Origin of the sequence: Zobellella denitrificans (assembly GCF_002237365.1) — a bacterium.
In the GTDB taxonomy this organism is placed as follows: Bacteria; Pseudomonadota; Gammaproteobacteria; order Enterobacterales; family Aeromonadaceae; genus Oceanimonas; species Oceanimonas denitrificans.
In genome coordinates, this window is the sequence record NZ_NMUO01000002.1 from 1 (window position 1) to 113,704 (window position 113,704).

General features: G+C 62.0%; 106 protein-coding genes, 2 tRNA genes and 1 other RNA gene (1 of these 109 cut by a window edge). 64 read left to right on the plus strand and 45 right to left on the minus strand.

The features are described from left to right. The first annotated feature begins 275 nt into the window (after positions 1-275). The 3 genes from CGX12_RS00640 to purF all read left to right on the plus strand — a co-directional run bounded on the left by CGX12_RS00640 (position 276) and on the right by purF (position 4,074). Positions 276-1,892, plus strand: coding sequence for an AbgT family transporter (locus CGX12_RS00640; protein ID WP_094037963.1), 1,617 nt, complete (start codon positions 276-278; stop codon positions 1,890-1,892). A 152-nt stretch (positions 1,893-2,044) separates the two neighbouring features. Beyond that, a complete protein-coding gene (locus CGX12_RS00645) occupies positions 2,045-2,533 on the plus strand; it encodes a CvpA family protein (RefSeq protein WP_094038065.1) in 489 nt (162 codons plus the stop codon). A 20-nt stretch (positions 2,534-2,553) separates the two neighbouring features. Beyond that, entirely contained in the window at positions 2,554-4,074 is a 1,521-nt protein-coding gene (purF, locus tag CGX12_RS00650; RefSeq protein WP_094037964.1) for an amidophosphoribosyltransferase, read from the plus strand. 78 nt (positions 4,075-4,152) lie between these two features. Here purF and CGX12_RS00655 read toward each other — a convergent pair whose 3' ends face one another. The 4 genes from CGX12_RS00655 to CGX12_RS00670 form a co-directional block, all read right to left on the minus strand. Continuing rightward, entirely contained in the window at positions 4,153-4,752 is a 600-nt protein-coding gene (locus CGX12_RS00655; protein WP_094037965.1) for a Yip1 family protein, read from the minus strand. 233 nt (positions 4,753-4,985) lie between these two features. Next, positions 4,986-5,633, minus strand: coding sequence for a hypothetical protein (locus CGX12_RS00660; RefSeq protein WP_094037966.1), 648 nt, complete (start codon positions 5,631-5,633; stop codon positions 4,986-4,988). Positions 5,634-5,674: 41 nt separating this feature from the next. Continuing rightward, positions 5,675-6,448, minus strand: coding sequence for an alpha/beta fold hydrolase (locus CGX12_RS00665; protein ID WP_094037967.1), 774 nt, complete (start codon positions 6,446-6,448; stop codon positions 5,675-5,677). After that, positions 6,445-7,470: a DUF2817 domain-containing protein gene (locus CGX12_RS00670; RefSeq protein ID WP_094037968.1), complete on the minus strand. Its 1,026-nt coding sequence runs from the start codon at positions 7,468-7,470 to the stop codon at positions 6,445-6,447. The genes CGX12_RS00665 and CGX12_RS00670 overlap by 4 nt, the downstream gene beginning before the upstream one ends. A 278-nt stretch (positions 7,471-7,748) precedes the next feature. On the opposite strand from CGX12_RS00670, the gene CGX12_RS00675 reads away from it, so the two are divergent. Next, positions 7,749-10,403 (plus strand): EAL domain-containing protein, encoded by a 2,655-nt coding sequence (locus tag CGX12_RS00675; protein WP_094037969.1) that lies wholly within the window; start codon positions 7,749-7,751, stop codon positions 10,401-10,403. 405 nt (positions 10,404-10,808) lie between these two features. Here the strand turns inward: CGX12_RS00675 and CGX12_RS00680 are convergent, their stop codons facing one another. Both CGX12_RS00680 and CGX12_RS00685 read right to left on the minus strand, forming a co-directional pair. Then, entirely contained in the window at positions 10,809-12,026 is a 1,218-nt protein-coding gene (locus tag CGX12_RS00680) for an AAA family ATPase (RefSeq protein WP_094037970.1), read from the minus strand. 19 nt (positions 12,027-12,045) lie between these two features. Next, a complete protein-coding gene (locus tag CGX12_RS00685; protein WP_094037971.1) occupies positions 12,046-13,143 on the minus strand; it encodes an AAA family ATPase in 1,098 nt (365 codons plus the stop codon). Between the two features lie 144 nt (positions 13,144-13,287). On the opposite strand from CGX12_RS00685, the gene CGX12_RS19775 reads away from it, so the two are divergent. Both CGX12_RS19775 and CGX12_RS20150 read left to right on the plus strand, forming a co-directional pair. Beyond that, positions 13,288-13,503, plus strand: a complete 216-nt coding sequence (locus CGX12_RS19775; protein ID WP_176441965.1) for a hypothetical protein — start codon at positions 13,288-13,290, stop codon at positions 13,501-13,503. After that, positions 13,473-13,607 (plus strand): hypothetical protein, encoded by a 135-nt coding sequence (locus tag CGX12_RS20150; protein ID WP_254918172.1) that lies wholly within the window; start codon positions 13,473-13,475, stop codon positions 13,605-13,607. Before CGX12_RS19775 ends, CGX12_RS20150 begins: the two co-directional genes overlap by 31 nt. Before the next feature lie 82 nt (positions 13,608-13,689). Here the strand turns inward: CGX12_RS20150 and CGX12_RS00695 are convergent, their stop codons facing one another. Next, positions 13,690-14,394 carry an ATP-binding protein gene (locus tag CGX12_RS00695; protein ID WP_094037973.1) on the minus strand — a complete coding sequence of 235 codons (705 nt, stop codon included), beginning with the start codon at positions 14,392-14,394 and terminating at the stop codon, positions 13,690-13,692. Between the two features lie 231 nt (positions 14,395-14,625). Here CGX12_RS00695 and CGX12_RS00700 point away from each other — a divergent pair, with 231 nt between their 5' ends. Beyond that, positions 14,626-15,696 carry an AAA family ATPase gene (locus CGX12_RS00700; RefSeq protein WP_094037974.1) on the plus strand — a complete coding sequence of 357 codons (1,071 nt, stop codon included), beginning with the start codon at positions 14,626-14,628 and terminating at the stop codon, positions 15,694-15,696. Continuing rightward, positions 15,683-15,985 carry a hypothetical protein gene (locus tag CGX12_RS00705; protein ID WP_094037975.1) on the plus strand — a complete coding sequence of 101 codons (303 nt, stop codon included), beginning with the start codon at positions 15,683-15,685 and terminating at the stop codon, positions 15,983-15,985. The genes CGX12_RS00700 and CGX12_RS00705 overlap by 14 nt, the downstream gene beginning before the upstream one ends. Positions 15,986-16,028: 43 nt before the next feature. Here CGX12_RS00705 and CGX12_RS00710 read toward each other — a convergent pair whose 3' ends face one another. The 4 genes from CGX12_RS00710 to CGX12_RS00725 are packed head-to-tail and all read right to left on the minus strand — an operon-like array spanning position 16,029 to position 27,025. Next, complete coding sequence (locus tag CGX12_RS00710; protein ID WP_094037976.1) at positions 16,029-19,904, minus strand: helicase-related protein; 3,876 nt, start codon at positions 19,902-19,904, stop codon at positions 16,029-16,031. Positions 19,905-19,955: 51 nt separating this feature from the next. Then, positions 19,956-23,156 (minus strand): DUF1156 domain-containing protein, encoded by a 3,201-nt coding sequence (locus tag CGX12_RS00715; RefSeq protein WP_094037977.1) that lies wholly within the window; start codon positions 23,154-23,156, stop codon positions 19,956-19,958. A 22-nt stretch (positions 23,157-23,178) separates the two neighbouring features. Next, positions 23,179-23,784 (minus strand): DUF7680 family protein, encoded by a 606-nt coding sequence (locus tag CGX12_RS00720; RefSeq protein WP_094037978.1) that lies wholly within the window; start codon positions 23,782-23,784, stop codon positions 23,179-23,181. Positions 23,785-23,791: 7 nt separating this feature from the next. Then, positions 23,792-27,025: a DUF499 family protein gene (locus tag CGX12_RS00725; protein ID WP_094037979.1), complete on the minus strand. Its 3,234-nt coding sequence runs from the start codon at positions 27,023-27,025 to the stop codon at positions 23,792-23,794. 465 nt (positions 27,026-27,490) lie between these two features. Here CGX12_RS00725 and CGX12_RS00730 point away from each other — a divergent pair, with 465 nt between their 5' ends. After that, entirely contained in the window at positions 27,491-27,901 is a 411-nt protein-coding gene (locus CGX12_RS00730) for a hypothetical protein (protein WP_142995558.1), read from the plus strand. A gap of 64 nt (positions 27,902-27,965) precedes the next feature. After that, positions 27,966-28,460 (plus strand): YqiA/YcfP family alpha/beta fold hydrolase, encoded by a 495-nt coding sequence (locus CGX12_RS00735; protein WP_094037981.1) that lies wholly within the window; start codon positions 27,966-27,968, stop codon positions 28,458-28,460. Here CGX12_RS00735 and CGX12_RS00740 read toward each other — a convergent pair. Further along, positions 28,457-28,729 (minus strand): hypothetical protein, encoded by a 273-nt coding sequence (locus tag CGX12_RS00740; RefSeq protein WP_094037982.1) that lies wholly within the window; start codon positions 28,727-28,729, stop codon positions 28,457-28,459. The two genes, CGX12_RS00735 and CGX12_RS00740, sit on opposite strands and share 4 nt — an antisense overlap. A gap of 116 nt (positions 28,730-28,845) precedes the next feature. Between CGX12_RS00740 and CGX12_RS19780 the strand changes: the two genes are divergently transcribed. Next, entirely contained in the window at positions 28,846-28,983 is a 138-nt protein-coding gene (locus CGX12_RS19780) for a hypothetical protein (RefSeq protein WP_176441966.1), read from the plus strand. Positions 28,984-28,994: 11 nt separating this feature from the next. Here the strand turns inward: CGX12_RS19780 and CGX12_RS00745 are convergent, their stop codons facing one another. Further along, positions 28,995-30,014, minus strand: coding sequence for a helix-turn-helix transcriptional regulator (locus CGX12_RS00745; RefSeq protein WP_094037983.1), 1,020 nt, complete (start codon positions 30,012-30,014; stop codon positions 28,995-28,997). A gap of 119 nt (positions 30,015-30,133) precedes the next feature. Beyond that, a complete protein-coding gene (locus tag CGX12_RS00750) occupies positions 30,134-32,227 on the minus strand; it encodes an AAA family ATPase (RefSeq protein ID WP_176441967.1) in 2,094 nt (697 codons plus the stop codon). A 222-nt stretch (positions 32,228-32,449) separates the two neighbouring features. On the opposite strand from CGX12_RS00750, the gene CGX12_RS00755 reads away from it, so the two are divergent. Together CGX12_RS00755 and CGX12_RS00760 are read left to right on the plus strand one after the other, a co-directional pair. Beyond that, complete coding sequence (locus tag CGX12_RS00755) at positions 32,450-33,574, plus strand: Fic family protein (protein WP_094037985.1); 1,125 nt, start codon at positions 32,450-32,452, stop codon at positions 33,572-33,574. A gap of 83 nt (positions 33,575-33,657) precedes the next feature. Then, positions 33,658-33,873 carry a helix-turn-helix transcriptional regulator gene (locus CGX12_RS00760; RefSeq protein ID WP_094038066.1) on the plus strand — a complete coding sequence of 72 codons (216 nt, stop codon included), beginning with the start codon at positions 33,658-33,660 and terminating at the stop codon, positions 33,871-33,873. A gap of 124 nt (positions 33,874-33,997) precedes the next feature. Here CGX12_RS00760 and ssrA read toward each other — a convergent pair. After that, positions 33,998-34,358: a transfer-messenger RNA gene (gene ssrA, locus CGX12_RS00765) on the minus strand. A gap of 45 nt (positions 34,359-34,403) precedes the next feature. Beyond that, positions 34,404-34,889: an SsrA-binding protein SmpB gene (gene smpB / locus CGX12_RS00770; RefSeq protein WP_094037986.1), complete on the minus strand. Its 486-nt coding sequence runs from the start codon at positions 34,887-34,889 to the stop codon at positions 34,404-34,406. A 136-nt stretch (positions 34,890-35,025) separates the two neighbouring features. Here smpB and CGX12_RS00775 point away from each other — a divergent pair, with 136 nt between their 5' ends. Next, positions 35,026-35,469: an SRPBCC family protein gene (locus CGX12_RS00775; protein ID WP_094037987.1), complete on the plus strand. Its 444-nt coding sequence runs from the start codon at positions 35,026-35,028 to the stop codon at positions 35,467-35,469. Continuing rightward, complete coding sequence (locus tag CGX12_RS00780; protein WP_094038067.1) at positions 35,450-35,797, plus strand: RnfH family protein; 348 nt, start codon at positions 35,450-35,452, stop codon at positions 35,795-35,797. The genes CGX12_RS00775 and CGX12_RS00780 overlap by 20 nt, the downstream gene beginning before the upstream one ends. A 40-nt stretch (positions 35,798-35,837) precedes the next feature. Here CGX12_RS00780 and CGX12_RS00785 read toward each other — a convergent pair whose 3' ends face one another. After that, positions 35,838-36,176: an outer membrane protein assembly factor BamE gene (locus CGX12_RS00785; protein WP_094037988.1), complete on the minus strand. Its 339-nt coding sequence runs from the start codon at positions 36,174-36,176 to the stop codon at positions 35,838-35,840. A gap of 166 nt (positions 36,177-36,342) precedes the next feature. On the opposite strand from CGX12_RS00785, the gene udp reads away from it, so the two are divergent. Continuing rightward, on the plus strand, positions 36,343-37,101 hold the full coding sequence (gene udp / locus CGX12_RS00790) for a uridine phosphorylase (RefSeq protein ID WP_094037989.1): 759 nt from the start codon (positions 36,343-36,345) through the stop codon (positions 37,099-37,101). Positions 37,102-37,133: 32 nt separating this feature from the next. Here udp and recN read toward each other — a convergent pair whose 3' ends face one another. Continuing rightward, positions 37,134-38,807 (minus strand): DNA repair protein RecN, encoded by a 1,674-nt coding sequence (recN, locus tag CGX12_RS00795; protein WP_094037990.1) that lies wholly within the window; start codon positions 38,805-38,807, stop codon positions 37,134-37,136. Between the two features lie 80 nt (positions 38,808-38,887). After that, positions 38,888-39,772, minus strand: coding sequence for an NAD(+) kinase (gene nadK, locus CGX12_RS00800; protein WP_094037991.1), 885 nt, complete (start codon positions 39,770-39,772; stop codon positions 38,888-38,890). A gap of 190 nt (positions 39,773-39,962) precedes the next feature. Between nadK and grpE the strand changes: the two genes are divergently transcribed. From grpE to greA, 4 genes are all read left to right on the plus strand, one after another. Continuing rightward, positions 39,963-40,565, plus strand: coding sequence for a nucleotide exchange factor GrpE (grpE, locus tag CGX12_RS00805; protein ID WP_094037992.1), 603 nt, complete (start codon positions 39,963-39,965; stop codon positions 40,563-40,565). Positions 40,566-40,685: 120 nt separating this feature from the next. Continuing rightward, on the plus strand, positions 40,686-42,605 hold the full coding sequence (gene dnaK / locus CGX12_RS00810; RefSeq protein WP_094037993.1) for a molecular chaperone DnaK: 1,920 nt from the start codon (positions 40,686-40,688) through the stop codon (positions 42,603-42,605). A gap of 90 nt (positions 42,606-42,695) precedes the next feature. Beyond that, the gene (gene dnaJ, locus CGX12_RS00815) at positions 42,696-43,826 is read left to right on the plus strand and encodes a molecular chaperone DnaJ (protein ID WP_094037994.1); all 1,131 of its coding nucleotides are present in this window, start codon (positions 42,696-42,698) and stop codon (positions 43,824-43,826) included. Positions 43,827-43,961: 135 nt separating this feature from the next. Continuing rightward, complete coding sequence (greA, locus tag CGX12_RS00820; protein WP_094037995.1) at positions 43,962-44,438, plus strand: transcription elongation factor GreA; 477 nt, start codon at positions 43,962-43,964, stop codon at positions 44,436-44,438. A gap of 35 nt (positions 44,439-44,473) precedes the next feature. On the opposite strand, the gene CGX12_RS00825 is transcribed toward greA, so the two are convergent. Then, positions 44,474-45,076 carry a PilZ domain-containing protein gene (locus tag CGX12_RS00825; protein WP_094037996.1) on the minus strand — a complete coding sequence of 201 codons (603 nt, stop codon included), beginning with the start codon at positions 45,074-45,076 and terminating at the stop codon, positions 44,474-44,476. A gap of 158 nt (positions 45,077-45,234) precedes the next feature. Further along, positions 45,235-45,531 carry a ribosome assembly RNA-binding protein YhbY gene (yhbY, locus tag CGX12_RS00830; protein ID WP_094037997.1) on the minus strand — a complete coding sequence of 99 codons (297 nt, stop codon included), beginning with the start codon at positions 45,529-45,531 and terminating at the stop codon, positions 45,235-45,237. A gap of 85 nt (positions 45,532-45,616) precedes the next feature. Between yhbY and rlmE the strand changes: the two genes are divergently transcribed. The 15 genes from rlmE (at position 45,617) to pnp (ending at position 61,262) form a co-directional block, all read left to right on the plus strand. Further along, complete coding sequence (rlmE, locus tag CGX12_RS00835; protein ID WP_094037998.1) at positions 45,617-46,246, plus strand: 23S rRNA (uridine(2552)-2'-O)-methyltransferase RlmE; 630 nt, start codon at positions 45,617-45,619, stop codon at positions 46,244-46,246. A 44-nt stretch (positions 46,247-46,290) separates the two neighbouring features. Then, entirely contained in the window at positions 46,291-48,240 is a 1,950-nt protein-coding gene (gene ftsH, locus CGX12_RS00840; protein WP_094037999.1) for an ATP-dependent zinc metalloprotease FtsH, read from the plus strand. A 68-nt stretch (positions 48,241-48,308) separates the two neighbouring features. Next, a complete protein-coding gene (gene folP / locus CGX12_RS00845; RefSeq protein ID WP_094038000.1) occupies positions 48,309-49,142 on the plus strand; it encodes a dihydropteroate synthase in 834 nt (277 codons plus the stop codon). Between the two features lie 5 nt (positions 49,143-49,147). Further along, positions 49,148-50,473 (plus strand): phosphoglucosamine mutase, encoded by a 1,326-nt coding sequence (glmM, locus tag CGX12_RS00850; protein WP_094038001.1) that lies wholly within the window; start codon positions 49,148-49,150, stop codon positions 50,471-50,473. 326 nt (positions 50,474-50,799) lie between these two features. Next, the gene (gene secG / locus CGX12_RS00855; protein WP_094038002.1) at positions 50,800-51,135 is read left to right on the plus strand and encodes a preprotein translocase subunit SecG; all 336 of its coding nucleotides are present in this window, start codon (positions 50,800-50,802) and stop codon (positions 51,133-51,135) included. Positions 51,136-51,142: 7 nt separating this feature from the next. Continuing rightward, positions 51,143-51,229: transfer RNA gene (locus CGX12_RS00860), tRNA-Leu, on the plus strand. 58 nt (positions 51,230-51,287) lie between these two features. Continuing rightward, positions 51,288-51,364: transfer RNA gene (locus tag CGX12_RS00865), tRNA-Met, on the plus strand. Between the two features lie 177 nt (positions 51,365-51,541). Then, positions 51,542-52,000 carry a ribosome maturation factor RimP gene (gene rimP / locus CGX12_RS00870; RefSeq protein ID WP_094038003.1) on the plus strand — a complete coding sequence of 153 codons (459 nt, stop codon included), beginning with the start codon at positions 51,542-51,544 and terminating at the stop codon, positions 51,998-52,000. Between the two features lie 14 nt (positions 52,001-52,014). Continuing rightward, positions 52,015-53,517, plus strand: a complete 1,503-nt coding sequence (gene nusA / locus CGX12_RS00875) for a transcription termination factor NusA (protein WP_094038004.1) — start codon at positions 52,015-52,017, stop codon at positions 53,515-53,517. Between the two features lie 19 nt (positions 53,518-53,536). After that, on the plus strand, positions 53,537-56,236 hold the full coding sequence (gene infB, locus CGX12_RS00880) for a translation initiation factor IF-2 (protein ID WP_094038005.1): 2,700 nt from the start codon (positions 53,537-53,539) through the stop codon (positions 56,234-56,236). Positions 56,237-56,315: 79 nt separating this feature from the next. Beyond that, complete coding sequence (rbfA, locus tag CGX12_RS00885) at positions 56,316-56,717, plus strand: 30S ribosome-binding factor RbfA (protein WP_094038006.1); 402 nt, start codon at positions 56,316-56,318, stop codon at positions 56,715-56,717. Between the two features lies 1 nt (position 56,718). Next, the gene (gene truB / locus CGX12_RS00890) at positions 56,719-57,654 is read left to right on the plus strand and encodes a tRNA pseudouridine(55) synthase TruB (protein ID WP_094038007.1); all 936 of its coding nucleotides are present in this window, start codon (positions 56,719-56,721) and stop codon (positions 57,652-57,654) included. Between the two features lie 150 nt (positions 57,655-57,804). Next, positions 57,805-58,074, plus strand: coding sequence for a 30S ribosomal protein S15 (gene rpsO / locus CGX12_RS00895; protein WP_094038008.1), 270 nt, complete (start codon positions 57,805-57,807; stop codon positions 58,072-58,074). A gap of 165 nt (positions 58,075-58,239) precedes the next feature. Continuing rightward, entirely contained in the window at positions 58,240-59,013 is a 774-nt protein-coding gene (locus tag CGX12_RS00900) for a dioxygenase family protein (protein WP_094038009.1), read from the plus strand. A gap of 101 nt (positions 59,014-59,114) precedes the next feature. Continuing rightward, the gene (gene pnp, locus CGX12_RS00905) at positions 59,115-61,262 is read left to right on the plus strand and encodes a polyribonucleotide nucleotidyltransferase (RefSeq protein WP_094038010.1); all 2,148 of its coding nucleotides are present in this window, start codon (positions 59,115-59,117) and stop codon (positions 61,260-61,262) included. Between the two features lie 166 nt (positions 61,263-61,428). Here the strand turns inward: pnp and trhP are convergent, their stop codons facing one another. The 7 genes from trhP to CGX12_RS00940 form a co-directional block, all read right to left on the minus strand. Continuing rightward, a complete protein-coding gene (gene trhP, locus CGX12_RS00910; protein ID WP_094038011.1) occupies positions 61,429-62,805 on the minus strand; it encodes a prephenate-dependent tRNA uridine(34) hydroxylase TrhP in 1,377 nt (458 codons plus the stop codon). Between the two features lie 92 nt (positions 62,806-62,897). Beyond that, complete coding sequence (locus CGX12_RS00915) at positions 62,898-63,260, minus strand: YgiW/YdeI family stress tolerance OB fold protein (RefSeq protein WP_254918173.1); 363 nt, start codon at positions 63,258-63,260, stop codon at positions 62,898-62,900. A gap of 56 nt (positions 63,261-63,316) precedes the next feature. Continuing rightward, a complete protein-coding gene (locus CGX12_RS00920) occupies positions 63,317-64,621 on the minus strand; it encodes an ATP-binding protein (protein WP_094038013.1) in 1,305 nt (434 codons plus the stop codon). Further along, complete coding sequence (locus tag CGX12_RS00925; protein ID WP_094038014.1) at positions 64,618-65,274, minus strand: response regulator; 657 nt, start codon at positions 65,272-65,274, stop codon at positions 64,618-64,620. The genes CGX12_RS00920 and CGX12_RS00925 overlap by 4 nt, the downstream gene beginning before the upstream one ends. After that, entirely contained in the window at positions 65,255-66,103 is an 849-nt protein-coding gene (locus CGX12_RS00930) for an aldose epimerase family protein (protein WP_094038015.1), read from the minus strand. Before CGX12_RS00930 ends, CGX12_RS00925 begins: the two co-directional genes overlap by 20 nt. Positions 66,104-66,179: 76 nt before the next feature. Beyond that, positions 66,180-67,175, minus strand: coding sequence for a glyceraldehyde-3-phosphate dehydrogenase (gene gapA / locus CGX12_RS00935; protein WP_094038016.1), 996 nt, complete (start codon positions 67,173-67,175; stop codon positions 66,180-66,182). Between the two features lie 259 nt (positions 67,176-67,434). Beyond that, the gene (locus tag CGX12_RS00940) at positions 67,435-68,316 is read right to left on the minus strand and encodes a DUF2989 domain-containing protein (RefSeq protein WP_094038017.1); all 882 of its coding nucleotides are present in this window, start codon (positions 68,314-68,316) and stop codon (positions 67,435-67,437) included. A 58-nt stretch (positions 68,317-68,374) separates the two neighbouring features. Here CGX12_RS00940 and CGX12_RS00945 point away from each other — a divergent pair, with 58 nt between their 5' ends. The 13 genes from CGX12_RS00945 to CGX12_RS01005 all read left to right on the plus strand — a co-directional run bounded on the left by CGX12_RS00945 (position 68,375) and on the right by CGX12_RS01005 (position 79,334). Then, positions 68,375-69,805 (plus strand): glyceraldehyde-3-phosphate dehydrogenase, encoded by a 1,431-nt coding sequence (locus CGX12_RS00945; RefSeq protein ID WP_094038018.1) that lies wholly within the window; start codon positions 68,375-68,377, stop codon positions 69,803-69,805. Between the two features lie 103 nt (positions 69,806-69,908). Next, positions 69,909-70,187, plus strand: a complete 279-nt coding sequence (locus CGX12_RS00950; RefSeq protein WP_094038019.1) for a YeaC family protein — start codon at positions 69,909-69,911, stop codon at positions 70,185-70,187. Between the two features lie 149 nt (positions 70,188-70,336). Further along, positions 70,337-71,290, plus strand: coding sequence for a YbgA family protein (locus CGX12_RS00955; RefSeq protein ID WP_094038020.1), 954 nt, complete (start codon positions 70,337-70,339; stop codon positions 71,288-71,290). Beyond that, on the plus strand, positions 71,280-72,125 hold the full coding sequence (locus CGX12_RS00960; protein ID WP_094038021.1) for a MerR family transcriptional regulator: 846 nt from the start codon (positions 71,280-71,282) through the stop codon (positions 72,123-72,125). Before CGX12_RS00955 ends, CGX12_RS00960 begins: the two co-directional genes overlap by 11 nt. Then, entirely contained in the window at positions 72,097-73,506 is a 1,410-nt protein-coding gene (gene phrB / locus CGX12_RS00965; RefSeq protein WP_094038022.1) for a deoxyribodipyrimidine photo-lyase, read from the plus strand. Before CGX12_RS00960 ends, phrB begins: the two co-directional genes overlap by 29 nt. Continuing rightward, the gene (locus tag CGX12_RS00970; protein WP_094038023.1) at positions 73,503-73,925 is read left to right on the plus strand and encodes a nuclear transport factor 2 family protein; all 423 of its coding nucleotides are present in this window, start codon (positions 73,503-73,505) and stop codon (positions 73,923-73,925) included. The genes phrB and CGX12_RS00970 overlap by 4 nt, the downstream gene beginning before the upstream one ends. Next, positions 73,922-74,650, plus strand: coding sequence for an SDR family NAD(P)-dependent oxidoreductase (locus CGX12_RS00975; protein WP_094038024.1), 729 nt, complete (start codon positions 73,922-73,924; stop codon positions 74,648-74,650). The genes CGX12_RS00970 and CGX12_RS00975 overlap by 4 nt, the downstream gene beginning before the upstream one ends. Further along, a complete protein-coding gene (locus CGX12_RS00980) occupies positions 74,647-75,894 on the plus strand; it encodes an NAD(P)/FAD-dependent oxidoreductase (RefSeq protein ID WP_094038025.1) in 1,248 nt (415 codons plus the stop codon). The genes CGX12_RS00975 and CGX12_RS00980 overlap by 4 nt, the downstream gene beginning before the upstream one ends. Next, entirely contained in the window at positions 75,891-76,610 is a 720-nt protein-coding gene (locus CGX12_RS00985) for a DUF1365 domain-containing protein (protein WP_094038026.1), read from the plus strand. The genes CGX12_RS00980 and CGX12_RS00985 overlap by 4 nt, the downstream gene beginning before the upstream one ends. 10 nt (positions 76,611-76,620) lie before the next feature. Then, positions 76,621-77,874 carry an SAM-dependent methyltransferase gene (locus tag CGX12_RS00990; protein WP_094038027.1) on the plus strand — a complete coding sequence of 418 codons (1,254 nt, stop codon included), beginning with the start codon at positions 76,621-76,623 and terminating at the stop codon, positions 77,872-77,874. Then, the gene (locus CGX12_RS00995; RefSeq protein ID WP_094038028.1) at positions 77,844-78,326 is read left to right on the plus strand and encodes a DUF2878 domain-containing protein; all 483 of its coding nucleotides are present in this window, start codon (positions 77,844-77,846) and stop codon (positions 78,324-78,326) included. The genes CGX12_RS00990 and CGX12_RS00995 overlap by 31 nt, the downstream gene beginning before the upstream one ends. 2 nt (positions 78,327-78,328) lie before the next feature. Next, a complete protein-coding gene (locus CGX12_RS01000) occupies positions 78,329-78,811 on the plus strand; it encodes a chalcone isomerase family protein (protein WP_094038029.1) in 483 nt (160 codons plus the stop codon). A gap of 1 nt (position 78,812) precedes the next feature. Continuing rightward, positions 78,813-79,334, plus strand: coding sequence for a DUF3833 domain-containing protein (locus CGX12_RS01005; RefSeq protein ID WP_094038030.1), 522 nt, complete (start codon positions 78,813-78,815; stop codon positions 79,332-79,334). Here the strand turns inward: CGX12_RS01005 and yfbR are convergent. Continuing rightward, the gene (yfbR, locus tag CGX12_RS01010) at positions 79,331-79,924 is read right to left on the minus strand and encodes a 5'-deoxynucleotidase (RefSeq protein WP_094038031.1); all 594 of its coding nucleotides are present in this window, start codon (positions 79,922-79,924) and stop codon (positions 79,331-79,333) included. The two genes, CGX12_RS01005 and yfbR, sit on opposite strands and share 4 nt — an antisense overlap. A gap of 68 nt (positions 79,925-79,992) precedes the next feature. On the opposite strand from yfbR, the gene CGX12_RS01015 reads away from it, so the two are divergent. Next, positions 79,993-80,283 carry a DUF1244 domain-containing protein gene (locus tag CGX12_RS01015; RefSeq protein WP_094038032.1) on the plus strand — a complete coding sequence of 97 codons (291 nt, stop codon included), beginning with the start codon at positions 79,993-79,995 and terminating at the stop codon, positions 80,281-80,283. 592 nt (positions 80,284-80,875) lie between these two features. On the opposite strand, the gene purU is transcribed toward CGX12_RS01015, so the two are convergent. From purU to CGX12_RS01030, 3 genes are all read right to left on the minus strand, one after another. Then, a complete protein-coding gene (gene purU / locus CGX12_RS01020; protein ID WP_094038033.1) occupies positions 80,876-81,712 on the minus strand; it encodes a formyltetrahydrofolate deformylase in 837 nt (278 codons plus the stop codon). Between the two features lie 41 nt (positions 81,713-81,753). Next, positions 81,754-82,212: a YchJ family protein gene (locus CGX12_RS01025; protein WP_094038034.1), complete on the minus strand. Its 459-nt coding sequence runs from the start codon at positions 82,210-82,212 to the stop codon at positions 81,754-81,756. 108 nt (positions 82,213-82,320) lie between these two features. After that, a complete protein-coding gene (locus CGX12_RS01030; RefSeq protein WP_094038035.1) occupies positions 82,321-83,274 on the minus strand; it encodes an OmpA family protein in 954 nt (317 codons plus the stop codon). Between the two features lie 397 nt (positions 83,275-83,671). Between CGX12_RS01030 and CGX12_RS01035 the strand changes: the two genes are divergently transcribed. The 8 genes from CGX12_RS01035 to CGX12_RS01070 all read left to right on the plus strand — a co-directional run bounded on the left by CGX12_RS01035 (position 83,672) and on the right by CGX12_RS01070 (position 92,620). Then, positions 83,672-83,932, plus strand: coding sequence for a helix-turn-helix domain-containing protein (locus CGX12_RS01035; protein WP_094038036.1), 261 nt, complete (start codon positions 83,672-83,674; stop codon positions 83,930-83,932). A gap of 86 nt (positions 83,933-84,018) precedes the next feature. Beyond that, on the plus strand, positions 84,019-84,810 hold the full coding sequence (locus tag CGX12_RS01040) for a M48 family metallopeptidase (RefSeq protein WP_232513391.1): 792 nt from the start codon (positions 84,019-84,021) through the stop codon (positions 84,808-84,810). Between the two features lie 8 nt (positions 84,811-84,818). Further along, positions 84,819-85,739: an ROK family protein gene (locus tag CGX12_RS01045; RefSeq protein WP_094038037.1), complete on the plus strand. Its 921-nt coding sequence runs from the start codon at positions 84,819-84,821 to the stop codon at positions 85,737-85,739. Positions 85,740-85,790: 51 nt separating this feature from the next. Continuing rightward, on the plus strand, positions 85,791-86,402 hold the full coding sequence (bamJ, locus tag CGX12_RS01050) for a BamJ family beta-barrel-assembly machinery protein (protein ID WP_094038038.1): 612 nt from the start codon (positions 85,791-85,793) through the stop codon (positions 86,400-86,402). A gap of 128 nt (positions 86,403-86,530) precedes the next feature. Then, complete coding sequence (gene dapB, locus CGX12_RS01055) at positions 86,531-87,343, plus strand: 4-hydroxy-tetrahydrodipicolinate reductase (protein ID WP_094038039.1); 813 nt, start codon at positions 86,531-86,533, stop codon at positions 87,341-87,343. A 417-nt stretch (positions 87,344-87,760) separates the two neighbouring features. Then, the gene (carA, locus tag CGX12_RS01060) at positions 87,761-88,897 is read left to right on the plus strand and encodes a glutamine-hydrolyzing carbamoyl-phosphate synthase small subunit (protein ID WP_094038040.1); all 1,137 of its coding nucleotides are present in this window, start codon (positions 87,761-87,763) and stop codon (positions 88,895-88,897) included. A gap of 19 nt (positions 88,898-88,916) precedes the next feature. Next, positions 88,917-92,144, plus strand: coding sequence for a carbamoyl-phosphate synthase large subunit (carB, locus tag CGX12_RS01065; RefSeq protein WP_094038041.1), 3,228 nt, complete (start codon positions 88,917-88,919; stop codon positions 92,142-92,144). A gap of 272 nt (positions 92,145-92,416) precedes the next feature. Next, positions 92,417-92,620: a cold-shock protein gene (locus CGX12_RS01070; protein WP_094038042.1), complete on the plus strand. Its 204-nt coding sequence runs from the start codon at positions 92,417-92,419 to the stop codon at positions 92,618-92,620. Between the two features lie 212 nt (positions 92,621-92,832). On the opposite strand, the gene ruvX is transcribed toward CGX12_RS01070, so the two are convergent. The 8 genes from ruvX to metK all read right to left on the minus strand — a co-directional run bounded on the left by ruvX (position 92,833) and on the right by metK (position 98,902). Further along, positions 92,833-93,249, minus strand: a complete 417-nt coding sequence (gene ruvX, locus CGX12_RS01075) for a Holliday junction resolvase RuvX (protein ID WP_094038043.1) — start codon at positions 93,247-93,249, stop codon at positions 92,833-92,835. After that, positions 93,246-93,800: a YqgE/AlgH family protein gene (locus tag CGX12_RS01080; protein ID WP_094038044.1), complete on the minus strand. Its 555-nt coding sequence runs from the start codon at positions 93,798-93,800 to the stop codon at positions 93,246-93,248. Before CGX12_RS01080 ends, ruvX begins: the two co-directional genes overlap by 4 nt. A gap of 65 nt (positions 93,801-93,865) precedes the next feature. Further along, the gene (gshB, locus tag CGX12_RS01085) at positions 93,866-94,813 is read right to left on the minus strand and encodes a glutathione synthase (RefSeq protein WP_094038045.1); all 948 of its coding nucleotides are present in this window, start codon (positions 94,811-94,813) and stop codon (positions 93,866-93,868) included. After that, on the minus strand, positions 94,810-95,541 hold the full coding sequence (gene rsmE / locus CGX12_RS01090) for a 16S rRNA (uracil(1498)-N(3))-methyltransferase (protein WP_094038046.1): 732 nt from the start codon (positions 95,539-95,541) through the stop codon (positions 94,810-94,812). The genes gshB and rsmE overlap by 4 nt, the downstream gene beginning before the upstream one ends. After that, positions 95,519-96,166, minus strand: coding sequence for an endonuclease (locus CGX12_RS01095; protein ID WP_408645770.1), 648 nt, complete (start codon positions 96,164-96,166; stop codon positions 95,519-95,521). The genes rsmE and CGX12_RS01095 overlap by 23 nt, the downstream gene beginning before the upstream one ends. Positions 96,167-96,338: 172 nt before the next feature. Continuing rightward, positions 96,339-96,809 (minus strand): peroxiredoxin, encoded by a 471-nt coding sequence (locus tag CGX12_RS01100; RefSeq protein ID WP_094038048.1) that lies wholly within the window; start codon positions 96,807-96,809, stop codon positions 96,339-96,341. Beyond that, positions 96,806-97,318, minus strand: a complete 513-nt coding sequence (locus CGX12_RS01105) for a SprT family zinc-dependent metalloprotease (RefSeq protein WP_094038069.1) — start codon at positions 97,316-97,318, stop codon at positions 96,806-96,808. The genes CGX12_RS01100 and CGX12_RS01105 overlap by 4 nt, the downstream gene beginning before the upstream one ends. A 426-nt stretch (positions 97,319-97,744) precedes the next feature. After that, complete coding sequence (metK, locus tag CGX12_RS01110; protein WP_094038049.1) at positions 97,745-98,902, minus strand: methionine adenosyltransferase; 1,158 nt, start codon at positions 98,900-98,902, stop codon at positions 97,745-97,747. 228 nt (positions 98,903-99,130) lie between these two features. Here metK and tkt point away from each other — a divergent pair, with 228 nt between their 5' ends. Continuing rightward, positions 99,131-101,128 carry a transketolase gene (gene tkt / locus CGX12_RS01115; RefSeq protein ID WP_094038050.1) on the plus strand — a complete coding sequence of 666 codons (1,998 nt, stop codon included), beginning with the start codon at positions 99,131-99,133 and terminating at the stop codon, positions 101,126-101,128. A gap of 136 nt (positions 101,129-101,264) precedes the next feature. Here the strand turns inward: tkt and CGX12_RS01120 are convergent, their stop codons facing one another. Continuing rightward, complete coding sequence (locus CGX12_RS01120; protein WP_094038051.1) at positions 101,265-102,602, minus strand: sensor histidine kinase; 1,338 nt, start codon at positions 102,600-102,602, stop codon at positions 101,265-101,267. Further along, positions 102,583-103,257 (minus strand): winged helix-turn-helix domain-containing protein, encoded by a 675-nt coding sequence (locus tag CGX12_RS01125; protein WP_094038052.1) that lies wholly within the window; start codon positions 103,255-103,257, stop codon positions 102,583-102,585. The genes CGX12_RS01120 and CGX12_RS01125 overlap by 20 nt, the downstream gene beginning before the upstream one ends. Positions 103,258-103,407: 150 nt before the next feature. Here CGX12_RS01125 and CGX12_RS01130 point away from each other — a divergent pair, with 150 nt between their 5' ends. Continuing rightward, positions 103,408-103,878, plus strand: coding sequence for a GlcG/HbpS family heme-binding protein (locus tag CGX12_RS01130; protein WP_094038053.1), 471 nt, complete (start codon positions 103,408-103,410; stop codon positions 103,876-103,878). On the opposite strand, the gene CGX12_RS01135 is transcribed toward CGX12_RS01130, so the two are convergent. Further along, positions 103,859-106,831 (minus strand): sensor domain-containing phosphodiesterase, encoded by a 2,973-nt coding sequence (locus tag CGX12_RS01135; protein WP_094038054.1) that lies wholly within the window; start codon positions 106,829-106,831, stop codon positions 103,859-103,861. The genes CGX12_RS01130 and CGX12_RS01135 overlap by 20 nt on opposite strands. A gap of 171 nt (positions 106,832-107,002) precedes the next feature. On the opposite strand from CGX12_RS01135, the gene CGX12_RS01140 reads away from it, so the two are divergent. Beyond that, positions 107,003-107,422 carry a YeeE/YedE family protein gene (locus CGX12_RS01140; protein ID WP_094038055.1) on the plus strand — a complete coding sequence of 140 codons (420 nt, stop codon included), beginning with the start codon at positions 107,003-107,005 and terminating at the stop codon, positions 107,420-107,422. A 2-nt stretch (positions 107,423-107,424) separates the two neighbouring features. Continuing rightward, positions 107,425-107,868 carry a DUF6691 family protein gene (locus CGX12_RS01145; RefSeq protein ID WP_094038056.1) on the plus strand — a complete coding sequence of 148 codons (444 nt, stop codon included), beginning with the start codon at positions 107,425-107,427 and terminating at the stop codon, positions 107,866-107,868. A 378-nt stretch (positions 107,869-108,246) separates the two neighbouring features. Here CGX12_RS01145 and bcp read toward each other — a convergent pair whose 3' ends face one another. Both bcp and CGX12_RS01155 read right to left on the minus strand, forming a co-directional pair. Further along, positions 108,247-108,714, minus strand: coding sequence for a thioredoxin-dependent thiol peroxidase (bcp, locus tag CGX12_RS01150; protein ID WP_094038057.1), 468 nt, complete (start codon positions 108,712-108,714; stop codon positions 108,247-108,249). A 17-nt stretch (positions 108,715-108,731) separates the two neighbouring features. Beyond that, on the minus strand, positions 108,732-109,259 hold the full coding sequence (locus CGX12_RS01155) for a glycine cleavage system transcriptional repressor (protein WP_094038058.1): 528 nt from the start codon (positions 109,257-109,259) through the stop codon (positions 108,732-108,734). A gap of 130 nt (positions 109,260-109,389) precedes the next feature. Here CGX12_RS01155 and dapA point away from each other — a divergent pair, with 130 nt between their 5' ends. From dapA to CGX12_RS01170, 3 genes are all read left to right on the plus strand, one after another. Beyond that, positions 109,390-110,277 (plus strand): 4-hydroxy-tetrahydrodipicolinate synthase, encoded by an 888-nt coding sequence (dapA, locus tag CGX12_RS01160; protein WP_094038059.1) that lies wholly within the window; start codon positions 109,390-109,392, stop codon positions 110,275-110,277. Positions 110,278-110,281: 4 nt separating this feature from the next. Continuing rightward, positions 110,282-111,274 carry an NlpB/DapX family lipoprotein gene (bamC, locus tag CGX12_RS01165; RefSeq protein WP_254918174.1) on the plus strand — a complete coding sequence of 331 codons (993 nt, stop codon included), beginning with the start codon at positions 110,282-110,284 and terminating at the stop codon, positions 111,272-111,274. 102 nt (positions 111,275-111,376) lie between these two features. After that, a protein-coding gene (locus tag CGX12_RS01170; RefSeq protein ID WP_094038061.1) for a DNA polymerase II crosses the window boundary here: on the plus strand, positions 111,377-113,704 show its 5' portion. 21 nt of this gene lie beyond the right edge of the window; only the first 2,328 of its 2,349 coding nucleotides appear in the window; the start codon lies at positions 111,377-111,379; the stop codon falls past the right edge of the window.

Below are 113,704 nucleotides of genomic sequence, written 5' to 3' on the forward strand. Positions count from 1 at the left end.
CCCGGGAGCGAAAGCCCCGTTGTCGGCGCAAGAGCCGAACAATCATCCGGCCATCCCGGTAACATTTCAGTTAATAGCTCTGGTTTTTTTAAACAAATTGGCATCATATTTTATTGATGACCGTGACGACATGTGTATAATCCGTCGCCTGTTCGATATGGTTTAGCATTTCCATTCGATATTAATTTAATTACTGGTTTTTTTATCTCTTAAATTATTGTTTTGTGGTTTCTTGGCCTGCTTTGGCCAGGGTGCTTATTGATGGAGAAAAAGACATGACGTCCCGTTCAACCGACTACAACGGCAGCCCGTCCGGAAATGACGCCCTGGCGCCGAAAAAAGGCGCCTTCACCCGCTTCCTCGATACCGTGGAATGGCTGGGCAACCTGCTGCCCCATCCCATCACCCTGTTCGCCATCTTCTGCGGCGTCATCCTGGTGGCCTCCGGCATCGCCGGCTACTTCGAGGTCAGCGTGGCCGATCCCCGGCCCGAAGGGGCGCCCGGCCGGGCCGCCGACGGCATGATCCAGGTGGTGAGCCTGCTCAACGCCGAGGGCCTGTCCCGCATCGTCAGCAGCCTGGTGACCAACTTCACCGGCTTCGCCCCGCTCGGCACCGTGCTGGTGGCCCTGCTGGGGGTTGGCATCGCCGAGCACTCCGGGCTGTTGTCCGCCACCATGCGCGCCCTGGTGATGAACGCCTCCAAGCGCATGGTCACCGTCACCATCGTCTTCGCCGGCATCGTCTCCAACACCGCCTCCGAGCTGGGCTATGTGGTGCTGATCCCGCTGGCGGCGATGATCTTCCACTCCCTGGGCCGCCATCCGCTGGCCGGCCTGGCCGCGGCCTTTGCCGGCGTGTCCGGTGGCTACAGCGCCAACCTGCTGCTGGGCACCGTGGATCCGCTGCTGTCGGGCATCACCCAGACCGCGGCCCGCATCATCGATCCCGACTATGTGGTGGGGCCCGAGGTGAACTGGTACTTCATGTTCGTCAGTACCTTCGTGATCTCCGCCCTGGGCGCCTTCGTCACCGAAAAAATCGTCGAGCCCAAGCTCGGCAAGTACAACAAGGACGACGCCGCCGCCGATCTCGATGCCGCCGACATGGGCAAGGTCACAGCGGCTGAAAAACGGGCGCTGAAAGGTGCCGGCCTGGCCGCCCTGATGGTCAGCGCCCTGCTGGCCCTGACCATAGTGCCGGAAGGCGGCATACTGCGTCACCCGGTTACCGGCGCCGTGGCCGGCTCGCCCTTCCTGCAGGGCATAGTGGTGTTCATCTTCGTGTTTTTCGCCATCCCCGGCTATGTCTACGGCCGCATGATGGGCTCCATGAAGAGCGATCGCGACGTGATCGACGCCATGTCGAAGAGCATGGGCTCGATGGGCATGTACATAGTGCTGGTGTTCTTCGCCGCCCAGTTCGTGGCCTTTTTCAGCTGGACCAACTTCGGCACCGTGATCGCGGTGCAGGGCGCCACCTTCCTGCAGAGCATCGGCCTGACCGGGCCGGTACTGATGCTGTGCTTTATCCTGCTGTGCGGCTTCATCAACCTGATGATCGGTTCCGCCTCCGCCCAGTGGGCGGTGACCGCGCCCATCTTCGTGCCCATGCTGATGCTGGTGGGCTATGCCCCCGAGGCCATACAGGCGGCCTACCGCATCGGGGATTCCACCACCAACATCATCACCCCCATGATGAGCTATTTCGGTCTGATCATGGCGGTGGCGGCCCGTTACCAGAAGAACATGGGCATCGGTACCCTGATGGCGATGATGCTGCCTTACTCCATCGTCTTCATGATCGGCTGGAGCGCGCTCTTCTACCTGTGGGTGTTCGTGTTCGGACTGCCGGTGGGCCCGGGTGCGGCCACCTTCTATAACGGTCTCTGATCCTTGCCGGGGCCCGGGATGACAAGATCCCGGGCCCCTCTTGCATCAGGGGATAGTTTGATGTTGAATGAAATTTATCCGCTTTTTCTTCGCCTTTTGCCGGGCTCCTTTGGTAGAATGCGCGGCAATTGAGAGGGCCCCGGCAATAAATGATGGTTTGGATAGACTACGCAATTCTCGGCATTATCGGCCTGTCGGCCCTCGTCAGCCTGGTCCGGGGCTTTGTGAAGGAGGCGATGTCGCTGGCCACCTGGGTCGCCGCCTTCTTCGTCGCCAGCCGCTTTTACGCCGATCTGGCGGTGCATCTCGATATCTCCGACCCGCTGTTCCGCAATGGCGCGGCCATTGCCATTTTGTTCGTATTGACCCTGATCCTGGGTGCCCTGGTCAACTACATCGTCGGTGAACTGGTCACCAAGACCGGCCTGTCCGGCACCGACCGGGTGCTGGGTGTCTGCTTCGGCGCCGTGCGGGGCGTCTTTATCGTGGCCGCCATGCTGCTGTTCATCGATACCATGACCGCCTTTCCGCAGAGTCAGTGGTGGCGCGACTCCCGCCTGATCCCGGAGTTTGGCATAGTGATCCAGTGGTTTTTCAGCCTGTTACAGAATTCATCCAGCTTTTTACCCCCCAAGCCATAGCGAGTTGAGGAAATTAGGACATGTGTGGGATTGTCGGTATTCAAGGCACGACCCCGGTAAATCAGGCGCTGTATGACGCCCTGACGGTACTTCAGCACAGAGGTCAGGATGCGGCCGGTATCGTCACCATTTCCGGTGACACCTTCCGCCAGCGCAAGGCCAACGGTCTGGTACGGGACGTATTTGAAGAGCGCCATATGGAGCGGCTCATCGGTAACGTGGGCATCGGCCATGTGCGTTATCCCACCGCCGGCAGCAGCAGCGTGGCCCAGGCCCAGCCGTTCTACGTGAACTCGCCCTTCGGCATCGCCCTGGCCCACAACGGCAACCTGACCAACGCCAAGGAGCTGAAGGAAGAGCAGTTCCGGGTGGCGCGCCGCCATATCAACACCACCTCCGACTCCGAGGTGCTGATCAACGTGCTGGCCCACGAGCTGGATCAGCAGACCCAGACGCTGCACCTGGAGCCTGATCATGTGTTCGCCGCCGTCGGCCGGGTACATGAGAAGGTGCGGGGCGCTTACGCCGTGGTGGCGGTGATCATCGGTCACGGCATGCTGGCGTTCCGGGATCCCAACGGCATTCGCCCGCTGGTGCTGGGCAAGCGTGATGCGGAAGACGGCGGCATCGAGTACATGGTGGCCTCCGAGAGCGTGGCCCTGGACGCGGTGGGCTTCAGCCTGATCCGCGACGTGGCGCCGGGCGAGGCGGTCTACATCACCGAGCAGGGCGAACTGTTCACCCAGCAGTGCGCCGCCGAACCCCAGCACCACTCCTGCATCTTCGAGTATGTCTATTTCGCCCGGCCCGACTCCTTTATCGACAAGGTATCGGTCTATGCCGCCCGGGTGCGCATGGGCCAGAAGCTGGGCGCCAAGATCGCCCGGGAATGGGAAGATCTGGACATCGACGTGGTGATCCCCATCCCGGAGACCTCCTGCGACATCGCCTTGGAGATCGCCCAGAACCTGAACATTCCCTACCGCCAGGGCTTTGTGAAGAACCGCTACATCGGCCGTACCTTCATCATGCCCGGCCAGCAGCAGCGCAAGCAGTCGGTGCGCCGCAAGCTGAACGCCATCCCCTCCGAATTTGCCGGCAAGAACGTGCTGCTGGTGGACGACTCCATCGTGCGCGGCACCACCTCCGAGCAGATCATCCAGATGGCCCGGGAGGCCGGCGCCAAGAAGGTGTATTTCGCCTCCGCCGCCCCGGAAATCCGCTTCCCCAACGTCTACGGCATCGACATGCCCACCGCCAACGAGCTGATCGCCTACGGCCGGGAAGTGGACGAGATCTGCAAGCTGATCGGTGCCGACGGCCTCATCTTCCAGGACCTGGAGGATCTGGAAGACGCGGTGCGCCACTTCAACCCGGAGCTGCGCCGGTTCGAGACCTCGGTGTTCACCGGGGAATACGTGACCCAGGACGTCAACCAGGAATACCTGGACGCGCTGAACGCCCTGCGCAACGACGGCGCCAAGCAGAAAGACAGCATCGACAACAGCCACCTGGAGATCTACAACGAAGGCCAACCCTGAGTGTAGTTATCCGGACAGCAAATATCCGGACAGCAAAAAGGGGTCGTCAGACCCCTTTTTTGTATCTGCCATTCGGCACTACTGGGTATAGATGGGCCCCAATCCCCAGCTCCAGACGATGACGGAGCCGACCATGATGCACACCAGCAGGATCAGGCCACACGTGACCACCGAGCTGGCATAGATAAAGCCGCGCTCTTCGGGAATGTGCATGATGATAGGGACGCCGGAATAGAGCAGGTAGACCGAGTAGGCCAGCCCCGCCAGGCCTACCAGCATCAGGAAGACGGGCTCGGGGTAGAGCACCGCCAGGCCGGTCATGAACAGGGGCGTGGCGGTGTAGGCCGCGAGCTCCATGCTCTGGGTGAAGCTCGGGTTGGCGCCGAAGGTCTTGGCCATCCAGAAGGTGAGGTAGGCCAGGGCGAAGACGCCGGCGATCAGGGTGAGGTACATGCCCACCGACATCACCAGGGCGCTCTGGGTGGTCAGCATGATGGTGTTGCTGGTACCAAAGTTCCAGCCGATGTAGGTGGCGGAAATAAAGGTACAGACCGCCGGTATCAGGGCGATAAACGCCAGATGCGTCAGGCTGTAGGTCAGGCTTTCGTGGTGGTGGTCTATGGTATGCCACTCTTCTTTGGGGTGTGCATACAGGCCCCAGATATGGTTCAGAATCATAGCGTTATCCCCTTAATTATCTTTGCCGCCCAGCGGCTGGCCCAAGGGTAAAAACCGCCTTACCGTTTTTACCTCTACCTAAGTTTGGTCGGACTCCGCGGAGCGTCAAGCCTGGTTACCGATAAACCACAATTTTGCAACCTGGCTCAAATAGTGGGGAAGAAGGCCTGTGCCCACTTCAGGGAACAACCGGGGCCCGGCTGCTCCCTGGCGCGGGAGCGGTAAGGAGCGATTCAGCCCTGGCCGGCTGGCGCCAGCACCCGAAAGTGGTCGAGGGAAAAATCCGGCCCCGAGGTCAGCATTTCCTGGCCGTCGGCTTTGTACCAGTGGTGCAACATCAGCCGGGCATCCCGCTCCAGGCCGAGATCGGCGCTGCCCGGATGGATGGCCACCCCGAAGGGAACGGCGGGGGTCTCGTCGTCGAAGAAGTCCCGGCAGGCGTCCTCGCCGGCAAACAGCAGGGAAACCGGGCGTTGCTCGGCACGCAGCAGTTGCTGCAGCCTTGCCTTCTGATCCCCTTCCCGGGTGCGGCGGTTGGCCAGCAGCACGCCGCAGCGGGCATGGAGGAAGTCGGCAAAGGCGAGGGGACTGACGCCGCTGTCGGCCAGCCAGGCGGCGATGGCCCAGCCCCGCTGGGGGCGGCCCGCGAGCAGGCTCAGCAACACTTCCATGCCGGGCTCCATTTTTGCCCAGTTCGCCACCAGCATGGCGACGTTGTCGGTTTCCCGGTAGTAGGGGGTCTCGGCACCCTTGCCGCCGACAGCCAGGCTCTGTGCGCCCAGCCGCAGGGCATAGGGGGTCCTGGCCACCACCAGCCGCAGCCGGCCGGCATCGGGTTGCAGTTGAAACTGTTGGATAAAGGCGGGCTGCCAGTCGTGCATGATGGTTCCGTCGGGTTAATGAATGGTAACCGGATTGTAACTCAAGTCGCGTCCGCTTGGCGCCCCTCCGTCAGCCAGTCGGCCAACTGCCGGCATACCCAGTCCGGCTCGTCCAGGGTCAGGTCATGGCCGGCATCCGGGTGGCGGCGCAGCGGCAGGCGCCAGGCCTCGGCCAGCGCCCGGCTGCAACGGGGGCTGACCAACCGGTCCGCCAGGCCGTTCAGCACCAGCGTGGGCACCGGAGGAGGTTGTGCGGGCGCTCGGTAGCGCAGGGCGGCGAGCAGCTGGCACAGGGTGCTGCGCCGGCTGGCGGGCAGCTCCCGGGCATAGCCGGCCCAGCGAGCGAGGAGATCCGGGTCGGTGGCGAAGCGCCGGCTGGTCAGGCGCAGTATGGTGGCTTCCTGGGCCTGCGGATCCCGCTGCCACAGCAGCCATTTCAGCAGGGGCCAGTAGGCGCGGGGCCTGAGCCGCTGGTAGAAGGGGCTGAATCCGGCGAGGCTGGTGTTGAGCAGCACCAGGCCGGCAACCTGTCGTGGATGCCGGCTGGCCCAGTCGATGGCGACCATGCCGCCCAGGGACAGGGCCAGCAGGTGAACCGGCCCCTGCCGCAACCAGGGATGCCAGCGCAGCCGCAACCGCTCCGTGATGCCGGCGATGGACAGGGGGCCGGGTTCGCCATGCTCGGCGCCGAAACCGGGCAGATCCGCCAGGAGCAGCTCGTCTTGCGGAAAATACTGCCGGAAGCGATCGGGGAAGTCTTCCCAGTGGCGTCGCTCTCGCATCAGCCCCCGCAGCAGTATCCAGCGCCTGGTCATCGTTGCTCCCCGTCGAACCACAGCCGGCGCGCTTCCTGCCGGAGCCGATCCCGCCGCGGCGCGTCCGGCAGCCAGAGGGCGTGACTTTCCACCGCCCGGGCCAGAAAGTCGATGAGGACAAGGTGGCGGCGCAGCACCCGCTGATGGCGATGGGGCTTGACCGGATTGAACAGGCCGGTCAGGCGCAGCAGTTGCAGGGGGTTTTTGCGCACCCACAGCCAGGAGCCCATTTCCAGGGTGAAGGAGAGGAAGATGCCGGGACTGTCCCTGTGTTGCAGGGTGAGATGATCCCAGAGGTCGCCATGGGTCATGTAGTGCAGCCACTGGGGCTCGATATCGTAGTAGTTGTGGTTGGGATAGGTGCTCAGGAACAGCTCCCGCAGGGCCATGGTTTCCGCCAGGCGGGGCGGCGGCGCCTTGCTGCCGGCAAAGGGAAACCAGAGCCTGTCCCGGTGGCCGTAGCCGGAATGGCAATCCAGCGCCAGGGCGAAGGGGCGACCGATCAGATGGCGCTCCACCGCCTGGCACAGGGCGGCGGCTTCCGGCTCCAGGGCTTGCCCTCGGTACCAGGGCAGCCGCCGGCTCAGGCGCTGGCCGCCCAGGGGCCAGGGGACCTTTTCGCTGGCCTCGACCGGGCTGTTGCGCATTAGATCCACGCCATGGACGTTGGCCCGGGTGCCCCTCAGCATGCCGACCGGGTTCACGACCGGCATAAACACCAGGCTGACCCGCTCCAGCAGGCTGTGGGTCAGGCCGGACCAGCGCAGGCTGGCGACCAGGGAATGCAGGTAGGCCAGCACCACGGCGCTGCCGATCCGCTCTATGCCGTGGACGCCGCCGAACAGCCCCAGGGCCGGGGCCCCGGCCGCACGGGTGCCGAGCCGGAGCAGTTGCAGCGGCAGTTGCTGGCCGGCGTATGGCAGCCAGCCCAGGGTTTCCAGCCGGGCCTGGGCGCCGGCACGTCGGGCCAGCTCGGCCAGTTCGTCGAGTTCGGGCAGCAGGAAAGGCGAGGGAGCCGGCATCGGGCCCTCCATGAAAGGGGACTCTCTCCAGTGTATGCAATAAAGCATGACGCTTTGAGGACAGGCGTTTCCTGATGGAACCAACCCCGGTTCCCGGAGGGCGTCGCCATCCTGGCCGGCAAGGCAGATGTCCATGACAAAATGATGACGGCCCGTGCTTTGTATGGGGATTAAATGTTACACTCCTACCGCTTTATTAGTAGCTGCTAAAAATAACCAGAAACCGTGTCGCAGACCGGACTCCGTCCATCTACCCTGTTGCCCCTACGCCATCGCTCATGCTGACAGCCATCATCGAACAAGCCATCCTCCTCCTTGCCCTGGGCTGGTTGCTGACCCTCAATATTCGCCGGGGGCAGCATTATCCCCGGCTGCTGATCCTGACTTCCGGTCTCTGGTTCGGTGTCATCGCCATCGTCTGCATGCTGATGCCCTTTACGGTAACGCCAGGGGTGCTGCTGGATGCGCGCAATACGGTGTTGTTCGTGGCCGGCCTTTTTGGTGGGCCCTTTTCCGGGGGAATGGCGCTGGCGATGGCCGGCGGCTTCCGGCTCTGGCTGGGCGGGGAAGGGGCCACACCCGGGCTGTTCAACCTGGCACTGGCGCTGGCGCTGGGACTGGGGATGCGCCATGCCCTCAGGCGGGGCTGGGCCCGGCTTGAGCTCTGGCATCTGTTGCCGGTGGTGGTGGTGCTGCACCTGACCACGGTGGCCTTGATCTCCTGGCTGCTGTCCCCCGCCGAGCGCGCCCTGCTGCAGCCGCTGATCGGCCCCTTCCTGCTGGTGATGGTGCCCCTGACCCTGATGCTGGTATTTATCCTTAAGGATGCGGAACAGCGCCGGCGGGAGCAGCTGGCCTTGCGTGCGAACGAGTCCCGGCTCAGGGCCATTACCGGCGCCTTGCCTGATCTGTTGTTTGTGATGAACGAGGAAGGACGCTGCCTGGAAGTGGCGGCGTCGGATCCCGGCCTGCTGTTTGCCGACGGGCCGGTGATCGGCAAAAGGGTGGACGATCTGTTCGCGCCCGAGCTGGCCGGTCGCTTTCTCGATTTTATCCGCCAGACCCTGCGGCAGAAAACCGTGAACACCCTGGTGTACGAGCTTGAAACCCGCAGCGGGCCGCGTACCTTCGAGTGCCGGGGCCAGGCCCTGGACGGCCGCCTGGGCGGCAAGCCGGCGGTGGTGCTGCTGAGCCGGGACATCAGCGCCCGGGTCAGGCATGAAACCGAGCTGCGCATCGCGGCCGTGGCCTTCGAGAGCTTCCAGGGCATGCTGGTGACCGACGCCCAGAACCGCATTCTCCGGGTGAACCGGGCCTTTACCGAGATCACCGGTTACAGCCCCGACGAGGTAATAGGCCGGACGCCCAACCTCTTCAGCTCCGGCAAGCACGGACCCGAATTCTACCGCCAGATGTGGCAGAGCATAGAGCGGCAGGGGCATTGGCAGGGGGAGATCCACAACAAGCGCAAGTCCGGCCATCTCTACCCCCAGTGGCTGTCCATCAGCGCGGTCAAGGATGCCAAGGGCCGGGTAAGCCATTATGTGGCCGCCATCAGCGATATCACCGAGCGCAAGCGGGACGCCGAGAAGATCAATCACCTCGCCTTCTACGACGCCCTCACCGGCCTGCCCAACCGGCGTCTGCTGGCAGAGCGGATCAAGCAGGCCCAGGCGGTGAGCAGCCGCGGCGGCAAGCTGGGTGCCCTGATATTCATCGATCTGGACAACTTCAAGGACATCAACGATCTCTGGGGGCTCCAGGTGGGTGACCAACTGCTGCAACAGGCGGCGCAACGGCTCAACAAGGTGGTCAGGGAAACGGATACCGTGGCCCGCCTGGGGGGCGACGAGTTCGTGGTATTGCTGGGGGATTTGGCCGAGGAGCCGACCCTGGCCGCGGCCCGGCTGGAGCAGATTGGCCACAAGCTGCTGGAAGTGCTTGAGCAGCCCTATGTGCACGAGGCCCATGTCCTGCGTGGCAGTGCCTGCCTGGGCCTGGTGACCCTGGACGATCACCGCCAGTCCGCCGATGAGTTGCTGCAACAGGCGGAGCTGGCCATGTATGAGGCCAAGGCGGCCGGCAAGGGCCGGCTGCGCTTTTTCGATCCCGTTATGCAGGAGGCGATTGCCCGCCGGCTGCGACTGGAAGAAGAGATCCTGCGGGGACTGGAGGCACGCCAGTTCTGCGTGTATTTCCAGCCCCAGTTCGATGAGCGGCAGAAGATGGTGGGCGCCGAAGCCCTGGTGCGCTGGCGCCATCCGGAGCGCGGCGTGCTGGCGCCGGGCGCCTTTATCGAAGTGGCCGATGCCGCCGGCCTGATGGATCGCCTCGATCGTATCGTGCTGTTGCGGGCCTGCGAACAGATGGCGCTGTGGGCCCGGCTGCCGGCGTTGAGCGGGGTGACGGTATCGGTCAACATCAGCGCCGCCCAGCTGTACCAGGACAGCTTTATCGACGATGTGCTGCAGGTGCTGGCGCAGACCGGAGCCGATCCGGCCAGACTCAAGCTGGAACTGACCGAGTCCATGCTGATCACCGACATGCCGAAGGCGACGGAGCGAATGCGGACCCTCAAGCAGCATGGCATCCGTTTTGCCATCGACGACTTCGGCACCGGTTATTCTTCGCTGCATTACCTGCAGCAACTGCCCCTGGATCAGCTGAAGATCGATCAGTCCTTCGTCCGGGCCTTGCCCGACGACGCCAACAGCCTCGGCATCATCCGGGCGATCATCGCCATGGCCGGCAGCCTGGGCCTGGAAGTCATCGCCGAAGGGGTGGAAAACCAGGCCCAGCGCGACCTGCTGCAGCAGAACGGTTGCCATCTCTACCAGGGCTACCTCTTCGCCCGGCCGGCCCCGGCGGAGGAGATAGCAGCGATGATGCCGTTGCACGAGGCGGAGCCTGAGGAAGTTGAACCGAGCGCCTGAGGCTGTATCCAACTGGCTGATTTTAAAATAAAAAAAAGCCGCCTTGCGGCGGCTTTTTAGGGTTTGGTGGAGCTGGCGTCATCTTAACAGTGATTTTAAGGTGATGATTTTATTGCTTTTACGAGATGTTAAACATTGAGGTGTAGCTATCGGTGTAGCTAAAAATCTGGTCACTTTTAACAGGGTTTAGCGCTGCCAAAGGCCATGAAAATAATTTTTTGCGCTGTGCTGAATGGCTAAAAAATGAACTCATTTGGCGCTTCTCTCATGAGCTGCAGTGTAGCAATACTTGCGTAAGTGATCACCCTGGTGCAAGCACATCCCAAGGCTTCTGCACTGCCCTTGCTTCATCTTTTACAGCAGCCCCTGGCGGTGTGCTTCTCTTCTGGCAAATGCTGGGGGATATTAATTCCGGTCTTCTGCAGATGGGCCAGTCCTTTTTGCCTCATCGGCATCAAAGCTGGGATCACTAAGCGCTTGGGTAGCCTCAGCCAGCACGTTTTCCGCTTCTCTGGAACGGGCGCTTGCCAAATCAAAGGCCTCACTGGTCAGCCAGCTTGAGGCATCACCCTGGCGTACAAAGGGCCGCTGCCGCAGTTTCACTTCGCCTTGCTCCAGGTCCAGATCAAACCAGGCGTCTTTTGCGGGGTCGAACACCGGCTCGACCGAGGCCATGATCAGCGGCGAGTGGGTAGCGGTGATCAATTGCACATCCGGGCGCTTGGTCAGCTTTTCCATTACCGACAACAGGGCCGGAATAATGCTGCGTTGCCAGCTGGGATGCAGGTGCGACTCCACTTCGTCGATCAGGAACACCACCTGGTGAGTGGGCTCTTCCTGCAGCAGGTCTGCTGCTTTGCGGTGTTCTTCCCAGGCCCAGACCAGAAAATAGGCCAGGGCAATCACTCGGCGAATACCAGAGGAAGCATGCACTACCGGCACATCCTGGCCATAGAGCATGCGAATAGTGGGAATATCGCGGGCTTCATCCAGGCTGATGCGGGTCAGTTCGCCCGGCTGCAGCACTTCCTTGTCGGAAGGGGACAATACCTTCAGCACCTGCACCAGTTGCTTGAACGCCGCCCCTTTTTCCTTTTGCCAACTGGCCCAGTCCTGAATCAGGCCATTGCAGAGCACGGTGCCATCATCGGCCTTGAGCCCCTGCCAGACTTCATCGGGTGCAAACACATAGGCAGGGCGGCGCTCTTGTATGTCTACGCCATTGCGGGTTTGCCAGTAGTTGCGGGCCGGATCCCATACGGCAAAGCTGCCGTCGGTCATAGCATATAGCACCAGCCCAGGGTTGGCCGGGCGGCCGGCGTTACCGGTCCAGGCTTGTTCCCGGCGCTCATAACTGCTCTCGTAGCTGACGTCTTTCACCTTGCCCGAAAAGGAAAAGCTGATGGCCGACTCGCCTTTGTGTCGGGGCTGCACCTTTTTGCCTATCGTCAGTTTGGGGTTGATCTCGGACGGCCATTTGCGGGTCATCGACCACCAGGCTATATCCAGCAAAAAACTTTTGCCCAGACCGTTGTCCCCGGTGATCAGATTCAGGCGCTTGCCAAACTCAAGCGCCATGGCGGGAGCCGGGCCGACATTGGTCAGTTTCAGTTCTTTAATCATGATCAGACTTGTTGCTCCGTTATGGTCTTCCGCCCAACACATTTTTCTCCCAGAGTTCGCCTACCGAGTAGTCTTCCAGCCAGGGCTCAAACTCTTGGGCATCCAGGCGCTTGAACACTGAAGCGCCTTGCGTCAGCTCCACCACGATCAGATCCGCGATGGAAAAATGATTGAGCAGTGGTGACGATTGGGTGGCCACAATTACCTGGGTGTGGGTTGCGGCCTGGTGAATAAGCTCAGCCAGGATCACCATGGCTGTGGGGTGCAATCCCAGTTCCGGTTCGTCAATGATAATGGCGGTGGGAGGCTTGGGCTGTATCAGTGCGGTTACCAGGCAAATAAAGCGAATGGCGCTGTTCGACAGCTGGCTTGGCCACAGCGCATAGTCATTGTTTTTTTGCCTCCAGAGCAGGCGTATTTGCTGCTCTTCGGTGGCCAGTGTTTCGGGTTTGAGCACAAAGTCATCAAAAAACGGGATGGCCAGGCGCACTATTTTGCAGATCCGGCGATACACCACCGGTGCTTCCTGCTGCAGCCGGTAGAGAAAAGCGGCCAGGTTAGCGGCATCCTCGCGCAGATGCTCGTTGTCGTGAAGAGCACAGGGGAGCTTAACCCCGGCGGTATCGCTGGTATCGTGAAAGTGATAGACCTGCCAGCCGGAGATAGCGTTAAAGCAGTCGCCGGCTATCTTCTGCAGGCTCCCCTGTTCCCTTGCCTTGCGCAGCTTGGCCTCGACATGCCCTTCACCCAGCCCTGGCAGGGTAATGCCATCAACAGGGTCGTCAACATAGAGCTGCTCCCGGGCAAAGGTAAAGGCGCCATCCGCGGCGGGCTTTAGCACGATGTCGTAGCCACTGGCACCAAAGCGAATGGCGGTGGTGAGCGCCGAGGTTTCCTTGATGCCGTAGCTGAGCACGCGCTCGGCCCCGCCTTGCTTGCTGGTCCATAGTTGCAGGCGGCCCTTAACCAGCTCGGGCAACATACGGAAGTAGGCCACAAAGTTGCTTTTGCCTGCGCCGTTGGCGCCAATCAACACATTAAGCGAGCCCAGCGGTAGCTGCTCCAGATGACGAATGGACTTGAAACCGCTGATCGACAGATGCTTGATTGCACTCATTTGGCTACCCGGTGGCTGTTGCATGTCTGATTATGCCTGATCTCCGCTGCTCATGCTTTGGCCCTGTTGCTGGGATAAGTGGCAATTTAGTTACTTTTATTCATCATGGATAATTATTGCTGACACATAAAAATGGCTAAAAGCATGAGCACAGTCTATCTGCGCCCCGAACTGGCTGAACAAATGGCCAGCCAACTACTGAATCCCGGTGTGCTGGACGAAGGGCTGCGCTCCGGACTGTTCTTGTTCGGCATGCGCCGCACCGGCAAGACCACTATTCGGCCGATGCCGCCGCCGATTATGCCAGCCGGCTGGGAAGGGAGGTCAAGGTGGAAGAAATCCAGCCCGTGCTCAACGTGATGGTGGCGGAAAACCTGGTGATGCGCACCGGCCACGGGGTGTACTCGGTGGCCGATCCCTTTGTGCAGGAGATTTGGCGTGAGCGGCTGGACTTGTTGTGGTAATCACCAGGAAAAGGGGGTGGAGTATTAAAATCTTGGGTGCATGCCAGCGCTAACCCGAGGTACTTATCAGTGCCCCCTTGCGTCAGGGGGCGACCTCGAAAAACTCGAACAGGCGCTCGGCGTAAGGCTTGGCATTGCCCACCCTGGCCTGCAAACGGGGCAGACCGGTGCCGATAATCAGCAAGGGCAAGCGGTCTTGCGCGCAGCGGTGCAGGGCACTGAGTAAAGCCTGTAGCTCCACTTCCGGCATATCCTGCAGTTCGTCAATGTACATCACCAGGGCCGTTTGGGCTGCTCTGGCCGCCATTCCCACCTGCTCCAGCAGAGCCGTCAAATCTCCCTCCAAGTCCCCGTTGTCGGCCAGGCCCGGCTCGGGCGCTAAATCCAGGCCTACTTCAATATCACCAAACCTGGTGTTGAGGGCGGTGGCAAAGCCCGCCAGCGCCCTAAGCCCTTGCTGGGCGGACTCCTTTGCTGGACCTACCTGGATCAGCCGCAACAGGGCCAGGCGCAGTTGGGGAGCCAGCAAGGCAGGCAGGGAGCGGCTTTCCGGTGTTTCGATACGAAGGAGGTGAATGCCTGCTTTCTCGGCATCCAGCTTTAGCTGCCCCAACAACTGGTTTTTATCTATGCCGCTCGGCTCCAGCAAAATCATGCTCTTGGCGGGGCGTCCCAGCCGTAGGCGGGCAATGGCGACGCGCACCGCTTCCCGCAATGCCTCCCGGCCGGCCAACTCCGGCGGCGGGGTGACAATGCCCGGTGCATCAGGGTGGGTGATAGGCGCCATTGTTGTGGCCTTACTCTGGTTGATGGTGTTTGATAGCTTTAGGCAAACCGGTCACAAAAGCAAAGCCGGCAACTGCCGCGGCGGTGCAGATTTTTGCATCACCTGGTGTCTCTGCCGTGGCTGCCCACCGTGGGCCGAAATACACAAATGTGTTAGAGTCTGCTGCCCGGTTGTTACGGGCGATTTATCACTCAGCCATTTGCCTTGGTGCGGCATTTTAGCGGGAAAAGCATGAAGTTAACCAAACTACATCTGCAGAACTACAGGCGATTTGAAGACTTCGAGATTGAGCTTCATCCCGAGCTGACGGTGATTGCCGCACGTAATGGCCAGGGTAAAACAACGGTGCTGGAGGCCATTGCCGCGGCTTTAGGCCCCTTTGTGGGCGCCTTTGACATGGGGAAATCGCAGCAGATAGCCCGTACCGATGCCCGCTTCAGCGTGGTTGGTAACGGTTTTGAAAACGAGCAAAACTTCCCTGTGATTATTCAGGCAAAAGCCGATAATCCCGCCATACAGTGGCAGCGTGCGCTGAATAGCCCCAAGGGCCGTACCACAACCAAAGAGGCCGCACCACTGGCCGACTGGGGCAAGGAACTGCAGTCACAAATACGGGAAAACCCCAACACAGAGCTGCCGGTGGTGGCTTACTACCCCTCAAGCCGGCTGTGGGTGAACCACAAGGATGTGTCGGGCAAGTCCACTATCACTGGCAGCCGCAGCCTGGGGTATGAAGACTGCCTAACTTCATCTTCCAGCTTTAAACAAATGCAGAAATGGGTTCAGGATGCCACCCGTTCAGTTCAGCAGGAAACCGAGTTTAAAGGTTACAAAAATTCCAACTTAAAGCCCCGGCTGGACGGTATACGACAAGCGGTAAACCAGGCCATGAAGGAGGAAGGCTGGAGCGAGTTTCATTACAGCTTTGCTCATGGCGAACTGGTGATGTGGCATGCGGATCATGGTCTGTTGCCGGTAAGTTTGTTGAGTGACGGTGTTCGCGCCATGATCTCTCTGGTGGCAGATATCGCGTTCCGTTGTGCTCGCCTAAACGGCCATCTAAATGAGCAAGCACCTGAGTTGACCCCAGGTATTGTGCTGATTGATGAGGTGGACTTACACCTGCACCCGGCCTGGCAACAGCGTGTGATTAACTCGTTGCGTAGCGCCTTTCCGAACATTCAGTTCATTGTAAGTACCCATAGCCCACAAGTGCTGTCGTCGGTTCATAAAGAGAGTGTCAGTATTTTGGCTGAAGATGAGTTGCAGAAAAATAATCTGAGTTGTTATGAAACTACTTAATACCTACGAAGACAGAGAGGAAGCCGAGCTGGCGCTGACCAAAATTAGCGGTGAAAAGCGCCTGGCCAGTGAACGCGACAGTACCGAGGTTATCTATAACCTGTTCGGCCAGCCCACTTGGGGTAATTTTTACAAACTGAATATGTTCAACCTTCATGAGCTGCAAGAGATTGTAAGTCGGCGGCAGCAAGGGCTTGAGTTTGATGAAAAAAAGCACCGTGAGATGCTCACGATGCTGGAATATGTTGCCAGGAGCTTTGAGATCGCCATTCCAGAGCATTGGCGATGATAATATAGAGTGTGGCAGCCCTGTATAGGTCTGCCTCACTTGGCTATCTTTCTATTTTTATTTGCTCTCCAACCCAGTTTTCAAGGCGCTTTAATACTGCGTCAACCTTCAGTTCACTCATTTTTCCTTTAGTGCCACGCGCCTCGCGTTCGGCATGCTCCACTGCCGGCATCATCATCAGCGGGTTAAGTGGTAACGTTGTTTTTCCACCTACTTGATGTACTGGTGAAAACAAAGTTGCCTGGTTTGTACTTTCAGCATGAGCAGTGAAGTTGGATAGTACAGGTATAGGCTTGGTCCACAGTGCCGCGTCGCGCATCATTCTGTACGACACAGCATCTTTCTGGGCTTGAGCATGAGCATCTTTAAACAGATCCAGTCCTTTATAGCTGGCGGCACTTTCCATCAAGCCATAGGCTGAGCAGCCCAAAATAACGGCACTATGTTTACCTGCATCAGTCATCAGCTTTTCAGCGTGCTGAGTTCGTTGATGCATGGCAATAACCGGATCTTGTAACTTCTGGCTAAGTAACGAGAGTTCAGCCTCTGTGAGTGGTGGCTGTGTTATATCGAGCTGTTCAGGAATATGCTTATAAGCACTGATAGTTATTTGGCTGTTACTTTCGTTTAGAGCGTAAGCGACTATGGGCTTATTGCCATAGATGGTCGCCTCCAGCCTGTTAATACATGCTGGTAATGCGTATTGGGTGAAGCTCTCAACAAGTGCATCGAACCAGGGCTCACCATAAGTTGCAAACACCAGCGTACGCTTGTCATCGTCTGGAAGGCCAGTCTCAAATAGCTCACGGGATACAGTAAACAGCATTTGGCTGGGCACACCAGGCACGCCGTTTATTTCAATGGCATCGCCTTTGTCGAAGTGCTCAATTTTGGAGCCTTGTTGTTTAAGGTAGTTTGAGGTGGTTAGAGCATGCCAGATGTCGCTCAAACGAACTGGTATTAGATCGTCTTCATGTCGCTTTTTCTCCCGCTGATAAATAGCATAAAGTTTTTGTGAGTCTTGCTCTGTGCGCTTGGCATACTCAATGGCTTTTTTGGCTCGTTCCTCTGCCAGGACCTGTAGCTCTTCTTCGGTAATCTCCTTGTCGGCAAGTCGCCTGAACTCTTCTTCTGTTACTGGAATTAAGGATATTTGCTGAGTGCCTACAATCAGGTTAGCGGCTTGCAAACGGTCAAGTAGCCTTCCATAAACGCTTTCTTCAACAGATCCCTGATAGCAAAGGTTGAATACACTGATGCTTGAGTAGCGTTGGCCTATACGGTCAATGCGGCCAATTCGCTGTTCAACCAACATAGGGTTCCAGGGTAAGTCGAAGTTGATAAGCAGGTCACTGGTTTGCAGGTTCAAGCCTTCTGCTGCAGCATCAGTACAAATCAGTACGTCAATTTTGTCTTGCAGAAAACGGTGTTTAATATCGTTACGCTCAGCACCTACCATCTTTCCAGCTTGAGCATCATAATAGCGACCACCATCGCCAGAGTAGGTGCCAACCAACATATTGGGCATTTTCACCTGCAAGGCCTCCACCAAATGGTTCATGGTGTCGGCATAGCGAGTGAATACAACCATTTGCTTGATGCGGTTTCCGCTTTGTCGCTCTTCAATAAACTCAAGCAATTTTTCGGTTTTCTTGGGCAGGTAAGCGCGATCCGGGAACAGCAGCAAGAGTTGCTGCAAACGAATCTGCTCCCACTCCAAGTCTTCCACATTCCGATTCTTCAGCGCCAGATCCAGGGCTTCATCTTCAATTTCCAGCAGATCCCAGTCGATGGGGCCTTCGGTAATGTACATACCTTTTCTGTCGGCCAGGCTGTAAAGCTCGGTAATGGTGGCTTCAACCTTTTCCAGACGACGCTGAAGAGTAAGGTTCAATGAGTGCAGGCTGGATGCAAAGCGAAGACGGAGCAAGGTAAGGTAAAAGCCTACGGCAAAGCGAGCCTTGCGCTGATTCTCTTCGGTTTGGCTCTTCTGCAGTTCGGCAATCTTTTTAGCCAGGTCTACGCAGTAGTTCTCAAGCTCATCGTAGATCAGCTGTTCTTTGCCCTTCGACATATCAACTGTTTTCAAATACACATAACGAGTGGCCAAATTAGCGTTCAGCTCTCCTCGCTTACGATATTCTTCCAGTAGGCTACGGGTATGGCGCAACATCACCCTGGAAAGAGGCGCAGCCGCAAAAAGCACCGGCAAAATAAAGCGCTCCATCATGGCTGCTGGAATTTTGTACTTAGGTTGGTTAAGCCATGGTGTGATTTGACCTCTAGCGGCAGGATCAGCCACGTTCTCCATCAGGTGTTGCCATAGCAAGGGATCGCTTCTTTCAATGGCGGCCAGGTTATCACGCAGAAAATCCAGCTCATACTGCAGCAGTTGCTGGCGATCGCGAATCTTGTTGAGCACATCGTAGTAGGCATCGATATAGCCGGGAGTACGATACAAGGCTCCGGCATGGGGCATCATGCGGACCAGATCTGCGACTTCTACCGGATGGATCTGCATGGGCGTTGCTGTGGCCAGCAATAAGTTTTGGCAGCTAGGGTAAAACTTGTCGCGAATTGAGCGGTAAAAATGACCAAAATCGGCAGGCCTGTCGGGCTGGCTGGGGTTACGGCGACGCGCCTTATGGGCTTCATCCACCAGGATCACATCCTTGGCCGGCACCGTATTTTTGTTGTTACGGTAAAACAGCCCGGTCGAGACAATCAGCAGTTCAGGCTCATAAGCCAAGCCTTGCCTGTCCTTAACATGGGCTCCGGTGACCAGGTCGATGTGCTCATGCTTTTTGGTTGCCGAATCAAGTCGCATGAAGGGAAGGTAAAACTTCTCCGACATTTCGGTGAGCCACTGGCGGGTGAGGCTGGCTGGAGCGGCAATCATGATGCTACGGGCAACCTGAGACAGCTTAAGGGATCGAAAAATCAGGCCGGCCTCAATGGTTTTACCCAAGCCAACTTCATCACACAGCATATGGTTGGCCGGCCAGCGCTCCAGCACGCGGCGCGCCACCACCCGCTGATGTGGCCAGGGCTCTACCGGGGCGGTTTCCATGCCCACAAACAGGCCGTTGGGCATTAGGGGGGCGTCTTTAATTACATGCCAACGCAACAGCTCTTCGGCGGAAGGTGTGCTCTGAGTTATTTCAACGGCCTTGCTGCCGTCTACTTCAACCAGACGCCGCAGGTTTTTGGATAAGTTAACCAGCTGCTTGGTAATGGCTTCCGGCAAAGAAAAAGTCTTAATGGCCGGATGCTCGCCTCGCCAGATTTGCTCAAAGGTTTGTATTTTTTTGGCTACCAGCTGAGCATTTTCCTCATTGGTCCAGGGGCGGCGTAACTCCAGATTTTCGGCATTAATCTGCAGGGCTGTTTTCGACTCATTCAGGCTGCCCGATACATAGAGGCTGTCGTTATCATCGGAAAAAATAGCCCATTTTTCGTGGACATAGCCATCTACAGTGGAGTCAAACGCCAGAGGTTCGCCGGTTATGATGTGCTTGCGTACACTTACGCGGATTTCCAGGTGGCCATGGGCTACCATCCAGGCCAACAGTTCAACGCCACGTTGCACTTGCTCTGGCCACTGGCTGGGCTGGGCCAGCTCACCTACCAATGCCTGCTCCAGGCGCTGTCGGTCACCCCTTAAAATGGCTTCGGCATCCTGCTCATGCAAATCGGCACCAACAATAAAGCGCGCCTTGCCGCCCTGGTTTACAAACTGGGAAAACCCCTGAGAGGCAATGGCCAGTGAGGATGAGCTGAAGTAGCCGGCAACGCGATCGTAACGGCTGGCATGTTGTAAGGCTGGAATATAAAAGTCGTGCAGAATATTAACGACACTGCCGTCATCTTTAAGATCAGAAGTACTGTAGCTTAATTCCCAGGGATAGCTTCGTAGCACGAGAAAACTCCTTGTAAAAAAGGCTCGCCTGGCGAGCCTTTTACTTATTGCTTAATCGTTCAGCTCAAAGAGCAGGCTTTCGGCTTGCTCTCTCAGTTTATCGTTATCCACTTCTTCCGCCCACACCGCCAGCAGACCGCGCACCAGGTGCTGCTGCTCTTCGGCTTTGCTGGCCAGGTAGTTGCGTGCCTGTACTATGCCGCCTTGTTCATAGGCAGCCAGGGTGCCGTGCAATTGGTCCCACAGGGTGAGTGGGTTTTCCAGCCGTTGAGCCGCGCGTTCGTTAAGGGGAACCAGGCGAAGCTTTGAGCCTTTGCGAACCAAAGGCGCGTGCCAGCCGTCTACATCCCGTGCTGCCTTGGCGGCACCGCGCCGGTGCTCTTCGGTATTGTAGCCAACCAGCGCCTCACCGGGGCGATAACCGGCGGGCTTGCTTTCCAGCGTAACCTTGAGTGAACGAGTCAGGTTGAGGGCATCGTCAAAGTCAAAGTCGCCATGGCCCCATAGTCCCAGTGCCATCACAGCCATGGCGGTTTCGGAGTCGAGATCTTCCACTGCAATGCGGCCATGGGTAATGCGGCTTACTTCATTACGCGATACCACCTGGGCGGCTTCCTGCATGGCACGAGCCGGGGTAACCTGCTCGGCATCGTCCATTACCGGCCAGTTTTCCGACAACACCTTTAAGGCTCGGCCATAGGAGGCCACCATGCGGTCTACCGGATTAAGCTTGAGCGCTTCAAACTCGGCCAGGGCCTGCAGCACCTCGGTTTCAATCTGTTTTTGTACCGGATTAAAGCCCATGCGCCAGAAGGAAACATCATCTTCATCACGCTCTGCTTTGCGGCAGGTAATGAAAATGGAGGAAGCGGCGGCGGCCATGTCCTTTTGGTGGGTTGAATGCTGAGACTCAGAGTCTACCGGAATGGCAGAGGTGATCACCCAACCGGTTTTAATCAAGGACTGGGTCAAGGCTTCCCAGGCATCCTGCGCCTTGTGGGTAAACATTAGCGTCATCACGCCGTCGTCTTTCAGTACTCGCAGGCATTCACCAAAAATACCGGCCATGCGATCCTCATAAGCCTGGGTTGCTGCCTTACCATCTCGGCTCTCATTCGCCACGGCCTCGGCGGATTTCTCGGTGACGCTGCGATTAAAATAACCTGGGTAGAGGTCGGCCAGGGTGCGTTTTTGCCAGACGTAATAATAGTCCGACAGTTCGGAGTATTGCACGTTGTTGTAGTAAGGGGGATCAAAGCAGACCAGATCAACCGTCTTGTCGGCCACGGCGCTCATTTGGCCACCGCTGCCGTTAATCACTTGTACCGGTACTTTGCCGCCGTGGGCTGCTTTTACATCCTTAACCAGCTCGGCAATCCCCTTATAAGCATCCAGCACCTGAGACAGACCCCAGCGGGCACCGGAGTTGGGACCGCTGTAAACCATTTCGCCAAAGGTCCATTTAAGAGAAAAATCATGGCGGCCGAAAGTACCAACCATTACTCCTCGGCTAAAGTGCCAGCGAGTCTGTTTGGAGTTATAGTCCACCATTTTATCAATGGCGAACTGCAGATAGGTGATAACTGCCTTGCCCTTGTCTTCACCTAGTTCGGCCAAGATCTGTGGTTTAAGGCGATTCAGCTCCTGAATCTGAGTGATATGGCCGATTATCTGGCGCGGCAGGAATAGATTATTCCAATTGTTGGAGCCATATCTTATCAGTTCGCTGGTTTTGGAACCCTGCGGAATCTTATCTGTCGGGAGCAACCCTTCAATTTCCCAGTCCAGCCTGTGTTCTTCCAGATATGCTTCTGCGGCCGCCAGGGCCGCCAGGTCGGCCTGGTTAGGGGCGCGGAAATAACGCACCTTTTTGGTTTTAATCTGTCCCTTGTTGGGACCGGAAGCGATGCGCTCTACTTGGCCATTCTTTAACTTTGGTTCCAGACGCTGAGCAACGATGGCAAACAGGCGATCCTGCCATTTGCCATGCTCAGAAGTGCCGCAAGCCTGGGCCTTGATTTCATCACCACTAATTGCCTGATGACAATGGATACACTGACCGTTGGCTCGAGTTACAGTGGCGTTATCTGGGTTTTCTCCGTTCGGTCCTTTACCAGCTACAACTCGATAGGGATGGAATGACACAGTTTTATCGAGGTTTGTTTTAACAGCTATCCCCCATTGCTCACCTTCTTTTGAAAGCCACATGGAATTTAATAATGGAGCATCACCACCACAATGAGGACAAGTCACCTGGCGGCAGTAAAGCAAACCCTGGTGGTCATTTTCCGTATCGTATTCAGATAACAATGACGGTTCTGTTTCTAGGAGGCTTTTTAAGTTATCCAGCTGCTCGCCTTCGAGCTTGGAAAATGGTGTAAATTGAGCCATTTCGGACTCAACTTTATTCAGTAGCCGCTCCCCCCAATGCTTAATGTCATGATAAAGCTCTGGTCCAAACTTGGCTGGGTACTCCAGAGTTGCATGCAGAATGGTGGTGGCGACAGGATTAAGCTCATTGGCAATTACATTATGCCCAAGACGTAATGCCTCAAAAGGAATAGAGCCGCCACCCGATGTAGGATCGAGTACAGTCAAACCACTGGCAGTGGGGGCATGATCGTTTAGATAGGCTCGGGAGTAGCCATACAAGTCTTCTGCATCCCATTTGATGGCCGAGCCGAGAATTTTCTTAACAGCCGCGAGCTTGGCAAAGGCTATCTTGTCATTGACTTCTGCCGGATTGGCCGGAATCCGTATGACTTCGAGTTTACCTTGACCAGACAGGTTGGTATCAAAATCAACAGACTCGGAGGCCCAAAGGCGAACCACAGCATGCTTGGCCAGTTTGGCATCGGTACACAGCTTATCGATAACCTGACGATTTTTTTGGCGACGCAGTTTTTCCTTTGCCAATGCATTGAGCACTGGCGTCGTGATGGGAAGGCGTTCATTGCCGATATTTCCTTCAACGCGCGTCAGTATCGAGCCTGTTAGTACCCAGGGTACACCGTTCACCATGGCAACCTGTTTTTCTATACCCAGATCCTGAATAAAGGTATCCACATTTGTATCGGCTGGCAGTAAGGAGCCGGAAATAGCTGCTCGGCTGGGCGTAAGTGGCCGCCGTGCCCACCAGACGTGCAAAAAATACAGCGGAGGCAATGCAGAGCTGGCTCCCCGCTCACGTTGTGTTTCGGCCCCTACTTGATGGCAGGGAAAGCCAGCTTCAATCAAACGTTTATCTGTCATGGTGTATCCCGAATACCTAGTCTTATTTAGCGCGCAATTTGGTGAGCAGCCGGTTAATGCCGGCGTCTTTGCTGCCGTCTCCACAAAGAAAAATACGCAATCCGCGAATGGCAAAGCGGCGCATATCGTTGTCGGGCGTGGTAATTTTGGCCAGCCAGTAGGCGGCTTCTTCCCGTGAAAAGCGATCAATGCGTCGGCCCAGCAGCTCGATGCGATCGGCATCCTTCACATTGGTTTGCAGCTTGAAGAAGAGAGCAGCCTTGGCTCCGGCTTCGTTATCCAGCGGCAAATTGAGCTGCTCAAGTTTCAGCCCTTCCTGGGTAAAAAAGCGGGTCAGCTCCAGGGGAATGCCGCTGTTGTCTGTTACGCCATCTACCATGCGTTTAAGCACCGGCAAGCACTGGCGCAGGGCGGGGCCATACAAGTGGCCCCGTTCAACGGTTTTAGCGCGTTTGATAGTCACTTCTTCGCCACGAGCTTCTGGCTCAATGCGTTCTTTAACCACCAGCACGGGGCCGCTGTATCCGGCCCATTGGGTAAATCGCAGCAAAAAAGGGCTGTGCCGTGCCTGGCGCTCCAGTTGATGCTCTTGGTAATAGTCTTTCAGCGCAAGTTTGGCTTTTGCCATCTATCAATTACTCCTGGTTGCTCAGCTTCTTGAGATACTGCAGCAGTTTGTCGTCGTTCTTGTGCCCGGCCAGGGTGAAGCTGGTGTTGCTGTCTCCCTGGTCGGGCTCACAGATATTGAGAATGATCTGGAAGAGTTCATCCAGGTTTTTGGCCACGGACACAGGTACATTGTCCAGGTTTAGCATCAGGTTGCCGCCGCCCTTGAGTTGGGCTGCAACGTTAAAGTTGTCGATGCGCAGTTCATCGTGGCTCACCATGCTCTTTAAGGCTTTAAAGGCTCCCAGTACCTTTTTGACTGCTTCACCATCAAAATGCTGGTCGGTAAACTCGTTGTTGCCACCTGGCAGCAGCCAGCCCCGGCGCACCGCTTCTGCCTTGGTAAGCACTTTATGGGTGCTGGGGTTAAAAGGCTGCAAGATCACATCGTCTGCGGTGAGCACTTCTGCCGGCGGCTCCTGGCCGGTATGGGCGGTAGGCACGGCCACCAGTTTGTCTTCCGACAGCAGCTCCTGCATAACGGCTTCTACTTGCGCCCGTTCCTGATGACCGTGCTTGTTTTCAACGGCGTTGAGCACGTGGTCAACGGTTGCTTCGTCGTGAGCAACAATGGCCTCCAGCACCGAGTTCTTGAGCACGGTTTTGTCCATCTGGCCTTTAACCCAGCCGCGTTTTTTCGCGTCTTTTTCGCTGATCAAATACCAGGTGCCGTCATTGAGGTTCAGGCTGATGGGTGCCGGCTGTTCACGGTGGTAAATTTCTTCTGGCTGGGTTGCGCTGGCATTATCCATGCGGAACAAACACCAGGTGGCCAGCTGGATACCTTCGCGGATCATCAGCTCCAGCAGGCTGGCGTTTTCCAAAATGGGCCAGTGGCGCAAGCAGGCAAAGTTCGTTTTAAGCTGGCTGAGTTTGGGCGTTGCTGAGCTGGCAAAGAACAGCTGTTGAGCCATCACCATCAGGGTGGCCTTGGCGGTTGCCTGCTCTTGGGTAATCAGCTCTCCATCTTCCTTCAGAGCATTGATGATGAGATCCATCAAGTGCTTGCCACTTTCACCGCCAGCCGAGCGAATGCGACGCGGTTTTACCTGGCCGCTTTGGCCTGGGTAATAGAGGGTGTTGTAGCTTTGTTCGATACGAGTTTGCAGTCCAAGCGCCCGCTTGCGTACATCGTCCTGGTAGTCGCTTGCTTTTACGGTAGCCGGTTGCACGCCAAAGCGATCCGGATTGGCACAAAGCCTGTCATCGGCAATCACACGGGCTGCCAGGTCCAGCAGGTCGCGGCGATGGTGGTTTTCGGTTTGTGTTCTTTGATCATCCCATACCTCTCCTTCGGCCTGAACCAGGGAGGGAGACAGAATAAAGACAAAGTTTTGCTGAATACGCGCGCCTGCAGCGGCCTGGGTGATCCACTCATTAGGATTGAATTTGTCTAATGAGAAGTCGGCCATGGCCAGTACCGGCTTGGCGGTTTTGTCGGGAATATGGCCAGGTTCGGAAACGTCCCGGGCAATTTGGAACATGCCTTCCCGCACCATGCTTCGCGCTACTTCACGCAGTTTGGTCAGGCGTTCGTCAGCACTGACGTTTTCCCGGATCCTTTTAAGCACGTTGTTGAGGGTGGGCTTTTTATCGGCATAGAAGCGGCCTTCTCGTTCACGCAGGTAGTTGGCCTCTGAGCGGATCAGCTCCAGTGCCGATTTCACCTGAGAAGGCGGCATGGCCGGCATGGCATTTTCGAGCAGGGCTTCGGCCTCAAAAATGCCGTAGCGGTCATTTTCCTGGCCTTCTTCTCGGCCAACCAGACTATGCAGAAAAACAGTGCGCCAGCTCCACTCGGTTAGCGGATAGCCTTTGGGGTGTGGGTTTTTGGCATCCAGCAGCTGGGCGGCGGTTTTTTCTGCGGCAATGTTCTGACCTTCTGTTTGGCTCACATCCGACTGGAGCACGTACTTCATGTCGGTGTTGTCGGTTTTGCCCAGTAGTTCATTCTGGATCAGGTCATCGGAGAGATCGACATGACCTGTGTGTAGCAAAGGCACATCCAGCTGTTTGCCCCAGGCATTGCGTATGACGCGAGCAAGGGTGCGCAACACGCCACGGGTTCCCTGAAAGGACTGCACCTGTGCCAGCTTGTTGGTGAGGTACGCCATAAAGGTGGGATGGAAGGGATAGTGTGCGGCAATCGCCTCGGCGTAGTCATCCTGCTGCGCTCCGGCTGGCAGGTCTGAACCGGCTTTGCGATACATCTCCAGGTATTCGGCAGCGGTGGCCTGAGCCATTTGCTGATCGATAGACTCAAACAGTCGTTTGGCCATTACCTTGGACAGCTCGGCGCCGGTAACCGGCGACACGCCTTCGGCATCCCGGTTCAATACGTCCAGCACGGCTTGGTGAGTTTCCTGCTGGATTCTTTCAACGTCGATATCGTCAATTTCGTCACCGTGAGCGGCTTCCATGCTTTTACGCACCGATTCGTTGAAATGACCAAAGGTGTTGCTGTCGCTGGCCAGGGTGATCACGATAGACAGATAAGAGCGGGTTTTGGCGTAGTTCAGTAATGCCATCAGGAACAGAGCCACCTGTTCACCGCTTCCGGCGTGGGCCGCTTCTGCTCGTGCGGCGTAGGCGGCAATCTCATCAATGATGATCAGCACTTTTTTGTTGCCAAAGACACGCTCAAAGTAAGGTTCGTCAACACTGGGTGCCGAAAGAGATTCAAGCACGGGTTGCATGTCGCTATAAAGTGCATCTCCGCCCATTTGTCGAGCCAGCTCTCCCCACAGGGTATAGGGGATCAGATTTTTTCCTGACTGGTTGTGCACTTTGAGGGCTTCGCCAGACACACCAACCAGGGAGACTTCTCCCTGGTTTAACAGCAAGTTGGCATCGATGACTTCGGACGCGGCATCGGCAATGGACTTGCCGCGCTTGGCCAAGTGGGTTAGAGCAATCAGAGTGTGGGTTTTACCACCGCCAAAGGCCGTTTCCAGGCGGCGAACTACCGGGAAGCTGTTGTCACCAGAAAGGCGCCCAAACACGGTTTTAACCACTTCCAGCATGCCAGCTGTGGGGAAGGTGGCTTCTCGGAAGAAGACTTCCGGATCGGAGTAGATCGGGCTAGATTGGGTATTTTGAGTGTAATCGTTCAAAATTTGCCGCAAGTTAGCGGTAAAAATTTCCGGATTAAAAGTGCCGGCAATGATGTCCTTTCTGGGGCGACAGCTTTGTAAGATGCTCATGATTTTCCCACTTTTTGTATTTTGTTAGAGCGCGTCTGCTTACTGTGATGCAGCCGGGGTGACGAATATTTTAGATCGGCTCTTGGTCTCTAGCTCTGCAAGCGCTGGAAGAACGTAAAAGATGAACCCACAGACTCTACAGTCGAAAGGGTAATAATGGAATGACGAAGACTATGCAGGGTACTCTGCAGGGGCTTTTTGGGTAAAATTTGCTCACCTGAGTTTGGGGAGCCACTTTTCAGACAGCAACGGCGCAACGGACGGTGAGTCCGGTTGGTGGTATCAATCCAGGCGAGGGCATCAAATGGCATCGGTAATATCCTTATCCTTGATTCTTGTTGGCTGAGTCGCGCTGCCATTGTTCCGTGGCTGGGCGACGTAGCGTGTCGCCCGGGAAGATTATGTTGCCTGTATGGGCTACGGCATTGTGTCGGGTGAGCTGGTAAGTGGGAGCAGGGGAACATCATGATGGCAAGAATACTGGTAAGTTGCCTGCTGGCCATGCTGCTGGTGTCGGCCGGTCAGGCGGCAACCCGGTGCCGTACCGATTCGGTTGGCACCACCACCTGCCGGGACGACCAGGGTAGAGTGTGGGTGGGCAAAACCGATTCGCGCAGCAATACCACCTGGCGGGACAATCGCGGCAAGGTTGTGCGTGAAAAAACCGACTCCCGGGGCAACACCACCTACCGGGACAACAAGGGCGGGGTTATCCGTGGCCGTACCGACTCCAGGGGCAACACCACCTACCGGGACAACAAGGGCGGGGTTATCCGTGGTCGTACCGATTCCCGGGGTAATACCACCTGGCGGGACAACAAGGGCAATACCACCCGCTGCCGTCAGGACAGCAGGGGAACCACCACTTGCCGGTAGAAACGACGTTGTGTGTCGCCCTGCTGGGTCAGGCTGTGGTTTTCTGCTTTAGGGGAATAATGTCATGATCCTGTTTTTTCACGGCCTGGATTCCGACAACCAGACCACCAAGTTCACCGCTATCAGCCATCCCCACAAGTATTGTGAAACGATGGACTATCGCCGGCGCAGTTATGGGGAAATCAGCCGGCGTTACGACGAGCTGATAGCCCGGCACAGCTCCGCCCTGCTGGTGGGGCACAGCCTGGGCGGCTACTGGGCGCTGCTCAAGTCCCAGCAGCATGGCCTGCCTTGTGTGCTGATCAATCCCCAGCTCTATCCTGCTTTTCGGGCCGATTACCCGGCGCTGGAGCTTGCCAACTGTGATGACGGCGTGTTGCGCTTTGCCTACCTGGAGCTGGGCGACGAGGTGCTGGACATCCAGCGAATTTTCCGTGCCCTGGATGGGTGGGTGACCGAGCTGCACTGTGCGGGGGGCGGGCACCATCGCGTGGCGGATTTGGGACGGATGGATTTGGTGGTGCGCACGACCCTGGAGCGACTCAATAAGCCGGGTTAGCCTTGGCCGGCGCCGGCCGGGCTCAATGGCGCCAGTGCCCGTATAACCTGCTCGACTTTTTCCGCCGTGGCCAGGTCTTCGCCAAACCAAATCCACAGGGTCTGGCGCACGGCGTTTTCCAGGGTATCGCCTTCGTTCAGCGCGGCCAGAATATCCTCGGCCACCCTGTCGTATTCGTCGAAGCCGTCGTTTTCCTTGCAGCAGGTGTTCATGGGATCGGCTTCAAACAGCAGATGGGAAATTTGCTCTGTGCTCGGTGGTTTGACCATGGCGGCTCCTGTTATTTCTTGCCGGATAGTAACGGTTAGCGAGAGGGATTGGCATGCCGCTCGCTGCCTTTTAGCCAGGCGGTAATGCAGCAAGGCGCATGGTCAGACGATAGCGCATGCTGGAAGGGGAGAAATTCAACCGTTATCTGGCCCGGCTGGTGGAGCTGGACGCGAGTCAGCAGCTTTACGATCTGGTCTGGCAGCGTTATTCCGGCGCCATCCGGGTGCTGCTCGACCATGCCGAACTGGTATAGGGCGAGGCCAGCTACCCGCCGGTGAGCTGACATTCCTCCCGGGCATACATGGCCAGCATTCTCTCGGCCTGCTCGGCGATGGCCTGGCGCCACTCCATAGGTTCCAATACTTCCACCCGGGCACCAAAGCCCATCAGCCACCACTGGGTTTGCTGATCGTTGGGCACGGTGGCGGTGAGGGTGACCCAGCCATCCTCGTCGGGGTCGGATAGCTGTTGCTGTTCGCTGACCGGGGTTTCCGCCAGCGTCCAGGCCACGCTGGGATCGAGTCTGGCCACCAGTTGCACCTGTTGCCGGTCCAGCGGATAGCCGAAGGCGCCGTCGGCGATATAGTTTTCCACGCTGAAGGTCGGATGCGGCCGAAACGGCGCTTCGCTCGGTGCCAGTTGCTGAATGCGGTGCAGGGCGAACTGGCGAATGTCTTCATAGTCGTTCACCGTAGCCAGCAGGTAGCTGACGCTATGGCGCACCACCAGCCCCTGGGGATGCAGGGTGAACTGTTTCACTTCCTTTTTTTGCCGGCTGAGGTAATGCACCTCTATCGCCTGGCGCTGGAGCAGGGCATCGCTGATGCCCTGCCACACCGGCGGGGCGATAGCCGCCGGCAGCAGCGCCTTGCCGTTGGGAATGGCGCGTACCTGGCGGGCCCAGTCGGCAAAGCCATTTTCCTGCAGGCCGTCCAGAAACTTGCGGGCGTCGTGAAACTGGGGGCTGAGCTTGTCCACCGCTATCTGGGGCAACAGGCCCTTGAGGTATTCCTCCGCCAGCACCAGGGTCAGGGCGGTGGCGGTGTCCATGGCGGGCAGGGTGCTTTTGAAATTCGGGTCGAACGACCAGCGGTAGGGCCGTTCGCTCTGGTCGCAGATAAGCGGGTAATGGCCCGATATTCTTTCCAGATCCCGCTGAATGGAGCGGAGATTGACCGTGAAGCCCTTTTCTTCCAGCAGGGTTTGCAGGGTGGTGGTGGCCTTGTATTGGGGCGCGCGCGGGATCAATTGCAACATGGCAATGTAGCGGAAAAGGGTGTCCATGAGTGCTCCTGTTGGGGTGTCGGCATCCTGACGGAAACGCCAGCATACCCCATAAAGTGTCGTTTGTGTCTGTGGTTTGCGGGCTGTTCACACCGCCCGCCAGGCCGGCGCTGTCGGCCTCAGTCGCCGGTGGCCATGAAGCCGATGGGCCTGGACTGCCCCCTGGTTTTCAGGGCATGTTCCTGCTCCAGCCCGGTGAGCAGGTTTTCCGGGCTCAGGCGCTCGCCCATCACGCCATGTCGACGCAGCACGGCGGCGAAATCGCCTGGAGTCAGTTGCTTAAGCCGGCTCAGGGCCGGATGCAGGTGGGCGGCTTCCTGCTCCCGGAATTCCCCCTGCAGTTGCTGGCCCAGTACCGTATTGAAATACATCCAGGCCTGCTCGGCGTTGAAATAGCCAAAGCCTATCTTGAAGTCGAACCGGCGCAGGGCGGCCGCGTCCAGGTGATCCATAAAGTTGGTGGCCATCACCAGAATGCCGGGATATTGCTCCATTTGAACCAGCAATTCGTTGACCTGGCTCACTTCCCAGTTGCGCACCGCGCCGGCGCGGCTGGCCAGGAGGCTGTCGGCCTCGTCAATCAGCAGGATGCCGCCACAGGCTTTGGCCTCGGCAAAGGCGGCGGCCAGCTTTTGCTCGGTGCCCCCCACATAGGGGTCGAGCAGGTCGGAGGCCTTTTTGGCGACCAGGGGTCTTTCCAGCGCGTCGGCCAGGTGGCCCGCCAGGGCACTCTTGCCGGTGCCGGGGGGACCATACAGGCACAGCCGGCCCATGCCGCTGCGTTTCAGCCCCCGGATGATGGGCTCCAGGGCAGTGTCGGTGGCGCACAGCGCCGGGTTGAACAAGGAAGGCTGGCGCTGCTGATTCAGCCGCTTCCAACGATAGCCCAGGGCCTGATACAGGTTGGCCAGAATGTCTTCCATAGCGCTCTCCACTTTTTCCGCCTTGCGATATCCGAGTTTTTTTACCACCCTGGCTGCCCGTGCCAGGTGCGCCGGCTCCAGCCTGCGCTGGCTGGCCAGTTGCTCCAGCCAGGGCTCGCGCACATTCAGTCCCCCGAGCAGCCGGCGTGCCATGCCCAGGCGTACCTCCGCCGTCAGCTCGGGCATGGCCAGCACCAGGTCGAAACGGCGGAGGTAGGCCGCATCCATGCACGACACCTCGTTGCTCAGCCAGAGGGTGGGACGGGGGTTGCTTTCCAGCAACTGGTTCACCCAGGCCTTCCGGCCCTCGCTGGTCTGCTCGTTGAACACGTCTTCCACCTCGTCGAACAGCACCAGGCTGTGGTTATCCTGGCGCAATACCTGCTGGCACAGCTGGTAGCGGGCGAAGCGCTCGCGGCCGTTAAGCGCCTCGCCGCGCGGGTCGGCGAATTTCACCTCGTGCAGGCTCCAGCGCAGGTGAGCGGCCAGGGCGCGGGCCAGCTCGGTCTTGCCGGTGCCGGGCGCGCCATAAATCAGCACGTTCACTCCACTTTGCCGGCCCCCGGCCCGGCTCAGGTAGCGCAGCAGGCGGTCGATAAAGGGCTGCAGGTGGGCAAAGTCGTCCAGCGTCAGCTGTGCCGGTTGCTGGCTGTTGGAAAAGGTGGTCAGCAGGCTGCGAGGCCCGTTTTCCTCATACAGCAGAATGTCATCCAGGCCGCGCATCAGCTCCAGGCCGTTGCCATGGCGCTCGGTCTGTACCAGGCCACAGGCCAGCAGCGTCATTTCCGGTGCCAGGGCATGTGCCACCTGGCGACGGGGGCGGCCAAGGGCGGTGGCCAGCAGGCCGATAAGCTGTTGGCCGCCCATCCAGTGCTGGTGAAACAACTCCAGGGTGTTGGTCAGCACATTGTCCTGCTGCACCAGCACCAGAAAGGCCAGCACGTCGAGTTCGGCATCTTCCAGTCCCAGGCTGTCGCCCAGCTGGCGCAGGTTGCTCGCCAGGGGATCGGGAACCGGGATGGCGCGGCTTTCCTGCTCCGCCAACAGGGTTTTCAACAACCGGGTCACTTCGGAAGGGACCAGTTCGGATGCGTCCAGCCCGGGCTCCAGGGATTGCAGCAGTTCGTCCAGCTCGTGGCGACGTTTGCTCAGGGCAAGCCGGGCCCCGTCGGCCAGCACCAGCAGGCGCAGCGCCCACAGCAAGGGCAGTGGCGGATGAGGCGAGTGCGACTGGGCGCAAGACTGCCGGCGTTTGCGCGGATGGTGGGGAAGGGTGTGCAGTGGTGGCATGGGCTGCTCCTGATCTGGGGAGGAGCCATCAGAGTACGGACCGGGGCGACGTTTTGTGTCGTTTGGGTTGGTGCCCTGGCACCCGACATGCGTCGGTGTCACATCCATTTACACCCATTTCGGGCTAATGTAGCCCGCCGTGCGGCGAATGACGTCCTCTATCGCCGCATGATGTGCGGCGAATAACTTGCACACGCGGAGATTGCGGCCCATAATCTCCGCATGAACAGCGGTGATTACAAATACATCTGGCAGGCCAACGACTGGCCGACCTGGCGCTTCGACCTGGCGGCGCTCGCTGGCCCCATGGCCGAGGTCAGTCGTGCCCAGGGGCTCTTGATAGGACGCTTGGCCGACGTGGGGATGGCGCTGCGCGATCAGGCGAGCCTCGCGGCGCTGACCGAGGACGTGGTCAAGACCAGCGAGATTGAGGGCGAGCAGCTCAACGTCGAATCCGTGCGCTCGTCCATCGCGCGCAGGCTGGGCGTGGACATCGGCGCACTTGCTCCGGTCGATCGCCACGTCGAGGGCGTGGTCGAGATGGTGCTCGATGCTACCGCCAACTGCCATGCGCCGGTGTCGCAGGAGCGTCTGTTTGGCTGGCATGCCGCGCTGTTTCCGACAGGCTACTCCGGCCTCTCCAGGATCAAGGTCGGCGGTTGGCGCAATGATGCCAGTGGCCCGATGCAAGTGGTGTCCGGCCCCATCGGTCGGCAGCGGGTGCATTTCGAGGCGCCGCCTGCTGATCGTCTGGATGCCGAAACCAGCCGCCTCATCGACTGGCTGAATGGCACATCGAATGAACCCCCGCTCATCAAGGCCGGCCTCGGCCATCTGTGGTTTGTCACCTTGCACCCGTTCGATGACGGTAATGGCCGTATCGCCCGGGCCATCGGCGATCTGCTGCTGGCGCGAGCCGACGGCAGCCCGCAGCGCTTCTACAGTTTGTCGGCGCAGATCCAGCGCGAACGCAAGGCGTACTACGACATCCTGGAGCGGACGCAGAAGCGGTCGATGGACGTCACCGAGTGGCTCATGTGGTTCCTCGACACACTCCATCGCGCCGTCGATCAGGCCCAGCACACGCTCGATGCCGTGCTGACCAAGGCGCGGTTCTGGCAGCGTTGGACGGCCACGCCGTTGAACGAGCGACAGGTGAAGCTGCTCAATCGGCTGCTCGATGGCTTCGAAGGCAAGCTGACCAGCAGCAAGTGGGCGGCCATTGCCAAGTGTTCGCCGGACACGGCGCTGCGCGATATTAACGAGCTGCTGGCGCGGGGCATGCTGCGGAAATCGGATGCGGGCGGGCGCAGTACCAGCTACGAGCTGAACGATCTGCCGGAGTAGCGACGTTTCCTGGAATTGCCTTGGCTCGTGGGCGGAACAGCGCCTTCATGGACTCCTGCCAACTCATTCGGAAGGAGACCAAGATGGATGTCGTTCATCTGAACCAAAAACAACTGGCTGCCCGCTGGAGCATCAGCGAAGCCACCCTGGAGCGCTGGCACAGCATCGGGATCGGACCAAAATTCCTGAAGCTCTGTGCTCGGGTGGCTTACCGTCAAGTCGATGTCGAGGTCTACGGGGAGTCGTGCTTGCAGGTATCAACCAGCCAGTCGGTTGCTGCTCATGCCCGGTCCAGTTGAATTCGTCAGCCAGTAGGTGTGACAGTAAGCGGGTTTTTGGGTGGTTTTTCAGGAAAAGCTAATGAATCGCTAAGTGCTTGTTCTTAAAAAGAAAAAGGCCCCTTGCGGGGCCCTTCCAATCGATTGGTGGAGCTGGCGGGAGTTGAACCCGCGTCCGAAAAACCTACGTCGTCGGTACTACATGCTTAGTCAGTCATTAATTTCGCCACCTGCTGCGGACAGACACGCCACAGAATGACTATCCTGAATTGGATTTAACGCTTCAACCGTCAGGCACGGCATCCACGCGATCCTGTGAAGGATGACCTTCCGATTCCCTAAGTCACAGGCAAGCTAGGGTAGAAGGGCTCAGCGCAGGTTATTAAGCTGCGAGTGCGTAGTTTTCGTCGTTTGCGACTATTTTTTTGCGATTGTTTAACGAGGCCTATCGCACCTCGGCATGCACCTTGGAGTTCGAGAATCTCGTCGAATCCTGAATCAGCCCCAAGCTGTGCAACCATGATATTTCAATGGTTGCTAAATAACAAGCCCTAGCGGGCCTTGTGTTTCATCATCCGGTCTTTTTCCCGCTGCCAGTCGCGCTCTTTCACGTCCTGACGCTTGTCGTGGGCCTTTTTGCCTTTTACCAGGCCAATCTCGGCCTTGACCCAGGACTTGGACCAGTACAGGGACAGCGGCACCAGGGTGTAGCCTTCCCGTTCAACAAGGCCAGTGAGGCGATCCAGTTGGCGCTTGTGCAGCAGCAGCTTGCGGGTGCGCAAGGGATCGCAGACCACATGGGTGGAGGCCATGTTGAGCGGGGTAATGGTAGCGGCAAACAGGAAGGCCTCGCCGTTTCGCATGAACACGTAGGCCTCGCCGATGTTGACCTTGCCGGCCCGCAGCGCTTTGACTTCCCATCCTTGCAACTCGACACCGGCTTCGAATTTTTCCTCGATGGAGTATTCGTGCCGTGCCTTGCGGTTAACGGCGATGGTGTTGGAGCCGGGTTTCTTCTTGGCTTTGTTTTTTGTCATAGTGGCGTCATTATACGGGCCCGATGGGGTCTTGGGAATTGGCGGTATGGCAATTGCCTGCTTTTTGCACAGATGCGACGATGAGCCGGGCCCGGATTGATGTTAAAATCAAAAGGTTTTGGTGGCAGGAGAGGTTATGCCCAGTATTACCCGCAGCGCACTGGTGATGTTCAGCGCGCAACAGATGTACGAGTTGGTGAACGACGTGGATTCGTACCCTCAGTTTTTACCGGGTTGCGTGGCCAGTCGAGTCCTGTCCGAGTCGGAACTCAGCGTGACCGCGGCGCTGGATGTAGCCAAGGCCGGTATCCGCAAGACCTTCACCACCCGCAACCTGCTCGAACCCAATCAGCGTATCGAGATGGAGCTGGTGGATGGTCCCTTCAAGTCGCTGAGCGGGGGCTGGACCTTTACCCCTCTGGACGTGGATGCCTGCAAGGTGGAGCTGAAGCTGCATTTCGAGTTTACCTCCCGGCTGGTGGAACTGGCCTTCGGCGGAGTTTTCAAGGAACTCGCCAATGCCATGGTGCATGCCTTCAGCGAGCGGGCAAGAGAGGTGTATGGCCGTGAATCTTATTAGAGTGGAAGTGGTGTATGCCCTGCCGCACCAGCAGACGGTACTGAGCATGAGAGTGGCGGCCGCCGACACCGTCCGGCAGGTCATCGAACAGTCGGGCATTCTGCAGCAGTTTCCGGAGATTGACCTCGGCAGCAACATGGTCGGGGTATTCGGCCGTCAGGTGAAGCTGGAGCAGCACTTACACGACGGTGACCGAATCGAAATTTACCGTCCCCTGCTGGCGGATCCCAAGGAGATCCGCCGCCGGCGCGCCGAACAGGCCAAGGAAGAGGGGAGGGCCGACAAGGTAACCGGTGGCCGACCCGATCCCAAGAGAACCAAAAAATAGACCGGGGAACCCGCCCCAGCGGGCTCCCGCCACCTCGGCGTTATATGCCCCGGTGAAAGTCTTCTGACACCGAATAATCACCCTGTACCGACACCAGGGCGTCGTTGCTGAAGTCCAGGGTCAGCTGCTTCTGTTCCACCTCTCCCCGCCCGGGCTTGAAATAGTAGAGATAGACCCACTTGTCATGGTTGAAGCCATCCAGGCTCATGGGATTGCCCAGCAGGAAACGGACCTGCTCCTTGTTCATGCCCTGGCGCAACTGGGCCACCTGCTTTTCTTCGATGTAGTTGCCCTGGGGGATGTCCACCTTGTAAACCAGGCCGCAGCCGGCCAGGGGGAGGGCTAAAAATAAAGGTAAAATCAAGGTTTTGAGTTGCATGGCTGCATTATATCCTGTGTGACCTGGGGGCATCATAGCCGTTGGTGATGGGCTTGTAAAAGCTAGACCCCCAAACCGTCGATTGGTTCAGTGAGCTGTGTCATGGTCATTTTCCTGCAACTGACCTAATATCTTCACCTGTAACTATACCTATCGGGACAAGACGATGACAAAACATGTATTTCATTTGGGAATTACCGATGAGGATCTGCAGGGTGCACGGCTGGCCATCATACCCGGCGATCCGGAGCGGGTGCAGCGTATAGCCGAACAGTTGAGCAACCCCCGTCACCTGGCCAGCAAGCGGGAGTTCACCTCCTGGCTGGGGGAACTGGACGGCAAGCCGGTGGTGGTCTGCTCCACCGGCATCGGGGGGCCTTCCACGTCCATCGCGGTGGAAGAGCTGGCGCAGCTGGGGGTATCCAGCTTCCTGCGCATCGGCACCACCGGGGCCATTCAGCCCGGCATCCAGGTCGGTGACATGATAGTGACCATGGGCTCGGTGCGGCTGGACGGCGCCAGCAGCCATTTCGCCCCCATGGAGTTTCCGGCGGTGGCCAACTTCGACTGTACCTGTGCCCTGGTGGACGCGGCCCGCGACATGGGCATCAGCCCCCATGTGGGGATCACCGCCTCGTCGGACACCTTCTATCCCGGCCAGGAGCGTTACGATACCCACTCGGCCCGGGTGCTGCGCCGGTTCCAGGGCAGCATGAAGGAGTGGCAGGCCATGGGCGTGCTCAACTACGAGATGGAATCGGCCACCCTGTTCACCATGTGCGCCAGCCAGGGGCTGCGTGCCGGTTGCGTGGCCGGGGTCATCGTCAACCGAACCCAGCAGGAGATCCCGGACGAAACCACCATGAAGAAGGCCGAGCAGCAGGCCATCGACATCGTCATCGGCGCCGCCCGCCGGCTGGTTTAATGCTTGTTGGCCCGGCGCAGCCGGGCTTATTCTCACGCCTCACCGCACACCAGCAGTTCCCTGGCATTGGCCAGGGTATTGGGAGTGATCTTGTTGCCGCCGAGCAGGCGCGCCAGCTCCTGCAGCCGGCTGTGTTCATCCAGCTCCCGCATCCGGGTCTGGGTGTCGTTGTCGGCGCTGCTCTTGCTGACGAAGAAATGCTGGTGGCCATTGCCGGCTACCTGGGGCAGGTGGGTGATCACCAGCACCTGGGTGGACTCGCCCAGTTGGCGCAGCAACTTGCCCACCACGGCCGCGGTCGGCCCGCTCACACCGACGTCTACCTCGTCAAAGATCAGGGTCGGGGTTTCCACCTTGCGGGCGGTGATCACCTGGATGGCCAGGCTGATGCGCGACAGCTCACCGCCGGAGGCAACCCGGGCCAGCGGGCTCAGCGGCTGGCCCGGGTTGGTGCTGACCAGGAACTCGACCCTGTCGATGCCGAGGGGTGAGTAGCCGCCGTTGTCATCGGCGCTGACCCGGATTTCAAAGCGGCCGTGCTCCATGCTGAGCTGGTGCATGCCCTGGGTGATCAGGCCGTTGAGCGACTCGGCGTAGCGCTGCCGGCTCTGGCTGAGCCGCTCCGCCGCCTGCAGGAAGTCGTTTCTGGCCAGCTCGACTTCCTGCTCCAGTTCCTGCAAGCGGGAGTCGTTATCGGCCATTTCCGCCAACCGGGTTCTGAGCTGCTGGTGATGGGTAGCCAGCTCCGCCGGTGGAACATGGTGCTTGCGGGCCAGCTCCATCACCTTGCCCAGGCGGGTTTCCACCTCGTGCAGGCGCTCCGGATCCAGCTCCAGCCTGTCGAGGTAGCGGCTCAATTCGCCGTGCCCTTCTTCCAGTTGGATCAGGCTGCTTTCTATCATTTCCTGTACCGGACCCAGGCGGCCGTCCATCCGGTTCAGTTCGATCACGACCCTGAGGCCCTGGCGCAGCAGCTGCAAGGCATTGGTTTCCTCGCCGTCGGCCAGCACATCCAGGGCCTGTTGGCAGTCGTTGAGCAGCTCGGCACCATTGGCCAGGCGCTTGTGCTCCGCTTCGAGTTCGGGAAATTCGTCCTCCGCCAGGGCCAGTTCGTCCAGCTCCGCCACCTGGTATTCCAGCAACTGGCGCTGGGCCTGCCACTGGGCCTGCTCCTGCTGCAGCTGCCGCCGCTCGTTGCCGAGCTGGCGCCAGTGCTGGTAACCCAGGCTGGTCTGCTGCAGCAACTGGTGGTGGCCGGCGTAGGCGTCGAGCAGGCTGCGCTGGTAGTCGGACTTCTGCAGCTCCTGGTGGGCATGCTGGCCATGGATGTTGATCAGCAGGGCGCCCAGGGCCTTCAACTGGGACAGGGGCACCGGGGTGCCGTTGATGTAGCCCCGGGAGCGGCCTTCGCGGCTCAGGGTCCGGCGCAGTATGCATTCATCCTGCTCATCCAGCTCCTGCTCGCTCAGCCAGGCTTTTACCCTGGGCAACTTGTCGATACGGAACCGGGCGCTGATATCGGCCTTGTCGGCACCGGGGCGGACCGAGTCGGCATCGGCCCGCTCCCCCAGGGCCAGGGCCAGGGCATCGATGGCGATGGACTTGCCGGCGCCGGTTTCGCCGGTGATGCTGGTCATGCCCGGACGCAGGTCCAGCTCGAGGAAGGAGACAATGGCAAAATTGCTGATGGTGAGCTGAAGCAGCATAGTGGACTCCTGCACAAAACAAGTCTGTATGAAAATACAGTATACTGTGGATTTGTACAGTAGCAAGGGCTGCTGAAGCTTCAGAACAGCTTGCTGCCCCAGCCGAGCTTGCTGCGCAGTACCTCGAAATAATTGTGCCCGCGCGGGTGCAGCAGCTTGAGCTTGTAGGGGCTCTTGTAAATATGGATCTCGTCGCCGGGCTGTACCGCCAGCGAGACGTGTCCGTCGCAGCTCACCAGCATCTGCTCGGTCTTGTTGGTGGGGGCGACCACCAGCTTCACCTGGGCGTCGGCGTCGATCACGATGGGCCGGCAGCTCAGGGTATGGGGAAACATGGGCACCAGGGTGATGGCGTTGAGGTTGGGGGTCAGGATGGGGCCGCCGGCGGACAGGGAATAGGCGGTGGAGCCGGTGGGGGTGGCCACTATCATGCCGTCGGCCCGCTGGCTGTACATAAAGTGGCCGTTGATATAGACCTCGAACTCGATCATGTGGGCGATCTTGCCCGGGTGCAGCACCGCTTCGTTCATGGCGGTGTTGCTGGCCTTGAGCTGGCCGTGGCGATGCACCTGGGCTTCCAGCAGGAAGCGGTGCTCGGCCTGGTAATCCCCGGCCAGCAGCCGCTCGAGCGGCTGTTCGAAGCTGTCCGGCGACAGATCGGTGAGAAAGCCGAGGTTGCCCCGGTTGACACCGACTACCGCCACATCGAAACGGGCCAGCACCCGGGCCGCGCCCAGCATGTTGCCGTCGCCGCCCACGACGATGGCGAGATCGGCCCGTTCGCCCAGTTCCACCATTTCCAGCAATTCGGCCTGCTCGAGCCGCAGTTGCTCGCCCACGCGTCGCTCTATCACCACCTTGAGTCCCAGTCGGACGAGGTAATGATAGAGGTCCACCAGTGTCTGGTTGGCGCCCTGGTGATCGGGTTTGCCGATAAGCGCTATGGTATTGAAGTCGGTTTCCATTGTTGGCTGGCCTTGCTGAGGAGCAATGCGATGGCGCATTCCCTGGCTGAACGAGTCACTCCATTCTAAAGAAGCCGGGTTCCCGGCGCCACCGGGCCGAGCACGTGACGATGAAATCCCCCCCTTGAAATCATCCCGGCCGCCCCCATATAGGGAGCAAGTTGAGTTAACACAGATGACGGGAGACGACATGAGCAGCAAACAACACCAGGTTGACGCCGAGCAGGCCGCCGAGCAGGAGCCGATGATGACCGAGGCCGAAGCGGGTACCGGAGCCGAGGGCGGGCAACCGGATGCGGCTTATGTGGCCGAGCTGGAGCAGAAGCTGGCCGACGCCGAGGCCAGCGCCCAGAACGAGAAAGACAATGCCCTGCGGGCCCTGGCCGAGATGGAGAACATTCGCCGCCGCGCCGCCCAGGACGTGGAAAAGGCGCAAAAGTTCGCGCTGGAGAAGTTTGCCAGCGAGCTGCTGCCGGTGATCGACAGCCTGGAGCGGGCGCTGGAGCATACCGACAAGGAAAACGACGCCTTCAAGGCGGTGTGCGAAGGGGTGGAGCTGACCCTGAAATCCCTGCTCAGCACGGTGGAGAAATTCGGCGTGGTGCAGATCAATCCCCAGGGCGAGCCCTTCGATCCCAACAAGCACCAGGCCATGAGCATGGTCGAGAGCAACGAGGTGGCCCCCAACTCGGTGCTGGCGGTAATGATGAAGGGCTACGAGCTGAACGGCCGGGTGCTGCGTCCCGCCATGGTGATGGTGGCCAAGGGGCCGTCCATCGATACCCAGGCCTGAGCCGCCAAAAAAATGTGATGCCTGTCTTGAAAGCCGGTAGCGGCAACCACATATAGGCACTAAAGCAAAACACCAAATGCTTATCACCGAATTGCAGAAAGAAATTTGAGAGAGGATTTTATGGGTAGAATCATCGGCATCGATCTGGGTACAACTAACTCTTGCGTGGCCATCCTGGATGGGGATACCCCCCGGGTGATTGAAAACGCCGAGGGTGCTCGTACTACTCCCTCCATCATCGCCTATACCGATGACGGCGAGACCCTGGTCGGCCAGCCGGCCAAGCGCCAGGCGGTGACCAACCCCAAGAACACCCTGTTCGCCATCAAGCGTCTGATCGGCCGCCGTTTCGAAGACGAAGAAGTGCAGCGCGACATCAAGATCATGCCGTTCAGCATCGTCCGTGCCGACAATGGCGACGCCTGGGTGGAAGTGAAGGACAAGAAGATGGCACCTCCGCAGATCTCCGCCGAGGTGTTGAAGAAAATGAAGAAAACCGCCGAGGACTACCTGGGCGAGCCGGTGACCGAAGCGGTCATCACGGTGCCGGCCTACTTCAACGACGCCCAGCGCCAGGCCACCAAGGACGCCGGTCGCATCGCCGGCCTGGATGTGAAACGCATCATCAACGAGCCGACCGCGGCCGCCTTCGCCTATGGCGTGAACAAGGCCAAGGGTGACCGCAAGGTGGCGGTATACGATCTGGGCGGTGGTACTTTCGACATCTCCATCATCGAAATCGATGACATGGAAGGCGAGAAAACCTTTGAGGTACTGGCCACCAACGGCGATACCCACCTGGGTGGCGAAGACTTCGACAACCGCCTGATCACCTACCTGGTGGAAGAGTTCAAGCGTGAGCAGGGCTTCGATCTGCGCAACGACATGCTGGCGCTGCAGCGCCTCAAGGAAGCGGCGGAAAAGGCCAAGTGCGAGCTGTCTTCCGCCCAGCAGACCGAGGTCAACCTGCCCTACATCACCGCCGACGCCACCGGGCCCAAGCACCTGAACATCAAGGTGACCCGCGCCAAGCTGGAGTCCCTGGTGGAAGACATGGTCAAGAAGTCCCTGGAGCCGGTGCGCATCGCGCTCAAGGATGCCGGCCTGTCCGTGTCCGACATCGATGACGTCATCCTGGTGGGCGGCCAGACCCGGATGCCGCTGGTGCAGAAGGCGGTGAGCGATTTCTTCGGCAAAGAGCCGCGCAAGGACGTGAACCCGGATGAAGCCGTGGCTGTGGGCGCCGCCATCCAGGGCGCCGTGCTGTCCGGCGACAAGAAAGACGTGCTGCTGCTCGACGTGACCCCGCTGTCCCTGGGCATCGAGACCATGGGCGGGGTGATGACCGCGCTGATCGAGAAGAACACCACCATCCCGACCAAGAAGTCCCAGGTGTTCTCCACCGCCGACGACAACCAGTCCGCGGTCACCATCCACGTACTGCAGGGTGAGCGCAAGCGTGCCAGCGACAACAAGTCCCTGGGCCAGTTCAACCTGGAAGGCATCCGCCCGGCACCGCGCGGCCTGCCGCAGATCGAGGTGACCTTCGACATCGACGCCGACGGCATACTGCATGTGTCCGCCAAGGACAAGGACACCGGCAAGGAGCAGAAGATCACCATCCAGGCCTCTTCCGGCCTGAGCGAGGCGGAGATCGAAGCCATGGTGCGGGCGGCCGAGGCCAACGCCGCCGAGGACAAGAAGTTCGAGGAGCTGGTCCAGGTGCGCAACCAGGCCGACGGTCTGGTGCATGCCACCCGCAAGCAGCTGGCCGAAGCCGGTGATGCCCTGGCCGCCAGCGACAAGAGCGCCATCGAGTCTGCCCTGAGCGCCCTGGAAAACGCCGTGCGTGGCGAGGACAAGGCCGAGATCGAGGCCAAGCAGCAGGCGCTGCTGGAAGCCTCCCAGAAGCTGATGGAGGCGGCCCAGGCCAAGGCCCAGGCGCAGGCTCACGACGCCGGTGCCCAGGACGGCGGCAGCAAGGCCGACGACGACGTGGTCGACGCCGAGTTCGAAGAAGTGAAGGACGACAAGAAGTAACAGTCGCGCCGGCGCAAACGCCGACAGTGCGGGCGTTGGGCTGCCAACGCCCGCCTTTGTGTAATTAGGACTCAGGTAAGCAAGCAGCCTATGTCGAAACGAGATTATTATGAGGTGCTCGGCGTCTCCAAGGGAGCCGACGAACGCGAAATCAAGAAGGCCTATAAACGGCTGGCGATGAAATACCACCCGGATCGCAATAAAGAAGATGCGGATGCGGGGGACAAGTTCAAGGAAGCCACCGAAGCCTACGAAGTGCTGACCGACAGCCAGAAGCGGGCCGCCTACGATCAGTTCGGCCATGCCGGCGTGGATGGCCAGCAGGGTGGTCACGGCTTCGGCGGCGGAGCCGACTTCAGTGATATTTTCGGTGACGTCTTCGGCGATATCTTCGGTGGCGGTCAGCGCCGTCAGCAACGGGCGTCCCGCGGGGCGGATCTGCGCTACAACATGGAACTGACGCTGGAAGAAGCGGTGCGGGGCGTCACCAAAGAGATCAAGGTGCCGACCCTGGTGGGCTGCGACGTCTGCGACGGCAGCGGCGCCAAGCCCGGTACCCAGGCCAAGACCTGTCCCACCTGCCATGGCCACGGCCAGGTGCAGATGCGACAGGGCTTCTTCACCGTGCAGCAGCCCTGTCCCCACTGCCGCGGGCGGGGCAAGATCATCACCGATCCCTGTCATCAGTGCCATGGCGAGGGGCGTTACCAGAAGACCAAGACCCTGTCGGTCAAGATCCCGGCCGGGGTCGACACCGGCGATCGCATCCGCCTGTCCGGCGAGGGCGAGGCGGGAGAGGCGGGAGCGCCGGCCGGCGATCTCTATGTGCAGGTGCATGTGCGCGAACACGATATCTTCGTGCGCGACGGCAACAACCTCTATTGCGAGGTGCCGATAAGCTTCACCTCCGCCGCCCTGGGCGGCGAGGTGGAAGTACCGACCCTGGACGGGCGGGTCAAGCTGAAGATCCCCGCCGAAACCCAGACCGGGCGCATGTTCCGGCTCAAGGGCAAGGGGGTGCGCTCGGCCCGCAACGGCCTGCTGGGCGATCTGGTGTGCAAGGTCTATATTGAAACACCGGTCAACCTGACCGACGAACAGAAAGAGCTGTTGCGCCAGCTCGAGGTCTCCTGCGGTGGCCTGGCGGCCAAGAAACACAGGCCCAAGTCCGAAGGTTTCTTCGAAGGCGTAAAGCGGTTTTTCGATGATTTGACCCGCTGAGCCGGCTGTATTAGTCTGGGCCGTCTTGACGAAACGGCCCGGCGGCCGCAGCAAAACAGAGTGTGATATGAGCCCTAGGCCGGCTTCGGCAGGGCTCTTGTTATTTTATTGTCTGAAAGGAACCAGGTTTCCACTATGAAGCAAACACCGATGACCATCCGCGGTGCCCAGAAACTGCGTGAAGAACTGGATCACCTGAAGTCTGTGCGTCGCCCGCAAATTATCGAGGCGATTGCCGACGCGCGCGAACACGGCGACCTGAAGGAAAATGCCGAGTACCATGCCGCGCGGGAACAGCAGGGATTCTGCGAAGGGCGGATCCAGGAGATCGAGGCCAAGCTGTCCAACGCCCAGATCATCGATATCACCAAACTGCCCAACAACGGCAAGGTGATCTTCGGGGCCACCGTGACCCTGTTCAAGCTGGATGACGAAAAGGAAATCAGCTACCGCATCGTCGGTGACGACGAGTCCGATATCAAGGCCAACATGATCTCGGTGAACTCGCCCATCGCCCGCGCCCTGATCGGCAAGGAAGAAGACGACGTGGTGGTGGTGCGCACCCCCTCCGGCGATGTGGAATACGAAGTCATCAAGGTCGAATACCTGTAATAGCCTCTCCATTCCCGCTGTTCAAGGCGGCAGGTCTAGTCTTCCGGCTGCCTTCTGCTTATCTCCTGCAGAAAGCCCCGAAACACGAAATCCGACAAGGTCATCCGCTCGGCGACAGGCAGTTCAAACCGCACCGCCGTCAGCCAGAAGTGGTGCCCCCTGTGCTGGCGGACCAGCTGCAGCCTGAGCGGGATCTGCTGCTCCTGCCCCAGGCTCAGCAATACCCGCTTGCTCTGCTGCTTGGTGAACAGGCGGCGACGGGAGAGCAGGCGCATGCCGTTTATCGACAAATCGCGGATTTCGGCGGCCAGGGGCCGGCCGTTGGGCTGGTAGAGCTGCAGCTCCTGCGGGCTGGGCAGACGCCAGGCGCGGGGATGAAAGCCGTCGGTGATGATGCTGGGCGGGCTCAGCTCCGCCTGCTCCTCGCTGGCCTCCTGGTGCTTGAGGGTGACCGGAAAATGCAGCTTGACCTCGCCGAGGGCCAGTTTCAGCTCGAGGTGCGAAGCCTGTTCGAGCAGGGGCCTGATATTGGCATCGATGGCGATGGTCAGGCTGAGCAATGATTCCGGCTGCTCCTGCTGATACAGCTCATTCAGCAGGGCGAGTTCCTCGTCGGTCAGGTAGGGATGGACGGGCATGGCAATCACACCGTGGCTAAAAGCTAATAGTATTGTCCTCCAGCCTGCCGGATAACAGCGCGAAAGGGAAATAATTCAAAGGGGAAGAAGGGGATAGCGGAGCGTGAGTGACAGCGTAAGGGAAGGCGAGGCGGGCCGGGTGAACCGACCCCCGCAGATCAGGCCCTGGGCAGGGTGATCTTCTTCTGCTCGCTGGGGCGGTACAGCGTCAGGATGTGGCCTATGGTCTGCACCTTGACCGCACCGGTCTCGCGCACGATGGCATCCATGATCAGCGTTTTGACTTCCCTGTCTTCGGCGGCAACCTTGACCTTGATCAGTTCATGGAAATTCAGGGCCAGATCGATCTCGGCCAGTACGCCTTCGGTCAGGCCATGCTGGCCAAGCAATACCACCGGCTTCAGGCTGTGGGCCAGTCCCTTGAGGTATTGTCTTTGCTTATTATTCAGGGTCATTGCAAAATGCTTCGGTTAAATAGGTTGAAAGGGGGGCATTGTACCCCCATCTAGGCTTCAATGGTAATAGCAGAGCGATAATTTAATGGGTAAGAAGAAACGCTCGGCCAGCTCGACCCGCTGGCTCAAGGAGCATTTTGACGATAAATATGTACAACAGGCGCAAAAAAAAGGCCTGCGCTCGCGTGCCGTGTTTAAACTTGAAGAATTACAAGGCCGTGATCGCCTGCTCAGGGCGGGGATGACGGTGGTCGACCTGGGGGCCGCGCCCGGTGGCTGGAGCCAGTATGCGGTAGAGCAGGTCGGTCTGCAGGGCAAGGTGATCGCCTGTGACATACTGCCGATGGATCCCATCGCCGGCGTCGACTTCCTGCAGGGCGACTTCCGTGAAGAGGCGGTGCTGGGAGCCCTGCTGGAGCGGGTCGGCGAAGACAAGGTGGACGTGCTGCTGTCGGACATGGCGCCCAACATGAGCGGCACCCCCGAGGTGGATCAGCCCAGGGCCATGTACCTGGTCGAACTGGCACTGGACATGTGCCGCCAGGTGCTGGCGCCCAAGGGAAGTTTTGTGGTGAAAGTGTTCCAGGGGGCCGGCTTCGATGAATTTCTTCAGGACGTTCGCCGGTCTTTCAATGTGGTCAAGGTGCGCAAGCCCGACTCATCCCGGGCCCGTTCACGGGAAGTCTACATTGTGGCTACCGGTTTTAAACTGTAGTACCCTGTCCCAGTCATAAACTGTCAGCCGGTGAGGTTAGTAATTTGAGTGACATGGCGAAGAATTTGATCCTGTGGTTGGTCATAGCCGTGGTGTTGATGTCGGTTTTCCAGAGCTTCAGCCCGAGTGAACCGAGCGGACGCCAGACGGACTATACCACCTTCGTGCAGGAAGTAGCCCAAGGGCAGATCCGTGAAGTGCGCATGGATGGCAAGACCATCAATGGCGTTAAGCGCAGCGGTGACCGTTTCACCACCATACTGCCGGCGGAAGACCCTCAGCTGCTCAACGATCTGCTCAACAACAACGTTCGCGTCGTGGGTGAGAAACCGGAAGAGCCGAGCCTGCTGACCTCCATCTTCATCTCCTGGTTCCCCATGCTGCTGCTGATTGGCGTGTGGATCTTCTTTATGCGCCAGATGCAGGGCGGTGGTGGCAAGGGCGCCATGACTTTCGGCAAGAGCCGGGCCCGGCTGATGAGCGAAGACCAGGTCAAGACCACCTTTGCCGACGTGGCCGGCTGCGACGAGGCCAAGGAAGACGTGAAAGAGCTGGTGGACTACCTGCGTGACCCCAGCCGCTTCCAGAAGCTGGGTGGCCGCATTCCCACCGGCATCCTGCTGGTGGGCCCGCCCGGCACCGGTAAGACCCTGCTGGCCAAGGCCATCGCCGGCGAGGCCAAGGTGCCTTTCTTCACCATCTCCGGCTCCGACTTCGTCGAGATGTTCGTGGGTGTGGGTGCCTCCCGGGTGCGCGACATGTTCGAGCAGGCCAAGAAGTCTGCCCCCTGCATTGTGTTCATCGACGAAATCGACGCTGTGGGTCGCCAGCGGGGCGCCGGCCTCGGTGGCGGTCACGACGAGCGCGAGCAGACCCTGAACCAGATGCTGGTGGAAATGGACGGCTTTGAAGGCAACGAGGGCGTGATCGTCATCGCCGCCACCAACCGGCCCGACGTGCTGGATCCGGCGCTGCTGCGCCCCGGCCGTTTCGACCGCCAGGTGGTGGTGGGCCTGCCCGATGTACGCGGCCGCGAGCAGATCCTCAAGGTGCACATGCGCCGGGTACCGCTGGCCGACGACGTCAACGCCAGCGTGATCGCCCGCGGTACCCCCGGCTTCAGCGGGGCCGATCTGGCCAACCTGGTCAACGAGGCGGCGCTGTTTGCCGCCCGCTCCGCCCGCCGGCTGGTATCGATGGAAGAGTTCGAGAAGGCCAAGGACAAGATCATGATGGGCGCCGAGCGCCGCTCCATGGTGATGTCCGAGTCCGAGAAGGAAATGACCGCCTATCACGAGGCCGGTCACGCCATCGTCGGTCGCATGGTGCCCGAGCACGATCCCGTGTACAAGGTGTCCATCATTCCCCGTGGCCGGGCCCTGGGGGTAACCATGTACCTGCCGGAGCAGGACCGTTTCAGCTACAGCAAGCAACACCTGGAGTCGATGATCTCCAGCCTCTACGGCGGCCGTCTGGCCGAGGAGATCATCTACGGCTTCGACAAGGTGACCACGGGCGCATCCAACGACATCGAGCGAGCCACCGAAATCGCCCACAAGATGGTGACCCAGTGGGGCCTGTCCGAGAAGATGGGGCCCTTGTTGTACGCGGATGAAGAAGGCGAGGTCTTCCTCGGCCGCACTGCCGCCAAGGTCAAGCACATGTCCGATGAAACCGCCAAGGCCATCGATGCCGAAGTGAAGGATGTGATCGAGCGCAACTACCAGCGTGCCAAGAATATCCTGATGGAGAACATCGATATCCTGCATGCCATGAAGGAAGCGCTGATGAAGTACGAGACCATCGACGCCCGCCAGATCGACGATCTCATGGCGCGCCGCGATGTCCGGGCACCGGCGGACTGGAAGGACGAGCAGGACGACAAGCCCCAGGGGCCTGCGGCCAGCACCGGCGAGCAGAAAGAGGAAAAGGCGGATGAGACCAAAGCTGCCTCACCCGAGTTGAATAAACCCGGCGATGCCACCAGTAACTGATGTTTTGTGATAAATTAAGCCCCGGCCATCTCTGGCCGGGGCTTTTTGTTTTTGGGAATCCTCTGCTTATGCTGTTATCGAGCTCGTCCAGAACCCTGGATCTCTCCACTCCCCAGGTCATGGGGATATTGAATCTGACGCCGGACTCCTTTTCCGACGGCGGCCGCTTCCTCGAGCGGGAGCAGGCGCTGCGCCATGCCCTGCAGATGGTGGCCGACGGCGCGACCATTATAGATGTGGGCGGGGAATCCACCCGGCCGGGAGCCGACGAGGTGGCGGAGCAGCAGGAGCTGGAGCGGGTACTGCCGATCATCGAACGGCTGCGTGCCGAGCTGGATTGCTGGATCTCCATCGATACCAGCAAGGCGGCGGTGATGCGGGAAGCGGTCGCGGCCGGCGCCGATCTGATCAACGACATCCGCGCCCTGCGCGAGCCCGGCGCGCTGACGGTGGCGGCGGCCAGCGGGGCGGCGGTGTGCCTGATGCACATGCAGGGCCAGCCCAGGACCATGCAGCAGGCGCCCGACTATCGGGATGTTGCCGCCGAGGTGGGCGATTTTCTGCAGGAGCGGGTGCAGGCCTGCGTGGCGGCGGGAATTCCGCGCGAGCGGCTTTGCCTGGATCCCGGCTACGGCTTCGGCAAGTCGCTGGCACACAACTACGAGCTGCTCGGTCGCCTCGGCCGGCTGCGGCAACTGGAACTGCCACTGCTGGTGGGCATGTCGCGCAAGTCCATGCTGGGCCAGTTGCTGGAGCGCCCGGTCGATGAACGGCTGGCCGGCGGCCTGGCGGCGCACCTGTTCGCCATCAATCAGGGCGCGCACATAGTACGGGTACACGATGTAAAAGCAATGGCCGATGCCGTACGGGTATGGCAGCAGGCCGCACACTATCAGGGATAACAACGATGACGAGAAAATATTTTGGTACCGACGGGGTGCGCGGCAAGGTGGGTGACTATCCCATCACACCCGAGTTCGTGATGAAGCTGGGCTGGGCGGCGGGCAAGGTGCTGTCCCAGACCGGCACCCGCAAGGTGTTGATCGGCAAGGATACCCGCATCTCCGGCTACATGCTGGAAGCGGCCCTGGAGGCGGGGCTGTCCGCCGCCGGCCTGCAGGCGGCCCTGCTCGGCCCCATGCCGACCCCGGCCATCGCCTACCTGACCCGCACCTTCCGTGCCGAGGCCGGCATCGTCATCAGTGCCTCCCACAATCCCTATTACGACAACGGCATCAAGTTCTTCTCCCACGACGGCACCAAGTTGCCGGACGAGGTGGAGCTGGCCATCGAGGCCCTGCTGGAGCAACCGATGGACTGCGTGCCGTCGGATCAACTGGGCAAGGCCAGCCGCATCAACGACGCCGCCGGACGCTATATCGAGTTCTGCAAGAGCACCTTCCCTTCCGAGATGCATCTGGACGGGCTGACCATGGTGATCGACTGTGCCCATGGCGCCACCTACCACATAGCACCGGCGGTGTTCGAGGAACTGGGGGCCAGGGTGATCCGCACCGGCGTCCAGCCCAACGGGCTCAATATCAACGACCAGGTCGGCTCCACCGCGCCCCAGGCGCTGATCGAGGCGGTGCTTGCCCACAAGGCGGATCTGGGCATCGCCTTCGACGGTGACGGCGACCGCCTGGTGATGGTGGATCATACCGGCGCCCTGGTGGACGGCGACGAACTGCTCTATATCATGGCTCGCGACGCCCAGCGGCGCGGGACCCTGCACGGTGGCGTCGTGGGTACCCTGATGAGCAACATGGCGCTGGAGCTGGCCCTGGCCAAACTGGACATCCCCTTCGTGCGGGCCAAGGTGGGCGATCGCTATGTGATGGAGCTGCTCAAGGAGCATGGCTGGAAACTGGGTGGGGAAAACTCGGGTCATATCATCAGCCTGGATCACAACACCACCGGCGACGGCATAGTGGCCGCGCTGCAGGTGCTGCGTGCCATGGTGGGGGAGCGGCGCAGCCTGCATGAACTGTGCAAGGGCCTGACCCTGTTTCCCCAGGTGCTGGTCAATGTGCGGTTTAACGCCGGCACCGATCCCCTGGCCAGCGAGGAAGTCCGGCGGCGGGTGGCCGAGGCCGAGGCGGAACTGGCCGGCGCCGGGCGGGTGCTGTTGCGTAAGTCCGGTACCGAGCCGCTGATCCGGGTGATGGTGGAAGGAGCGGACAAGGCCCAGGTCGAACGGTTGGCGCACCATATCGCCGAGGCGGTAGCCTGACCGGCTACGCCGGAGCTGGACGTCATAAGCTGGAAGCCGGAAGCGATCAGTTGCCCGACGTGGTTTGGCGTTTTTGCATGCGGGCCATGAATTGCAGTCGGCCGTGCTCATGCCACAAGCAACGCCGGGCTGCTTCAAGCTTCCAGCTTTCGGTTTTCAGCTTGGGTAAAACGATTGTGTAATCATCGCTTTGCCGCCTTTTTATGCAGTCGAGCGATTTTTTGAAAATTGCGCTTGTATCCGTCCGGCGGGGTCGTTAGTATTAGCCCCGCTCCGGACAGCAGGGCTGAAAAAGGGGCGGCAACGCCAAGCGAAGGTAGGCTCAAATGTACGAAATTCTTTTGGTGGTGTATCTGCTTATCGCACTGGCCCTGATTGGCCTGGTGTTGATCCAGCAAGGAAAGGGTGCCGACATGGGCGCGTCTTTCGGCGCAGGTGCATCGAATACGGTTTTTGGCTCCAGTGGCTCGGGTAATTTCCTGACCAAGGCAACCACGCTGCTGGCGGCAGGCTTCTTTATCGTGAGTCTGGTGTTGGGCAATCTGTCCACACACAGTACCAAACAAGGAAGCGAATGGGATGACCTTTCCGTACCCGAAGTGGTGGAAAGCGTACCCCAGGGTGATGTTCCCGCAACTGGCGGAAGCGACGTACCCAATTAAGGTTTTTGCCGAGATGGTGGAATTGGTAGACACGCTATCTTGAGGGGGTAGTGCCCGTATGGGCGTGCGGGTTCAAGTCCCGCTCTCGGCACCAAGTCATAGTCAGGTTGAGATTGGTTCTCGGTTTGACTATAATCTCGCACGATTTCGGACGCGGGGTGGAGCAGCCTGGTAGCTCGTCGGGCTCATAACCCGAAGGTCGTCGGTTCAAATCCGGCCCCCGCAACCAATTTCACGTTCACCGCCTGCTCGCGGTGAATGGTCGTCGCGAGGCGACAATCAGGGTCCAGGTGAATAGCCCCGATTTGAAGATCGGGGCTTTTTGTTATCTGCACTTTGCCATCGGCATGGTCGATGGGAATTCACTGGGCTGCGAGCCCTTTTTTTGTTTTCGGAGGGGGTAGCTTTGGCTACATTGGAACAACGATTGACCGAGATGCTGACAGAGCCGGTAGAGGCCCTGGGCTTTGAACTGCTGGGGCTCGAATTTGTACGCGCCGGCCGGCATTCGACCTTGCGTTTGTACATTGACCATGAAAACGGTATCGACGTGAACGACTGTGCCGAAGTCAGTCGTCAGGTCAGCGCCGTGCTGGATGTGGAAGATCCCATTTCCACCGAATATGATCTGGAAGTCTCATCCCCAGGGCTCGCTCGTCCCCTGTTCAAGCCGGCCCATTACCAGGCCATCATCGGCCAGGATGTGGAGCTGACCCTGCGCATGGCCGTAAATAATCGCCGCAAGCTGACAGGCAAGGTGCTGGCGGTGGAAGACACCATGATCAGGCTGGAAGTGGAAGGAACGGAGTTTCCTGTCGCTTTCGCCAATATCCAAAGAGCAAATCTGGTTCCGAACTTTGACTAACGAGGCTATCGGACATGAATAAAGAAATATTGCTGGTTGTAGACGCCGTTTCCAACGAGAAGGCGGTGCCTCGTGAAAAAATCTTCGAGGCGCTGGAAACGGCCCTGGCCACGGCCACCAAGAAAAAATACGAAGGCGACATCGATGTGCGGGTGGCCATCGATCGCAAGAGCGGCGATTTTGATACCTTCCGCCGCTGGCAGGTGGTGGAGAGTCAGGACGTCCTGACCAACCCCTACCGGGAGATCACCCTGGAAGCGGCCCAGATCGATGAGCCGGAGATCCAGGTGGGTGACTACGTGGAAGATCAGATAGACTCCATCACCTTCGATCGCATCACCACCCAGACCGCCAAGCAGGTCATCGTGCAGAAAGTGCGCGAAGCCGAGCGCATGCAGGTGGTGGAGCAGTTCCAGGATCAGGAAGGTGAGATCATCACCGGCGTGGTCAAGAAGGCGACCCGCGACAACGTCATCCTGGATCTGGGCAACAATGCCGAGGCGGTGATCTTCCGCGAAGATCTGCTGCCGCGCGAATCCTTCCGTGCCGGTGACCGGGTGCGTGGCCTGCTGTTTGCCGTTCGCCCCGAGGCCCGCGGTGCCCAGCTGTTCGTCAGCCGCACCCATCCGGACTTCCTGAAGGAGCTGTTCCGCATCGAGGTGCCGGAAATCGGTGAGGAAATCATCGAGATCATGGGTGCCGCCCGGGATCCCGGCAGCCGCGCCAAGATTGCGGTGAAGACCAACGACAGGCGTATCGATCCCATCGGTGCCTGCGTCGGCATGCGTGGCGCCCGGGTGCAGGCGGTGTCCGGCGAGCTCGGCGGTGAGCGGGTCGACATCGTGCTGTGGGACGACAACCCGGCCCAGTTCGTGATCAACGCCATGGCGCCGGCCGACGTGGCTTCCATCATCGTGGACGAAGACGCCCACTCCATGGATATCGCGGTCGAGTCGGGCAACCTGGCCCAGGCCATCGGCCGCAACGGCCAGAACGTACGCCTCGCGTCCCAGCTCACCGGCTGGGAACTGAACGTGATGACGGTCGAGGATCTGCAGCAGAAGCACCAGGTGGAAAGCGACAAGATCATGAACCTCTTCGTCCAGTACCTGGACATCGACGAGGATTTCGCCGCCCTGTTGATGGAAGAAGGCTTCTCCACCCTGGAGGAGATCGCCTATGTCCCGGTCAGCGAGCTGCTGAGCGTCGAAGGCCTGGACGAAGACATGGTGGAAGAACTGCGCAATCGCGCCAAGGATGCACTGACCACCCGGGCCCTGGCCCAGGAAGAATCATTCGAAGGGGTGGAGCCGGCAGAAGATCTGCTGACCCTGCCCTCCATGACCCGGGAGCTGGCCTACCAGCTTGCCGCCCGTGGTATTGCGAATCTGGAAGAACTGGCAGAACAGGGCATTGACGACCTCGAAGGCATCGAAGGTCTGGATGAAGCCCTGGCCGGCGAGCTGATCATGGCCGCCCGCAACATCTGCTGGTTCGGGGACCAGAGCGAAGAATAAGATCAACGGAGGTAAATGAATGGCAGAAGTCTCATTAACACAACTTGCCAGTGACATCGACACACCGGTTGATCGTCTTGTCCAGCAGTTTCGGGAAGCCGGCATGGAAAAATCCAGCGTCGACATGGTATCCGAAACCGAAAAGGCCGCCCTGCTTGCGTTCTTGAAAAAACAGCACGGCGCTAACGACGATAATGAACCCAAACGGATGACCCTGAAACGCAAGACCAAGAGTACCCTGAGTGTGCAGGGTGCCGGTGGTAAGAACAAGGCGGTACAGGTCGAGGTGCGCAAGAAACGTACCTACGTAAGACGTGATTCGCTGGAAGAGCAGCAGCGTCAACAGGAAGCAGAAGAGCAGGCGCGTCTGGAGGCGGAAGCCCAGGCCCGTCGTGAGGCCGAAGAACAAGCCAGACGCGAAGCCGAAGAAAAGGCCAAACGCGAGGCGGAAGAAAAAGCCCGGCGTGAAGCGGAAGAAAAGGCCCGCCAAGCTCAGCTGCAAGCTCAGGACACCACGGAGCAAGGGGCCGCCAAGCCCCAGAGCAAAGAGCAGAAAAAGGCGGACGAAATGGCCAAACGCGAAGCAGAAAATCTGAAACGTCAGCGTGAGGAAGAAGCCTTGCGTAAAGCCGAGCTGGAAGCCCAGCAGAAGGCGGAAGAAGTACGCCGACTGGCGGAAGAAAACGAAAAACGCTGGGCCGAGGAAGCCGCCAAGAAGCAGCAGGAAGAGGGTGACTACCACGTCACCACCAACCGCCATGCCCAGGAAGCGGAAGACGAAGCCGATCAGACCGAAGAGCAGCGCGCCCGCCGCACCGGTGGCAAGAAGCGCAAGGGTGGCAAGTCCAAGGAAGACCGGGAAGATCGCGAAAGCCGGAACGAGCGCCTGAAGACCAAGGGCAAGCGCGCCAAGGTGATGACGCCCAAGTCGATGAAGCACGGTTTCCAGAAACCGGCTCAGCCGGTCAGCCGTGACGTGGAGATCGGCGAGACCATCACGGTGGCGGAACTGGCCAACAAGATGGCGGTCAAGGGTGCCGAAGTGATCAAGGCGATGATGAAGATGGGCGCCATGGTGACCATCAACCAGGTGATCGATCAGGAAACCGCCCAGCTGGTGGCGGAAGAGATGGGTCACAAGGTGGTGCTGCGCCGGGAGAACGAGCTGGAAGAGCGGGTGCTGTCGGATCGGGATACCGATGCCGAGCGCAGGCCGCGCGCCCCGGTGGTGACCATCATGGGTCACGTCGACCACGGCAAGACCTCCACCCTGGACTACATCCGTCGGACCAAGGTAGCGGCGGGCGAGGCCGGCGGCATCACCCAGCATATCGGTGCCTACCACGTCGAAACCGACAACGGCATGATCACCTTCCTGGACACCCCGGGTCACGCGGCCTTTACCGCCATGCGTGCCCGCGGTGCCAAGGCCACCGACATCGTGATCCTGGTGGTGGCGGCCGATGACGGCGTCATGCCCCAGACCATCGAGGCCATCCAGCACGCCAAGGCGGCGGGTGTACCGCTGATCGTGGCGGTGAACAAGATGGACAAGCCGGAAGCGGATCCGGACCGGGTCAAGAGCGAACTGTCCCAGCACGGCGTCATGTCCGAAGACTGGGGCGGCGAGAACATGTTCGTCCATATCTCCGCCAAGACCGGCATGGGCATCGACGAACTGCTGGAAGCCATACTGCTGCAGGCCGAGGTGCTGGAACTGACCGCGGTCTACGACGCCATGGCCTCGGGCGTGGTGATCGAGTCCCGCCTGGACAAGGGCCGTGGCCCCGTGGCCACCGTGCTGGTTCAGGACGGTACCCTGCATCAGGGCGACATCGTGCTGTGCGGCCTGGAATACGGCCGGGTTCGGGCGATGAAGGACGAGCTGGGCCGCGAGGTCAAGTCCGCCGGTCCTTCCATCCCGGTGGAAATCCTGGGATTGTCCGGGGTGCCGACCGCCGGTGACGAAGCCACCGTGGTGCGCGACGAGAAGAAGGCGCGGGAAGTGGCGCTGTACCGTCAGGGCAAGTTCCGCGAAGTCAAGCTGGCCCGTCAGCAGAAGGCCAAGCTGGAGAACATGTTCGCCAACATGAACGAAGGCGAAGTGGCCGAGATCAACCTGGTGCTGAAGGCCGACGTGCAGGGCTCCATCGAGGCGATTTCCGATTCGCTGCAGAAGCTCTCCACCGACGAGGTCAAGGTCAAGATCGTCGGCTCCGGCGTGGGTGGCATCACCGAGACCGACGCCAGCCTGGCGGCGGCCTCCAACGCCATCATCCTGGGCTTCAACGTGCGTGCCGACGCGGCCGCGCGCAAGGTGATCGAGGCGGAAGAGATCGATCTGCGCTACTACAGCGTGATCTACGAACTGCTGGACGAGGTGAAGCAGGCCATGACCGGCATGCTGGCCCCGGTGTTCAAGCAGGAGATCATCGGCCTGGCCCAGGTGCGCGACGTGTTCCGTTCGCCCAAGTTCGGTGCCATCGCCGGCTGTATGGTCACCGAGGGCGTGGTCAAGCGCAGCAACCCGATCCGGGTACTGCGCGACAACGTGGTGATCTACGAAGGCGAGCTCGAGTCCCTGCGCCGCTTCAAGGACGACGTGTCCGAAGTGCGCAACGGCATGGAGTGCGGTATCGGCGTGAAGAACTACAATGACGTCAGGGTGGGCGACCAGATCGAGGTCTACCAGATAGTGGAAGTGCAACGCACCCTCTGAGGGCGCGGTATTCGCCCCTGAACCACGCACAGTGTTAATCGATGGGGGCCTTGGGCCCCCTTTGTCTTGGAAAGCATTTATGGCCAGAGAATTCAGCCGTACCCGCCGGGTCGGGCAGGAATTGCAAAAAGAAATCGCCGTTATCCTGCAGCGGGAAATCAAGGACGAGCGTTTGGGCATGGTGACCGTGTCCGGGGTGGAAGTGTCCCGGGATCTGAACTATGCCAAGGTGTTCGTCACCTTCCTGGAAAATGATCCCGAGCGGATCGAAAAGGGCATGGCGGCCCTGAAGGATGCCAGCGGCTACATCCGCAGCCTGGTGGCCAAGGCGGTGCGGCTGCGGGTGACGCCCGAGCTGCGCTTCGTCTACGACCAGAGCCTGGTGGAAGGCATGCGCATCTCCACCCTGGTGTCCAGCACCATTGCCGAAGACAAGCGCCGCAGTGTCGGCCGTGACGATGAACAAGAGGAACAGAACTGAGATGGGGCGTCAGCGTCGTTTTCGTGGCCGTGAAGTCGACGGCATCCTGTTGCTGGACAAGCCGGCGGGCATCACCTCCAACGATGCCCTGCAGCAGGTCAAGCGTATCTACGCCGCCGCCAAGGCGGGGCACACCGGCGCCCTGGACCCCCTGGCCACCGGCATGCTGCCGATCTGCCTGGGGGAGGCGACCAAGTTTTCCCAGTTTCTGCTGGAGGCGGACAAGCGCTACCGGGTGGTGGCCAAGCTGGGCGAGCGTACCGACACCAGCGACGCCGACGGCGAGGTGGTCGAGCGCCGGCCGGTGAATGTCTCCGCCGGAGAGCTTATCGAGGCGCTGGATCATTTCCGCGGCGACATCGAGCAGGTGCCCTCCATGTATTCGGCGCTCAAGTACCAGGGCAAGCCTCTGTACCAGTACGCCCGTGAAGGCATTGAAGTGCCGCGGGAATCCCGCCCCATCACCGTCTACGAGCTCAAGCTGATCCGCTTCGAAGGGGACGAGGTGGAGCTGGAGGTGCACGCGAGCAAGGGCACCTATATCCGTACCATAGTGGACGACCTGGGCGAGCGCCTGGGCTGCGGTGCTCACGTGACCATGCTGCGGCGGCTGGCGGTGGCCGGCTATCCGGCGGAGCGCATGCTCACCCTGGAGCAGTTGCAGTGCATCCTCGACAACTGCAAGGCCAACGACGTTTCTCCCCGGCTGGAGCTGGATCCGCTGCTGCTGCCGATGGACACGGCGGTGCAGGGCCTGCCCGAGATCAACCTGTCCGAGCTGGTGGCGGGCTACCTGCTGCAGGGCCAGGCGGTGCAGGTGGCCGGCGCGCCGCTGGAAGGCTTCGTGCGCCTTACCGTCGGGCCCGAGCACCGTTTTGTCGGCGTCGGCGAAATCGACGACGACGGCAAGGTGGCGCCGCGCCGGCTGGTGCGCTGAGCACCAGGGCGGCGGCCCGCGCCACCGTCCTGGCGGCTGCGTATTTTCTGGTTGCCAAGGCGAACTTAACTGGTAGAATGCGCAGCTTCGTTTCCGGCTGAATTAGTGATCGGCTGGGAAAATCATTCATCGTTTTTGGAGTACATCACTATGTCACTAAGTGCTGAAATCAAGGCCCAGATCGTTGCCGACTTTGCCCGCGGCGAAGGCGACACCGGCTCCCCCGAAGTACAGGTCGCCCTGCTGAGCGCCCAGATCGACCACCTGCAAGGTCACTTCAAGCAGCACATCCACGATCACCACAGCCGCCGCGGCCTGCTGCGCATGGTATCCCAGCGTCGTAACCTGCTGGACTACCTGAAGCGCAAGGACGTTGAGCGCTACCGTGCACTGATCGAGAAGCTGGGCCTGCGTCGTTAATCGACCCCTCCGCTTTAAGAAAAAAGGAGCTTCGGCTCCTTTTTTCGTTTCCGCACGGCTATTACTGTTAACCATGAGTAGATAATTCTTTTCCTTCTGGCTGATTTATTCACGCCGGCAGGGGATCTAAAGTAGTGGCATTCCCTTTGTTTCAGGAGTTGCAGCATGATCCCGATGCCGGTGCTATTCGTTGCCCACGGCGCCCCCACCTATGCCCTCGAACCCGGCCTGGCCGGGGCGGGACTGGTGCGCCTGGGCGAGCGCCTGCCCAGGCCGAAGGCGGTGCTGGTACTCTCGCCCCACTGGATCAGCCGGGAGCCCAGGATCACCGGTGCGGCGCGGCCCGAGACCATCCACGATTTCGGTGGCTTTCCCGACGAACTCTACCGGCTGCAGTACCCGGCACCCGGTGCTCCGGCCCTGGCCGCCGCGCTGGCCGCCTGGCTACGGGAGGCAGGCTACCGGGCGGAGCTGGACAAGGGGCGCGGCCTGGATCACGGCGCCTGGGTGCCGCTGCGCTTTCTCTATCCCGAGGCGGACGTGCCGGTGCTGCAGCTGTCGATGCCGGCCTGGCTGGAGCCCGCCTCGAGCTGGGCGCTGGGGGAGGCGCTCCGGCCCTTGCGGGGGCAGGGCATACTGATCGTCGCCTCGGGCAGCCTGACCCACAACCTCTACGAATTTCGCCAGGGCGTCACCGCACCGGCGGATTACGCCCTGGCGTTCGAAAGCTGGGCCCGGGAGGCGGTCCGTCGCCACGACAAGGCGGCGCTGCTCGATTACCTGAATGCGCCTCATGGACGGCGAGCCCATCCCACCCCGGACCATTATCTGCCGCTGCTGATGGCGGCGGGAGCGGCCAGCCCGGACGGCGAGGTCGAGGTACTGGAAGGGGATATGCGCTACGGCATGCTGTCGATGGAGTCTTATCTGTTCGGCTAACCGGAAACCGGGATTTTTGCCGTCGATTCTGTCCTTTGAACGCGGATCCAGTATACTGTGCGGGCAAATTGAGAGCCCAAACAGTTTAAGGAATCGACAACGTGAATCCTATCGTAAAAACCTTCCAGTACGGCCAGCATACCGTCACCCTCGAGACCGGCGTGATGGCCCGCCAGGCCACCGGCGCCGTCATGGCCAGCATGGACGACACCGCCGTGCTGGTGACCGTGGTCGGCAAGCGCGAAGCCGACGAAAGCCGCGACTTCTTCCCGCTCACCGTGAACTACCAGGAGCGGACCTATGCCGCCGGCCGTATTCCCGGTGGCTTCTTCAAGCGCGAAGGCCGTCCGACGGAAGGGGAAACACTGACCGCCCGGTTGATCGACCGTCCCATCCGTCCGCTGTTTCCCGATGGTTTCAAGAATGAAGTCCAGGTGATCGCCACCGTCGTTTCCGCCAACCCGGAAATCGCCCCGGACATCATCTCCATGCTCGGCACCTCCGCCGCCCTGGCCATTTCCGGCATTCCCTTCGCCGGCCCCATCGGTGCCGCCCGCGTGGGTTACATGAACGGTCAATACGTGCTCAACCCCACCATCGGCGAGCTGGAAAACAGTGAGCTGGATCTGGTGGTGGCCGGTACCGCCAACGCCGTGCTGATGGTGGAGTCCGAAGCCAATATCCTGCCCGAAGAAGTGATGCTGGGCGCCGTGGTCTATGGCCACGAGCAGATGGCGACCGCCATCGCCGCCATCAACGAGTTTGCCGCCGAAGTCGGCACCCAGCCCTGGGACTGGCAGCCGGCCGCCGAAAACGAGGCGCTCAAGGCCAAGATAGCCGAGCTGGCCGCCCAGGATCTGGGCGAAGCCTATCGCATCATCGACAAGACTGCCCGTCGCGATGCCATCAGCGACATCAAGGCCCGGGTGCAGGAAACCATCCTGACCGAGAGCCCGGAACAGGGCATCAAGGAAATCCAGGACCAACTGGGCAAGCTGGAAAAGAACATCGTCCGTGGCCGGGTGGTTCGTGGCGAGCCGCGCATCGACGGCCGTGAGCCGGACATGATCCGCGCCATCAACGTGGCCACCGGCCTGCTGCCCCGTACCCACGGTTCGGCCCTGTTCACCCGCGGCGAAACCCAGGCCCTGGTTGCCGCTACCCTGGGCACCGAGCGGGATGCCCAGCTGATCGACGAACTGACCGGCGGTCGTACCAACCGCTTTATGCTGCACTACAACTTCCCCCCTTACTGTGTGGGTGAGACCGGCATGGTCGGCAGCCCCAAGCGTCGGGAAATCGGCCATGGCCGCCTGGCCAAGCGTGGCGTGGCGGCGGTGATGCCGAGTGCGGAAGCCTTCCCCTATACCGTACGGGTGGTGTCTGAAATCACCGAATCCAACGGTTCTTCCTCCATGGCCTCCGTCTGCGGCACCTCCCTGGCGCTGATGGACGCGGGCGTGCCGATCAAGGCGTCCGTGGCCGGTATCGCCATGGGGCTGGTGAAGGAAGAAGAAGGTTTTGTGGTGTTGTCCGATATCCTGGGTGACGAAGATCACCTGGGCGACATGGATTTCAAGGTGGCCGGTACCACCGAGGGTGTGACCGCCCTGCAGATGGACATCAAGATCGAAGGCATCACCAAGGAAATCATGGAAGTGGCGCTCAAGCAGGCGCGCAACGCCCGGCTGCACATCCTCAAGGTGATGGACGAGGCCATCAATGCGCCCCGTGCCGAGATCTCCGATTTCGCCCCGCGCATCCACACCATCAAGATCAACCCTGAGAAGATCAAGGACGTGATCGGCAAGGGTGGCTCCACCATCCGCGCCCTGACCGAGGAAACCGGCACCACCATCGAGCTGGATGACGACGGTACCGTCAAGATCGCCGCCGTCGACGGCGAAGCCGCCAAGCTGGCCATCCGCCGCATCGAGCAGCTGACCGCGGAAGTGGAAAGCGGCACCATCTACGAAGGTCAGGTGGTGCGCCTGGCCGACTTCGGTGCCTTCGTCAACATCCTGCCCGGCAAGGACGGTCTGGTGCACATCTCCCAGATCACCGAAGAGCGGGTCAAGAATGTGTCCGATCACCTGAAGGTGGGCGACAAGGTCAAGGTCAAGGTGCTGGAAGTGGACCGTCAGGGCCGTATCCGCCTGTCCATCAAGGAAGCCAACAAGCCGGCCGACGCCGAGGCGCCGGCGGCGGAAGAAGCCAAGGTGGAAGCGCCGGCCGAAAACGCCGAATAAGCGAATCGCCTGAAAGCACTAACGAAAAAGCCGGGAATCATCCCGGCTTTTTTATTTTCAGTGGGCGGCATTCTCCGCCCCTAATGACTTCCAGCTTCCAGCTTCCAGCTTCCAGCTTCCAGCTTCCAGCTTCCAGCTTCCAGCTTCCAGCTTCCAGCTTCCGGCCTCAGGCTTCGGCGGCCTGTGGGCCGTGGGGCTGGCGGGTGTTCTGCTCCTGCTCCAGGTTGCGCAGCAGTATGCCGAACTCCACCTCCACCTCGGCGGGCAGCGGCAGGTAGACCACATGACCATTGCCGGGCGCTACCTCCACGCGTTCGCCCTTGCGGTTTTTCATGGCTTCCAGGGTAAAGCTGAGGTTGCCCCGCGGGGTCATCAGCTCCAGGCTGTTGCCCACCAGGAACTTGTTCTTCACCGCCACTTCCACCCAGTCGCCGTCACGGCCGGTGATCTCGCCCACGAACTGCTGGCTGGTAGACACCGAGTAGCCGTAGTCGTAGTTCTGGTAGTCGCTGTGGGCATGGCGCTTGAGAAAGCCCTCGGTATAGCCCCGGTGGGCCAGGTTTTCCAGGGTGCTCATCAGGGTGGCGTCGAAGGGACGGCCGGCCACGGCGTCGTCGATGGCCTTGCGATAGACCTGGGCGGTGCGGGCCACATAGTAGAAGGACTTGGTACGTCCCTCGATCTTGAGCGAATGCACGCCCATCCGGGTCAGGCGCTCCACGTACTGCACCGCGCGCAGATCCTTGGAGTTCATGATGTAGGTGCCGTGCTCGTCCTCGAAGGCGGCCATGTATTCGCCGGGCCTGTTGCCTTCCTCCAGCAGTACCACCTGGTCACTGGGCTGGCCTGCGCCCAGGGTGGGCGCCACCGGCTGCACCAGGATCGGCTCCTGTTTGTGCACTATCTGGCCGGCGTCGTCTTCCCTGGCCTCGTGCACCTTGTATTCCCAGCGGCAGGCGTTGGTGCAGGTGCCCTGGTTGGGATCGCGCTTGTTGATGTAGCCCGACAGCAGGCAACGGCCGGAATAGGCCATGCACAGGGCGCCGTGCACGAACACCTCCAGCTCGATCTCCGGACACTGGGAACGGATTTCTTCTATTTCCTCCAGCGACAGCTCGCGGGAGAGGATCACCCGCTCGATGCCGTAGTCCTGCCAGAATTTCACCGAGGCCCAGTTGACCGCGTTGGCCTGCACCGACAGGTGGATGGGCATGTGCGGGAAATGCTGGCGCACCAGCATGATCAGGCCGGGATCGGACATGATAAGGGCGTCGGGGCCCATCTCCACCACCGGCTTCATGTCGCGCAGGAAGGTCTTGAGCTTGGCGTTGTGGGGCTGGATGTTGACCACCACGTAGAACTTCTTGCCGAGGGCATGGGCCTCGTCGATGCCGATCTTGAGGTTTTCGTGGTTGAATTCGTTGTTGCGTACCCGCAGCGAGTAGCGGGGCTGGCCGGCGTACACCGCGTCGGCGCCATAGGCGAAGGCGTAGCGCATGTTCTTGAGGGTGCCGGCGGGGGACAGCAGTTCGGGTGTAAACATGGAATTTCTCGTCTGATCTCAGGTCAGCGGCCGCCACCAGATGGCGGCCGGGGCGGGCATTTTACTCCTCCCCGGCGAGAAATTCGAGCAGGCTACCGGGCCAGTTCGATGCGCTCCACGTCCAGTTCCACCTGGTTCCAATCCTTGTCGATCTCGCCCCAGAGGGTGACCCGGGTCTCGGGGGTGATCTCCAGTCCGCGCCATTCGTCGTCGTCGATCTCGACCACCAGGTTGCCGCTGTCGTCCTGGAAGCGGTATTTCTCGTCTCCCAGGGATTCGGTGATCACGCCGCTCAGGCGAACCTGGGCGTCGTCCGACAGTTCCAGGGCCTGGGCGACGCTGACGGCCTCGGTGCGGTCCGGCCCCTGGAAGCCGCCTGGTTCGGTGGCGGCGAAGGCGGAGCCGGTAACGGTGGTGAGGCCGATAAGGGCGGCGATAAAGGTCTTGTTCATCATGGTACTCCGGTGTCGTTGAATAGCCCTCATCTTAGCCGCTAAAGCTTAACTCAACCTTAAGTCGGCAGCTCCAGCCGGACCCGCAGCCCCCCTTGCCCGTCGTGGCGCTCCAGAAAGCGCAGCCGAGCACCGTGCGCCTGGGCTATCTGCTGGCAGATGGCCAGCCCCAGTCCCAGCCCTTCACTCTTGCTGTCGAGGCGGGTATGGCCGGCCTCCATGTGCTGGCGCAGCACCGGGGGGATACCGGGGCCATTATCTTCGACTTCCAGCACCCAGCCGCCGGCGGCGGCCTGCAGGGACAGGCTGACCCCGGTGCCGGCCGGGCAGTGCCGCAGGCAATTGCCGAGCAGGTTGTCGAGCAGGATGCCGAGCAGGGTAGCCTCGCCCCGGCAGGGGGCAGGCGTCAGGCTGGCGGTCAGCTCGATGCCACCGGCCTCGGCGCGGTGACGGCAGCGGGTGATCGCCTCCCGGCACAGCAGGTCGAGCTGCAGGGGGGCAAAACGATGCTGCCAGCGGCCCTGATCCAGCCGGGCCAGGATCAGCAACTGTTCCACCACCCGGGCGATGCGATCGATTTCCGCCCGCACGACCGGCAGCTCCGGCTCGGGACCGGCGAGCTCCAGCTTGAGGGTGGCCAGCGGCGTCCTGAGTTCATGGGCCAGATCGCTGGCAAAGCGCCGCTCCCGGCCGAGCACCTCGTCCACGTCCTTGATCAACTGGTTGAGGCTGTCGCCGAGCAGGGCTATCTCGCGCAGGGGAGTCTGCACCCGAAGCGGTGTCAGGCTGTCGGCCGAGCGCTGTTCCAGCTGTTTTACCAGCCGGGAAAGGGGCCAGAGCACCAGGCTGATCAAGAGGGCCAGCAGCAGCAGGTTGATGCCGTTGCCGAGCAGGGCCGGGGTGATGATGTCCTCGAGGATGTCCTCCTGCAGCTCCCGGTACAGGTCGTCCCGGCGCAGCAGCTGCACCAGCAGTCGGCCGTGCCGGTGCTGGTGGCCGAACCAGGTGTGGCCGTCGAACTCGAGCCGGATCCCTGTGCTGTCGTGTCGCTGCGGCCAGGGCGGCTGGCCGAGGTTGCTGACCAACCGGCGCTGATCGAGATCGATCACATTGACCAGCAGGGTGTCTTCGTCGTCTTCCCGGAAGCCGTCGCGCAGCAGTTGCTCCAGGCGGGCAGGAGAAAGGCCGCCGTCGGTGGCAGCCAGCAGGCGGGCCAGCACTCGGCTCTGTTGCTGCAGATCCTCCTCGATCAGCTCGCGAAATTCGGCGTCGGCCACCCGGTAGGTGCTGACGATGCCGAGCAGGCCGGCGAGCAGGGTGGACAGGGCCAGCAGCCAGGCCAGCCGGCTCAGGCGAACCTTCATGGCGCCACCAGCCGATAGCCCTGGCCGCGCAGGGTCTGGATCCGCTCCTTGCCCAGTTGCCGGCGCAGGGCATGGATATGGACTTCCAGGGTGTTGGAGTCGGCGCCGTTGCCGAGGCCGTAGAGCTGCTGGGTCAGCCGCTCCCGGCTGACCACCTTGCCGGCGGCCATGATCAATACGGTGAGCAGCTGCAGCTCCTTGGGTGGCAGCTCCAGGGGCTGATCCGCCAGCAGGAACTGCCGGCGGTCGGGATAAAAGCAGAGATCGCCCACCCGGATGACGGCACCGGCCCGGCCGGCCCGGCGGCGCAGCAGCACCCGGATCCGCGCCAGCAGCTCATCAGGCTCGAAAGGCTTGACCAGGTAGTCGTCGGCGCCGGTATCCAGGCCCTGGATGCGGTCGTCCAGCTGGTCCCGGGCGGAGAGGATCAGCACCGGCACCGGCTGCTCCGTACTGCGCAACTGCTGCAGCCAGGCCAGGCCGTCACCGTCGGGCAGGCCCAGATCGAGCAGCACCAGATCGACCTCGGCGGCGGCAAAATGCGTCCTGGCGTCCCTCAGGGTACGCACCCAGTCGACCCGGTAGTGGCCCTGCAGCAGTTTCAGCAGGGCACGGCCCAGGGCCAGGTCGTCCTCAACCAGCAGCAGGTACATAGGCAGGCTCCAGGGGCTCGAAGCGGCAATGCAGCACCAGGCTGGTGCTCTGGCCCGGCAACAGCCAGGGGGCGCGCAGGCGGGCGCTTTCCACACAGACGAAACCCGAGGCGTCCGTCATGTCGGCCGGCAGCGCCGGGCCGGGGTTCCACAGCACCAGGCTATCGTGGTAGCGGTGTTCCAGCCGGAGCCGTCGATCGCCGGCGTGCAGCAGGGTCTTGCCCCGGGGGGCGGTATAGATGCGATCGAAGGGGGGCGTGAAGCGACAGCTGTCGTCACCGCTGACGTGGCAGTCTTTCAGGCTGTCCCGGTAGTCCGGGCCCAGCCCCTCGATGCGGCAGTCCGCCACCCGGGGCACGGCGAAATAGCTGTGCAGGGCCAGCTGGACCCTGGCCACCGTGCCGCCCAGGTTGGTGGTGGTGGCCTCGAGTTCGAGTTCGGCGCCGAGGCACAGCCGTTGCCGCAGTTCGAGCGTTCCATCCTGAAAGGTGAGTGTCAGGGTCACGGCCTGCTCGTCTTCTTCCACCCGCTCCAGCTGCCAGTGGCCTAGGCGGGCGGTACCGTGCTGGGGTCCCTGGTTCTGCTTGCCGAACCAGGGCCAGCACAGGGGGATGCCGCCGCGGATCGGCTTGCTGCCGTCCAGCACGGCCTGGCCGCTCAGCCAGAGCAGCTCTGGCTGACCTGCCGGGCGGTACTGCAGCAACTGGCCGCCCAGCAGACTGAGCAGGGCCCGGACCCTGGGGTGCTCTATCAGGATAAACTCGAGACCGGGGGCGTTGTTCATCAGCCGGCAGCTGGACGAGAGGGAGCGAAGCGGAGTCAGTGTCATGGATGGTACTCGTCGATAAAAACGAAAAAGCGGCCAGAAGGCCGCTTTTAATATTAACGGGTTATATCCCCGAATGTTACTTGGAGATATGGGCGACCAGATCCAGCACCTTGTTGGAGTAGCCGATCTCGTTGTCGTACCAGGATACCAGCTTGACGAAGTTGTCGTTCAGGGCGATACCGGCCTTGGCGTCGAACACGGAAGTGCACACTTCGCCGATGAAGTCGTTGGAGACCACATCGTCCTCGGTATAGGCCAGGATGCCCTTCAGTTCGCCTTCGGCGGCGGCCTTGACGGCGGCGCAGATGTCGGCGTAGGAAGCGGCCTTCTCCAGGCGTACGGTCAGGTCAACCACGGACACGTCCGGGGTGGGGACACGGAAGGCCATGCCGGTCAGCTTGCCGTTCAGCTCGGGGATCACCTTGCCCACGGCCTTGGCGGCACCGGTGGAGGAGGGGATGATGTTCTGGCCGGCACCGCGGCCGCCGCGCCAGTCTTTGGCGGAGGGGCCGTCCACGGTCTTCTGGGTGGCGGTGGTGGCGTGCACCGTGGTCATCAGGCCTTCGACGATGCCGAACTTGTCGTTGATGACCTTGGCCAGGGGCGCCAGGCAGTTGGTGGTGCAGGAGGCGTTGGACACGATGTCCTGGCCGGCGTAGGCATCGTGGTTCACGCCCATCACGAACATGGGGGTGTCGTCCTTGGACGGACCGGTCAGTACCACCTTCTTGGCACCGGCCTGGATGTGCTTGCGGGCGGTGTCGTCGGTCAGGAAGATACCGGTGGCTTCGGCCACCACGTCCACGCCCACTTCGTCCCATTTCAGGGCGGCGGGATCGCGTTCGGCGGTCACGCGGATGGCCTTGCCGTTGACGATCAGCTGGCCACCTTCAACGGCCACGGTGCCCTTGAAACGGCCGTGGGTGGAGTCGTACTTCAGCATGTACGCCATGTATTCCGGATCCAGCAGATCGTTGATGGCCACCACCTCGATGTCATCACGCTCGCAAGCTGCACGGAACACGAAGCGGCCGATGCGACCGAAACCGTTGATACCTACTTTGATAGTCATAAGTTCACCTGACTCTTTAAGTTGTGAAGAATTACGTTATGAAAAAATCTATTGGTTGTAAAATTACAAAAAAAAGACGCGGCGTCAACCCAAAACCTCGGCGGTTTTGTGCTGGATCATGATTTACTGAAATTTTATTTCGTTTGTGCACGGAAAAAATACCGTGACCACGCCATTTTTGAATGAGGGCTGCAGCGGGCCGGGTACAGGGATTGGCTGTATCCGGCCATGAAGTCAGTATAGAAGTGGATCTGTGGTTTTATCTTTGGAGATAAGTGCCATTTTTCAGCCGCTGCACGATATGGTCGGCCTGCTGCTGCATGTCCTGTTGCTGCTGTTCATCGAAGCGGGCATAAGCATCCATCCGGTTCAGGTTGACGCCTGCCTGCTGGTCCAGAGATACCAGTACCCGGGCCCAGACCCAGGCGTCGCTGTAACGTTTGCCGCTGATGTAGAGGTTGATCAGGTTGGCGATAATGCCGGTATCTATGGTTGCACCAGCCGGATAGAGCCCCAGCGCCTGGTGCAGGGCTTGCTCGGCAGCCTGCTTGTCCCGGGGAGCCAGGAGCTCGGCCAGCGCTTTTTGCAGCTCGGGCTGCTGCATGAGCGGGTTGCCGGCCTGGTTGAGAAACCCGATCCTGGCCTGGTGATCTCCATGCCGCTGCCAGTGCCAGAGCTGCAGGTAGGGATAATCGGAAGTGCGGGTTTCCTGCTCTAGCTGCCGGAGATCCTCCCTGGCCTTGATCACGGCATCCAGCTTGTCGTTCTTGCGTTCCTTGCGCTTGGTATACTCGATGCCCAGCAGGGGTTCCAGGCAGTCGTGGTAGCGGTCCAGCTCGACCATAAGAGAATAGGCGCTGGCATCATCGGGGCTGATCGAATACTGGCGACGGGCCCTGATAAGATCGGAGCGTTCAAATTTACACCAGCTGTCCACATGTAGATCCGCACAAAGGCTGGGGTTGGAATCGCAAAGGGTCTTGATGCGATCTTGCTCACAACCTGCCAAAAAGAGGAGGGGAAGAAGCATTACAAAGGGTGTTTTGATATTCATTTGAAGCTCTTTGTGGCTGTCCTTAGTCTGGTAATCATACCCCCTATCCACTAAAATGGGCGCGCTTAAATAAAGCGAGCGGGGCATGTTTTTTGCCCGCTATCCGATACTAACGACGGTTACGTGAATTAAAAGGATCTGGTCGATGACCCACGAGAGTTACCTGTCCGCCTGGCAACAGAGCCAGGAACTGGCAGAGTCCATGCAGCCCCTGATCGGCAAACTGTACCGCAACCAGGGCGTCGAGACCTGCGTCTATGCCCGCCCCCTGCTGAACGCCTCTACCATTGACATTCTCAAGGCTCACCGTGTGGTGCGTCGCCACGAAGGCCAGGTGCTGCCTGTTGCCCAGAGCTATCCGGTGCTCAAGGCCCTGAGCGAGCTGGATCTGGCCCCGGCCAGCATCGACCTGGGCAAGCTGGCGGTGCGTTACTGGAAAGATCACCAGGACGAGTCCGGCCTGGCCGATTTCCTGCAGCGCGAACTGGCACCGGCCCTCGGGGCCGAGCATAACGCCAAGCCCACCGACGTGGTGCTGTACGGCTTTGGCCGCATCGGCCGCCTGCTGGCCCGCCTGCTGATCGAGCGTGCCGGCAGCAACAACGGCCTGCGCCTGCGCGGCATCGTGGTGCGTGGCTCCGGCGACGATCTGGAAAAACGCGCCAGCCTGCTGCGCCGTGATTCCGTGCACGGTCCTTTCAACGGTTCCATCGAAGTGGATGCCGAAAACAACGCCATTATCGCCAACGGCACCTACATCCAGGTGATCTACGCCAACAGCCCGGAGGAGATCGACTACACCCAGTACGGCATCCACGATGCCCTGGTGGTCGACAACACCGGCAAGTGGCGCGACGAGGCCGGCCTGGGCCTGCACCTCAAGGCCAAGGGTGCCGCCAAGGTGCTGCTGACCGCGCCGGGCAAGGGCGATATCAAGAACATCGTGTTCGGGGTGAACGACAGCATGATCGAAGCGGATGACCGCATCATGTCCGCCGCCTCCTGCACCACCAACGCCATCACCCCGGTACTGAAGGCGGTGAACGACGCCTACGGCGTGAAGAACGGCCACGTGGAAACCGTGCACTCCTACACCAACGACCAGAACCTGATCGACAACTACCACAAGGGTGACCGTCGCGGCCGCAGCGCGGCGCTGAACATGGTGCTGACCAGCACCGGCGCCGCCAAGGCGGTGGCCAAGGCGCTGCCCGAACTGAAAGGCAAGCTGACCGGCAACGCCATCCGGGTGCCCACCCCCAACGTGTCCATGGCGGTGCTGAACCTGAACCTGGAAAAGGCCACCACGGTCGAGGAACTGAACGACTACCTGCGTCAGGTGTCCCTGGACTCGCCCCTGCACAACCAGATCGACTTCAGCACCAGCAGCGAGCTGGTGTCCAGCGACATGGTCGGCTCCCGCTTCGCCGGCATCGTCGACTCCCTGGCGACCATCGTCGAGGGTGATCGTGCCGTGCTCTACGTCTGGTACGACAACGAGTTCGGCTACAGCTGCCAGGTGGTACGCGTGATGCAGAAGATGGCCGGTATCGAACTGATGGATCTGCCCGCCTGATCGGCGGCTGGCAGGCAACATCGTTGAACAAGGGGCGGCCAGCGGCTGCCCCTTTTGTATTTGTGGTGGTAGAGTGAAGGCCGCCAACAGAGGAGAAATGCCCATGTCATCTTTTCAGCAAGCCATCGCCGCCATGCCGAGGGAAGTCTATGAACGCCTGAAGACGGCGGTGGAGCTCGGCAAATGGCCCGACGGCTCGGTGCTGAGCCCAGAGCAGAAGGACACCACCATGCAGGCGGTGCTGGCCTGGCAGGCGATGCACAACGACAACCCCGAGCACATGACCATCGGCAAGGGGGGCGAGCTGGTGATGAAGAGCAAGTCCGAGCTGCGCCGCCAGTTCCGCGACGAGACCGAGATCATCCGCCAGAAGCTGAACTGAGCCTGGCTTCTTGATGCTGTTTTCCAAAAACCCGGGCCCGGCCCGGGTTTTTGCGTTTCCGGTCCTGGCCGAAATTTTTCTTGTACATGCTTGATCGTTTTGTACAACTACCGCTATGGTATAGGCATGGTTGTACAAGAGAGATATTTATGTACAAGTTTGACCCCGGCGTGATCCGGATCGGCGTCAGCGGCTGCCTGGTCGGGCAGCAGGTGCGTTTCGACGGCGGCCACAAGCGTTCCGACTTCTGCACCGAAGAGCTGGCCCGTTTCGTCGAGTTCGTGCCCCTCTGTCCGGAAATGGCCATCGGCCTGGGTGCGCCCAGGCCCAGTATCCGCCTGGTCAACCAGGCGGGAGAGGTGCGGGCCCTGACCGCCCGGGGGGAGGATCTGACCGAGCGGCTGCAGGCCTACGGCCGCGACATGGCCGTCCGGCTCGGGGGAGTGAGCGGCTACATCCTCTGCGCCAAGTCGCCCAGCTGCGGCATGGAGCGGGTACGGGTCTACCACGACAGCGGCAAGGGCAACGCCAAGGAAGGCATCGGCCTCTATGCCGCCGAGCTGATGCGGGCCCTGCCCTTGCTGCCCCTGGAGGAAGACGGCCGGCTCCAGGATCCCGTGCTGCGGGAAAACTTCGTGACCCGCATCTACGCCTTTCACGACTGGCAGTGCCTGCTGCACCGGGGGCTGACGCCGTCGCGGCTGATCGCCTTTCACAGCCGTTACAAGTACCTGCTGATGGCCCACCACCGCGACAGCTACCAGGCCCTGGGGCTGTTGCTGTCGGATCTGTCCGGCGGGGTCGGGCAGAAGGCCGACGCCTACATCGCCGGCATGATGACGGCCCTGGCCCGGCGGGCCAGCCGGCGCGGGCACACCAATGTGCTGCAGCACCTGCAGGGCTATTTCAAGCATCAGCTCAACTCCCGCCAGCGCCAGGCGCTGGCCCGCACCATCCATCAGTACCGGGAGGGCGAGTTGCCCCTGCTGGCGCCCATCACCCTGTTCCGCCACTACCTGGAAGAACATCCCAACGACTACCTGCGCCAGCAGGTCTATCTCAACCCCCATCCGGAGGCATTGCGGCTGCGCTATGGCATCTGATCCCAAGTATCCGATCCGGGAGGTGTCCCGCCTCACCGGCATCAACCCCGTTACCCTGCGCGCCTGGCAACGCCGTTACGGCCTGCTCAAGCCGGCGCGCACCGACAAGGGCCACCGGCTCTATTCCGAGGACGACATCGCCCTGATCCGCCAGATCCTGCACTGGCTGGAGCAGGGCGTCAGCATCGGCCAGGTCAAGGGGCTGCTGGCCAGCCCGGCGCCGGTGGCGGAAGGCTCCAACTGGGAGCAGGCCCAGGCCCGGTTGCTGGCCGCCGCCCAGGAGCTCAACCTGGGCCGGCTGGAGGCCGAGCTGGTCGAGCTGACCAGCCTCTATCCGGCGGAGCTGCTGCTGCGCCGGGTGATAGACCCCTGGTTGCAGACCCTGGCCGGCCAGGCGCGTCCGGACGCCGGCCTTATCGAGCAGAGTGCCCGTGCCCTGCTGCTGCGGCTCTGCTACCAGTTGCTGACCATCAAGACCGGGCCGCGCATAGCCCTGGCCCGGGCCGGGCAGGTGGGGGAGCTGCACGCTGCCCTGGCCCAGTTCGAGCTGCAGGGGCTGGAATGCCGCAGCCTGGATCTGGGCGTGCTCGATGCCCAGGCCCTGCCCCTGGCCATGGAGCGGCTGAAGAGCCCGGTGCTGGTGGTGCTGCTCGGGGCCGGCCTGACCCAGGGCTGGTTCCGGGAGGCCCAGGCGCACCTGCCTGAGGCGTGTTTTTTCGTGGGTGAGCTGGGGGAGCTTTACCGGCAACAGGGCTGGCTGGCGCGGCCCTATGCCGCGAGCCTGAGTGACATTGTGAGGAAGCATGATGCGGCATTTGGTCTGGTTCAGAACTGATCTGCGGCTGGCCGACAACCCGGCCCTGTACGAGGCGACGGCGGGTGGCGCCCGGGTGGAGGCGGTCTATGTGGACTGCCCGGAGCAGTGGCGCCGGCATGGCAACGCTCCCATCCAGCGGGACTTTCTGCGCCGCAACCTGCAGCAGCTGGCCGAGGGGCTGGCGGTGCTCGGTATTCCCTTTACCTTGCTGCGCACCGACCGCTTCGACCAGGTACCGGCGCTGCTGGCCGAGTGGAGCGCCGCCCGGGGCATTGATGCCCTCTACGCCAACCGGGACATCGGCATCAACGAGCGCCGGCGCGACCAGGCGGTACAGCAGGCCCTGGGCTTCCCCTGCCGGGTGTTCAACGGCGACTGTGTGGTCAGCCACGGCAGCCTGACCACCCGGGGCGGCGACATGTACCGGGTGTTCACCCCCTTTGCCAAGGCCTGGCTGGGGCGGTTGCGCGGCAGCGGCTACCGGCTGCTGCCGGCACCGCCCCGCCAGGGAGAGGCGCTGCCCCCGGCCCCCATCCAGCTGGAGGGCGAACTCGTTGCCAGCGAGGCCTGGCCGGCGGGGGAGGCGGCCGCTTCCCGCCGGCTCACCGCCTTTTGCCGGGAGCAGCTGCGCCATTATGGCGAGCGGCGCGACTATCCGGCCCTGGCGGCCACCAGCAGCCTGTCGCCCTACCTGGCCTTGGGGGTGCTGTCTCCCAACCAGTGCCTGGCCGCCATCGAGGCGGAGCTGGGCTCCCTGCCCCTGAGCCGGGGCGAGCGGGGCTTCAGCTGGCTAAACGAGCTGATCTGGCGCGAGTTCTACCGGCATTTGCTGGTGGTCTTTCCCGCCCTGTCCATGCACCGGGCCTTCAAGCCGGAAACCGAGGCCCTGCGGTGGGACAACGACGAACAGCGGTTCGGGCTCTGGTGCCGGGGCCAGACCGGCTACCCCATCGTGGACGCCGCCATGCGCTGCCTGCACGACACCGGCTGGATGCACAACCGGCTGCGGATGATAGTGGCGAGCTTCCTCACCAAGGATCTGCACATCGACTGGCGCTGGGGCGAGGCCTGGTTCATGTCCCGGCTGATCGACGGCGAGCTGGCCGCCAACAACGGCGGCTGGCAGTGGGCGGCGGGCACCGGTGCCGATGCCGCCCCCTATTTCCGGGTGTTCAACCCCACCACCCAGGGCGAGCGTTTCGACCCGGACGGCGACTTTATCCGCCGCTGGGTGCCGGAGCTGGCCGAGGTGCCCGCCGCCGCCATCCACGCGCCCCATGACTGGCTGGCGCGGCACCACCCCGGCCATGGCTATCCGCCGCCGGTGGTGGATCACGGCCAGGCCCGGCTGCGGGCCATCGCCATGTTCGATGCCCTCAAAGAGCGGGAGGCGCCATGAGCCCGGCCCTGTCCGCCTTCTGCGAGCTGTATCGGCGGCTCGGCCCGGACGGGCTGGCGGGCCTGCGTCAGGTCTACGCCGAGGAGGTGCATTTTTGCGATCCGGCCCACGATCTCCACGGCCTGGAGGCCCTGGTCGATTATTTCGCCGGGCTCTTTACCCATGTCGGCCAATGCCGGTTCGACATCGAACAGGTGATGGAACAGCAGGGCGAGGCCTTCGTGCGCTGGCAGATGGTCTTCAGCCACCCCCGGCTGAACGGCGGCCGGGCCGTGCAGGTGCCCGGGGTCAGCCACCTGCGCTTCGGCGAGCGGGTGCATTACCACAGGGACTATTTCGATCTCGGTGCCCTGCTCTACGAGCAGGTGCCGGTGCTGGGCGCGCTGATCCGCGCCCTCAAGCGGAGGCTGGCCTCATGAAACGCGTACTTATCACCGGGGCCGGCTCCGGCATCGGCCTGCAACTGGCCCGGGACTATGCCGCCGACGGCTGGCGGGTGCTGGCCTGTGGCCGGGACCGGAGCCGGCTGGAGCAGGCCCTGGAAGGCGTCGAGGCCGAGCTGTGCCTGTTCGACATGGAAAACCGGGAGCAGGCGGCGCGGGTGCTGTCCGCCCAGGACGAACTGGATCTGGTCATCCTCAACGCCGGCGGCTGCGAGTACATCGACGATGCCCTGCATTTCGATGCCTCCCTGTTCGAGCGGGTGATCCGCACCAACCTCATCGGCACCGCCAACTGCCTGGCGCCCTTGCTGGCACGGATCAAGCCGGGCGGCCGGCTGGCCCTGATGAGTTCCTCGGTCACCTGGCTGCCCCTGACCCGGGCCGAGGCCTACGGCGCCTCCAAGGCGGGGCTGGATTACCTGGCCCGCAGCCTGGCCCTGGATCTGGCTCCCCACCGGATAGGGGTGAGTCTGATCCGCCCCGGCTTCGTCGACACCCCCCTGACCCGCAAGAACGACTTTCCCATGCCCGGACGCATCGAGGTGGGGCAGGCGAGCCGCGCCATCCGTCGCGGCCTGGCCCGGGGACGGGCCGAGATCGGTTTTCCCTTTTTCTTTGTGCAGGCCCTGCGCCTGCTGTCCTGGCTGCCGCGCGGACTCTGGCTGCGGCTGGCACGCCGAACCCCGAGGAGCACGACATGAGCAAGATGGCCATCATCGGCAGTGGCATTTCCGGCCTGACCTGCGCCTGGCTGCTGGGCCGGCGCCATGAGATCACCCTGTTCGAGGCCAACGACTACCTGGGCGGCCACACCGCCACCGTGGACGTGGAGCTGGGCGGCCGCCGGCATGCGGTGGACACCGGCTTTATCGTGTTCAACGACAGAACCTACCCCCGCTTCCGGCAACTGCTGGCGCAGACCGGGGTGCGGGCCAGGCCCACCGAGATGAGTTTCAGCGTGCACCAGGCCGGCACCGGGCTGGAGTACAACGGCCATACCCTGAACACCCTGTTCGCCCAGCGCCGCAACCTGCTCAGCCCGCGCTTCCATGGCTTCCTGGCCGAGATAGTGCGCTTCAACCTGCTGTGCAAGCGGGTGCTGAAGGCCGGCACCCTGGACGACGAGCACAGCCTGGGCGATTTCCTGCAACGGCATGGCTTCTCCGATTTCTTCGCCGGCCACTATATCCTGCCCATGGTGGCGGCCATCTGGTCGTCTTCCCTGGCCGACAGCCGGGATTTTCCCTTGGCCTTTTTCCTGCGCTTTTTCAACCACCACGGCCTGCTCAACCTGGTGGACCGGCCCCAGTGGTATGTGATCGAGGGCGGCTCGCGCAGTTACATTCCGGCACTGACCGCCTCGCTCCGGGATATCCGCCTCAACAGCCCGGTGCTGGGCATCCGGCGGCAGGCGGACGGGGTGCGCATCCACAGCCGGGCGGGGGAGGAAACATTCGACCAGGTGATCCTCGCCTGCCATGCGGATCAGGCCCTGGGGCTGCTGAGCGACGCCAGCGAGGCCGAGCGGCAGGTGCTGGGCGGCCTGCCCTACCGGGACAACGAGGTGGTGCTGCACACCGACACCCGGCTGCTGCCCCGGGAGCCGCGGGCCTGGGCCAGTTGGAACTACTGGCTGGACGGCGGCGAGGAGGCGCTGCCCTCGGTGACCTACAACATGAACATACTGCAGGGGCTGCAGGCGGCCGAGACCCTGTGCGTCACCCTTAACCGCAGCCGGGACATCGATCCCGCCCGTATCCTGCGCCGCTTTACCTACGCTCATCCGGTCTACCACCGGGAGGCCATCCGCGCCCAGGGACGGCGCGGCGAGATCTGCGGCCGCGACCGCACCCATTTCTGCGGCGCCTACTGGTACAACGGCTTCCATGAGGACGGGGTGCGCAGCGCGCTGGACGTTTGCGCCCGCTTCGGGGAGGCGCTATGAGCCTGCACAGTGCCATCTACCAGGGCCTGGTGCGCCACCGTCGCTACCGCCCCAGCGAGCACGGTTTCAGTTACGGCCTCTACATGCTGGCGCTGGATCTGGACGAGCTGGAACGGCTCGACCGGGAGAGCCGGCTGTTCGGCTGCGAACGCTTCGCCCCCCTGAGCTTTCGCCGCCGGGACTACCTGGGCGATCCGGCCGTGCCGCTGAAGGAGGCGGTGCTGATGGAAGTGGCCGGCCTGGGCGGCGATACCCTCGGGCTCGATCGGGTGGTGATGCTTGGCCAGGTACGCTGCTTCGGGCTGTATTTCAGTCCGGTCAACTTCTTCTTCTGTTACCGGGGCGAGCAGGCCCGCTACCTGCTGGCGGAGGTGCGTAACACCCCCTGGCGGGAACGCCATTGCTACCTGGTGGATCTGGCCCGGCCCGCGCCTTCCGACAAGGTGTTTCACGTCTCGCCCTTTATGGGCCTGGCGATGCAGTACCACTGGTGCATCCAGCCGCCCGGCCGGCGGGTACTGATCCATATCGAGAACCGGGACCCGGCCCTGCTGTTCGACGCCACCCTGGCCCTGCGCCGGCATCCTTTCGATGGCGCGGCCCTGAAGGCGGCACTGCGGCAATGGCCGGTGGTGACGCTGACCATAGTGCGCGGCATTTACTGGCAGGCGCTGCGCCTGCTGGTGAAGCGCGTTCCCTATCATCCCCATCCCTGAAGGAAGCCTTATGGAAACGACCCTGAGCATATCGGAACCCCGTCGGCTGGAGCGCTGGGCCCGCCGGCTGGCGTTTTCCCTGCTGTCCGGCCTGGAAGGGGGCGGACTGACCGTGCTGGATGGCGAGGACAGATTCGAGTTTGGTGATCGCCATGCGGCGTTGCAGGCCTGCATCCGGGTATTCGATCCCCGTTTTTACCGCCGGCTGATGACGGGCGGCAGCATAGGGGCGGCGGAATCCTGGGTGGAGGGGGGCTGGCACAGCCCGGATCTGACCGCCCTGGTGCGCCTGTTTGCCCGCAACCTCCAGGTGCTCGACCGGCTGGAGCGGCGCCTGGGCTGGCTTACCGCGCCCTGGCAGCGGCTGCGGCACCGGCGCAACCGCAATACCAGGAGCGGCAGCCGGGCCAATATCGCCGCCCACTACGATCTGGGCAACGACATGTACCAGCTGTTCCTGGATCCCCTGATGCAGTATTCCTCGGCGGTGTTTCCCGCGCCGGGCGCCAGCCTGGAGCAGGCCCAGGAGCACAAGCTCAGGCTGATCTGCGAGCGGCTGGAACTGAAGGAATCCGATCACCTGCTGGAGATCGGCACCGGCTGGGGCGGGCTGGCCTGCTTTGCCGCCAGGCACTACGGCTGCCGGGTGACCACCACCACCCTGTCCCGGGCCCAGCTCGAACATGCCCGGGCGCGGGTGGCGCGGGAGGGCCTGGCGGAGCGGGTGACCCTGTTGCTCGAGGACTACCGGGATCTGCAAGGCCGCTACGACAAGCTGGTGTCGGTGGAGATGATAGAGGCGGTGGGACACCAGTACCTGCCCGGCTATTTCCGTACCCTAGACCGGCTGCTCAAGCCCGATGGCCGCCTGCTGATCCAGGCCATCACCATCACCGATCAGCGCTACGATCAGTATCGCAAGAGCGTGGACTTTATCCAGCGCTACATCTTTCCCGGCGGCTGCCTGCCTTCGGTCAGCGAGATGTGCCGGCACCTGAAGGAGCAGACCGGGATGACGCTGACCCGGCTGCACGACTACGGCCTGCACTATGCCGAGACCCTGAACATCTGGGCCGAGCGCTTCCGCCAGGCGGAGGCGCGGCTCAAGGCGCTGGGCTATGGCCAGGACTTCCAGCGGCTCTGGGCCTTCTACTTCGCCTATTGCGAGGGCGGATTTCGCGAGGGCAGCATCGGCCTGGTGCATTTCGAGGCGGCCAAAGCGGGAGCGTGGACATGTCCAGATGGCAGTGGATCCAGCTGCTAGCCTTCGAGGGCTTCTGGCTGTTGGCGGTGGCCGGACAGAACCGCTGGCTGGCGCCGGTCGTCCTGTTGCTGCTGGTGCATTTCGTGTTCACGCCCAGCCGCCGGGCCGACAGCCGGGTGCTCTCGCTGGCGCTGTTGGGGCTGGCGGTCGATGGCGTCCTGGCCTGGGCCGGGGTGTTCGCCTTCGACCATCCGCCCTGGTGGCTGGCGTTGTTGTGGGCCGGCTTCGTGCTGACCCTGGGCCACAGCCTGGTCTGGCTGCGTGGCTTTGCCCCCTGGCTGCTGGCGCTGACCGGCGCCCTGGCCGGGGCCTCTTCCTATCTCGCCGGCTGGCGGCTGGGAGCGGTGCAACTGCCGCTCGGTTTCTGGGTCAGCGCCCTGGTGCTGGCGCTGGTGTGGGCGGCCTTGCTGCCGCTGCTGGTGCGCCTGGACCGGCGTTTAAGGAGTGACTGAAGATGAAAAAGTGGTTATCGATACTGATGTTGTTGGCGGCCCCCGTCTGGGCCAGCCCGGTGGCGGATCTGACCCTGGTGGGGGAAGGCAAGATGCGCTGGTTGTTCTGGGATCTCTACCAGGCCCGCTTTTACAGCGACGATGGCCGTTACCGGCCCGGTGATTTTCCCCAGGCCCTGGCCCTGCGTTACCAGCGGGACATCAGGCAGGAAGACTTGTTGAACGCCACCGTCGAGGAGTGGCGCCGGCTGGGAGTGGACTGGAAGCCGGAATGGCCGCAACAGCTGGGCCGGCTCTGGCCCTCGGTGCGCAGGCAGGACGAACTGGTATTGCGGGTGGAGGCGGACGGGGTCAGCCGCTTCTATTTCAACTGGCGGCTGCTGGGCGAGATAGCGGATCCGGACTTCGCCCCCGCCTTTCTGGCCATCTGGCTGTCGCCGGACAGCCGGGATCCGGCCCTGACCCGGAAACTCAAGGGGAGCTGAAATGAAGTCAATGATACTGGCGGTAAGCCTGCTGCTGATGTCGTGCAGCACTGATATCAACGACTACGAGGCCTCCAGCCCGGCCCTGGCGCTGGACCGCTTCTTCGAGGGCGAGCTGGTCGCCTACGGCATGGTGCAGGACAGGACGGGCAAGGTGTTGCGCCGTTTCAAGGTGGACATGGTCGGCCACTGGGAGGGCAACCGGGGGGTGCTGGAGGAAGACTTCTTCTACGATGACGGCGAAACCCAGCGCCGGGTCTGGTATCTGGAAAAGGGGCCGGACGGCCGCTACAGCGGCACCGCCGCCGATGTGGTCAGGCCCGCCTCGGGCCAGACCCGGGGTTATGCCCTCAACTGGCGTTATACCCTGGCGGTGCCGGTGGACGGCAGGGTCTGGCACCTCGACTTCAACGACTGGATGTACCTGCTCGATGAAGACCGGCTGATCAACAGGGCCGTGATGAGCAAGTGGGGCTTCAGGGTCGGCGAGGTCACCCTCTGGATAGAGCGCCGGGGAGGCTAGAACTCCGGGGCCGAAATCTCGTCGAGGGACAGGGAAAAGCTGGGCACGAAGACCTCGAGAAAATAGCGGATCTCCTGGTTCATCCGTTGCTCCAGCATGGCGGTGAGCCGCTTTCTGGCCGGGGCGAACTCCCGGTTGCCGGCGGTCAGCTCCTCCTCGCACTTGATCAGGGCGCAGAGGATGTCCGCCGCCTTGACCAACTGGCCGTAGTCGTCATCCGGCGGGCTGCTGAGCAGGGGAGCGTAGGCGCCCTGCAGCTCGGCGGGCAGCATTTTCAGCAGGGTGGCCTCGGCGTTCTTTTCGATGTCCTTGTAGGCCCGGGCGATGTCCTCGTTGAAATACTTCACCGGGGTGGGCAGATCGCCGGTCAGCACCTCGCTGGCGTCGTGGAAGAGGGCGCGCATGGCGGCCTGGGCCGGATCCAGGGCGCCGCCGAACAGGGTGTTGCGGATCACCGCCAGGGCGTGGGCCACCATGGCCACCTGCAGGCTGTGTTCGGCCACGTTTTCCGGCTCGACGTTACGCATCAGCGGCCAGCGCTGGATCAGTTTCATGCGCGCCATATGGGCGAAGAAGTGGCTGCGGTTCATGGGCTTGCCTGTGTCGTTGCGGGGCGATGCCGTTATAATGGCACTAACCGACCCCAATGGAGAAGAGAATGGACAAGCAAACCCAAACCGAGCTGGAAGCCGCCGCCTTCCGCGCCCTGCTGGCGCACCTGGACAAGCGCAAGGACGTGCAGAACATCGATCTGATGAACCTGGCCGGCTTTTGTCGCAACTGCCTGAGCAAGTGGTACCTGGCCGCCGCCGAAGAGCGCGGTCTGGAGATGGACTACGACCAGGCCCGGGAACGGGTGTACGGCATGCCCTACGAGGAGTGGAAAGCCAAATACCAGCAGGAAGCCACGCCCGAGCAGAAGGCGGCCTTTGAGAAGAGCCACAAATAACAGCGATAAGCGGTCAGCTTTAAGCTGTAAGCCTGACTCTTAGTCACAAGTCCGGCTGTCTGATTTGACGCAGATAAGAGGCAACAGGGCCAGCTCCGCCGACACGCTGTGAATACATCCCTGTACGCTCGCACCTGCCATCCCTGGCAGGTGACGGTCGGCGGAGGCCATCCCTGTTGCCTCTATCCAGCCCCGACGCTGCCTTAAGGCGGTGCCAACAGGCGGCTGCGAGGCAATAGAGAGGACAAAGGGCACAGCTCCGCCGGCCCTCCGCGCTAGGGAGGGCGCGGCGGAGCCCCCAGGGAGGGGTTTACGGCGTGCCGGAGGAGCTGTGCGCGTTGGCCGATGTTTTGCTTGATCAAAAGTCAACAAAAACTTGTGACCAAGAGTCAGGCTGTAAGCAGCCCTGTTTTGTCTGCAGGTACGGCGTTGTACCTGCAGATTTAATACTTCGTTATTCCGCTACAGAATCAAGTTCAGCATGACGGACTCGGAACCCATTCTGCAAACAACGCCTCATTAATCAGCGCAGCTGAGAACCTTCAGCCGCCACCACTTACAGCTGACAGCTTCAAGCTCCCCGAAGGGCCCGTTACTTGAACACCACCGTCTTGTTGCCGTAGACGAAGACCTTTTCTTCCAGCACCAGGTTGAGCGCACGGCTCAGCACCGACTTTTCCACGTCCCGGCCGGCCTTGGCCATGTCCTGGGCGGAGAAGGTGTGGTTCACGTGGGTCACGTCCTGCTCGATGATGGGGCCTTCGTCCAGATCGTCGGTCACGAAGTGGGCGGTGGCGCCGATCATCTTCACGCCGCGCTCATAGGCCTGGCGGTAGGGGCTGGCGCCGACGAAGGCGGGGAGGAAGGAGTGATGGATATTGATGAGGCGCTGGCGGTAGCGGGCCACGAACTCGGGGCTCAGGATACGCATGTATTTGGCCAGCACCACATAGTCCGGCTGGTAGCGGTCGATGATGTCCGCCAGCCGCTGCTCGTGTTCGGCCCGGTTCAGCCCCTCGTGGGACACGGTGTGGTAGGGAATGTCGAACTTTTCGGTCAGGCTGGCCAGGGTGTCGTAGTTGCCCACCACGGCGGCGATATCGATGTTCATGGCGCCGGCATAGTTCTTCATCAGAATGTCGCCCAGGCAGTGGGCTTCCTTGGTCACCAGTATCACCACCCGCTTGCTGCCGGCCGGCACCAGCCGGCGCTGGCTGCCCTGGGGCAGGGCGTCGTCCAGATCGGCCTGCAGGGTATGATCGTTGAAGATGCCTTCCAGCTCGGTGCGCATGAAGAAATGGCCGTTGTCGTAGTCCACGAATTCATCGTTGCGGATAATGTTGAGCTGGTGCTTGTAGCAGATGTTGGTGATCTTGGAGATCAGCCCCTTGGCGTCGGGACAATGAGTCAGCAGTATTTTTCGTTCCATTATGGTCTTGTCGGTGTTGAGGGTGATGAGAATTGGTCGAGTCAGCGCCGGCCACAGCACTGTTTGTATTTTTTGCCGCTGTCGCAGGGGCAGGGCTGGTTGGGGCCGATTTTGGGCGGGTTGAACTGGCCGGAGTGATAGACCCAGCGGCCCTGGTGGCGCAGGAAGCGGGAGCGCTCGTGCAGCACCACCACCCGGCCGGCGTCCCGGTAGCGCACCCTGAACTCCACCTCGCCTTCCTCGTCGACGGGGGTGCCCCGGGCAAAGACGATGGCAAGGCCCAGCCAGTCGGTGTCCAGCCCGGTTTGGGCCAGTTCGCCGGCGGTCAGTCCGCCCAGGGTATCCGGGTGCCAGCTCTGCACCAGGTAGTCACCCAGGCCCAGCCGGTAGGCGCTGTAGCGGGAGCGCATCAGGGCCAGCGGAGTCGGCGCCGGGGCGCCCCGCAGCAGGGGCTCGCAGCAGAGGCTGAACGGCTGTTGGCTGTCGCAATGGCAAAGCATGGCTATGGACCCGCAAGTCAAAGAAACTCAGTATGCCATGGGGGGAGGGGATGCGAAAAATAAAAAACGGCTCCGAGGAGCCGTTTTCGAATCCCGTCAGAGCAGGAATTACTCGATGATCTCTACCTGGATGGTGGCCTGGGCCTTGGCATCCACGCGGCGGTCGCGCTGACGCTCGGCTTCGGTCACGCCTTCGGCCAGTTCGCTGCCGTACCAGGCGGTCTGGATGTTCTGGGCGGCCACGCCGCGCTGGATCAGGTAATCCTTGGCGGCCATGGCGCGGCGCTCGGACAGGCGACGGTTGTACTCGGCGGTACCCAGACGGTCGGCATAACCGGCCAGTTCAACCTGGTAGTCGGGGTTCTGCTGGGCAAAACGGGCGACTTCGTCCAGGGTCGCGCGGGACTCGGCGGACAGATCGGACTTGTCGAAAGCGAAGTAGATGGAGCCGTCGGCGGTCACGGTACGGGTTTCGTAGGTGACTTCGGGCTGGGGCTGGGGAGCGACCGGAGCGACCGGAGCCGGGGCGGGAGTGCCGCGGTTCGGGTGCAGCACCAGTTCCAGCATGACGTTGTTGACGTCGGTTTCAAAACCGTTCTTGGACAGGTCGCCCATGTCCTCGATGCGGCGGTAACGGGCCTGTACATCCACCAGATCGGAAACGCGGTAGGTCAGACCCAGGCCGGCCAGGGGGGAGACGCCACGGTCACCGTGGGCAGTGTCAACATCCCAACCCAGGGCACCCAGCTCGCCGAACACGGAAAACTGGTTGTTCAGGGGCAGACGACCGATAGCGGACAGGTTCAGTGCCTTGGCATCGGCGTCACCACCAAAGTGATTGAAGCCCAGCTCGGCGCCAAAGTACTGGTTGAAGTTGTAACCACCGAACATGGTGACCGCTTCGGCATCTTCATCGGCGTCAGCGATGTGGCTGTCGATGTCTTCATAGTTGGCGTAACCGGCGCCGGCACCCAGATACCAGTCGTTGGCCTGTACGGCGGAAGAGATGCCGGCGGTTGCCAGCGCGATAGCAATCAGAGAAGGAGCCACTGTCTTTTTCATTTTGTCTTCCTCATTTTATGAGAACTCGGCGGTGCCGAAATAAAGGTAACACCGGTCAACAGGACCAGTGCTGTGCGGGAAGTCCTTTGATATTTTAGTTGTTTAGGGACTGTCCGGCAGGACTCCAATATCCCAATAAGTGTACCCGCACGACACCAAGATTAGCGGTTTTTGACCTGCCTCACAAGCTGGGCGGCAGGTGGCCGGGCTAAATTTGTCGCAGCTTTTGCATTTCGGGTGAGCAGAGTGCGGCCGAGATAGGGTCTTATATGAGTCTTTTCTAAAATTATTTTTGTCAAAGATTGACCAGTTCATAACGAGTCTCTTCACCGGTGTTAAACTAATATAAAAGTTGTACCGGTTGTTATCGGGAATTGTCGATAGGAGTAGCAAGGTTATGAATCCTGACACCAGTCTGGTCGGAAAAAAAATCCGGCAAATCCGCGAGGCGATGGGGCTCAGCCGTCCCAAGTTCGCTGAGCTGCTCCAGGTACCTCCCACTACCCTCAAGAATTACGAACTGGGTTATCGGGAAGTAGGAGGGGCTTTTCTGGTCGCCCTGGCCCAGCATCCCGAACTGCACAAGTTCACCCTCTGGCTGCTGTCGGACAAGACGATGGAGAGTGCCGGCCAGGTAAGCCCCGAACAGGACCTCTGAAGACAGAGCCGAGCAGGCTGCCCTCCAGGCCTGCTTTGTGCTAAAAGAGCGGACCTGATCCATTGTCCGTAAATGAGGTTGTCACCGTGCGTTCAATTGTTGCCCTTCTAGTATGTGGTGCCCTGTTGGGTTGCGCCCAGTCGCCCACCGGGCGCAGCCAGGTGCTGCTGTTTTCCGAGAATGACATGGCCAGGCTGGGAGAGTCGTCTTTTGCCCAGATCAAGGAGCAGGAAAAGGTCAGTGGCAACCGGGCCGATACCGCCTATGTGCAGTGCATCAGTAACCAGCTGGTGGCCGAGCTGCCGCCCGTTTTCGGCCAGCACCAATGGGAAGTGGTGGTGTTCGACTCCCCCCAGATCAACGCTTTCGCCTTGCCCGGCGGCAAGATCGGAGTCTACAGCGGTCTGCTCAAGGTGGCCAGGGATCAGGATCAAGTGGCGGCCGTGGTCGGCCACGAAATCGCCCATGTCCTGGCCCGCCACAGCAACGAGCGGGTATCACGCACCCAGCTCAGCAACCTCGGGCTGAGTGCCGCCGACATGGCCCTGGGCCAGTCCGGCCTGCGCGAGCCGGCCATGGCCGCCCTGGGCCTGGGAGTACAGGTGGGCTACCTGCTGCCCTATGGGCGCGAGCAGGAAAGCGAGGCCGATCGGCTGGGACTGGAGCTGATGGCCAGGGCCGGTTTCGATCCCCAGGCTTCCATCGCGCTCTGGCGCAATATGTCGGCTGCGTCCTCCGGGCAGCAACCGCCGGAACTGCTGTCTACCCACCCCTCCCACGGTACCCGGACCCAGGAATTGAATGCAGCCATGCCCAATGCCCTGGCCCTGTACCAGCAGGCCAGGGCCCAGGGCAAGACCCCGGCCTGTCGCCGCTAGGGAGCGTCATGTATTACGGTTTCGACATCGGCGGCAGCAAGGTGGCATTCGCCGTCTTCGATGAGTCCCTGAACGAGCGGGAGCGCGCCTTGCATCCTACCCCGCACCAGGATTACCCGGCATTTCTGCGACTGCTGTCTTCCCTGGTATCGGCGGCGGACAGCCGCTGGCAGGGCGTGGGCAGCGTCGGCGTCGGCTTTCCCGGTATTCTCGACGGGGAAGGGCGCCTGCTGGCACCCAATGTGCCGGTGATCCACGGCCGTGATCTGGGCGGGGACCTGCAGCGCCTGTTGGGGCGTCCGGTCCAGGCGGACAACGACGCCAACTGCTTTCTGTTGTCCGAATATCACCAGGGCGCGGTGGCCGGGACCGAGCTGGCCTTGGGGCTGACCCTGGGCACCGGGGTCGGCGGCGCCCTTATCCACCGGGGGCGCCTGGTCAACAGCCGTCGCGGCGGCAGCGGCGAGTTCGGCCACGGCGGCATTCCGGCAACGCTGCTCCGGCGCCATCCCGAGCTGCCGCTGTTCGCCTGCGGCTGCGGCCTGCAGGGCTGTCTCGAGACCTATGTATCCGGCACCGGCCTGAGCCGGCTCTATGGCCATTGCAGCGGGCGAGAGCTGCCCGGCAAGGCGGTGATTGAGGCCTGGCGGCAGGGGGAGGCCACGGCCCGGCGCTGTGTTTCCCTGTACCTGGATATCCTCGCCGCCGGCCTGGGGATCCTGATGACCCAGCTCGATCCGGACGCCGTGGTGATCGGCGGCGGCCTCGGGGAATCCTCCTGGCTCTACCGGGAACTCGGCCCGCGCTTGCCGGCCTGGCTGATGGCGGGCGTCAAGCCGGCGCCGGTGCGGCCGCCGGCCTTCGGCGGTGCCGGCGGCGTGCGGGGTGCCGCATTATTGGCCAGGCACGTCGCCTTGCCATTTAGCTGACCGGCTTATTTTGTTAGCATGGCTTTTTTGTACCCAAACAGAGGGAATGGCATGTCGTCATATGAGACAGTAGAGCAGAAGGCCAGCTACGGCATCGGTCGTCAAATCGGTGATCAACTGAGCCAGCAATCATTCGAAGGGCTGGATGTGTCCGCCGTACAGCAAGGCCTGGCCGACGCCCTCGGCGGGGTGGAGTTCGCCGTGTCCCGCGAGGACATCAACGGTGCCTTCCAGGTGATCACCCAGCGCATGCAGGAGCAGCAGTCCGCCCAGTTTGCCAAGGCCAGGGAAGAAGAAGCGGCTTTCTTCGCCACCAACGGCGAGCGTGCCGAAGTAGAGCAGACCGCCTCCGGCCTGCAGTACGAAGTGCTGGCCCAGGGCGAGGGCGCCAAGCCCGCCGCCACCGACACCGTACGCGTGCACTACCACGGCACCTTTATCGACGGCTCCGTGTTCGACAGCTCGGTACTGCGTGGCGAGCCGGCCCAGTTCCCGGTCAACGGCGTGATCAAGGGCTGGGTCGAAGCCCTGCAACTGATGCCGGTCGGCTCCAAGTGGAAGTTGTACGTGCCCCATCACCTGGCCTACGGCGAACAGGGTGCCGGCTCCATCCCGCCCTGCTCCACCCTGGTGTTCGAAGTCGAGTTGCTCGACATCGCCTGATAGCAAAAACCGGCAGCCGCCGGTTTTTTTACGCCCGCGCCGGGGCAAACGGAAAATTTGCAAGCGGGCGCTTATCTGGCAAACTCCGGGCTATTCTTGTTAATCGCACACTTTAAGGAAACAACAGCATGACAAATCCGGTTCGCATCGCCGTCGCCGGCTGTAACGGACGCATGGGCAAGGTACTGGTGGAGTCCGTAACCAATACCGAAGGCGTTACCCTGGCCGCCGCCATCGAGCATGCGGGCTCCAGCGTACTGGGCGTGGATGCGGGTGAGCTGGCCAATGTGGGCCGTTTGGGGGTAATGGTTAGCGCCGATCTGGCAAGGGTGATCGACCAGGTCGATGTCATCATCGACTTTACCCGCCCGGAGGCGACCCTGGCCAATATCGCCCTGGCCCGCCAGCATGGCAAGCGGCTGGTGATCGGCACCACCGGCTTTGATGAGGCGCAAAAGGCCGAGATCCACGCCGCCGCCGCCGACACCGCCATGGTGATGGCGTCCAACTACAGTGTCGGGGTCAACCTGGTGTTCAAGCTGCTGGAGCAGGCGGCCAGGGTGATGGGAGACTACACCGATATCGAGATTGTGGAAGCCCATCACCGCTTCAAGGTGGATGCGCCGTCGGGCACCGCGCTCAGCATGGGCGAGGTGATCGCCGACACCCTGGGACGGGATCTGAAGCAGTGCGCCGTCTATGGCCGGGAAGGCATCACCGGCGAGCGGGATCGCAACACCATCGGCTTCGCCACCGTGCGGGCCGGCGACATCGTGGGCGAACATACCGCCATGTTCGTGGACATCGGCGAGCGGGTGGAGATCACCCACAAGGCGTCCAACCGCCTGACCTTTGCCAATGGCGCCGTACGGGCCGCCGCCTGGATCGCCGGCCAGCAACCGGGCCTGTACGACATGCAGGATGTGCTCAACCTGAAATAGTTGTCCCTTATGCAGCCCGGCAAGCCGGGAGCAGCGCTTCCTGCCGGGTTGCCGGGCCTGGATTTGGGATATTATTTTGATGTGAAATTTTGCAAGGTGTTGTTATATAAGAAGTAGTTGAACAATTCTTTGATTCTTCAAGGTATTGACCAAGAAACAGGAGCAATGCCCCATTTTTTGTTGCCAGTGAATCCGCTCTGCGTTTTTAAGCGATTTTTTTGTCTTTTCATTCTTGATTTGACGGTGGCCCGGCCGCCGGCGGCGCTCGCCGCCAAAAAAGTTTGTCGAAAACGGCGCTTTTATATAAAATACGCAGAATTTGCCCAGTATTAGCCGAGATGCAGTAAAATTTTTTTGTCTGCAGCTCGGGACAGCCAGGTAAATTGTTGATTTATAAGAATTAACTTGGAGGTTGTCTTGACTCACTCAGCGCTGCTCGTATTGGAAGATGGCTCGGTCTTCCGCGGTACAGCCATCGGTGCCGACGGTTGTTCCGTAGGTGAAGTGGTATTCAATACGTCGATGACGGGATACCAGGAAATCCTTACCGACCCGTCCTATTCCCGCCAGATCGTTACGCTTACTTATCCTCATATAGGCAATACCGGCACTAACGCCGAAGATGAAGAGTCCGATCGGGTCCACGCCCAGGGATTGATCATCCGCGATCTCCCCCTCGTCGCCTCCAACTTCCGCAACCAGCGTTCCCTGTCCGACTACCTCAAGGCCCATAACATAGTGGGTATTGCCGATATCGATACCCGCAAGCTGACCCGACTCCTGCGCGAGAAAGGCGCCCAGGCCGGTTGCATCATCGCCGGCCCCGAGCTGGACGAAGCCCGCGCCCTGGCCGAAGCCAAGGCGTTTCCCGGCCTCAAGGGCATGGATCTCGCCAAGGAAGTGACCACCCGCGAGCCCTATCCCTGGCGTGAAGGCAGCTGGACCCTGGGCCAGGGCCACAGCCAGCCGGCCGAGAGCGAGCTGCCCTACCACGTGGTGGCCTACGACTACGGCGTCAAGCGCAATATCCTGCGCATGCTGGTCGACCGCGGCTGCCGCCTGACCGTGGTGCCGGCCCAGACTCCGGCCGCCGAGGTGCTGGCCATGAAGCCGGACGGCATCTTCCTGTCCAACGGTCCCGGCGATCCCGAGCCCTGCGATTACGCCATCAGTGCCATCAAGACCTTCCTCGAGACCGACATTCCGGTGTTCGGCATCTGCCTGGGCCACCAGCTGCTCGGCCTGGCCAGCGGTGCCAAGACCGTGAAGATGAAGTTCGGCCACCACGGTGCCAACCACCCGGTCAAGGATCTGGACAAGGGCGTGGTGATGATCACCAGCCAGAACCACGGCTTCGCGGTGGACGAAGACACCCTGCCGGCCCATGTGCGGGTGACCCACAAGTCATTGTTCGACGGCTCCCTGCAGGGGATTCACCGCACCGACAGGCCGGCATTCAGCTTCCAGGGCCACCCTGAAGCGAGCCCGGGTCCGCACGAAGCCGCCGACCTGTTCGACCACTTTATCGATTTGATTAAGCAGTACCGCGCGTAATTAGGAGTAGGGAAGAGTCATGCCAAAACGTACAGACATACAGAGCATTCTGATCCTGGGCGCTGGCCCCATCGTGATCGGTCAGGCCTGTGAATTCGACTACTCCGGCGCCCAGGCCTGCAAGGCCCTGCGGGAAGAAGGCTACCGCGTCATCCTGGTCAACTCCAACCCGGCCACCATCATGACCGATCCGGAGATGGCCGACGCCACCTATATCGAACCCATCCACTGGGAAGTGGTGCGTCGCATCATCGAGAAGGAGCGCCCCGACGCGGTGCTGCCCACCATGGGTGGCCAGACCGCGCTCAACTGCGCCCTGGAGCTGGAAAAGCACGGCGTGCTGGCCGAATTCGGGGTGGAGATGATCGGCGCCACCGCCGACGCCATCGACAAGGCGGAAGACCGCTATCGCTTCGACCAGGCGATGAAGAGCATCGGCCTGGAGTGCCCCCGCGCCGGCATCGCCCACAATATGGAAGAAGCCTACGGGGTGCTGGACCAGGTGGGCTTCCCCTGCATCATCCGCCCCAGCTTCACCATGGGCGGCACCGGCGGCGGCATCGCCTACAACCGGGAAGAGTTCGAGGAGATCTGTACCCGCGGCCTGGACCTGTCGCCCACCAATGAGCTCTTGATCGACGAGTCCCTCATTGGCTGGAAAGAGTACGAGATGGAAGTGGTGCGGGATCGCAACGACAACTGCATCATCGTCTGCGCCATCGAGAACTTCGACGCCATGGGCGTGCACACCGGTGACTCCATCACCGTTGCGCCGGCCCAGACCCTGACCGACAAGGAATACCAGCTGATGCGCAACGCCTCCATGGCGGTATTGCGCGAGATCGGGGTGGAAACCGGCGGCTCCAACGTCCAGTTCGGCATCAATCCCAAGGATGGCCGCATGGTCATCATCGAGATGAACCCGCGGGTGTCCCGCTCCTCCGCCCTGGCCTCCAAGGCCACCGGCTTCCCCATCGCCAAGGTGGCGGCCAAGCTGGCCATCGGCTACACCCTGGACGAGCTGCAGAACGACATCACCGGCGGCCTGACCCCGGCTTCGTTCGAGCCGGCCATCGACTACGTGGTCACCAAGGTGCCGCGCTTCAACTTCGAGAAGTTCGCCGGCGCCAACGACCGCCTGACCACCCAGATGAAGTCGGTGGGCGAGGTGATGGCCATCGGCCGCAACTTCCAGGAGTCGGTGCAGAAAGCCCTGCGTGGCCTGGAGACCGGCATGCACGGTTTCGATCCCATCGTCGACCTGAACGATCCCGAGAGCCTGGCCCGCATCCGCCACGAGCTGCAGGAGCCCGGCGCCGAGCGGATCTGGTACATCGCCGATGCCTTCCGGGCCGGCATGAGCGTGGACGGCGTGTTCAAGCTGACCAATGTCGACCGCTGGTTCCTGGTGCAGATCGAAGAGCTGATCAAGCTGGAAGAGCAGGTCAAGGAAGGCGGGTTTGCCGGCCTGACCCCCGAATTCCTGCGGGCGCTCAAGCGCAAGGGCTTTGCCGATGCGCGTCTGGGCAAGCTGCTGGGCGTGAGCGAGGGCGAGGTGCGCAAGCTGCGCCACCGCCACGAGATCTTCCCGGTGTACAAGCGGGTGGACACCTGCGCCGCCGAGTTCGCCACCAATACCGCCTACATGTACTCCAGTTACGACGAGGAGTGCGAGGCCAACCCCACCGACAAGGACAAGATCATCGTCCTGGGGGGCGGCCCCAACCGCATCGGCCAGGGCATCGAGTTCGACTACTGCTGCGTGCACGCGGCCCTGGCCCTGCGCGAGGACGGGTTCGAGACCATCATGGTCAACTGCAACCCGGAAACCGTGTCCACCGACTACGACACCTCTGACCGCCTCTACTTCGAGCCAGTGACCCTGGAGGACGTGCTGGAAATCGTGCGGGTCGAGCAGCCCAAGGGCGTGATCGTCCAGTATGGCGGCCAGACCCCGCTGAAACTGGCCCGCGCCCTGGAAGCCGCCGGTGTGCCGGTGATCGGCACCAGCCCGGACGCCATCGACCGGGCCGAGGACCGGGAACGGTTCCAGCAGGCGGTGGAGCGTCTGGGCCTCAAGCAGCCCCAGAACGCCACCGTGACCGCCCTGGAGCAGGCCGTGTCCCTGGCCGAGAAAATCGGCTACCCGCTGGTGGTGCGCCCCTCTTACGTGCTGGGCGGCCGGGCCATGGAAATCGTCTACGACGAGCAGGATCTGCGCCGTTACTTCAACGAGGCGGTGAGTGTGTCCAACGAGTCGCCGGTGCTGCTGGATCGCTTCCTGGATGATGCCACCGAGGTGGACATCGACGCCATCTGCGACGGCAAGGACGTGGTCATCGGCGGCATCATGGAGCACATCGAACAGGCCGGCGTGCACTCCGGCGACTCCGGCTGCTCCCTACCGCCCTACACCCTCTCCAAGGCGATCCAGGACGAGATGCGCGAACAGGTGCGCAAGCTGGCCCTGGAGCTGGGGGTGGTCGGCCTGATGAACGTGCAGTTCGCGGTCAAGGGCAACGACATCTACCTCATCGAGGTGAACCCGCGCGCGGCCCGTACCGTGCCCTTCGTGTCCAAGGCCACCGGTGTGCCGCTGGCCAAGGTGGCGGCCCGGGTGATGGCCGGCAGGTCCCTGGCCGAGCAGGGCGTGACCAAAGAGATCATCCCGCCCTACTACTCGGTCAAGGAAGTGGTGCTGCCGTTCAACAAGTTCCCGGGCGTGGATCCGCTGCTGGGGCCGGAAATGCGCTCCACCGGCGAGGTGATGGGCGTGGGCGAGACCTTCGCCGAGGCCTTCGGCAAGGCCCATCTGGGCGCCGGCAAGGCGGTACCGAAGGAAGGCCGCGCCCTGCTGTCGGTTCGCCACAGCGACAAGCAGCGGGTGGTCGACCTGGCCGCCAGCCTGCTGGAAGCCGGCTACCAGCTGGACGCCACCCACGGCACCGCCGTGGTGCTGGGCGAAGCCAACATCAACCCGCGGCTGGTGAACAAGGTGCATGAAGGTCGTCCGCACATTCTGGATCGGATCAAGAACAACGAGTACAGCTATATCGTGAACACCGCCGAGGGCCGCCAGGCCATCGAGGATTCTCGCCAGCTGCGCCGGGGTGCCCTGAGCCAGAAGGTGTCCTACACCACCACCCTGAACGGGGCCTTCGCCACCGTCATGGCCATGGCCCACGACGCCACCGCCTCGGTGATTTCGGTTCAGGAAATGCACGAGCGGGTGGCCAACGGCAAGTAAGCCGGCGGTCTCTCTGATCGGAAATGGAAAAGGCGCCTGCGGGCGCCTTTTTGCTGTTGTATAAAATTTATCCAAAGATATTGGCGATAGTGTTTGACGCCACCCCGCGACTCCCGTAGAGTGCACCCCAGCAAGATTTTCAAGTCAGCGCGGCCTTTGTATATTGTTGGTTCCTTTGCGGTTCTTCAGTCACCAAGCTTCCCTTATTTGATTGTTGTTGCGTTACCGAGCCGAGCATGGCTCATCATTGAAATAAATAAAGGTAAGATAAAATGGCTAACGGCACCGTAAAATGGTTCAACGAAGCAAAAGGTTTTGGTTTCATCACTCCGGCTGACGGCAGCAAGGATTTGTTCGCCCATTTCTCCGAAATCGTCGGCAGTGGTTTCAAGACCCTGGCCGAAGGCCAGCAGGTCTCCTACACCCCGTCCCAGGGTGCCAAGGGCCCGCAGGCGTCCCAAATCCAGGTTCTGTAATTATCTTCGGATAATACCGGAACATAAAAAACCCGCTGCGGCGGGTTTTTTTGTACCCCTAACCGGGACAGAGAGGCGGTTACTGGTGCGAACGGTGCTGGACAGACTGGATCACAGCACATCCATGATGCCAGCTTCCAGCTTCCAGCTTCCAGCTTCCAGCTTCCAGCTTCCAGCTTCCAGCTTCCAGCTTCCAGCTTCCAGCTTCCAGCTTATAGCCGGCTTTCCATCCAGGATTCGAGGATCAGCTGGGCCGAGACCGCGTCCACCGCGTCCTTGCCCAGGGCTTTGTAGCCGCCGGCCTCGAACAGCCGGGCGCGGGCGTCGGTGGTGGTCAGGCGCTCGTCCTGCAGCTCGACGGCCAGGCCGAAACGGCCGTGCAGCCGGTTGGCGAACTTGCGCGCCCGCCGGCTGATGTCCTGTTCGGTGCCGTCCATATTGAGGGGCAAGCCCACCACCAGCAGCGCCGGCTGCCATTCCTTGAGCAGTCTTTCCACTTGGTTCCAGTCGGGCACGCCGTCATTGGCTTTCAGCGCCGTCAGCGGCCGGGCCGAGGCGGTGATCTCCTGGCCTACGGCCACGCCGATGCTCTTCAGGCCGTAGTCGAAGCCGAGCAGGGTCCGGCTCATGCGTGGCCCACCTGGGAGGACAGCTGGCGCGAGTCCACCCCCAGCCGGCCGATGGCCTGGTGCCAGCGCTGGCCCAGGGGAGTGTCGAAGATAAGGGCGGTGTCGGCGGGGATGGTCAGCCAGCTGTTCTCCACCAGTTCCTGCTCCAGCTGGCCCGGGGTCCAGCCGGCATAGCCCAGGGCCACCAGGTAGTGCTCGGGCTCCTGTTCGGTGCCCAGCACCTCCAGCACATCGCGGGAGGTGGTGATCATCAGATCCTCCGCCAACTGCTGGCTGGAGCTGAAGCCCTCGACCGGGCTGTGCAGCACGAAGCCCCGATCCGCCGCCACCGGGCCGCCTTGCAGCACCGGCCTGTCAAGGCTGGGGCTGTCTTCCGGCTCCAGCTCCAGCTGGTGCAGCAGCTCATGGACCTTCATATCGATGGGGATGTTGATCACCAGCCCCATGGCGCCGTCGTCGTTGTGCTCGCAGATATAGGTGACGGAGCCGGCAAAGAAGGGGTCCTTGAGGCTGGGCATGGCGATAAGGAAGTGATGTTGCAGTGAGTCCATGGCGTCTCGTATCGGTTGAACCCGGGGCGGTGGTAATGGCCCCGGGCATTAAGGGCGTCTTATTGTCAGGATAGTCGTTTTTCGATGGCGTCCATCAGCATGCCGGTAATATTGACCGGGAAGGCGGCTTCGATCTCGCGCACACAGGTCGGGCTGGTGACGTTCACCTCGGTCAGCTTGTCACCGATGATGTCGAGGCCGACGAAGATCAGGCCCTTGGCCTTGAGCACCGGGCCCAGGGCCTCGGCGATACGCCGGTCGCTGTCGCTCAGGGGACGGGCCTCGCCCCGGCCGCCGGCGGCCAGGTTGCCGCGGGTTTCGCCGCCCTGGGGAATACGGGCCAGGCAGTAGGGCACCGGCTCGCCGTCCACCACCAGCACCCGCTTGTCGCCGTCCTTGATGGCGGGCAGGTAGCTCTGCACCATGCAGTAACGCTGGCCGTGTTCGGTCAGGGTCTCGATGATGACGCCGAGGTTGGGATCGTCCTCCTTCACCCGGAAGATGGAGGCGCCGCCCATGCCGTCCAGCGGCTTGAGGATAATGTCCTTGTGCTCGGCGTGGAAGGCGCGGATGTCGCCGGCCTTGCGGGTGACCAGGGTGCTGGGGGTGTGCTCGGCAAACCAGGCGGTATAGAGCTTCTCGTTGGCGTCGCGCAGGCTCTGGGGCTTGTTGACGATCAGCACGCCTTCGCCTTCGGCCCGTTCCAGCAGGTAGGTGGCGTAGATATATTCGGTGTCAAAGGGGGGATCCTTGCGCATCAGGATCACATCCAGGCTGTGCAGGGGGCGGAGTTCGGGCTCGGCCAGGGCGAACCACTGCCGGGCGTCCTCCTTCACCGACAACCGGGCCATGTTGCCGAACGCCTCGCCGTCGCGCAGGCTGAGATCGCTCATCTCCATGTACCAGAGTTCATAGCCCCGGCGCTGGGCTTCCAGCAGCATGGCGAAACTGGTGTCTTTTTTGATGTTGATGGACTGGATGGGGTCCATCACTATTCCCAACTTGATGGTCATGCGAGATCTCCAAAACGGCATTGCAGGGCGGTGATGGCGGTCAGGGCCGCGGTTTCGGTGCGCAGTACCCGGGGGCCGAGCAGGATATCGACGAAGCCCCGGGCGCGGGCCTGCTCGATTTCCTCGTCGGAAAGCCCGCCTTCGGGGCCTACCAGCAGCCTAACGCCACTGTCCGGCGACGGCAAGGTGTTGACGCTGTGGTGGGCGCGCGGATGCAGGTTGAGCTTGAGTTCGGTGGTTTCTTCCGCCAGCCAGTGCGAAAGATCCATGGCCGGGCGGATCTTGGGGATGCGGTTGCGCCCGCACTGCTCGCAGGCGGCGATGGCGATCTTCTGCCACTGCTGGAGCTTCTTGTCGAGCCGCTCGCCGCCGAGTTTGACGCCGCAGCGGCTGGAAAACAGCGGGGTGATGACGTTGACCCCCAGCTCCACCGACTTCTGGATGGTAAATTCCATCTTCTCGCCCCGGCTGATCACCTGGCCCAGATGGAAATACAACGGCGATTCGGCCTCGGTGGCGTCGAAGTCGCCCAGCCGTACCCGCACCGATTTCTTGTCGGCGCTCAGGATCTCGGCGGGATACTGGCCGCCTGCGCCGTTGAACAGTACCAGCGCCTGGCCCGGCTGCATTCGCAGCACCCGGCCCACGTGGTTGGCGCCGTCCTCCGAGAGTGACAGCTCGAGTCCGGGCCCGAGCGGGCCGGGCTCATGGATTCGGGGTATACGCATAGTGTTCGCACTGCTCCTTCACAAAGGGGTTGCGGTTGCCCTGTACCTCATTGATGCGGTGATCCCGCTCGCATTCCCAGTCGCTGGCCGGATACTGGCGGTTCCAGGCCTCGAACAGCCGCAACTGCTGCTTGGCGATACCGAGCCGGTACTGCTGCTGCATATAGAGGTAGGTGCGGGCGATGGCGCCCCGGGTTTCTGCCGGCGGCTGGGCCCGACGACCCTTGAAGTCTACCAGCATCCGGCACTGGCCGTATTGATCCGGCCGGCCGTTCCACTCGGAAAAGCGGTAATTGGAGCGATCGCCGTTGACCTCGCCGATGGCCGGTACCAGGTTGTGCAGATCGCCTTCCATGCGGTTGAACAGCTCGTCGCTGCGGGTGCAGTTCTTGCGGCCGCCGCTTTGCCAGCACTGGCGCTGATGGCCGAACTCCCAGGCCGGCACTATGTGCTCCCACTCGATGCGGCTGGCCCGTACCTGCTGCTTGCGCACCTGGTAACCGCAGCCGTCCAGCTCCGGCACCAGCTTCTTGCCTTCCCGTTTGATTTCGCAGCCGCAGTAGAAGGACACGGGATGTTGTTCATAAATCCGGGTGGCCACCCGTTTGGCCTGGCTGAAAGACAAAGCGTCGGCATAAGCCAGCCAGGAGCTCAGGCCCAGTAACAGAATAAGATAGCGCACGACTCGTTATTGTTTGGTTAGGTAACAGCGGGGCAAGCTTATCACTCGGGACGGGGCAGGGGAAAGAGCGGCCTGTGCCGCACGCCGGGGCGGGTCTCCCGGCGTGCGGCGTGGTTCACACCAGCTTCAGCATGGCTTCGGCGGAAGACACCTCGAACTTGCCCGGGGCTTCCACCTGCAGGGCGGTGACCACCCCGTCTTCGGCCAGCAGGGCGAAGCGCTGGGCGCGCAGGCCGCCGAAGTCGCCGGTGTCCTTGTCGAGCCCCAGGGCCAGGGTGAAGTGGCCGGCGCCGTCGGCCAGCATGGTGATGGCCTCGGCATTCTGGGCCTGCTGCCAGGCGCGCATCACGAAAGCGTCGTTGACCGACAGGCAGTACAGCTCGACGCCTTTCTGCCTGAACTGGTCGGCCAGCACTACGAAGCCGGGCAGATGGGCCTGGGAGCAGGTGGGTGTGAAGGCGCCGGGCACGGCGAAGATCACCACCTTTTTGCCGCCGAACAGTTCGGCGCTGGTGGCGGTGTGTTTGCCGGCCTCGGTGATAAAGGTGAATTCCTGCTCGGGCAGGCGGTCGCCAATCTGGATCATGGGTTTTTCCTTCTGGTGGGGAGATGGGGTTTGAGCAACTGGCCGCAGTGCATGCACAGGTAACGCTGTTTGCCGCGCCGGATGCTGTTGTGGCGGCGCAGGCTCAGCTGGTGCAGACGACAGCCGCAGTCGTAAGGGAAGGTGGGGGCCACCTTGGCGGTATTCAAGCGGTGGCGGGTCCTCGGTTCGAGCCCGAAGACATCGCGCATCACGGCTTGCCACTCGGCGCCATGGGGGCGGACCTTGCCGAAGCGGTGAAACACCACCAGGTGGGCCACTTCGTGGGGCACGATTTCGGTGAGGAAATCGACGGCGTTGTCGGCCAGCAGCACCGGGTTGAAGCGCAGCTCCCCGCGTTCCAGCCAGGCGGAGCCGGCGATGCGGCCGCGTTGATCGAAGCGCACCCGGGGCGCGGGAAAATCCTGTCCCAGCCGCTGCCCGGCCAGGGCCAGGCACTGGTCGACTCTGTCCCTCACCTGCTGGCACAGGGTGTCACTGGGTTGGCTCATGGCGATGGAAACACGCAAGACGTTAGCCGATAAGTGTCCCTTGGACCACTTGGCTCAAAACTGACAGACGGCTGCTCATAAGGATAAGCAAAGGGGAAGCCTGCGCTTCCCCTCCGCTTGATGACAACGTTGTCTGCTTCACAGGGATGAGTCGGCCAAAGGGCCAACTCCGCCGACACGCTGCAAGAGATGACACTCGCCGTTTCAGCCTGCTGCGAACATTCACTGGATGTTCGGTCAGGCCGAAACCGCTCGTCACGGCGAGACAAGCTCACCCCATGTAGGCTCGCACCTGCCATCCCTGGCAGGTGACGGTCGGCGGAGCCGCTCCCTTTGACCGCCTGTTTTGGCATGGGTGTTGCCTTCTGAATAAGCCCGAAGCTTTGTCAGCAGTCGGAGGGGAAGCCTGCGCTTCCCCTCGGGTGGTTATTTGAGGCCGGCGGCGTCGCGCAGCAGCTCGGCCTTGTCGGTGGCTTCCCAGGGGAACTCCTCCCGACCGAAGTGGCCGTAGGCGGCGGTGGCCTGGTAGATGGGCCGGTTCAGATCCAGCATCTGGATCAGGCCATAGGGGCGCAGATCGAAGTGCTCGCGCACCAGGGCGTCGATAAGCTCCTCGGCCACTTTGCCGGTGCCGAAGGTTTCCACGCTGATGGAGGTGGGCTCGGCCACGCCGATGGCGTAGGACACCTGGATCTCGCAGCGATCGGCCAGGCCGGCGGCGACGATGTTCTTGGCCACGTAGCGGGCGGCGTAGGCGGCGGAGCGGTCCACCTTGGACGGATCCTTGCCGGAGAAGGCACCGCCGCCGTGGCGGGCCATGCCGCCGTAGGTGTCGACGATGATCTTGCGCCCGGTCAGGCCGCAGTCGCCCATGGGGCCGCCGATGATGAACTGGCCGGTGGGGTTGATGAAGTACTTGGTCTTGCTGGTCAGCCACTCGGCGGGCAGTACCGGCTTGATGATCAGCTCCATCACCGCTTCGCGCAGGGTGGCCTGGTCGATGTCGGGGCCGTGCTGGGTGGACAGCACCACGGCGTCGATGGCCACCGGCTTGCCGTCTTCATAGACGAAGGTCACCTGGGACTTGGCGTCCGGGCGCAGCCAGGGCAGCTCCTTGGCCTTGCGCACATGGGCCTGGCGCTTGACCAGGCGGTGGGCGTAGGTGATGGGGGCGGGCATCAGCACTTCGGTTTCGTTGGAGGCGTAGCCGAACATCAGGCCCTGGTCACCGGCCCCCTGGGCGTAAGGGTCGTCCCCTTCCCGATCCACGCCCATGGCGATATCCGGGGACTGCTTGCCGATGGCGTTGAGCACGGCGCAGCTGTCACCGTCGAAGCCCATGTCGGAGCTGGTGTAGCCGATATCGCGCACGGTGCGGCGGGCCAGCTCTTCGATGTCGACCCAGGCGCTGGTGGAGATTTCGCCACCCACGATCACCATGCCGGTCTTGACGTAGGTTTCGCAGGCGACCCGCGCCTTGGGATCCTGCTTGATGATGGCGTCGAGCACCGCATCGGAGATCTGGTCGGCAATCTTGTCCGGATGACCTTCGGATACGGACTCGGAGGTAAACAGTCTGGCCATTATGCTTCGGTTCCTAAACTTGAATTAATCTGTCGCTGTCATGATACCGCCAACATAGCGGTATTAACATCTGGATGGCTATTCTAGTGAGGCGCCTTGCCGATTGCCAGCAAAATGTGCCGGGGCGGGCCACCCCGGCGGGGGAGAATAATTTGCGCCCTCCGGCAGTCTTTGGGACAATACCGCCGTCTATTTAACCCTACATGTAAATGTTCTCAGGAGATGTCGATGCCTTCTCGTCAAGTGCTGGCCAATGCCGTGCGCGCATTGAGTATGGATGCGGTGCAGAAAGCCAATTCCGGCCACCCCGGAGCCCCCATGGGCATGGCGGATATCGCCGAGGTGTTGTGGCGTGATTACTTGCAGCACAACCCCGCCAACCCCAACTGGGCCGACCGCGACCGTTTCATCCTGTCCAACGGCCACGGCTCCATGCTGCTGTACTCCCTGCTGCACCTGACCGGTTACGAGCTGTCCATCGACGATCTCAAGCAGTTCCGCCAGCTGCACTCCAAGACCCCGGGCCACCCCGAGTACGGCTATGCGCCGGGCGTGGAAACCACCACCGGCCCTCTGGGCCAGGGCATCACCAACGCCGTGGGCATGGCCATCGCCGAGAAGGCCCTGGCCGCCCAGTTCAACCGCCCCGGCCATGAGGTGGTGGACCACTACACCTACTGCTTCCTGGGCGACGGCTGCCTGATGGAAGGCATCTCCCACGAAGCCTGCTCCCTGGCCGGCACCCTGGGGCTGGGCAAGCTTATCGCCTTCTGGGACGACAACGGCATCTCCATCGACGGTCACGTCGACGGCTGGTTCAGCGACGACACGCCCAAACGCTTCGAAGCTTACGGCTGGCAGGTGATCGCCAATGTCGACGGCCATGACAGCGCCGCCGTGGCCGCCGCCATCGACGCCGCCCGTGCGGATACTTCCCGCCCGACCCTGATCTGCTGCAAGACCGTGATCGGTTTCGGCTCTCCCAACAAGGCCGGCAGCCACGACTGCCACGGCGCGCCCCTGGGTGACGCCGAGATCGCCGCCACCCGCGAGCAACTGGGCTGGAGCCACGCCCCCTTCGAGATCCCCGCCGACGTTTACGGCGAGTGGGACGCCAAGGCCAAGGGCCAGGCTGCCGAAGCCGCCTGGAACGAAAGATTCGCCGCCTACGCCGCCGCCCATCCGGCATTGGCCACCGAACTCAAGCGTCGCCTGAGCGGTGAACTGCCCGCCGACTGGGCCGCCCAGAGCGCCGACTTCATCAAGACCCTGCAGGCCAACCCGGCCAAGATCGCCACCCGCAAGGCCTCCCAGAACGCCCTGGACGCCTACGGCGCCATCCTGCCCGAACTGCTCGGCGGCAGCGCCGACCTGGCGCCTTCCAACCTGACCATGCACAAGGGCTCCCAACCGATCAGCGCCGAAGACGCCAGCGGCAACTACCTGCACTACGGGGTGCGCGAGTTCGGCATGAGCGCCATCATGAACGGCATCGCCCTGCACGGCGGCTTCGTGCCCTACGGCGGTACCTTCCTGATGTTCGTGGAATACGCCCGCAACGCGGTGCGCATGGCGGCCCTGATGAAGCAGCGCTCCATCTTCGTCTACACCCACGACAGCATCGGCCTGGGCGAAGACGGCCCCACCCACCAGCCGGTGGAGCAGATCGCCTCCCTGCGCCTGACCCCCAACATGAGCACCTGGCGCCCCTGCGACCAGGTCGAGTCCGCCGTGGCCTGGAAACACGCCATCGAGCGCAAGGACGGTCCGACCTCTCTTATCTTCTCCCGCCAGAACCTGGGACAGATGGAGCGCACCGAGGCCCAGTTGGCCGACGTGGCCAAGGGCGGCTATGTACTGAAGGACTGCGCCGGCACTCCCGAGCTCATCATCATCGCCACCGGCTCCGAAGTGGAGCTGGCGGTGGCCGCCTGTGAGCAGTTGAGCGCCGAAGGCCGCGCGGTGCGGGTGGTGTCCCTGCCCTGTACCGATGTGTTCGACGCCCAGTCCGCCGACTACAAGGAAAGCGTGCTGCCCGCCGCCGTCACCAAGCGCCTGGCGGTGGAAGCCGGCATCGCCGACTACTGGTACAAGTACGTGGGCTTCGGTGGCGACATCATCGGTATGCACAGCTTCGGTGAATCGGCCCCGGCCGGCGATCTGTTCAAGCTGTTCGGCTTTACTGTCGACAACGTGGTGGAAAAGGCCAAGGCCCTGCTGGCCTGAGCCTTCCCCCATCCCGTAAGAAACCGGCTGCTGCAGCCGGTTTTTTTATGCCCGGGATCCGGCCTGCTAAATAATGTTTCCGACTACCAGATCGCTATCGGCAGCGAGCGGACGGTGGCCGGTCGCTGTCGCACCATTAGGATGAGTTGTTTAGAGGAAAGAGGCAGCGAAAGCGGCTGCCCTGCGTGCCGGACTCGACCTCGATGCGGGCCTGGTGGCCGTCGAGAATCGCCTTGACCAGGGCCAGCCCGAGGCCGTGGCCCGGGCTGTGGCGGCCGCGGTCGGCCCGGTACAGGCGTTCGAAGATATGGGGCAGGTCGACCGGATCGATACCCATCCCCGAGTCTTCGACCACCACCGCTATCTGGGTGTCGAACCGTGCGGCCCGGATCCGGACCCGGCCGCCGGGCGGGGTGTACTTGACGGCGTTGTCGAGCAGGTTGGCGAAGGCCTGGCGCAGGGCCTGGGCGTCGCCCTGCAGCCACAGCGCCGGCGCCAGCTCGGTGTCGAGGTGCAGGCCCTTGTCCTCGGCGGCCAGTTCGTACAGCTCGCTCACCTCCCGCAGCAGTGCACCCAGCTCGCAGCGCTGGCGGCGGGCGGGATCCAGGCCCTGCTCGGCGGCGGTGATCGCCAGCAGATAACCGAGCAGGGCCTCCATGCGCTGGTTTTCCTCGGCGCAGTCGAGCAGGCTTTCACGCCAATGGGCCGGATCCGGACTGGCCAGGGCCTGCTCCAGGCTCAGGCGCTGGCGGGTGAGGGGGGTGCGCAGATCGTGGGCGGCGCTGTCCAGGGCGTGGCGCAGGCCGCTGACCAGGCGGTGGATACGGGCCATCTGCTGGTTGAACAGCAGGGTCAACTGGCCCAGCTCGGTGCTGGGCGAGGCGGTCGCGGGTACCTGCTGCTCCAGGCCGTCCCGTTGCAGGCCGGCCACCCGCTGGATCAGCGCCCGTATCGGGCGCAGGGTGCGCCGGGTGAGCCAGGCCACCAGCAGCAGGCTGCACAGCAGCATGGGCAGCATCAGCTGCAGCATGGTCTGCCGGTAGCGGGCCAGATCCTGGTGCCGGGGCTGTGCCGCCAGCGCCACCTGCAACCGGTATCCCTGCCACCGGTACCCCTGGCTCCAGCTGTCGTCGGCGAGCCGTCCGTCACCGGCCGAAGGCAGCGCCGGACCGGCGCTGAACAGCAAGTGCCCGTCCGGGGCGCGGTAGCGCACCCGGTAGTGGCTGAGTTCGAGAAAGTCCCGGTCCCGTTGCAGCACGTGCACCAGCTTGTCGGGACCGGCATCCAGGCCGACGCGCTGGTAGTTGTCGAGCAGGGTGGCGACCAGTTGCCGGTCCTTTTCCAGCAACCGCTTGCCGAGCAGATGATCGCCGGCCAGCAACAGGCCGCCGGTGACCAGGGTCATCAGCAGCAGGTACCAGAGGGTGAGGATGCGCCCGGTGGCAAAGCGGGGCTCAATCGGTGCGCAGGACATAGCCGATGCCTCTCAGGGTGTGCAGCAGTTTCTGCGGCCTGTCCTTGTCTATCTTGTTGCGCAGCCGGCACACCAGCACGTCCACCACATTGGTCTGGGGATCGAAGCGGTAATCCCAGACCCGCTCCAGGATCTGGGTGCGGGACAGCACCCGACCCTGGTGGCGCAGCAGCAGTTCGAGCAGCACCAGTTCGCGGGGTTGCAGCGCCAGTTTCTGCTCGCCGCGCCAGGCCTGCTTGCGCAGCGGATCCAGCCGCAGATCCGCCAGTTGCAACAGGGTGTCGGCCGGTGCCGGCTGGCGCCGGCGCAGCAGGGCCTCCAGCCGGGCCAGCAGTTCGCTGAAGGCGAACGGCTTGGTCAGGTAGTCGTCGCCGCCGAGGCGCAGGCCCTGCACCCTGTCGTCGATCGAGCGCCGGGCGCTCAGCAGCAGGATGGGAAAATCGACGCCCTGGCCGCGCCATTCCCGCACCAGGCTGAGGCCGTCCCGGCCCGGCAGCATGATGTCGACGATGGCCACATCGGGCGCCTGCTCCAGGGCCCGGCCGGCGGCGTCTTCCGCCCGGCTGCAATGATGCACCCGGTAACCCTGCTCGGTGAGGCCCCGGTCGAGGAAGGCGGCAATTTTATGGTCGTCTTCGACCAGCAGCAGTTCCATGTGTTCCGCTCCGAGGGAATGAGAAAGGCTGCCATTGTAGCGCCGCGACCGCTGCTTGCCGCCAACCTTTCCAACTTGTAATGCGGCGGCAAGGTGGCGGCAAGCGAGGGGGGCTATAGTCGGCTCCTCATTCACAGCGGAGAACGAACGATGAAAAAATACCTTGCCCTGCTGGCCCTGGCCGGCCTTGGCGCCCAGGCGCAAACCCTGGACACCGCCGTGCTCGACACCGACACCGCCCAGCAGCTGGTGACCGCCGGCCTGAACCAGTGCGCCAAGGACGGCTACCACGTCACGGTGGCGGTGGTGGATCGCTCGGGCGTGCTCAAGGCACTGGCGCGCCACGAACAGGCCGGTCCCCACACGGTGGAAAGCGCGCGCAAAAAGGCCTTTACCGCCGCTTCCATGGGGGGGGTGACCGCCGAGCTGGCCAACAACATCGCCGACAAGCCGGCGCTGTTCGGCCTGCGCGAGATGCATCCGGACCTGCTGATCCTGGGCGGCGGCGTGCCGGTGCGGGTGAAGGAGCAACTGGTGGGCGGCATCGGCATCGGCGGGGCGCCCGGCGGCCACCTGGACCAGGCCTGTGCCGAGGCCGCGCTCAACGCCGTACTGAACTAGGCGCCTGCTCCGCCAGCCAGGCCATCAGTTGCGGCTCCGGCATGGGGCGGGCGCGCAGGTAGCCCTGGTAGGCCGGGCAGCCGAGCTCGGCCAGGCTGGCCAACTGCTGCTCGGTTTCCACCCCTTCCGCCACCACCGTCAGTTTGAGGATGGCGGCCAGCTCCAGCAGGCAGGCGATGATGGCCTTGTCCTGGGGGCGCTTGTCGATGTGCTGGATAAAGGAGCGATCCAGCTTGATCTCGTCCACCGGCAGTTCCCGCAGATAGGCAAAGGAGGAATAGCCGGTGCCGAAGTCGTCGATGGACAGCCCCACGCCCAGGGCCTTGATCTGGGACATGCGGGCCCGGCTTTCCTGCAGGTTTTCGAGGATCACTCCCTCGGTGACTTCCAGCGTCAGTCTGTTTCTGCCGGCGGGGTATTGTTGCAGCAGGGCCGAGAGCCGGGTGACAAAATCCGGGCTGTGGAAATGGCGGGCGCTGATATTGACCGAGACCCGGCCGGGCTGCAGGCCTGCTGCCTGCCAGGCCTGGATACGGGCACAGGCCTGCTGCAATACCCAGTCGCCGATGTCGCAGATGAGCGAGGTTTCCTCCGCCACCGGAATAAAATGTGCCGGCGGTATCGGGCTCCCGCCGGGGGGATGCCAGCGCAGCAGGGCTTCCAGCCCCAGCTGGCGGTCGTCGTCCACGCCCAGCTGGGGCTGGAAGTGGAGTTCCAGCGCCTGATCCTTCAGCGCCTGCTGCAGGGCATTGGACAGACCCAGCCGTTCCTGCACCTCGTCGGCCATTTCCTGGCTGAAGAACACATGGCTGCCGGGGGCGATGCGCTTGGCCATGTGGTTGGCGGTGTCCGCCTGGCGCATGTACTCCTCCAGCCCCAGGCCGGCCACCGGAAACAGGCTGATGCCGAGGCTGGCGCTCAGGTGCAGGCGCAACTGGTCGAGCTGGAAGGGCAGCAGGAACTGCTCGCGCAGGGCGTTGGCCAGTTGCTCGGCCCGGGTCTTGGCCGCCGAGTAGCCGTGGCCCAGGTTGGGGCACAGCAGCACGAATTCGTCGCTGGCGATGCGCGCCAGGCTGGCGCCCTCGATCTGTTCGGCGAAGAGCCCCAGGCGCTCGGCCACCTGCACCAGCAGGGCGTCGCCGAGGGCGTAGCCGAGGGAATCGTTGATGTTCTTGAAATCGTCCAGGTCGAGCAGCAGCAGGGCACCCCGGCTGGCTTCGTGTTCGGCCAGGGCCACCGTATGGGCGATATGCTCGACCATGAAGCGGCGGTTGTGCAGGCCGGTGAGTTCGTCGAAATAGGCCATCTGTTCGATGCGCTGCTTGTCGGCCTTCTGTCCGGAAATGTCCTCCACGCAGCACACATAGTGCACCATACCGAGACCGTCCCGGACCTCGGTAATATGGATATTGACCGCCAGCTCCCGGCCATCCGCCCGGCGCAGCCGCTGCTCTCCCTGCCACTGGTGTCGTTGCTCCATGGCCTGGACGATGGCGTCCACCGTGGCGGTATGGGGATCTTCGGCCCTGAACTCGAGGGCGGAGCAGCCCACCAGCTCGTCCCGGCCGTAGCCGCTCATTTCGGCGAAAGCCCGGTTGGCCTGCTGGAGGCGCAGCCGGTTGTCGGTGATGAAGAGCCCCTCCTGGGTTTCGAAGGCGGCGGCCGCCACCATCAGGGCTTCCTGATCCCGCCGGCGCAGCAGCTCGGCCTTGACCCTGGGCTCGAGCTGCTCGAGCAGGGTCTGGATGGCGGCGCCGGCTGCCAGCGGCCGCTTGAACAGCAGCACCACCAGTCCCACCGGTTTGTGCTCCTCATCCTTGAGCGACAGGCCGATATAGGCCTGCAGGCCCTTTTCCCGCAGCAGGCTGTCTTGCGGGAACAGCTCGGCGACATCGCGGGGGTAGATACAGATGCGGCTGTCGGTGTCATGGCTGAAGGTGCAGGGGGTACCGGCCAGCGGGTAACTGAAGGGCGGCTGGAGCTGTCCCCCTTCATAGCAGGACAGCACCCGTACCTTGTCCTGCCGCCGGTGCTGCAGCCCGACCAGGGCCAGGTCGGCGCCGCAGAGTTCGGCCAGTTGCAGCATCAGCTGGTTAAAGAAATCCTGGCCGGTGTGGCGGCACAGCAGGGGGATCAGGGACGAGATATCCGTCGCTGTGCCATCGGCCGGTACGGTCTCGGCGGGGGCGGCGACAAGCTCGGCCAACCGGCCGGCCAGGGCGGCGGCAAACTGCAGGTCCGAGGCCGCCAGCGGCGCCCGGGGGCGGGCGTATTCCAGGCTGACGAGGCCGGCCACCTTGCTGTTGGCCGGCAGGGGCACGTCCAGCCGGTGCTGGATGCCGTCCTTCGCCAGGTAGTCGAAGGCGCCGAGCAGGGGCTGCTGGGCGCAGTGGCTGTAGCTCAGGCCGCCCCGCTGCTGCAGGGTGCGCAGGTAGCGGCGCTCGGCCCTGACCGGATGCAGCAGAAAGGGCAGCCCCTGGCTGTAAAGCGGGCGCAGCAGCTCTTCTTCCGGGTAATGGCGCCACAGGATGATCCTGTCCGCCTGCAACTGGTTGAGCAGGGTGTCCATCAGTGCCGGCAGCCTGGCCGAGAGGGGGGCTGGCTGGTGCCAGCTCTGCTGCAGTTGCCATTCCATCAGGCCGAGGGCGTCCTGGTGCTGGAACTGGCCCATGTCGGCGCTGAGCAGCCAGCCGTTGGGCTCGGTCGGAGCCAGGTGGCATTGCCAGCGCCGTCCTCCTATGGTCAGGCCGATGCTGGCCGCGTGCCCTGCGGCGCACAGTTGTTCCAGTTGCCGGCGCTCAAGGTCACCGAGCTGGCTGAGCAGGGAGCGCTGGGGATCGGGAAGCGGAATATCGGCAGGGGGCAAGGGGGTCAGCGGATAGAGGCAAAACTGGGGATCCAGCCTGAAAAAGCACAACTGGTGCCGGGTCCTGTGGAATGCAGGCAACTGCATGATACTGAGAGTCCTTGTGAGTGCACGCTTGCCGAATGGGCATCATATTGACGACTGGCGGCGGTGTTGTAAATAACGGGGCAGCGACGAGCTGGTTGCCTTTACATTAGTTATTGCTAAATAAGGTGGGTGTTGTATCATTAGTTCATACTAATTTAATGGAGTGACCTGATGACCATAGTGAACTTCACCCCCTGGACCGCCCTGCTGGGCGGCCTGCTGATCGGCGGCGGCGCCCTGCTGCTGCTGATCGTGGGCGGCCGCATCGCCGGCATCAGCGGCATCGTCGCCGGTATCGGCGCCCAGCCCGACAAGGGCTGGCGTATCGCCTTTGTCGCCGGCCTGCTGCTGGTGCCCTTTGTCCTGTTCGGTAGCGGTCTGGCCGAGGCGCCGTCTCTGGAACGGTTTTCGGTGCTCAAGTTGGTGCTGGCCGGCCTGCTGGTAGGCCTGGGCACCCGGCTGGGCAACGGCTGCACCAGCGGCCACGGCATCTGCGGCATGGGCCGCTTTTCGCTCCGCTCAGTAGTGGCGACCCTGGTATTTATCGCCGCCGGTATCGCCACCGTCACCCTGCTTGGCTGGGGAGGTTGATCATGTTGATGCTGATCGCGTTGTTGTCCGGCGGCCTGTTCGGACTGGGCCTGGTGGTGTCCGGCATGATAGATCCGGCCAAGGTGTTGGGGTTTCTCAACCTGTTCGGCGACTGGGATCCCAGCCTGGTGCTGGTGATGGGCGGCGCCCTGGCCGTGTTTACGCCGGGCTATTTGCTCTGGCGCAAGGGCCATGACCGCTGTGTGCTGGGTACCGAGCTGCCCAAGGTGCCGGCGCCGACCATCGATGCGCGGCTGGTCGGCGGGGCGCTGATCTTCGGCATCGGCTGGGGCCTGGCGGGGATCTGCCCCGGACCGGCCATCGGCCTGGCGGGCAGCCTGCAGTGGCAGGCCGGACTCTTTATCGCCGCCATGGTGGCCGGCTTCTGGCTGGCGGGGCGCCTGACGGCAGCGGGAGGCACGGCAGCTGGAAGCGGGAAGCCGTAAGCCTGACTTTTAGTCACAAGTTTTTGTTGACTTTAGATCAGCAAAACATCGGTCAAAGTGCACAGCTCCTCCGGCACGCCGTAAATCCATCCCTGGAGGCTCCGCCGCGCCCTCCCTGGCGCGGAGGGCCGGCGGAGCTGCGCCCTTTGTCCTCTCTATCGCCTCGCAGCCGCCGGTTGGCACCACCTTCAAGCAGCATCGGAGCTGGAAAGAGGCAACAGGGATTGCCTCCGCCGACCGTCACATGCCAGGGACGGCATGTGCGAGCCTACATGGACGTACTTGCGGCGTGTCGGCGGAGGTAGCCCTGCTGCCTCTTCCCTGCGCTGAATCAGACGGCCGGACTTGTGACCAAGAGTCAGGCTTCCAGCTTCCAGCCTACGCCTGGTTCAGGTAATCCAGCACCACCTGGTGGTGATCCTTGGTCTTGAACTTGTCGAACACCCTGACCACCTTGCCGGCCTCGTCGATGAGGAAGCTGATGCGGTGGATGCCGTCGTACTCCTTGCCCATAAACTTCTTCGGCCCCCAGACCCCGAAGGCGTCGGCCACGGCGTGATCCTCGTCGGACAGCAGAGTGAAATTGAGGTTGTCCTTTTCCTCGAACTTCTTGAGCCGGGCCACCGGGTCCGGGCTGATGCCGAGCACCACCATGCCCAGAGCGTCAAGCTCCGCCCGGCTGTCGCGCAGGCCGCAGGCCTGCACCTTGCAGCCGGGGGTCATGGCCTTGGGATAGAAATACACCAGCACCTTTTTGCCCCGGAACTGGTCCAGGCTGACCGGTGCGCCATTCTGATCGGGCAGGGTGAAGGCCGGGGCCTGGCTGCCTTCGGGAAGATAAGTCATCTGCGCTTTCCTGTGGGTTATTTGCGTTTAAGGCGAAAGCTGTGGCGTTCGCACTCCAGCTCCCGGCACAACTGAGAGAAGGTGTCTTCCGCCTCGCCATCGGCCAGCCGTTCGGGGAGGTTGAGCTGGAAATGGGCGCTGAACTTTCCTGCCTCGTTGCCGGACAGGGTCTGGCTCTGCATCGCCTGGATGTCCCAGCCCCGGTCGCTGAAGAACTGGGTGCAGCGGTTGACGATGCCCGGCCTGTCGGCCAGCACCATTTCCACGTCGGCGCTCAGGGCGTAGCTGGGCTGGCTCAGCACCTGGGTGCGCTTCATCATGGTGATAAGCTCCTGGCTCTGGCCAAACAGGGGCAGGGTGGTCTCGAGCCGGGTGATCTGGTTCCAGCTGCCGGACAGCAGCAGGATGAAGGTGAACTCGTTGCCGAAGATGCCGAGCCGGCTGTCGACGATGTTGCAGCCGCAGTCGGTGACGTGGCGGGCCACTTCGTTCACGATACCGGGTCTGTTTTCGCCTATGGCGGTCACCACGAGATGATGGGTCATCGGCGGTCCGAAAGATCAGTGGAAGAGAGCGGCCATGGTAGCACAAATCGAGGGGGGCTCCAGCGCCTCTCTTGTATTCCTGTGGTGTCGCCACTACCATACGAGCACTTGAAACCTAACGGGATTTTCCATGTTCAGCGGCAGCATAGTGGCCTTGATCACGCCGATGACGGCAGAGGGTGAAGTCGACTTTTCCAGCCTGCGCCGGCTGGTCGACCATCATGTGGCCTGCGGCACCGGCGCCATCGCCGCCATGGGCACCACCGGCGAGTCGCCGACCCTGAGCACCGCCGAACACCTGGAGGTGGTGCGGGCCGTGGTGGAGCAGGCCGACGGCCGCATCCCGGTGATCGGTGGCTGCGGCTCCAACAACACCCGCCAGGCCATTCGCCTGAGCCGGGCCATGGAGGAGATGGGGGTGACGGCGGGGCTGTCGGTCACGCCTTACTACAACAAGCCGTCCCAGGCCGCGCTCAGGGCCCATTACACCGCCATCACCGAGGCCAGTGGCCTGCCCCAGATCCTCTACAATGTGCCGGGCCGCACCGGTTGCGATCTGCTGCCGGACACCGTGGGGCGGCTGGCGGAACTTGCGGCGGTGATCGGTATCAAAGAGGCCAGCGGTCGGCTCGAGCGGGTCAGCCAGCTGAAGGCCTGTTGCGGTGACGATTTCCTGCTGTTCAGCGGCGACGACCACCTGGCGCTCGATTTCGTGCGCCTGGGTGGCCATGGGGTGGTGTCGGTCACCGCCAACGTGGCACCGGCCGAGATGGCGGCCCTGTTCAGGGCCGCCCTGACCGGCGACTGGCCGGAGGCCGAGGCCATGCAGCGGCGGCTGTTGCCCCTGCATCAGGCCTTGTTTTGTGATACCAATCCCATACCGGTGAAATGGGCCTGTGCCGAGCTCGGGCTCATTGCATCACCAATGCCGCGTTTGCCCTTGATCCCCCTGGAAATGTCGGGGCGGGAGCAGGTGAGGGCAGCGTTAGTCAAAGCGGAGTTAATAGGGCGTGGATAAACCTTTGAATGCAAGAAACATGGTAGTGGGCCTGTTGGCCATCAGTGTGCTGGCGGGCTGCAGCAACCCGGAAACCCGCAGCCAGGCCAATCGCGGCTTCGACTACGAGGGCGAACGCCTGAGGAGCATCCCGCTGCTGATCCCGGGGGGGCTGGAAGCCCCTGCCTTCAACAACGACTACGTGGTGCCGGCCCTGTCCGACGGGGCCCAGCGTGGCGTGACCGGCCGGGAGCTGGACATCCGCCCCCCCACCCAGGTGTTGCCCCTGGTGCGTGGCTCCGAAGCCATGGACGGGGGAACCGGGCTCTGGTTTTACCAGCAGCGGCTGGATCAGCCGCTGGAGCAGGAGCTGAGTCAGGCGCTGGAGGCGTTCTTCGCCGCCCAGAAGGCGGACTCCGGCCGTGACGGCCAGGGCTGGCAGAGCAACGGCCGGCCCATCGGCAATGCCGATCAGCGGTTTGGCTGGCAACTGGTGCCGGACGCGGTGCGGCGAGCGGTGGCGGTGCAGGTGAACCTGGTGGGAAGCGAGGGCCTGGCCCAGGATCGGCAGCGGGCCGAGGCGGCCATGCTCAATGCCTTTTCCCTCTCTTATCAGCGTGAGCTGACCCAGCAGCAGGAGCGGCTGGATCGCAGCCCCATCACCCTGGAGCTGGATCAGCCCCAGGGTCGCCTGCTGGCCGCCGAGGGCTATGATCGCACCTGGAAACGGCTGGTCACCCTGCTGCCCCAACTGGGCTTCAAGCTGACCAACCGGCAGCAGGCGCTGGGTTACGTGGACGTGGACTACGACGGCCTGAGTGCCTCCAAATGGCGTGAGCTGGGTCTGCCGGAGCTGGACATTCCCGAGCGGGAGTACCGCATCCAGCTGGGCGATCTGGGCAATCAGAGCAGCATCACCCTGAGCGACAAGGACAGGATACCGGTGTCGGCCGAGGTGCTGGGCGGGTTCGCCGCGACCCTGGGCGAGGCCTTCCGGCGTACCGATCTCATCCGTTAAGGCGAACCTGTTGCCACCGGATAGAAAAGGGCCGTCAGGCCCTTTTCTGTTATCACGCCCGTCACAAGGAGATCCCTCCTTGTTCTTCCTTATAATGGGTCCATGAACCAGATAGAACAGGGTTTTATCCTCAGCCGCCACAGCCGGGATGTCCAGGGACACACCGAAATCTGCTATTGGCTCTGCACCGAGCAGGGCCCGGTACGGCTGCTGCTGGCCGGCGAGCGGCCGCTGTTTATGGTGCCGGTGGCGGAACGGGAGCGGGTGACGGGCCTGCTGACGGCAGCGGGTATCGACTCCCAGTGGGCCGAGCCCGGGCTGCAGAGCTTCGAGCACCAACCGGTGGCGGTGCTCTACTTTCCCACCCTGGCGGCGCACCGGGCGGCGGCCCAGTGGCTTCGCCGGGAAGGGGTGACGGTCTACGAGGACGATTTCCGCCTGCACGAGCGTTTTCTGATCAGCCGCTTTATCCGCGGCAGCCTGGCCTTCACCGGCCAGGAACAGCGGCGGGACGGCTACCGCCAGTTGGTCGGTGCCCGGCTCAAGGCGGCCGACTGGCGCCCGCGCTTTCGGGTGCTGTCCCTGGACATCGAATGCTCCGCCCGGGGCGAGCTCTATTCCATCGGCCTCTACGGCGAGCAGCTTGCCCGGGTGCTGATGATAGGCGAGCCCGAGCCTGCCGATACCGACATCCGCTGGCTGGCCGACGAGCCGGCCCTGCTGCGGGCGCTGGAGCAGGAGATCAACGCCCATGATCCGGATATCCTCATCGGCTGGAACCTGGTGGGCTTCGACTTCCGCACCCTGCTGGCGCGAGCGGCCTGTCACCACCTGAAACTGCGCCTGGGGCGGGGCGGCGAGGTCGCGCACCTGCGGGAGCAGAGCCTGACCGGCCAGGTGTTCCTCACCCTGCCCGGGCGGGTGGCCATCGATGGCATAGAGGCGCTCAAGACCGCCTGCTACCAGTTCGACAGCTTCAGCCTGGAATCGGTGGCCCAACAGCTGCTGGGCCGGGGCAAGCAGACCGAGGACGTGGCCAACCGGCTGGCGGCCATCAGCCGGGATTTTCGCCACAACAAGCCGAAACTCGCCGCCTACAACCTGGAGGACTGCCGCCTGGTGTGGGACATCTTCGAGCAGACCCGGCTGCTCGATTTCCTGCGCCTGCGCAGCCAGCTTACCGGCCTGGAGCTGGACCGGGTCGGCGGCTCGGTGGCCGCCTTTACCCAGGTCTACCTGCCCCACCTGCACCGGGCCGGCTTCGTGGCCCCCAACCTGCCGGCGGGCGGCGGCCTGGCCAGCCCCGGCGGCTATGTGATGGACTCCCGGCCCGGCCTCTACCGCCATGTGCTGGTGCTGGACTTCAAAAGCCTCTATCCCTCCATCATCCGCACCTTCCGCATCGATCCCCTCGGCCTGGTGTTGGGCCTCGAGGAAGAAGACGCCATTCCCGGTTTTCGCGGCGGGCGCTTTTCCCGCCACCACCACTTCCTGCCCGCCATCATCGAGCGGCTGTGGCGGGAGCGGGATCAGGCCAAGCGGGAGCGGGACGGACCCCGCTCCCAGGCCATCAAGATCCTGATGAATTCCTTCTACGGGGTGCTGGGCTCGGGGGGCTGCCGCTTTTTCGACACCCGGCTGGCGTCGTCCATCACCCTGCGCGGCCACGAGATCATGCAGCAGAGCGCGCGCTGGATCGAAGGCGAGGGTCACGAGGTGATCTACGGCGATACCGACTCGGTGTTCGTGCTGCTGGAAGGCGATCACGACGAGGCTTCGGCCAGCCGCGAGGGACGGCGGCTGGCGGCCCTGGTCAGCGGACGCTGGCGGGAGAAACTGGCCGCGCAGCTGCAACTGGAGAGCTTTCTCGAACTGCAGTTCGAGAGCTATTTCGCCCGCTTCCTGATGCCCACCATCCGGGGACGGGAGCAGGGCTCGAAGAAACGCTACGCGGGGCTGCAGCTGAAAAACGGCGTGGGCGAGCTGGTGTTCAAGGGCATGGAAACGGTGCGCTCCGACTGGACGCCCCTGGCCCGGCAGTTCCAGACCGAGCTGTACCGGCTGGTGTTCGCGGACCGGGATCCCAGCGACTTTATCCGCCAGACCCTGGCCCAGACCCTGGCCGGCGAGCGGGATGCGGATCTGGTCTATCGCAAGCGGCTGCGCCGGCCCCTGGCCCAGTACGTGAAATCCCAGCCGCCCCAGGTGCGGGCGGCGCGCCTGGCCGACGAGCACAACGCCCGGCGGGGCCTGCCCCTGCGCTACCAGCACAAGGGCGTCATCCGCTACCTGATCACGGTGAACGGGCCAGAGCCCGAGGAATACCGCCTGTCGGCCATCGACTACCAGCACTATATCGACCGCCAGCTGAAGCCGGTGGCTGACGCCATTCTGCCCTTCGCGGGCCTGAGTTTCGATGCCCTGAGCGGG

Coding starts and splice junctions, on each gene's coding strand:
- CGX12_RS00640 (WP_094037963.1), top strand. CDS start 276: ATGACGTCCCGTTCAACCGACTACAACGGCAGCCCGTCCGGAAATGAC.
- CGX12_RS00645 (WP_094038065.1), top strand. CDS start 2,045: ATGGTTTGGATAGACTACGCAATTCTCGGCATTATCGGCCTGTCGGCC.
- purF (WP_094037964.1), top strand. CDS start 2,554: ATGTGTGGGATTGTCGGTATTCAAGGCACGACCCCGGTAAATCAGGCG.
- CGX12_RS00655 (WP_094037965.1), bottom strand. CDS start 4,752: ATGATTCTGAACCATATCTGGGGCCTGTATGCACACCCCAAAGAAGAG.
- CGX12_RS00660 (WP_094037966.1), bottom strand. CDS start 5,633: ATGCACGACTGGCAGCCCGCCTTTATCCAACAGTTTCAACTGCAACCC.
- CGX12_RS00665 (WP_094037967.1), bottom strand. CDS start 6,448: ATGACCAGGCGCTGGATACTGCTGCGGGGGCTGATGCGAGAGCGACGC.
- CGX12_RS00670 (WP_094037968.1), bottom strand. CDS start 7,470: ATGCCGGCTCCCTCGCCTTTCCTGCTGCCCGAACTCGACGAACTGGCC.
- CGX12_RS00675 (WP_094037969.1), top strand. CDS start 7,749: ATGCTGACAGCCATCATCGAACAAGCCATCCTCCTCCTTGCCCTGGGC.
- CGX12_RS00680 (WP_094037970.1), bottom strand. CDS start 12,026: ATGATTAAAGAACTGAAACTGACCAATGTCGGCCCGGCTCCCGCCATG.
- CGX12_RS00685 (WP_094037971.1), bottom strand. CDS start 13,143: ATGAGTGCAATCAAGCATCTGTCGATCAGCGGTTTCAAGTCCATTCGT.
- CGX12_RS19775 (WP_176441965.1), top strand. CDS start 13,288: ATGAGCACAGTCTATCTGCGCCCCGAACTGGCTGAACAAATGGCCAGC.
- CGX12_RS00695 (WP_094037973.1), bottom strand. CDS start 14,394: ATGGCGCCTATCACCCACCCTGATGCACCGGGCATTGTCACCCCGCCG.
- CGX12_RS00700 (WP_094037974.1), top strand. CDS start 14,626: ATGAAGTTAACCAAACTACATCTGCAGAACTACAGGCGATTTGAAGAC.
- CGX12_RS00705 (WP_094037975.1), top strand. CDS start 15,683: ATGAAACTACTTAATACCTACGAAGACAGAGAGGAAGCCGAGCTGGCG.
- CGX12_RS00715 (WP_094037977.1), bottom strand. CDS start 23,156: ATGACAGATAAACGTTTGATTGAAGCTGGCTTTCCCTGCCATCAAGTA.
- CGX12_RS00720 (WP_094037978.1), bottom strand. CDS start 23,784: ATGGCAAAAGCCAAACTTGCGCTGAAAGACTATTACCAAGAGCATCAA.
- CGX12_RS00725 (WP_094037979.1), bottom strand. CDS start 27,025: ATGAGCATCTTACAAAGCTGTCGCCCCAGAAAGGACATCATTGCCGGC.
- CGX12_RS00730 (WP_142995558.1), top strand. CDS start 27,491: ATGATGGCAAGAATACTGGTAAGTTGCCTGCTGGCCATGCTGCTGGTG.
- CGX12_RS00735 (WP_094037981.1), top strand. CDS start 27,966: ATGATCCTGTTTTTTCACGGCCTGGATTCCGACAACCAGACCACCAAG.
- CGX12_RS00740 (WP_094037982.1), bottom strand. CDS start 28,729: ATGGTCAAACCACCGAGCACAGAGCAAATTTCCCATCTGCTGTTTGAA.
- CGX12_RS19780 (WP_176441966.1), top strand. CDS start 28,846: ATGCTGGAAGGGGAGAAATTCAACCGTTATCTGGCCCGGCTGGTGGAG.
- CGX12_RS00745 (WP_094037983.1), bottom strand. CDS start 30,014: ATGGACACCCTTTTCCGCTACATTGCCATGTTGCAATTGATCCCGCGC.
- CGX12_RS00750 (WP_176441967.1), bottom strand. CDS start 32,227: ATGCCACCACTGCACACCCTTCCCCACCATCCGCGCAAACGCCGGCAG.
- CGX12_RS00755 (WP_094037985.1), top strand. CDS start 32,450: ATGAACAGCGGTGATTACAAATACATCTGGCAGGCCAACGACTGGCCG.
- CGX12_RS00760 (WP_094038066.1), top strand. CDS start 33,658: ATGGATGTCGTTCATCTGAACCAAAAACAACTGGCTGCCCGCTGGAGC.
- smpB (WP_094037986.1), bottom strand. CDS start 34,889: ATGACAAAAAACAAAGCCAAGAAGAAACCCGGCTCCAACACCATCGCC.
- CGX12_RS00775 (WP_094037987.1), top strand. CDS start 35,026: ATGCCCAGTATTACCCGCAGCGCACTGGTGATGTTCAGCGCGCAACAG.
- CGX12_RS00780 (WP_094038067.1), top strand. CDS start 35,450: ATGGCCGTGAATCTTATTAGAGTGGAAGTGGTGTATGCCCTGCCGCAC.
- CGX12_RS00785 (WP_094037988.1), bottom strand. CDS start 36,176: ATGCAACTCAAAACCTTGATTTTACCTTTATTTTTAGCCCTCCCCCTG.
- udp (WP_094037989.1), top strand. CDS start 36,343: ATGACAAAACATGTATTTCATTTGGGAATTACCGATGAGGATCTGCAG.
- recN (WP_094037990.1), bottom strand. CDS start 38,807: ATGCTGCTTCAGCTCACCATCAGCAATTTTGCCATTGTCTCCTTCCTC.
- nadK (WP_094037991.1), bottom strand. CDS start 39,772: ATGGAAACCGACTTCAATACCATAGCGCTTATCGGCAAACCCGATCAC.
- grpE (WP_094037992.1), top strand. CDS start 39,963: ATGAGCAGCAAACAACACCAGGTTGACGCCGAGCAGGCCGCCGAGCAG.
- dnaK (WP_094037993.1), top strand. CDS start 40,686: ATGGGTAGAATCATCGGCATCGATCTGGGTACAACTAACTCTTGCGTG.
- dnaJ (WP_094037994.1), top strand. CDS start 42,696: ATGTCGAAACGAGATTATTATGAGGTGCTCGGCGTCTCCAAGGGAGCC.
- greA (WP_094037995.1), top strand. CDS start 43,962: ATGAAGCAAACACCGATGACCATCCGCGGTGCCCAGAAACTGCGTGAA.
- CGX12_RS00825 (WP_094037996.1), bottom strand. CDS start 45,076: ATGCCCGTCCATCCCTACCTGACCGACGAGGAACTCGCCCTGCTGAAT.
- yhbY (WP_094037997.1), bottom strand. CDS start 45,531: ATGACCCTGAATAATAAGCAAAGACAATACCTCAAGGGACTGGCCCAC.
- rlmE (WP_094037998.1), top strand. CDS start 45,617: ATGGGTAAGAAGAAACGCTCGGCCAGCTCGACCCGCTGGCTCAAGGAG.
- folP (WP_094038000.1), top strand. CDS start 48,309: ATGCTGTTATCGAGCTCGTCCAGAACCCTGGATCTCTCCACTCCCCAG.
- glmM (WP_094038001.1), top strand. CDS start 49,148: ATGACGAGAAAATATTTTGGTACCGACGGGGTGCGCGGCAAGGTGGGT.
- secG (WP_094038002.1), top strand. CDS start 50,800: ATGTACGAAATTCTTTTGGTGGTGTATCTGCTTATCGCACTGGCCCTG.
- nusA (WP_094038004.1), top strand. CDS start 52,015: ATGAATAAAGAAATATTGCTGGTTGTAGACGCCGTTTCCAACGAGAAG.
- infB (WP_094038005.1), top strand. CDS start 53,537: ATGGCAGAAGTCTCATTAACACAACTTGCCAGTGACATCGACACACCG.
- rbfA (WP_094038006.1), top strand. CDS start 56,316: ATGGCCAGAGAATTCAGCCGTACCCGCCGGGTCGGGCAGGAATTGCAA.
- truB (WP_094038007.1), top strand. CDS start 56,719: ATGGGGCGTCAGCGTCGTTTTCGTGGCCGTGAAGTCGACGGCATCCTG.
- rpsO (WP_094038008.1), top strand. CDS start 57,805: ATGTCACTAAGTGCTGAAATCAAGGCCCAGATCGTTGCCGACTTTGCC.
- CGX12_RS00900 (WP_094038009.1), top strand. CDS start 58,240: ATGATCCCGATGCCGGTGCTATTCGTTGCCCACGGCGCCCCCACCTAT.
- trhP (WP_094038011.1), bottom strand. CDS start 62,805: ATGTTTACACCCGAACTGCTGTCCCCCGCCGGCACCCTCAAGAACATG.
- CGX12_RS00915 (WP_254918173.1), bottom strand. CDS start 63,260: ATGATGAACAAGACCTTTATCGCCGCCCTTATCGGCCTCACCACCGTT.
- CGX12_RS00920 (WP_094038013.1), bottom strand. CDS start 64,621: ATGAAGGTTCGCCTGAGCCGGCTGGCCTGGCTGCTGGCCCTGTCCACC.
- CGX12_RS00925 (WP_094038014.1), bottom strand. CDS start 65,274: ATGTACCTGCTGCTGGTTGAGGACGACCTGGCCCTGGGCCGTGCCCTG.
- CGX12_RS00930 (WP_094038015.1), bottom strand. CDS start 66,103: ATGACACTGACTCCGCTTCGCTCCCTCTCGTCCAGCTGCCGGCTGATG.
- gapA (WP_094038016.1), bottom strand. CDS start 67,175: ATGACTATCAAAGTAGGTATCAACGGTTTCGGTCGCATCGGCCGCTTC.
- CGX12_RS00940 (WP_094038017.1), bottom strand. CDS start 68,316: ATGCCCCGCTCGCTTTATTTAAGCGCGCCCATTTTAGTGGATAGGGGG.
- CGX12_RS00945 (WP_094038018.1), top strand. CDS start 68,375: ATGACCCACGAGAGTTACCTGTCCGCCTGGCAACAGAGCCAGGAACTG.
- CGX12_RS00950 (WP_094038019.1), top strand. CDS start 69,909: ATGTCATCTTTTCAGCAAGCCATCGCCGCCATGCCGAGGGAAGTCTAT.
- CGX12_RS00955 (WP_094038020.1), top strand. CDS start 70,337: ATGTACAAGTTTGACCCCGGCGTGATCCGGATCGGCGTCAGCGGCTGC.
- CGX12_RS00960 (WP_094038021.1), top strand. CDS start 71,280: ATGGCATCTGATCCCAAGTATCCGATCCGGGAGGTGTCCCGCCTCACC.
- phrB (WP_094038022.1), top strand. CDS start 72,097: ATGCGGCATTTGGTCTGGTTCAGAACTGATCTGCGGCTGGCCGACAAC.
- CGX12_RS00970 (WP_094038023.1), top strand. CDS start 73,503: ATGAGCCCGGCCCTGTCCGCCTTCTGCGAGCTGTATCGGCGGCTCGGC.
- CGX12_RS00975 (WP_094038024.1), top strand. CDS start 73,922: ATGAAACGCGTACTTATCACCGGGGCCGGCTCCGGCATCGGCCTGCAA.
- CGX12_RS00980 (WP_094038025.1), top strand. CDS start 74,647: ATGAGCAAGATGGCCATCATCGGCAGTGGCATTTCCGGCCTGACCTGC.
- CGX12_RS00985 (WP_094038026.1), top strand. CDS start 75,891: ATGAGCCTGCACAGTGCCATCTACCAGGGCCTGGTGCGCCACCGTCGC.
- CGX12_RS00990 (WP_094038027.1), top strand. CDS start 76,621: ATGGAAACGACCCTGAGCATATCGGAACCCCGTCGGCTGGAGCGCTGG.
- CGX12_RS00995 (WP_094038028.1), top strand. CDS start 77,844: ATGTCCAGATGGCAGTGGATCCAGCTGCTAGCCTTCGAGGGCTTCTGG.
- CGX12_RS01000 (WP_094038029.1), top strand. CDS start 78,329: ATGAAAAAGTGGTTATCGATACTGATGTTGTTGGCGGCCCCCGTCTGG.
- CGX12_RS01005 (WP_094038030.1), top strand. CDS start 78,813: ATGAAGTCAATGATACTGGCGGTAAGCCTGCTGCTGATGTCGTGCAGC.
- yfbR (WP_094038031.1), bottom strand. CDS start 79,924: ATGAACCGCAGCCACTTCTTCGCCCATATGGCGCGCATGAAACTGATC.
- CGX12_RS01015 (WP_094038032.1), top strand. CDS start 79,993: ATGGACAAGCAAACCCAAACCGAGCTGGAAGCCGCCGCCTTCCGCGCC.
- purU (WP_094038033.1), bottom strand. CDS start 81,712: ATGGAACGAAAAATACTGCTGACTCATTGTCCCGACGCCAAGGGGCTG.
- CGX12_RS01025 (WP_094038034.1), bottom strand. CDS start 82,212: ATGCTTTGCCATTGCGACAGCCAACAGCCGTTCAGCCTCTGCTGCGAG.
- CGX12_RS01030 (WP_094038035.1), bottom strand. CDS start 83,274: ATGAAAAAGACAGTGGCTCCTTCTCTGATTGCTATCGCGCTGGCAACC.
- CGX12_RS01035 (WP_094038036.1), top strand. CDS start 83,672: ATGAATCCTGACACCAGTCTGGTCGGAAAAAAAATCCGGCAAATCCGC.
- CGX12_RS01045 (WP_094038037.1), top strand. CDS start 84,819: ATGTATTACGGTTTCGACATCGGCGGCAGCAAGGTGGCATTCGCCGTC.
- bamJ (WP_094038038.1), top strand. CDS start 85,791: ATGTCGTCATATGAGACAGTAGAGCAGAAGGCCAGCTACGGCATCGGT.
- dapB (WP_094038039.1), top strand. CDS start 86,531: ATGACAAATCCGGTTCGCATCGCCGTCGCCGGCTGTAACGGACGCATG.
- carB (WP_094038041.1), top strand. CDS start 88,917: ATGCCAAAACGTACAGACATACAGAGCATTCTGATCCTGGGCGCTGGC.
- CGX12_RS01070 (WP_094038042.1), top strand. CDS start 92,417: ATGGCTAACGGCACCGTAAAATGGTTCAACGAAGCAAAAGGTTTTGGT.
- ruvX (WP_094038043.1), bottom strand. CDS start 93,249: ATGAGCCGGACCCTGCTCGGCTTCGACTACGGCCTGAAGAGCATCGGC.
- CGX12_RS01080 (WP_094038044.1), bottom strand. CDS start 93,800: ATGGACTCACTGCAACATCACTTCCTTATCGCCATGCCCAGCCTCAAG.
- gshB (WP_094038045.1), bottom strand. CDS start 94,813: ATGACCATCAAGTTGGGAATAGTGATGGACCCCATCCAGTCCATCAAC.
- rsmE (WP_094038046.1), bottom strand. CDS start 95,541: ATGCGTATACCCCGAATCCATGAGCCCGGCCCGCTCGGGCCCGGACTC.
- CGX12_RS01100 (WP_094038048.1), bottom strand. CDS start 96,809: ATGATCCAGATTGGCGACCGCCTGCCCGAGCAGGAATTCACCTTTATC.
- CGX12_RS01105 (WP_094038069.1), bottom strand. CDS start 97,318: ATGAGCCAACCCAGTGACACCCTGTGCCAGCAGGTGAGGGACAGAGTC.
- metK (WP_094038049.1), bottom strand. CDS start 98,902: ATGGCCAGACTGTTTACCTCCGAGTCCGTATCCGAAGGTCATCCGGAC.
- tkt (WP_094038050.1), top strand. CDS start 99,131: ATGCCTTCTCGTCAAGTGCTGGCCAATGCCGTGCGCGCATTGAGTATG.
- CGX12_RS01120 (WP_094038051.1), bottom strand. CDS start 102,602: ATGTCCTGCGCACCGATTGAGCCCCGCTTTGCCACCGGGCGCATCCTC.
- CGX12_RS01125 (WP_094038052.1), bottom strand. CDS start 103,257: ATGGAACTGCTGCTGGTCGAAGACGACCATAAAATTGCCGCCTTCCTC.
- CGX12_RS01130 (WP_094038053.1), top strand. CDS start 103,408: ATGAAAAAATACCTTGCCCTGCTGGCCCTGGCCGGCCTTGGCGCCCAG.
- CGX12_RS01135 (WP_094038054.1), bottom strand. CDS start 106,831: ATGCAGTTGCCTGCATTCCACAGGACCCGGCACCAGTTGTGCTTTTTC.
- CGX12_RS01140 (WP_094038055.1), top strand. CDS start 107,003: ATGACCATAGTGAACTTCACCCCCTGGACCGCCCTGCTGGGCGGCCTG.
- CGX12_RS01145 (WP_094038056.1), top strand. CDS start 107,425: ATGTTGATGCTGATCGCGTTGTTGTCCGGCGGCCTGTTCGGACTGGGC.
- bcp (WP_094038057.1), bottom strand. CDS start 108,714: ATGACTTATCTTCCCGAAGGCAGCCAGGCCCCGGCCTTCACCCTGCCC.
- CGX12_RS01155 (WP_094038058.1), bottom strand. CDS start 109,259: ATGACCCATCATCTCGTGGTGACCGCCATAGGCGAAAACAGACCCGGT.
- dapA (WP_094038059.1), top strand. CDS start 109,390: ATGTTCAGCGGCAGCATAGTGGCCTTGATCACGCCGATGACGGCAGAG.